Raw genomic sequence first — 114,714 nt, 5'->3', positions numbered from 1 at the left:
ATCTCAGCGCGCCGGTGTCGGCTCTGGTAGGGCGGCTGGAAGCCTTTCCGGAAGAGGGGCAACGCCCCGCGCTGACCTCCAGGCCGCTCAGCGAAGAGGTGAGCGAAGTGCTGGCCGAACGCGATGCGCTATACCGCGAAGCGGCTCACCACGTGGTGGATGCGTCAGCCTCTCCCGAAGAGGTTGTGATTCAGATTATTACCGCCCTGCGTTTGGCTTGTGCCAGCTAACCGGCGTCTATACTTATAGCTCAGACATAAAAAAGGATGAGCTATGCCAACCAGACCTCCCTATCCGCGTGAAGCGCGCGTTGTTACCGTTGAAAAAGGCCAGACGGGTCATACCGTGACCTGGTACCAACTGCGTGCCGATCACCCCAAGCCGGACTCGCTGATCAGTGAACACGAGACTGAACAGGAAGCGCTGGATGCGAAACGGCGCTATGAAGATCCCGACATAACCTGAATGTTTTCCTAAACGTTCCAGTATCGTGCCTGAATCACACTTTTTACTCATCGGGAAAGTTAAGCAGGAGTTAATATTTAGTTATTACAAGTAACTCCGGTATCGGCAGGCGATCTTTACATTTCTATGTCGGGATCACCTGCTACGCTTGGTGCTGTTTTGTTGAAAAAATGAACTGTGCAGCGTAGTGAGCCTGTACCTGTGTGCACGATGTTGGAGTAATGGAAGGCGATCAAGATGAAGGCAACGTTGGCGATCCTCACCATTGGTGTGGTCCCTGTAAGCGAAGTGTTACCGCTCTTAACCGAGCATGTATCTGAACAACAGATAACGCATCTTAGCCTGCTGGGGAAGATGAGTCGGGAAGAGGTCATGGAAGACTACGCTGTCGAGGCGGGGGAGGATCCCCTGGCGACGTTATTAAGCGACGGTAAACTGGCGCATGTTTCACGCCAGAAAATCGAGCGCTCGCTGCAGGGCGTAATAGAAGTGCTCGATAATCAAGGTTATGACGTTATTTTGCTGATGAGTACCGCGCCCATTAAGGGCCTCACGGCGCGTAATGCGATTTTGCTGGAGCCGATGCGGATCATTCCACCGCTGGTGGCCTCCATCGTGGATGGTCATCAGGTGGGGGTGATTGTACCTATTGAGGAGCTCATGGATAACCAGGAGGCAAAGTGGCACGTGCTGGAAAAAGTGCCCTTGTATGCGCTGGCAAATCCGTTCTGGGACAGTGAGGCCAAGCTCATTGCTGCCGGGAAGGAACTGCTTGAGAGAGGGGCAGATGTCTTGATCCTGGACTGCCTCGGTTTCCATCAGCATCATCGTGATCTGCTGCAAAAAGCGCTGGATGTTCCCGTGCTGTTATCTAACGTTCTGATGGCTCGCCTGGCCTCGGAACTCCTTATGTAATGATTTTGCGTGACAGGTGATGAGCGTGGCCCCTATAGTGAATTTTTATCTAAAAATATAAGGGCCAGTTCATGCTTCAAAGTAACGAATACTTTTCCGGTAAAGTGAAATCCATTGGTTTTACCAGCAGCAGCACTGGCCGCGCCAGTGTCGGCGTTATGGCGGAAGGGGAATACACCTTTGGCACGGCGGAAGCTGAAGAAATGACGGTCGTCAGCGGGGCGCTGAACGTCTTACTGCCGGGTGAAACGGAATGGAAAGTTTACGCTGCCGGGCAAGTTTTCAACGTCCCTGGCCACAGCGAGTTCCATTTGCAGGTTGCTGAACCTACCTCTTATCTGTGCCGCTACCTGAAATAAAAAATAAGCCGGGTGGCGCTAACGCTTACCCGGCCTGCGTTTTGCCTGTTATCTCTGCGCTTCGCCGCCGAGACCTTCCACCAGATTCTGAATCAACGCGGCCAGCTCGCCGGTCATCAGGATAAAGTCCGCGTCAAAGCGCTGGGCGTAATCTTCCCTGTCGATATCTTCGTTCTGATCGCGCAGCTCGTCGCAGAACTTCAGACGTTTCACGGAGCCGTCGTCGCACATCACGAACTGGATGCGCTGCTGCCAGTCGAGCGCCAGTTTAGTGACCACTTTACCCGCTTCGATGTGTACAGCGATCTCGTCGCTCACCAGATCCTGCTTCTTCGCGCGGATCACGCCGCCATCTTCCAGCAGGGCTTTCAGCTCGGCTTCATCAAGGATCTGGAAACCCTGAGCCGCAGCGCCGCTGCGTACCCATTCGGTCAGCGTCAGCTCGATCGGCGTTTCCAGCGCCAGCGGAACGACCGGTAAAGATCCGATGCTTTTACGCAGCAGGGCCAGCGTATCTTCTGCTTTCTTGGCGCTGGCGCAGTCCACCATGATCAGCCCGTTGACGGTGTCGATCCACATCATGGTCTGGCTGAAGCGGCTGAAGGCGCGCGGCAGCAGGGAGTGCAGCACTTCGTCTTTCAGCGAATCTTTTTCGGTCTTTTTCAGCTTGCGGCCCTGTTCGGCTTCCAGCTTGAAAATTTTCGCTTCGAGCGCCTGCTTAACCACCGGCGTCGGCAGGATTTTCTCTTCTTTACGGGCGCAGACGATGATTTGACCCGTGCTGCTGGCGTGGGTCAGTGCATCGCTTTGTGAACCCATTGGCGGAACCCAGCCGGTTTTCGCCATATCCTGGCTACCGCAAGGGGAAAAGGTATAAGCGGCTAACTGTTTTTCCATCTCTTCTGCACGCAGCGAAACGTCGCGGCTGAGACGGTAAACCATCAAATTTTTGAACCACAGCATGATAATTTCCACGGCCTTGTCGTTAAATCAGCGGGCATGATAACGAATTGTCGCATCGCTTGCATTGCTAATCGGGAAGCGTGCTTCTACTCTGTTGATAATCAAAATAATGAGGAGAGTCTTGTGCGTATTGGGATCGATTTGGGCGGCACCAAAACAGAAGTCATCGCACTGAGCGAGCAGGGGGAGCAGCTGTTCCGCCACCGTTTACCGACACCGCGCGATGATTATCACCAGACTATCGAGACGATTGCCAGCCTGGTTGAGATGGCAGAGCAGGCGACAGGGCAAACCGGCAGCGTCGGGATGGGGATCCCGGGGTCGATCTCGCCGTATACCGGGGTGGTTAAAAATGCCAACTCCACCTGGCTCAACGGTCAGCCGTTTGACAAAGATTTGAGCCAACGTCTGAACCGGGAAGTGCGTCTGGCCAACGACGCCAACTGTCTGGCGGTCTCTGAGGCCATCGACGGCGCGGCGGCCGGTGCCCAGACCGTGTTTGCAGTGATCATTGGTACCGGCTGCGGAGCGGGCGTGGCGTTCGGCGGGCGTGCCCATATCGGCGGCAACGGCACGGCAGGCGAGTGGGGACACAACCCGCTGCCGTGGATGGATGAAGACGAGCTTAAATACCGCGCTGAAGTGCCGTGCTACTGCGGAAAGCAGGGCTGTATTGAGACGTTTATCTCCGGCACCGGTTTTGCGACCGATTACCACCGCTTAAGCGGCCAGCCGTTAAAGGGCAACGAAATCATGCGTCTGGTCGAAGAACAGGATCCGGTCGCCGAACTGGCCCTTAGCCGCTACGAAATGCGGCTGGCGAAATCCCTGGCGCACGTGGTGAATATTCTCGATCCGGACGTGATTGTGCTCGGCGGCGGCATGAGCAACGTTGACCGGCTGTACGCCACGGTTCCGAACCTTGTCAAACAGTGGGTCTTCGGCGGCGAGTGTGAAACCCCGATCCGCAAAGCTGTCCACGGTGACTCCAGCGGCGTGCGCGGCGCGGCGTGGCTGTGGCCGGAATAAAAGCAAATAATGTTTATTCCCTCTCCCTGTGGGAGAGGGCCAGGGTGAGGGCACCAGACCGCACCGATCCCCATTTATTCCACCGCAAACACCTTATCCAGCCTGCTGTACCCCAGCCCGTTGATCTTCTTCACCTTGATCTGCACCGGAATGCGCTCTTTCATCGCCTCAACGTGGCTGATCACGCCGATGGTTTTCCCGGTGGCGTTCAGCGCGTCGAGCGCATCCAGCGCGGTATCCAGCGTTTCACTGTCGAGCGTGCCGAACCCTTCATCCAGGAACAGCGAATCGATCCGCGTTTTATGACTCACCAGATCGGAAAGCGCCAGCGCCAGCGCCAGGCTGACCAGGAAGCTCTCGCCGCCGGAGAGGGTGCGGGTATCGCGGACCGCATCCGCCTGCCACGTATCCACCACTTCCAGCTCCAGCGCGTCGCTGGCCTTACGCTGCAATAAATAACGCCCGTGCAGACGGTTAAGCTGCTGGTTAGCAAGCCAGACAAGATTGTCCAGCGTCAGCCCCTGGGCGAACTTACGGAACTTGTCGCCGGTGCTGGAGCCGATCAGTGCGTTCAGGTACCCCCAGTCATCCGCCTGGCGCGCGGCCTCTTCAATTTGCTGCATCAACGCCAGCTGGTGCTGCCGGTTATCGCTGTCCTGCTTAAGCTGCTGACGGATCTCGCCCTGATGCGTGGTGTTCTCGCGCAGCTGTTGCGCCAGCTGCTGCAGCTGGATTTGCAGCGTGGATAGATCGGCGTCGAGCCCTTGCGGCCTCTGCGCCAGATGAGACTGCAGCTGTTGGTTCGCTTGCCCGCACAGCGCCGCGGCCTGCTGTATCTGGTTTTCCAGCGACTGCTTTCGCTGTTCGAGGTGGCGAATGGCATCGTCATCCAGCAGGGCGGCAAGAAACGCGTCCCGATCGGCAAAGCAGCTCGCGGAGAGCGCCGCGGTGAACTGCGTCTGCGACTGCTGCAGGCGCTCTCGCTCCAGCGCTTCCTGCTGCTGTTGCGCCCTCAGCTGGCTTTGCAGCGACACGCATTCGTCGTGGATGGCGCGCCAGTTATCAGGAATAACCGGTTCGGCGTCTTCGCTGTTCGTTGCCGGAAGCGCGTCGAGCAGTGGCTTCAGGGCGTTTATACGTTCCTGAAGCACGCCGTGCTGCGTTTGTTTCTCCTGCCACTGCGCGAATTCAGCTTCACGGGCCTGAAGCCAGGCGGCTTCCTGACTCTCTTCAGGTGCGTTAAGTGAGAGCGCGAGCAGGGCATGCTCCAGCGCCTGCCGCGTGGCCGCCAGCTGCTGCTGATACTGCCGCTCCTGCGTTTCCTGTTCGCTCAGTTGGTTCTGCAGGGTGAGACGCTGACTGAGCTGATAAAGCTGGCGCTCGTAATGTTCCTGTTCGTTCAACCATGGCGCGATATCGTCCTGAATATTCAAGGTAATGTTCAGGGACGTGCAGGCCGCCACCCACTCTTTAGTGAGCGCTTGCTCTTCCTGAGAAAGCGTCTGGGCGTCGTCTGTCTCGCGCTGGATCTGCTGCGTCAGGGCATTTACCTGCCCCAGCACCAGCAGCCCTTCCTCTTTAAGGGCGGCGACCTCTTTTTCCAGGTCATCACGGCGGCGCTGGTTATCCGTCAGCTCAAGCGACTGGTATTGCGCAACGGCGGGATGCTCGCTGGAGCCGCACAGCGGACAGGGTTTGCCGGCCTCAAGCTGCGAACGATAATGTTCCAGCTTTTTGATCGTCGCTTCGGTTTCGCAGAGGGCCTTGAGGTCCAGATAGTGCTGGTGTTTCTCTTTGTACTGCTGGCGACGCAGCGTCAGCGTTTCATTGAGTTTGTTTTGTTCGGCCTGGGCCTTCAGCACGCTTTCACCGCTCTGGCGCAGGCGCTTTTGCAGCGGCTGATAGCGGGCATGCAGCGACGTCAGCCGCTGACGCAGCGTGCGTGACCGGGACTGCTGCTCCATAGCCGCGCTGACCTCATCTGCCGTCAGCGTCAGCGAATTTTCCGGCATCTCAGCCAGCCTGTTGCGTAATTCCCCCATCCGCGCAGCAAGCGAGGCTAACTGCGTTTTGTCGCGGTTAAGCTGAGAGAACTGGGCACGCCAGCCGGCAATCTCCTGCCCCAGCAGGCGATAGCGTTCGTGCTCCGCCAGCCACTGCGCCAGCGCCGTCAGTTCGGTCTGAAGCTGCTCATGATTCCGCTGGGCGGTATGACGGATCCGCGCGCGCAGCGCGGTTTTGGCTTGTAAGCGAGTATTTACTTCAATAATTCGCTGCTGGGTTTGCGCCAGGCGCGCGGTTTGCTCCTGCTGGTGCTCCCAAAGCGGTCGAAGCTGGGCGGCGGGCAGAGCAAGCTGGAGCTTTGCCAGCTCTGGCGCAGCGTTCGTCAGCGCCTGCTGCGCCTGCTGCTGCATCGCGGTGACGCGCTGCTGCTCAAGCACGAGCTCATCATGGCGCGTAAGCCACTGAAAATCTTTCTGTTGGCTTTGCTGCTGAACCAGCAGGGTTTTCTCTTCGTCAGTAAGCACCTGCAAACTTTGCTGCAACTGCTGCTGTTGCTCTTCGCTCAACAGCACGACGCCCGCCGCCTGCGCCTCGCACTTTTCAAGCACGCTGCGGGCGGCTTTGTGTTTCTCAAACACCATGGCGGAAATCTGGCCGTAGATCTCGGTGCCGGTCAGCTCCTCCAGCAGCTCGGCGCGATCGCTCGGCTTGGCATTAAGGAAGGCGGCAAACTGCCCCTGTGAGAGCAGCATGGAGCGGGTGAAGCGGCCATAGTCCAGCCCGGTGAGCGCGGCGGTTTGCTCCAGTTTATCCGTCACTTTGTCGGCCAGGATTTTGCCATCTTCGCAGCGCGCCAGCTCCACGCGCGGCGCCTGCAGGTTTCCGTCCGGCTGGTTGCGCGCGCGGTTCTGGCTCCAGAATGCGCGATAGGCGGTGCCTTTTACCTCGAACTCCACTTCCGCCAGGCACTCGGCGGTGTCGCGCGTCATCAGGTCGTTTTGCGCCTGAGAAACCTTCTGCAGGCGTGGCGTTTCGTGATAAAGCGCCAGACAGATGGCGTCAAGCAGGGTGGTTTTACCTGCCCCGGTTGCGCCGGTGATGGCAAACAGACCGTTGCTGGCAAACGGCTCCGCGGTAAAGTCAATTTTCCACTCGCCCTTGAGGGAGTTGAGATTTTTCAGACGCAGGCTCAAAATTTTCATGCGTTTTCTTCCTCATCATTGAGCGCATGCAGGGTATGGCTGAACAGTTCGCTGAGTCTTGCGCGCTTCGCGTCGTCAATTTCCTCCTGCGAGAGCCTGCGTTCAAACACCTCTTCAACCCGCAGTTCACTGAGCGTTTCGCGTTGAGCGCTTAACAGAATTTTCTCTCGCTGCTCGCGGCTGCGGCGTACCAGTAAGACTTCGACGGGTAAATCTTCCGTCAGCGCCTGAATTTTTCGCTGCATATCGTGCAGGTAGTCGTCGGTGGTGATTTCGATATCCAGCCAGATGGGCGGGTTAAGCGCTGTTCCGCGCCACTGCTCAAGCTGGGCGGTAATGGCGTCAAGATCGCCCTTCAGCACCGCCAGAGGCTGGGTGACGGGCACCTCCAGCGTCTCGACGGCGTGAAGTTTTCCTTCGGAGAAGCTCACCAGATGGACGGATTTGGCCTTGCCCGTTTCGTCAAAGCTGAGCGAAATTGGCGAGCCGCAGTAGCGGATGTGCTCGCTGCCGCCGACGATCTGAGCCCGGTGTATGTGCCCGAGCGCAATGTAGTCGGCTGGCGGGAAGTTCTGCGCCGGAAAGGCATCCAGCGTGCCGATATAGATGTCACGTACCGCGTCACTTTTACTGGCCCCGACGGTGGTGAGATGCCCCGTCGCAATCACCGGAATCGGCTGGTCGCCGCGCAGGGCGCAGGCATCGGCGTGCTGCTGGTGATAATAGTCGGTGATGGCCTGTAATAGATGCTGCTGCTTTTCCGCACCCGACAGCCCCGCCTGGCTTTGCACGATGTCGCGCGGCCGTAAAAAGGGAATGGGGCACAGCACCGCCCCCGGCGTGCCGTCGCGTTTTTTCAGGATCTGCGGGGCGTGCCCGGCGCTGGCGACGACGGTGGTATTGAGAAATGCCAGGATGTCGCGGGATTCATTGAGCGTCGCGACGGAATCATGGTTGCCGGCGACAATCACCAGATGACAGCCGGTTTGCTGCAAATTCACCACGAAGCGGTTGTACAGTTCACGCGCATAACTGGGGGGTGAGCCGGTATCAAAGATGTCACCCGCCACAATAATCGCGTCCACCTCGTGCGTCCGGGCCGTTTCCAGCAGCCAGTTCAGGAAGGCTTCATGTTCAGCCGCACGGCTTTTGCTGTAAAAATTTTGACCCAGATGCCAGTCCGAGGTGTGAAGTATGCGCATAGCTGATCCGTGGCAAAAAAGAGAAAGCAGGATTATAAACGTTCAGAGACGGGAAAATAACCGCTGTAATAAAACAACGGTTTGCCCCTTATCGTGGTACTGTTTTTCATAAATCTGTCATAAATCTGACGCATAATGGCGCCGAATTACAAACTTGTAACTTAAATAAGATAAGACAGGGCAAAGTATGGCGAGACGTATTCTGGTCGTAGAAGATGAAGCTCCAATTCGTGAAATGGTGTGCTTCGTGCTCGAGCAAAACGGCTTCCAGCCGGTTGAAGCGGAAGATTATGACAGCGCAGTGAACCAGCTGAATGAACCCTGGCCCGATCTGATTCTGCTGGACTGGATGTTGCCCGGCGGCTCCGGACTGCAGTTTATCAAACACCTGAAGCGTGAAGCGCTGACCCGCGACATCCCGGTTGTGATGCTCACGGCGCGCGGAGAAGAAGAGGATCGCGTGCGCGGTCTGGAGACCGGCGCGGACGATTACATTACAAAACCGTTCTCCCCAAAAGAGCTGGTTGCCCGCATTAAAGCCGTGATGCGCCGTATTTCGCCGATGGCGGTGGAAGAGGTGATTGAGATGCAGGGGCTGAGCCTTGACCCCACCTCACACCGCGTCATGACCGGTGAAAATCCTCTCGACATGGGGCCTACCGAATTTAAACTCCTGCACTTCTTTATGACCCACCCGGAACGCGTTTACAGCCGCGAGCAGTTGCTGAATAACGTCTGGGGAACTAACGTGTATGTCGAAGACCGGACGGTTGACGTACATATTCGCCGCCTGCGAAAAGCACTGGAACTGAGCGGCCACGATCGCATGGTGCAGACGGTCCGCGGCACGGGTTATCGTTTTTCTACCCGTTTCTGAACAATGACAGGAGTGTGACGCGTGCTGGAACGTCTGTCATGGAAAAGGCTCGTCTTTGAACTGATCTTATGCTGTATTCCGGCCTTCCTTCTGGGGGCCTTTCTTGGACACCTGCCGTGGTTTCTGCTGGCGTCGGTCACCGGGCTGCTGATCTGGCATTTCTGGAACCTGCTGCGCCTCTCCTGGTGGCTGTGGGTTGACCGAAGTATGACGCCGCCGCCGGGAAGCGGCAGCTGGGAGCCGCTGCTGTACGGTCTGCATCAGATGCAGATGCGTAATAAAAAGCGTCGCCGCGAGCTGGGAAGCCTGATTAAGCGTTTTCGCAGCGGTGCAGAGTCGCTGCCGGATGCCGTTATTCTGACGACCGAAGAAGGGACGATCTTCTGGTGTAACGGCCTTGCGCAACAGCTGCTGGGCCTGCGCTGGCCCGACGACAATGGCCAGAATATCCTCAACCTTCTACGCTATCCCGAATTTACGCTGTATCTGAAAAAGCGTGATTTTACCCGCCCGCACAATCTGAAGCTCAATAATGGTCGCCATCTGGAAATCCGCGTGATGCCCTACAGCGATAAGCAGTGGCTGATGGTGGCGCGCGATGTCACCCAGATGCACCAGCTGGAAGGGGCGCGTCGCAACTTCTTCGCCAACGTCAGTCACGAACTGCGTACCCCGCTGACCGTGCTTCAGGGATACCTGGAGATGATGCAGGAGCAAACGCTGGAAGGCGCGCCGCGTGAAAAAGCGCTGCACACCATGCGCGAGCAAACGCACCGGATGGAAGGGCTGGTGAAGCAGCTGCTGACGCTCTCGAAGATTGAAGCGGCGCCAACGCTCGCGCTAAATGACACCATTGATGTGCCGATGATGCTGCGGGTCGTTGAGCGTGAAGCGCAGACGCTAAGCCACAAAAAGCATCACCTGGCCTTTGAGGTCGACAATACGCTGAAGGTGCTGGGCAGCGAAGATGAACTGCGTAGCGCCATTTCCAACCTGGTGTATAACGCGGTGAATCATACGCCGGAGGGGACGAATATCGTGGTGCGCTGGCATCATGCCCCAACGGGGGCTGAGTTTAGCGTGGAAGACAACGGGCCGGGAATTGCGCCTGAGCATATTCCGCGCCTGACCGAGCGCTTTTACCGTGTGGATAAAGCGCGATCCCGGCAGACTGGCGGAAGCGGTCTGGGGCTGGCAATTGTGAAACACGCGGTGAATCACCATGAAAGCCGTCTCGATATTCAGAGTACGCTGGGTAAAGGAACCCGCTTCAGTTTCGTTATTCCGGAACGATTAATTGCCAAAAAGATCGCCTGACGGCAGGCGTGTCATTTTACCTTTCCACGGGTCAGCGTCTGCTGGCCCGTTTGCTTTGCAGTCAAGCGAAACGCGGATGAATTTTATACGGCTGACTGTTTTTTGTTCGCATGATTAGCCATGGGTTTTTCTTATAAATAGCGTATTGTTCTGAGGTGTATTTTCATGATGGCATATTGTTCTGGTTTTGCGATCCCACCTTGCCTTTAAACGTTATAAGCGTTTAAATTGCGCCCCAGATACTGTCAGACCGACTGTATTTGCGTGGTAAATCGAAAAACTATTCTTCTCCACGCCAGGACGGGAGCATTTCCCGCTGAAATTGAGCAAATTTTCGGCTGTATCGTCCCGTCAGGGAAATCGAAAATCTCAATGTTTTCAACACCACATCCACAGGCAGTAAGGTTTTATGACCCATCACTTAAAATCGCGTGACATCATCGCGCTGGGCTTTATGACATTTGCGCTGTTCGTTGGCGCAGGCAACATCATTTTCCCTCCAATGGTTGGCTTACAGGCGGGTGAACACGTCTGGACCGCCGCGTTTGGTTTCCTGATTACTGCCGTGGGTCTGCCGGTTCTGACCGTCGTTGCGCTGGCGAAAGTCGGCGGCGGTGTGGATAGCCTCAGCACCCCGATTGGCAAAGTGGCGGGCGTTCTGCTGGCAACCGTCTGCTATCTCGCCGTTGGCCCGCTGTTTGCGACCCCGCGTACGGCAACCGTTTCCTTCGAAGTGGGTATTGCTCCCCTGACCGGTGACGGCGCGATGCCGCTGTTTATCTACAGCCTGATCTACTTCGCGATCGTGATTCTGGTTTCCCTCTATCCGGGAAAACTGCTGGATACCGTGGGTAACTTCCTGGCTCCGCTGAAAATTGTGGCGCTGATTGTTCTGGCGGTAGCGGCCATCGTCTGGCCAGCGGGCCCGATTAGCGACGCGATGGACGCCTATAAAAACGCCGCGTTCTCTAACGGCTTTGTGAACGGCTACCTGACGATGGATACGCTGGGCGCCATGGTGTTTGGTATCGTTATTGTTAACGCCGCGCGTTCCCGCGGTGTGACCGAAGCGCGTCTGCTGACCCGCTATACCATCTGGGCCGGTCTGATGGCTGGCGTAGGGCTGACGCTGCTCTATCTGGCGCTGTTCCGTCTGGGCTCCGACAGCGCCATGCTGGTTGAGCAGAACGCCAACGGTGCGGCTATCCTGCACGCCTACGTTCAGCACACCTTTGGCGGTGCGGGCAGTATGCTGCTGGCAGCGCTGATTTTCCTGGCGTGTCTGGTGACGGCGGTTGGCCTGACCTGCGCCTGCGCAGAGTTCTTTGCACAGTATCTGCCGCTCTCTTACCGCACCCTGGTGTTTATCCTCGGCATCTTCTCTATGGCGGTGTCCAACCTCGGTCTGAGCCACCTGATTCAGGTCTCGATTCCGGTGCTGACGGCGATTTATCCGCCGTGTATCGTGCTGGTCGTGCTGAGCTTTACTCGCCCGTGGTGGAACAACTCTTCACGAATTATTGCGCCAGCCATGTTTATCAGCCTGATTTTTGGTATCCTTGACGGGATTAAAGCATCAGCTTTCGCGCACATACTGCCGGCATGGACACAGCGTCTGCCGCTGTCCGAGCAGGGGCTGGCCTGGCTGATGCCTACCGTTGTTGCACTGGTTCTGGCGATTATCTGGGACCGTGCTGCAGGGCGTCAGGTCGCATCGAACGCTCATTAATCAACGGCAACAAACTGTTTAACCACGGGGCTTAAGGCCCCGTGGTTTTTTGTTTTTTTCGTGTTGAATGGCAAGATTTAAATGGAAAGCACTAACAAACTTAAACGTGGATTGAGCACGCGCCACATCCGCTTTATGGCGCTGGGCTCTGCTATCGGCACCGGTCTTTTTTATGGCTCGGCAGATGCCATCAAAATGGCCGGTCCCAGCGTTCTGCTGGCGTACATTATCGGCGGCGTGGCGGCGTATATCATCATGCGCGCCCTCGGCGAAATGTCGGTTCACAACCCCTCCGCCAGCTCATTCTCCCGCTACGCGCAGGAAAACCTCGGCCCGCTGGCCGGGTTTATCACCGGCTGGACCTACTGCTTCGAAATCCTGATTGTGGCGATTGCCGACGTGACGGCATTTGGCATCTACATGGGCGTCTGGTTCCCGGCGGTACCGCACTGGATTTGGGTGCTGAGCGTGGTGCTGATCATTTGCGCCGTCAACCTGATGAGCGTGAAGGTGTTCGGCGAGCTGGAGTTCTGGTTCTCCTTCTTCAAGGTCGCCACCATCATCATCATGATTGTGGCCGGTTTTGGGATTATCATCTGGGGGATTGGCAACGGCGGGCAGCCGACCGGGATCCACAACCTCTGGAGCAACGGTGGCTTCTTCAGCAACGGCTGGCTCGGGATGGTGATGTCGCTGCAGATGGTGATGTTCGCCTACGGCGGTATCGAGATTATCGGTATCACCGCCGGGGAAGCGAAAGACCCGGAGAAATCCATTCCGCGTGCGATCAACTCGGTGCCGATGCGTATTCTGGTGTTTTATGTGGGTACGCTGTTCGTGATCATGTCCATCTACCCGTGGAACCAGGTAGGCACCAACGGTAGCCCGTTTGTCCTGACCTTCCAGCATATGGGCATTGCGTTTGCGGCCAGCATTCTCAACTTTGTGGTGCTGACCGCGTCGCTTTCGGCGATCAACAGCGACGTCTTTGGCGTGGGCCGTATGCTGCACGGCATGGCGGAGCAGGGCAGTGCGCCGAAGGTGTTCGCCAAAACCTCACGCCGCGGCACGCCGTGGGTGACCGTCGTGGTGATGACCGTGGCGCTGCTGTTCTCGGTTTACCTGAACTACATCATGCCGGAGAACGTCTTCCTGGTGATTGCGTCCCTGGCAACCTTCGCGACGGTGTGGGTGTGGATCATGATCCTGCTGTCGCAGATTGCCTTCCGCCGTCGCCTGTCACCGGATGAGGCGAAAGCGCTGAAGTTCAAAGTACCGGGCGGCGTTGCGACCACCGTCGTCGGGCTGATTTTCCTGGTGTTTATCATTGGCCTGATTGGCTACCATCCGGACACCCGCATTTCGCTCTACGTGGGCTGCGCGTGGATCGTGCTGCTGCTGGTGGGCTGGGTGTTTAAATGCCGCCGCGACCGTCAGTTGGCGGAAGCGCAGTAAGGTAAAAATGCCGGGTGGCGCTGCGCTTACCCGGCCTACACTCCCTTTTACCCCCAAAAAACTCCTCCCCCGTCCTCCTCCCCCAATAAATCCCATCATGGTGAGCTATCCTTAACCACCCTGTGGCAAGGTGACGTCAATTTCATCAAAGGGGATTCGTGATGTTAAACGCCTGGCACCTTCCGGTTGCCCCATTTGTTAAGCAAAACAAAGACAACCTGGTGATTACGCTCTGGCTGGCGGGTGAAAATCAGCCTGAACGCGTGACGCTCCGCGCCGAAATCGATAACGAAGAGACCGGGCTGAAAATGCACAAGCTGCGCAGCCAGCCGCAGCCGGGGATCACCGCCTGGCGTGCGAATATCGACCTGCGTAGCGGACAGCCGCGTCGCCGCTACAGCTTCAAGCTTTTGTGGAACAACCGTCAGCTGTGGTTTACCCCGCAGGGGTTTAGCCGTTTCCCGCCCGCACGGCTGGAGCAGTTTGCTGTGGATTACCCGGATAACGGCCCGCAGTGGGTTAACGATCAGGTCTTTTACCAGATTTTCCCGGACCGTTTTGCGCGCAGCGAAAAGCGCACTGCCGACCAGAATAAGGTCTACTACCACCATGCCGCGGGCCATGACATTATCCTAAAAGCGTGGGATGAGCCGCTGACCGCGCAGGCGGGCGGATCGACCTTCTACGGGGGCGATCTCGACGGCATCAGCGAAAAGCTGCCGTACCTGAAAAAGCTCGGCGTGACGGCGCTGTATCTCAACCCGGTGTTTAAAGCCCCGAGCGTGCACAAATACGATACCGAAGATTATCGCCACGTTGACGCGCAGTTTGGCGGTGACGAGGCGCTGCTGCGCCTGCGTAAGAACACCCAAAACGAAGGCATGCGCCTGATTCTGGACGGCGTGTTCAACCACAGCGGAGATTCGCACGCCTGGTTTGACCGTCATAACCAGTCGATGGGCGGGGCATGTCATAACCCGGAGTCGCCGCAGCGCGACTGGTACAGCTTTAACGAGGAGGGCCGCGCGCTGGACTGGCTGGGTTACGCCAGCCTGCCGAAGCTGGATTTCCAGTCGCCAACGCTCGTGAATGAAATCTACGGCGGTGAAGACAGCATCGTCCGTCACTGGCTGAAGGCGCCGTGGAATATGGACGGCTGGCGTCTGGACGTAGTGCATATGCTCGGCGAAGCGGGCGGGGCGCGGAATAACCTTCAGCACGTCGCCGGGATTACGCGCTCGGCAAAAGCGGCCCAGCCAGAGGCGTTCGTCTTTGGCGAGCACTTTGGCGACGCGCGCCAGTGGCTGCAGAACGATGCGGAAGATGCGGCGATGAACTATCGCGGCTTTACCTTCCCGCTGTGGGGATTCCTCGCTAACACCGACATCTCCTACGATCCGAATCATATCGACGCTGAAACCTGCATGGCGTGGATGGAGAACTATCGCGCCGGTCTGTCTCATCAGCAGCAGCTGCGGATGTTCAACCAGCTCGATAGCCATGATACCGCCCGCTTTAAATCCCTGCTCGGCAAGGATGTGGCGCGTCTGCCGCTGGCGGTGACCTGGCTCTTCACCTGGCCGGGCGTGCCGTGCATCTATTATGGAGACGAAGTGGGGCTGGACGGCAACAACGATCCGTTCTGCCGGAAAACCTTCCCGTGGGAGCCAGAGAAGCAGGACAAGGTGCTGTTCAGCCTGTATCAGCGGCTGGCGAAGCTGCGTAAGCAGAGTCTCGCCCTTCGCTACGGCGGCTGTCAGGTGGTGTATGCCCACGATAACGTGGTGGTGTTTGCTCGCGTCTACAATCAGCAGCGCGTGCTGGTGGCCATTAACCGGGGCGAAGCCTGCGAAGTGGTGCTGGATGATTCACCGCTGCTGAAGGTGGCGGCGTGGAAGAATAAAGAGGGCAAGGCAACGATACAGGACGGCGTGCTGGCGCTGCCTGCGGCATCCGCGACAATCTGGTTTGGCAGCTAAGACCTGCTAATGTTTCCACCTTTTAAGATGGCGCAAATGCAACTATTTGTGTCAATCTTAACGGATCGTTTACGGTGAAGGTGGAAACATGGACGAGCTTTACATCCTTGGCTGTTTGTTCCTGGTATTTGCGCTGGTGGTGGCACCCGTGCTTGCGGTTATCGGCTTTAACCGAAGTACGGCGGCTCGACAGGAGATCGCCCGGCTACGCCAGCGCATTGAGGCGCTTGAACAGCGCGGCGCGAATGAGATAGCGCCAGAGCCGGTGCAGTCTGCCGCTCCGGCGGTCGTGACCGCGCCGGTGGTTGAAGATGCTCCCGCGCCTGTCGACCCCTGGCGTTCCGATACTCCCGCTGCCGTGGCAGAACCCGCTCCGGCCCCGACGCCTGCGGCAAAACAGCCTTCTGCCTTTGGCGGCATCCTGACGTCGCTGGTGCGCTGGTTTATGCAGGGTAACCCGCTGGCGAAGCTTGGGATCCTGCTGCTCTTCCTCGGTCTTTCATTCCTGCTGCGCTATACCGTGGAACATTCCCTGTTCCCGCTTGAGCTGCGCCTCGTGGCAACGGCGCTGTTTGCCATCGTCCTGCTGGCGGTCGGGTGGCGGCTGCGGCACAGGCAGCGTGTCTATGCGCTGATCCTCCAGGGCGGGGCGACCGGCGTGCTCTACCTGACGGTGTTTGGTGCCTTTCGGCTCTGGCAAATGCTGCCGATGACGCTGGCCTTTGCGCTTCTGGTGGTGATTTGCGCGGCGAGCGTCGGGCTGGCGGTGCTGCAGAAGGCGCTGAGCCTGGCCATGCTGGCGAGCCTCGGCGGGTATCTTGCGCCGCTGCTCTTATCTACCGGGGGCGGCAGCTTTGTGGCGCTGTTCTCTTTCTATCTCCTGCTTTCCATCGGCATTCTCGCTATCAGCATCTGGCAGCACTGGCGCGAGCTGAATCTGCTCGGGCTACTGTTTACGTTCGGCGTGGGCGGCCTGTGGGGGCTGAATGACTACCAGCCTGAAGACTATTGGGTCTGCCAGCTGTTTCTGATTGCCAATACGCTGATATTCGGCGTCCTGAGCGTGGCGCTGTCGCTGCGGGCGCAGGAGAAAGGGAAGCAAATTATTGACGGCGTGCTGCTGTTTGCTCCGCCGCTGATCGGTTTCGGGATGCAGTACGGCATGACCCGGCACTGGGAATATGGACCGGCCCTGAGCGCGCTGGGCTACGGTGCATTCTATCTTACCCTCGCGTTCCTTGCGCTGCGGCGCTATCCCTCTATCGGGCGACCTCTGGTCATGGCGGCGCTGGCAATCGGCGGCGGATTTGCCACGCTCGCCATTCCGCTGGCGCTGTCTGCGCGCTGGACGGCGATGGCCTGGGCGCTGGAAGGGCTGGGTATCCTCTGGCTGGGCGTGCAGCAGAACCAGCGTCGCATGAGCTATAGCGGGACGGCGCTGCTGGTGCTGGCGCTCGGCAGCGCGCTGTGGGCGCAAACGAACGGCGTTACGTCCCTGAGCCTGCTGCTGATCTTCACCATCCTCAGCCTTTGCTGGCTGGCTGCGGCCTGGCTGTGGCGGACTCTCTTTCTGCCGGTCAGCTGGGCGCTGCTGGCAGGCGGGCTGCTGTTCTGGCTCGTGGCGCTATTGGGTGCATCGCGGCTGGCACTGACGAAGGAATTACCGATTCTTGCGGGCGTGCTGGCGCTGACGGCGGCATCGGTTTGGGGCTGGCGGCAGGCGGCTGCTCGTCTGGCGTGGCGGGAGCTGGATGCCAGCAAATGGCTGCTGTGGCCGGTTATGCTGCTGATGGTGGGTTATCAGCTCTGGCACCAGCAGATCGTTGCCGCCGGCTGGTCAAACCTCGCCTGGTGCGTTGCGCTTCCTGCCGCGCTGATGCTGCTGCGGCGCGACGGTGAAAGACTCCTGCCGCGCATCGCGATGGGGCTGCATCTGTCGCTGTTCTGGATGATTTTGCTGGCGCTGGCCGCGGAGCTTTACTGGTTTGCCCGGTCGTTGCCGTGGGGCATGGCGGCCTGGGGCAGCGGATTAGCGATGGCCGCAGGCGGCGGGGTGATTATGGCGCTTTCTGCAGCCGTACGGCGTCGCGTGTGGCCGTTCCGGGAGTGGCCTGCGCTCTACGCCTGCCTGGCGCCGATCCCTGCCGTCGTGGCGCTGCTGGTACTGCTGGTGGTGACCAATTTCCAGGACGGCGTGGTCTATCGTCAGACCTGGCTGCCGCTGGTAAACCCGCTTGAGGAAGGCGCGGCGTTCGCGCTGCTGGGGCTGGTCGTCTTTTATCGGGCGGTAGAACGCTACTATCCGGCATGGCTTGCGCAAGCGCGTCCGTGGCCCGCCGTCGCGATTATGGCGTTTGGCTTCTGGTGGCTAAACGGTGCGCTGATGCGCGCCCTGGCATGGTACGGCGACGTAGCCTGGAATATGGCATCGCTGTGGGATTCGCGGCTTATCCAGACCAGTTTTGCCCTGTTCTGGATGCTGAGCGCGCTGGTGGTCATGATCCATGCCACCCGTCGGGCTTCCCGGCAGGAGTGGCTCTGCGGTGCCGCGCTGCTGGGCGTGGTGATGGTTAAACTGATGCTGGTGGACAGCGCGGGCGGAGGCGGTTTGTCGCGCGCGGTGGCGTTTATCGGCGTGGCGATACTGGTTCTGATCGTGGGGTATTTCTCACCGCTACCGCCCAAAACAGGAGATGAAAAATGAAATGGATGAAAGCGGTAGCCTGTACCGCGCTGCTGGCGCTTTCCGGCCCGGCGTTCTGCGATGAGGGACAAACGGAATCGCCCCGGGACTATGCCTTTGGTCTTTCACTGGATACGTCTGTTCCCTCCCAGTGGTATCGGGTGCTGCTGCCGCTCGCCGTCTATGAGCAAAGTACGTGGCCGGATCTGCATGATGTCCGCGTCTTTAACCAGTCGGGCGAGCCGGTTCCCTTCAGCCTGGTCAGCGCGACGCGTCCGCAGACGCCAGCGCAATCCACTGCGCTGCGCCTCTTCCCGCTGGACGCCTCGCCGCTTGCGGCTTCGCAAGGATCCGGTGACAGCGATAAGATCCTGCTCCGTTCCGGAAACGGCGTTGAGATTGTGCTGGAGGGGCAAAAAGCCGCCGCAGCCGGGCAACATTATCTGCTGACCCTGCCGGAGCAGGCGACGGGGGAGCTCGCCATATCCCAGCTGCAGCTGCTCTGGAATACTCCGCAGACGCCGTGGCAGGGGACGGCGTCGGTCTATCACAGCGAGGATCTTAAGCGCTGGTATACCCTGCGTGAGGATATGCCATTGCTGGACGTCGTCAGCGGCCAGGACCGTCTTAAGCTCGATCGGATCGATACCGATACGGTTTTATCTCCCGATGCGAATCGCTATCTCATGGTGGTGCTGAATGCGCAGAGCCAGAGGATAACCTTGACCGGCGTAAACGCAATCAGCGCACCTGCCCAGGCATCCCCGGAAGCTATCGACCTTGAGGGGGAAGGGGAGCAGCTATCGACAAGCGAAGCGCAGTGGCACTGGGCGCGCCCGCAGCCGCTGAGTGCTGTCAGCATCTCACTGAATGGCGATGGCGTCCTTCCCGTTGAGATCGCGTGGCGGAGTACGGAAAAAGACCCATGGCATCCTCTGAAGAAAGAGGTCCTTTACCGTCTTGAGGGAAAAACGTCGCCACCGGTTTCGCTTAACGGGGGGCTGGTGCAGGCCGTGAAAATCACGACGCTGAATGCGCGTCTGCCAGAATACCTGCCGAGCGTCACGGGACATCGCGACCGCTATGACCTGGTGTTCAACGCGCAGGGGAAAGCGCCGTACGTGCTCGCCTGGGGCAACGGCGCCGCGAAGCCTGCCAGCGTGGAGCCCGGCATGCTGATCCCGGCCGACCTGCGCAAGACCTATGACATGGCGAACCTGCCGCAGGCCGACATTCTGGATGATGTCGCGTTAGGCGGCCAGGAGCGTCTGACCGCTACCTCTGCGGCCGAGCGGGAGAGCAGGATGAACACGCTTCTGGTATGGGGCGTGCTGATTGCGGGGGTGATTCTGCTGGCGGGCATGGCCTGGCGCATCTGGCGAGAGACGCAGCGTAAGGCATAAAAAAAGGCCCGCATAAGCGGGCCTTTTTCGTAAACCGTGCCGATTACAGGCTGGATACGTTCTCAGACAGGTATTTAGCCACGCCGTCTGGAGACGCGTTCATGCCTTCTTTACCTTTCTCCCACTGAGCCGGGCACACTTCGCCGTGCTCTTCGTGGAACTGCAGCGCGTCAACCATGCGCAGCATTTCGTCGATGTTACGACCCAGCGGCAGATCGTTCACAACCTGGTGACGAACGATGCCGTTCGCGTCGATCAGGAAGGAACCACGCAGCGCAACGCCAGCGTCCGGATGTTCGATACCGTAAGCCTGCTGGATTTCGCGTTTGATGTCCGCAACCATTGCGTATTTCACCGCACCGATGCCGCCTTTGTCGACAGGGGTGTTACGCCATGCGTTGTGTACAAATTCAGAGTCGAAGGAGACGCCAACAACTTCCACGCCACGTTTCTGGAATTCTTCATAACGTTTGTCGAATGCGATCAGCTCAGACGGGCAAACGAAAGTGAAGTCCATTGGCCAGAAGAACAGAACGGTCGCTTTACCGTTGGTGTGCTGTTTGAAGTTGAAGTTTTCAACGATTTCACCGTTGCCCAGAACTGCTGCAGCTGTAAAATCCGGAGCCGGACGAGTTACCAGAACCATATGATTCTCCTGTAGATACTAAGGTTATTTGGAACGCAACGCGAGCCAGTATAGAGAGTGTTCATGGATAAGACAAAGAGGTGGTGACAATCGTTCCGCCAGCTTTTACCTATCAATGTGAATTCTGTCAGAGCTGTTTGTTTTTCGCCTGCGCCATCATGCGCGGGTAAAACTGCCAGAAACGCGCTTCCAGCGCATCGTAATGTTCATCCAGGTCATACCAGGAATCCCGCAGCGCATCCAGTCGTGGTCGGCGGCTTGCCATCCCATTCAACACGTTCTGGATGAAATCCATCTCGCGATAGCGCTCCAGCCAGCGCTCTGACCACAGGTAGTTATTCAGATTGACAAAGCGCGGCGGCGAGTCGGGCAGAATGATCGACACCTGCTGGTGGGCATAGCGCACAAACGCCGGCAAGGGCATCTCCGGCGACAGCTGTTCCCAGTGGCGCGACAGAAAGTGATCCCACATCACGTCGAGCGTGATCGGCGCAACGCGGCGCGTTTCAGGGCGAAACCACGCTTTAGCTTCCGTCACTTCCGGCAGCTTATCCGTCAGCACGTCGATGCGGCGGTGCATAAAAATTCCGTCGACAACCTCAGGGGAATAGTCCTCAGCGGGGTTGCCGCGTACGAAATCGGCCAGCAAATTGCCGGACAGGGAGCTGTTAGCGAGGTGAGCGAGATGCAGGTGAGCGAGAAAATTCATGCGTTTTATTTGTCCGGGGGCGGCTAGTTGTTGCAGCAAAAGGGTGTGAGCACTAGACTATGCCGCCTGTTTTTAAGTCACGAGTATACGTCATGCGCGTCGCCGATTTCTCCTTTGAACTACCTGAATCCCTGATTGCTCACTATCCCATGCCTGAGCGCAGCAGCTGTCGCTTACTGTCACTGGATGGGCCAACGGGCGAGCTGACGCACGGTACTTTCACCGATTTGCTCGACAAGCTCAACCCTGGCGATCTGCTGGTCTTTAACAATACCCGCGTGATCCCGGCGCGCCTGTTTGGCCGTAAAGCCAGCGGCGGCAAGATTGAAGTGCTGGTCGAACGTATGCTCGATGATAAACGTATTCTGGCACATATTCGCGCGTCTAAGGCGCCGAAGCCGGGCGCTGAACTGCTGCTGGGCGATGATGAGAGTATCAAGGCGACCATGACCGCGCGCCATGACGCGCTGTTTGAGGTGGCGTTCGATGACGAACGCACGGTGCTCGATATCCTGAACGCCATCGGCCACATGCCGCTGCCGCCTTATATTGAGCGTCCGGACGAAGAGGCCGACCGCGAGCTGTACCAGACCGTCTACAGCCAGAAGCCAGGCGCCGTCGCTGCGCCGACCGCGGGCCTGCATTTTGATGAGCCGCTGCTGGAGAAACTGCGCGCGAAGGGCGTGGAGATGGCGTTCGTGACGCTGCACGTCGGGGCGGGAACCTTCCAGCCGGTGCGCGTGGACAGCATTGAAGATCACATCATGCACTCTGAGTATGCCGAAGTGCCTCAGGATGTGGTGGACGCGGTCCTGGCGGCGAAAGCGCGCGGCAGCCGCGTCGTGGCGGTCGGTACAACGTCCGTGCGCTCACTCGAGAGCGCCGCGCAGGCCGCAAAGAGCGATCTTATCGAGCCGTTCTTTGGCGATACGCAGATCTTTATCTACCCGGGCTATCAGTACAAAGTGATTGACGCGCTGGTGACCAACTTCCATCTGCCTGAATCAACGCTGATTATGCTGGTGTCGGCATTTGCCGGTTATCAGCATACGATGGCGGCCTACAAGTCTGCGGTAGAACAAAAATATCGCTTTTTTAGCTACGGGGACGCGATGTTTATCACGTACAATCCGCTGGCTTTGAATGAGCGTGTCGGGGAATAAGTCCGCGGCACCGTTTTACAACGTTGGACTGTTTTTCTGACGTCGGAGAAAAAATGAAATTTGAACTCGATACCACCGATGGCCGCGCGCGTCGCGGTCGCCTGGTGTTTGATCGCGGCGTGGTGGAAACCCCCGCGTTTATGCCTGTGGGCACGTACGGCACCGTAAAAGGGATGACGCCGGAAGAAGTAGAAGCCACTGGCGCACAGATTATCCTCGGCAACACCTTCCACCTGTGGCTGCGTCCGGGTCAGGAGATCATGAAGCTCCACGGCGACCTGCACGATTTCATGCAGTGGAAAGGACCAATCCTGACCGACTCCGGCGGCTTCCAGGTCTTCAGCCTGGGCGATATCCGCAAGATCACCGAGCAGGGCGTACACTTCCGTAACCCGATCAACGGCGATCCGATTTTCCTCGATCCCGAAAAATCGATGGAGATTCAGTACGATCTCGGCTCTGACATCGTGATGATCTTCGACGAATGTACGCCGTATCCTGCTGACTGGGACTACGCAAAACGCTCCATGGAGATGTCTCTGCGCTGGGCGAAGCGTAGCCGTGATCGTTTTGACTCCCTGCAGAACAAAAATGCGCTGTTCGGCATTATCCAGGGCAGCGTTTACGAAGATTTACGCGATATCTCTGTTAAAGGTCTGGTAGAGATAGGTTTTGATGGCTACGCTGTCGGCGGTTTGGCTGTGGGTGAGCCGAAGGAAGACATGCACCGCATTCTGGAGCATGTCTGCCCGCAAATCCCGGCGGATAAACCACGATACCTGATGGGCGTGGGTAAACCAGAAGATCTGGTTGAAGGCGTACGCCGCGGCATTGATATGTTCGACTGCGTCATGCCAACCCGCAACGCGCGTAACGGCCATTTGTTCGTTACCGATGGCGTGGTGAAAATCCGTAACGCGAAGCATAAGAGTGACACCAGCCCGCTCGATTCCGAGTGCGATTGCTATACCTGTCGCAATTATTCTCGCGCGTATCTGCATCATCTCGATCGTTGCAACGAGATTTTGGGCGCGCGTCTCAATACCATTCATAATCTTCGTTATTATCAGCGCTTAATGGCTGGTTTACGTAAGGCTATCGAAGAGGGTAAATTAGAGAGCTTCGTGACCGATTTCTACCAACGTCAGGGGCGGGATGTTCCACCGTTGAACGTTGATTAATTTTAATAATGAGGGAATTTGAATGAGCTTTTTTATTTCTGATGCGGTAGCGGCAACAGGTGCTCCAGCGCAGGGCAGCCCGATGTCTCTGATTCTGATGCTGGTTGTGTTCGGTCTGATCTTCTACTTCATGATCCTGCGTCCACAGCAGAAGCGCACCAAAGAGCACAAAAACCTGATGAACTCCATTGCGAAAGGCGATGAAGTGCTGACTAACGGTGGTCTGGTCGGTCGCGTAACCAAAGTGGCTGAAAACGGCTACATTGCTATCGCCCTGAACGACACCACTGAAGTGGTCATCAAACGTGACTTCGTAGCTGCCGTTCTGCCGAAAGGCACCATGAAGGCGCTGTAATCCCAACTTTTCCCAAAGGGAACTGCCGTGTTAAACCGTTATCCTTTGTGGAAGTACATCATGCTGGTCGTCGTGATTCTCGTCGGCCTGCTGTACGCGCTTCCCAACCTGTATGGTGAGGATCCGGCTGTTCAAATCACTGGCGCGCGCGGTGTCGCCGCCAGTGAGCAAACGCTGATCCAGGTCCAGAAAACGTTACAAGAAGAAAAAATTACCGCTAAGTCTGTGGCTCTGGAAGAGGGTGCAATTCTTGCTCGCTTCGACACCACCGACACGCAGCTCCGCGCACGTGAAGCGCTGATGGGCGTGCTGGGTGATAAATACGTCGTGGCGCTTAACCTTGCCCCTGCAACCCCGCGTTGGCTGGCTGCGATGAATGCAGAGCCAATGAAACTCGGTCTTGACCTGCGTGGCGGCGTTCACTTCCTGATGGAAGTGGATATGGATACCGCGCTCGGCAAGCTGCAGGAACAGAATATTGACAGCCTGCGCAGCGATCTGCGTGATAAAGGCATCGCTTACACCACCGTGCGTAAAGAAGATAACTACGGCATGAGCATCACGTTCCGCGACAGCGCGGCGCGCGATCAGGCTGTAGATTACCTGACCCAACGTCACCGTGACCTGGTGATCTCCTCGCAGGGCAGCAACCAGCTGCGCGCGGTGATGACCGATGCGCGTCTGAAAGAAGCGCGTGAATATGCCGTTCAGCAGAACATCAACATTCTGCGTAACCGTGTAAACCAGCTGGGCGTGGCTGAGCCGCTGGTACAGCGTCAGGGTGCTGACCGTATCGTGGTTGAACTGCCGGGTATCCAGGATACCGCGCGTGCGAAAGAGATTCTGGGTGCGACCGCAACCCTGGAATTCCGGCTGGTGAACTCCAACGTCGATCAGTCCGCTGCTGCCGCAGGGCGTATTCCGGGCGACTCCGAAGTGAAACAGACCCGCGAAGGTCAGCCAGTAGTGCTGTACAAACGCGTGATCCTGACCGGTGACCACATCACCGACTCCACGTCGAGCCAGGACGAATACAACCAGCCGCAGGTTAACATCTCGCTGGATAGCGCGGGCGGTAACATCATGTCTAACTTCACCAAGGACAACATCGGTAAACCGATGGCGACCCTGTTCGTGGAGTACAAAGACAGCGGTAAGAAAGATGCAAACGGTCGTGCGGTGCTGGTGAAAGAGGAAGAGGTGATTAACATCGCCAATATCCAGTCTCGTCTGGGTAACAGCTTCCGTATCACCGGTATCAACAACCCGAACGAAGCGCGTCAGCTCTCCCTGCTGCTGCGTGCCGGTGCGCTGATTGCGCCAATTCAGATTGTTGAAGAACGTACCATTGGTCCAACTCTGGGTATGCAAAACATTCAGCAGGGTCTGGAAGCGTGTCTGGCCGGTCTGGTGGTCTCTATCCTCTTCATGATCTTCTTCTATAAGAAGTTTGGTCTGATTGCGACCTCCGCGCTGATTGCCAACCTGGTGCTGATCATCGGCATTATGTCCCTGCTGCCGGGGGCGACGCTGACCATGCCGGGGATTGCGGGTATCGTTCTTACTCTTGCGGTGGCGGTCGACGCCAACGTACTGATTAACGAACGTATCAAAGAAGAGTTGAGCAACGGCCGCTCTATTCAGCAGGCGATTGACGAAGGCTATAAAGGCGCGTTCAGCTCCATCTTCGATGCGAATGTAACAACACTGATTAAGGTTCTTATCCTGTATGCAGTGGGGACTGGTGCGATCAAAGGCTTTGCGATTACAACCGGTATCGGTGTCGCAACGTCAATGTTTACCGCTATTGTCGGCACCCGTGCCATCGTGAACCTGCTGTACGGCGGCAAGCGCGTCAAAAAGCTGTCTATCTGAGGAGTGCGTTGTGGCACAGGAATATACTGTTGAACAATTGAACCACGGCCGTAAAGTCTGGGACTTTATGCGCTGGGACTACTGGGCCTTCGGCATTTCAGGTTTCCTGCTGATTCTGTCCATCGGCATTATGAGCGTGAAAGGCTTTAACTGGGGTCTGGATTTCACCGGCGGTACGGTCATCGAGATCTCCCTGGAAAAACCGGTCGATATGGACCAGATGCGTCTGTCTCTGCAGAAAGCGGGCTTTGAAGAGCCGCTGCTGCAGAACTTCGGCAGCAGCCGCGACATCATGGTGCGTATGCCACCGGTGCACGATGCCAACGGCAGCCAGGAGTTGGGCAGCAAGGTTGTTAGCGTGATTAACGAAACAACCAGCCAGAACGCGGCGGTCAAGCGTATTGAGTTCGTCGGCCCAAGCGTGGGTGCTGACCTGGCGCAGACCGGCGCGATGGCGCTGCTGGTGGCGCTGATTTCCATCCTGGTGTACGTCGGTTTCCGCTTTGAGTGGCGACTGGCGGCCGGTGTGGTTATCGCTCTGGCGCACGACGTGGTGATCACCATGGGCATACTGTCGCTGTTCCACATTGAGATTGACCTGACGATTGTGGCATCCCTGATGTCCGTTATCGGTTACTCACTGAACGACAGTATCGTGGTATCTGACCGTATCCGTGAAAACTTCCGTAAGATCCGTCGCGGTACGCCGTACGAAATCTTTAACGTGTCGTTGACCCAGACGCTGCACCGTACCCTGATCACATCCGGTACCACCCTGATGGTGATCCTGATGCTGTTCCTCTTCGGTGGTCCGGTACTGGAAGGCTTCTCGCTGACCATGCTGATCGGTGTCACCATCGGTACGGCGTCGTCTATCTACGTCGCATCCGCTCTGGCACTGAAACTTGGCATGAAGCGCGAGCACCTGCTCCAGCAGAAAGTCGAGAAAGAAGGGGCGGATCAGCCGTCCATTCTGCCGTAAGGCGACGTTTAGCGCGTTATCGAAATCCCGGTCTGTTGACCGGGATTTTTTTTATCCGCTCCTGACAAACACTCCTGACAGTATGCTGTCAGGAGCCCTGTCGTAGACTCCTTCTGAACCCAAACAACAGGCAGGAGAATGTATGAAAAGCGTCATTAACTGGTTTGAGATTCCGGTCGCGGATATGGATCGCGCCATCAAATTTTATGAGCCGGTGATGCAGCTCGCGCTGCGTCGCGAGAAAATGGACTGCGCGGAGCTGGCCGTTTTCCCGCATGAGGATCCGGGTACAGGCGGGGCGCTGGCAAAATTTGACGGCGTTACACCGTCTTTGCAGGGCGCTATTATTTACCTGCATACTGACAATCTGGCGGCCACGCTCGATCGCATCGCCTCTGCGGGCGGCGAGTGCGTGTTTGGCCCGCTGGAACTGCCGCATGGCATTGGCACTATCGCATTGTTTACCGACAGCGAGGGTAACCGCGTCGGCCTCCATCAACCTGCCTGAGAGCGGAATAAGATATGACCCGACGCGCTGACCGTTTGTTTCAGATTGTGCAGATCCTGCGGGGCAGGCGTCTGACAACGGCAGCGCATCTGGCGGACCGGCTTGGCGTGTCCGAGCGCACGGTCTACCGCGATATTCGCGACCTGTCGCTTTCCGGCGTGCCGGTGGAAGGTGAGGCGGGGAGCGGATATCGGCTGATGTCGGGATTTGACCTGCCGCCGCTGATGCTGACAAATAAGGAGTCAGAGGCGCTGATCGTCGCGATTCGCCTGCTCAAAACCTGGGGAGGGGAATCGCTGTCGCGCGAGCTGGAGTCGGCTCAGGAGAAGGTGCTGGCTATCCTGCCCGAGGAGAGTCGTCGAAAGGCGGAGCAGACGCGGATCTACGCCCCGGATTTTTGCATGCAAAGCCACTCCCGTAGCGATTTTGACATGATTCATCAGGCAATTTCCGCTCAGCGTGTGCTGGCGTTGCATTACCGCGACGAAGTTGGGCAACTCTCACAGCGTGAGGTTCAGCCGTTAGGATTGTTCTTCTGGGGGGAGCGCTGGCTGCTGGCGGCGTGGTGCGAACGGCGCGATGACTATCGCTGTTTCCGGCTCGACCGATGTCTCAATATTGTGCAGACGGAGAGGCGGTTTAGCGAGAGTGCGGACAGGTCTCTGGCCGATTTTTTGCGGAAGGTTAAGCAGTAAAAAGCCTGGCGGCGAGGTAAAAGCAAAACGGCAACGTATGTTGCCGTTCTTAGTATTTGTTCCCTCTCCCTGTGGGAGAGGGTCAGGGTGAGGGCATCAGCCCGCCCAGTCCAGCGCTGATTAGAAGTTATAACCCACAACCAGGTAACCACCCCAGCCGGTAGAGCGAACGCTGAAGTCGCCGTTGCCGAAGTTCAGGCTCGCGTCGTCGTTCCACTGACCACCGTTGTGCCAGTAACGCGCAACAACAGAGTAGTGCCAGTGATCGTAGTTCAGCGCCAGGATGTGGCTGGAGGCGATGGAGTCGTTGGTGCGCGCTTTCTTACCGTTCAGGTCGCGGAAGTCGTTGTCGCCCAGATCTGAACCCCAGTCAAAGTTGGTGAAGCCGATATAGCTCAGGTTACCGCCCCACAGCTGGGTAATTGGCACAAAGTATTTCACTTTGAAACGGTAGCCATCCCACTCGTTTTCGTTCGCGGCGCCGTAGTTCTGCCACTGGTATTTAGCATACACGTTCAGAGACAGGCTCATTGGCAGGCCGGTATCGATGTCCGTACCCAGACCCATGTACCAGGTGCTCTGGCGACCAGACTTATTGCGGCCCATGTCGTAGATGTAGTTGTTCGCGAAGTACCACTCTTTGAACGGACCAAACGCCAGGCTGGTACCGGTCAGTTTATCAATAGAGAAGCGTGGTTCAATTTCCATGAACAGTGGGGAACCGTGGTTCCAGATACCTTTCGCGTCGGTGTTACCGCCGAAGAATACCGGTGCATCCATATAGCCGTAGAAATCAAACCAGTCTTTCTTGGCGAACGCTTCGTACTCCAGGTAGGTATCGTTGCGGATCTGTGGTCCGAAACGGGTGTGGTAGCTGCCCACGACGTTAACGCTCTGGTGCCACCAGTCGGAGAGATATTGTGGTTTATCGTTTTCCGCTGCGTTAACAGTGAAAGAGGAGGAAAGTGCCAGCACAGCGCCGGCTGCAAGTAATGTTTTTTTCATAATCATGCCACTGATTGAAATTCCCTTCCGGGAGTGAAAAATGCGCGAATTGCGTTTCTAAATATTTCGTGTTTCTGCGGTGCCTATTATAGGAATCCCTGCTCACAAAAATATGTGTTGTTTCACATATCTCTCACACGCGTAATCGATTGCGTTCACGTTTGCGTACTTTAAACGGCCGGGATTGTAGCGGCAATCATTTATGTTGCCAATCCATACGAAATGTAAATGTTAGCGGAGTGACATTGCACTCCGCTGAAGGAGGGGTTACTGCGCGGCGGGCTGGATATCGTGGATGCGGATAAAACCTAACTGATCTGGCGTGAGTCCACTCAGCTGAAGCGGGATATCAACATCGCTGGGCGCCAGTATACTCGCGGGAGCAGTGAACAACTGGTTCTTCACATTCACTTCCTGATAGCTCTCGGTTGTGCCCTGGATCTGGCCCCACTCGACGGTGCCGCTGAAGGCCGGAAGCGGATCGTTGGATTCGCCCTGGATGCGTAATGTTGCGCGAGTACCATCTGCATTTGCCGCCACGTTCACCAGTGACATTTTAAGCGTGCCAATCTGGCTGTTGAGCCGCGCAGGTGTATTGGCACCAGGCAGCAGATACACCCCGCTGCTGGATTTTGCGTTCAGCGCGTTTTGTTGGGTGATCTTCACCGTTTCTTTATTCAGTTTGTCCATCGCCGTATTGAGCGTGTTGACGCTTTGTTTCATCTGGCGAACTTCGGTTTGCTGTGCACAGGCGCTAAGGGTGAAGAGGCTCCCCACCAGCAAAATCTTCAGGTAACGTCTTGTCATTGCGTTTATTTCCTTGAAATAACGGATCGCCTTAATGGTAGCCAGCCTCAACGTGTCAGACATAGATCCTTTGTCTCAAAAAGCTCTTCCTTTGTTGTCAGGCCAGATCAGGGTAAAATGAAAATTAGTTAACCACATAACAGGGATACCGTATGCATTGCCCATTCTGCTCCGCTGTGGATACCAAAGTCATCGACTCTCGTCTTGTGGGCGAAGGGTCATCCGTACGCCGTCGTCGGCAGTGTCTGGTGTGCAACGAGCGTTTCACGACCTTTGAGGTTGCAGAGCTGGTAATGCCGCGCGTGGTAAAAAGCAACGACGTGCGCGAGCCGTTTAACGAAGAGAAACTGCGCAGCGGGATGCTGAAGGCCCTGGAAAAACGCCCTGTCAGCGCGGATGACGTTGAGATGGCGTTAAACCACATAAAATCTTACCTTCGTGGTTTGGGTGAGCGTGAAGTGCCGAGCAAAATGATCGGCAACCTTGTGATGGAGCAGCTGAAAAAGCTTGATAAGGTCGCCTATATCCGCTTCGCCTCGGTCTACCGCAGCTTCGAAGACATCAAAGAGTTTGGCGAAGAGATCGCCCGCTTACAGGATTAAGCTCATGCAGGATGAGATCTACATGGCGCGAGCCATGAAGCTGGCGCAGCGCGGCCGTTTTACTACCCATCCCAACCCGAACGTCGGGTGCGTTATCGTCAACGATGGCGAGATTGTAGGAGAGGGGTTTCACTATCGGGCGGGCGAACCGCATGCCGAGGTTCATGCGTTGCGCATGGCCGGTGAGAAGGCGCGCGGTGCCACAGCCTACGTCACGCTGGAGCCCTGCAGCCATCACGGGCGTACGCCGCCGTGCTGTGAAGCGCTGATTGCGGCGGGCGTGTCGCGCGTGGTCGCTGCGATGCAGGACCCAAATCCGCAGGTTGCCGGGCGCGGCCTGTATCGCCTGCAGCAGGAAGGCATTGACGTCAGCCATGGGCTGATGATGCAGGACGCGGAAGCGATCAACAAAGGCTTTCTGAAGCGCATGCGCACGGGGTTCCCGTATATTCAGCTTAAGCTGGGCGCCTCGCTGGACGGTCGTACGGCGATGGCAAACGGCGAAAGCCAGTGGATCACGTCACCACAGGCAAGGCGCGATGTGCAACGTCTGCGCGCGCAAAGCCATGCTATTCTCACCAGCAGTGAAACCGTTCTGGCTGACGATCCGGCCATGACCGTGCGCTGGGACGAGCTGAATGCCGATACTCAGGCGCTGTACCCGCAGGAGAACCTGCGTCAGCCGCTGCGTATTATCATTGATAGCCAGAACCGCGTGACGCCAGAGCACCGTATTGTCCAGCAGCCGGTTGAAACCTGGATTGCCCGCACTAAAGAAGATACGCGCGAATGGCCGGAAGGCGTGCGCAGTATTATGGTGCCGGAGCATAACGGTCATCTGGATCTGGTGGTGCTGATGATGCTGCTCGGCAAGCAGCAGGTGAACAGCATCTGGGTTGAAGCGGGGCCAACGCTCGCCGGTGCGCTTTTACAGGCCGGGCTGGTGGATGAGCTGATTGTTTACGTTGCGCCTAAACTGTTAGGTCACGACGCGCGCGGCCTGTTTGTGCTGCCCGGCCTTGAAAAACTGGCCGACGCACCGCAACTCAAATTTAGCGAGATTCGTCCGGTAGGCCCGGATGTCTGCCTCCACTTAACGACAGCGTAATTGCTCCTGAAATAGGGAAGCAGTGCGCAAAGTATTATGATAAAATCCGCCCCCCTGCGGGGCCAAATGAACCCGTAAAGGAAGAGTATGAACATTATTGAAGCTGCTGTAGCTACCCCGGACGCTCGCGTCGCCATCACCATTGCGCGTTTCAACAACTTCATCAACGACAGCCTGCTGGAAGGTGCGATTGACGCCCTGAAACGCATCGGCCAGGTTAAAGATGACAACATTACCGTTGTTTGGGTTCCAGGCGCTTACGAACTGCCACTGGCGGCGGGCGCGCTGGCGAAAACCGGTAAATACGACGCGGTGATTGCGCTGGGTACCGTTATTCGTGGCGGCACTGCGCACTTCGAATACGTTGCGGGCGGTGCAAGCAACGGTCTGGCACACGTTGCGCAGGATGCTGAAATTCCTGTCGCGTTCGGCGTGCTGACCACCGAAAGTATTGAACAAGCCATCGAACGTGCTGGCACCAAAGCCGGTAACAAAGGTGCAGAAGCTGCACTGACCGCGCTTGAAATGATCAATGTATTGAAAGCCATCAAGGCCTGATTTTTTTGTAAGGGGAATTCCGTGAAACCTGCTGCTCGTCGCCGCGCCCGTGAATGTGCCGTCCAGGCACTTTACTCCTGGCAGTTGTCCCAGAACGACATCTCTGATGTTGAATACCAGTTCCTGTCAGAACAGGACGTGAAAGACGTTGACGTTCTGTACTTCCGCGAACTGCTGTCGGGAGTGGCGACTAATAGCGCGTATCTCGATGGCCTGATGAAGCCATACCTGTCCCGTCTGCTCGAAGAGCTGGGTCAGGTGGAAAAAGCAGTGTTGCGTATCGCGCTGTTTGAGCTGTCTAAACGTGATGATGTGCCGTATAAAGTGGCCATCAACGAAGCGATCGAGCTGGCGAAAACCTTCGGCGCTGAAGACAGCCACAAGTTTGTAAACGGCGTACTTGATAAAGCAGCCCCTGCGATCCGTCCCCACAAAAAGTGATCCGCAAACCGGAGTCCTGCATTGTCTGACGGGCAGTGCGGCTCCGGTTTTTTCTTTTATTTGCTGAGGCATAACGTATGGCATGCGGCGAATTCTCCCTGATTGCCCGTTATTTCGACCGTGTCAGAACCTCTCGTCTTGATGTTGAAACCGGCATTGGCGATGACTGTGCACTTCTCAATATTCCCGAAAAACAGACGCTGGCAATCAGCACCGACACTTTGGTGTGCGGCCGTCATTTCTTACCGGATATCGATCCTGCCGATCTGGCGTATAAAGCCCTGGCGGTTAACGTCAGCGATCTGGCGGCGATGGGGGCCGATCCCGCGTGGCTAACGCTGGCTCTGACGCTGCCAGAGGTAGATGAAGCCTGGCTGGAAGCCTTTAGCGATGCGCTTTTTGAGCAGCTTAGCTATTACGATATGCAGCTGATTGGCGGCGACACGACTGCCGGTCCGCTGTCGATGACGCTGGCGATCCACGGCTACGTGCCGCTCGGCCGCGCGCTGAAGCGCTCGGGTGCAAAACCGGGCGACTGGATCTACGTGACCGGTACGCCGGGCGACAGCGCGGCCGGGCTGGCGATCCTGCAGAACCGTTTAACGGTTGGAGACGCTGACGATGCGGCGTATCTGGTGAAACGCCACCTGCGGCCAACGCCGCGTATTTTGCACGGCCAGGCGCTGCGCGAACGGGCAAGCTCGGCTATCGATCTCTCTGACGGGCTGATCTCCGATCTCGGCCATATCCTGAAGGCCAGCGGCGTAGGTGCGCGCGTTGACCTGGATCTCTTCCCGCTGTCTGAGCAGCTGCTTCGCCACGTTGAACCTGAGCAGGCGCTGCGCTGGGCGCTCTCCGGTGGTGAAGACTATGAGTTGTGCTTCACGGTGCCTGAGCTCAACCGTGGAACGCTGGACGTGGCGTTAGCGCATCTCGGCGCGAAATTCACCTGCATCGGTCAGATCATGCCGGAGAGCGAAGGGCTGAAGTTTGTGAAAGACGGCGCGCCCGTCACGCTGGACTGGAAAGGGTACGATCACTTCGCGTAAGCTTTTGCCGGGCGGCGGCTTCGCCTTACCCGGCCTATGTGTTTTGTTCCCTTTCTCTGTGGCAGGGCTTACTTAAACCCCACCACCGGATGCGGCTGATACGGCGTCTCCAGCTCGGCAATCTGCTCCGGCGTCAGCGTGATATCCACCGCATTCAGCAGCTCATCCAGCTGTTCTTCCCGCGATGTTCCAATAATCGGTGCCGCGACCCCGCGCTTGCCCAGCAGCCACGCCAGCGCTATCTGGGCACGAGTTGCACCGGTATCGTCGGCAATTCCGGCTAAGCGTTCAGCGATCAGGGCATCGCTGGCCTCTGTTCCTTCGTAGAGATTTTTTCCCACTTCATCCGAGACCAGACGGGCCGTGGTTTCTCCCCACGGACGGGTCAGGCGGCCGCGCGCGAGCGGGCTCCACGGGATCACCGCCACGCCCTCCTGATGGCACAGCGGCAGCATCTCACGTTCTTCTTCACGGTAGATCAGATTGTAGTGGTCCTGCATGGTGACGAAGCGCGCCCAGCCGTGCTGCGCCTGCAGAGCCAGCGCATGAGCAAACTGTGAGGCATGCATAGACGACGCGCCGATATAGCGCGCTTTACCGGCTTTGACGACGTCGTTGAGTGCTTCCAGCGTCTCCTCAATGGGCGTGTTGTAATCCCAGCGGTGAATTTGCAGCAGGTCGACGTAATCCATGTTCAGACGCCTGAGGCTATCATCAATGGAACGCAGGATCTGCGCGCGAGAAAGTCCCTGAGCCAGGTCGCCCACTGGATAGTACACCTTGGTGGCAACCACGATGTCTTCCCGACGGGCAAAATCACGCAGGGCGCGGCCAACAATCTCCTCGCTGCTGCCGTCGGAATAGCTGTTGGCGGTGTCAAAGAAGTTAATGCCGCCCTCGATGGCGCGTTTGATAATCGGACGGCTGCTCTCTTCCGGCAGCGTCCAGGCGTGGTTTCCCCGATCGGGTTCGCCAAAGGTCATGCATCCCAGACAAAGCCGGGATACCTTAAGGTCTGTTTTTCCTAATGTTGTGTATTGCACGGTCCGCTCCTGCTGTTTAAACAATACGTTTAAGCATAGCAGGAGCGGAAAAGGGGAGGGTTCAGTCCAGCCAGGTTCGGATTTTAGCTTCGATACCGGCAGCGTCCAGGCCAATCGCCGCGCGGGCTTCGTCCTGGGTACCTTGCGGGATGAAATGGTCCGGCAGGCCGAGGTTCAGTACCGGAACGGCTTTACGGTTTGCCATCAGCACCTCGTTCACGCCGCTGCCCGCACCGCCCATAATCGCGTTCTCTTCTAGCGTGACCAGCACGTCATGCGCCTCAGCCATACTCAGGATCAGGGATTCGTCGAGCGGTTTCACAAAGCGCATGTCCACCAGGGTGGCGTTCAGCGTTTCAGCCACTTTCGCCGCCTCAGGCATCAGCGTGCCGAAGTTCAGTATCGCCACTTTTTCACCGCGACGCTTCACCAGACCTTTACCGATCGGCAATTTTTCCAGCGGCTGAAGCTCAACGCCCACCGCATTGCCGCGCGGGTAGCGAACGGCGCTTGGGCCATCCTGATAGTGGTAGCCGGTAAACAGCATCTGACGACATTCGTTCTCGTCACTTGGCGTCATGACAACCATATCCGGAATACAGCGCAGGAACGACAGATCAAACGCGCCCTGGTGCGTCTGGCCGTCGGCACCGACGATGCCCGCACGATCGATAGCAAACAGTACCGGCAGCTTCTGAATCGCCACGTCGTGGATCACCTGATCGTAGGCGCGCTGCAGGAAGGTGGAATAGATAGCGACAACCGGCTTGTAGCCGCCAATGGCCAGGCCCGCTGCAAACGTCACCGCATGCTGCTCGGCAATGGCAACGTCAAAATACTGGTCAGGGTATTTTCTGGAGAACTCCACCATGCCGGAGCCTTCACGCATGGCAGGCGTCACAGCCATCAGCTTGTTGTCTTTGGCTGCGGTTTCGCATAGCCAGTCGCCGAAGATTTTTGAATAGCTCGGCATGCCGCCGCTGCTTTTTGGCAGACAGCCGCTCGACGGGTCAAATTTCGGTACCGCGTGGAAGGTGATCGGATCTTTTTCCGCCGGTTCGTAACCGCGCCCTTTTTTGGTCATAATGTGCAGGAACTGCGGGCCTTTCAGGTCGCGCATGTTCTTGAGCGTGGTCACCAGGCCCAGCACGTCGTGACCGTCAACCGGGCCAATATAGTTAAAGCCCAGCTCTTCAAACAGAGTGCCCGGCACGACCATGCCTTTGATGTGTTCTTCGGTACGCTTGAGCAGCTCTTTAATCGGCGGTACGCCGGAGAAGACTTTCTTGCCGCCTTCGCGCAGCGAGGAGTAAAGCTTGCCGGAGAGCAGCTGGGCCAGATGGTTGTTCAGCGCGCCGACGTTCTCGGAAATCGACATTTCGTTATCGTTAAGGATAACCAGCATGTCCGGCTTGATGTCGCCCGCGTGGTTCATGGCTTCGAAGGCCATCCCTGCGGTGATGGCGCCGTCGCCAATCACGCAGACGGTGCGGCGCTGCTTGTTCTCTTTCTCGGCGGCAACGGCAATACCGATGCCCGCAGAAATGGAGGTGGAAGAGTGGCCGACGCTCAGCACGTCGTACTCGCTCTCACCGCGCCACGGGAACGGGTGCAGGCCGCCTTTCTGACGAATGGTGCCAATTTTATCGCGACGTCCGGTCAGAATTTTGTGCGGATAAGCCTGGTGCCCCACGTCCCAGATCAGCTGATCGAACGGCGTGTTATAGACATAGTGCAGCGCCACGGTCAGCTCAACCGTGCCAAGCCCGGAGGCGAAATGGCCGCTGGAGCGGCTTACGCTGTCGAGCAGGTAGCGACGCAGCTCGTCGCACAGCTTCGGCAGGCTCTCTTTCGGCAACAGGCGTAGCTCCTGGGTGGAGTCAACTAACGCCAGTGTCGGGTATTTGGCAATATCAAAACTCATCAAAGGCTCATCGAGATATATAGTTTATTTATCACGCTGGATTATATAGTCCGCTAGCGCTTCCAGTGCCGAGGTATCCAGCGATTGCGCGGCCAGTTCATTTAGCGACTGGCGGGCGTCGTCAATCAGATCCCGGGCTTTACGTTGGGCTTGCTCAAGGCCCAGCAGGGCGGGGTAGGTACTTTTGCCAAGCTGCTGGTCCGCACCCTGACGTTTACCCAATGTTGCAGTATCGCCCACCACATCCAGAATGTCATCCTGAACCTGGAATGCCAGACCGATACTTTCTGCGTATCTGTCCAGAATCGGCAGGGCTTTGCGCCCTTGTTCACCCGCGCTCAGCGCGCCCAGGCGAACGGCGGAACGAATCAACGCCCCGGTTTTATGGCGGTGAATACGCTCCAGCTGTTCCAGATTAACCTGACGTCCTTCCGCTTCCAGATCCAGTGCCTGTCCGCCGCACATACCGGCCACGCCGCTGGCCATTGCCAGCTCGGAGATCATCGCCAGCCGGTCGCGGTCGGCCACTTCCGCCATCGGTGCGTCGCTCAAAATCGAGAATGCCAGCGTTTGCAGGGCATCACCCGCCAGAATGGCATTCGCCTCGCCAAACTTGATATGGCAGGTAGGTTGACCCCGACGCAAATCGTCGTCGTCCATGGCCGGGAGATCGTCGTGGATCAGCGAGTAGGCGTGGATGCACTCAACGGCGGCTGCCGGGGCGTCCAGCGTGTTATCGCTGATGCCAAACATATTGCCTGTGGCGTACACCAGGAACGGGCGCAGGCGCTTTCCACCCAAGAGTGCGCCATAGTGCATGGCTTCAACCAGTGGAGTGTTCTGAAAAGGCTGTGGCGCAATAAAACGGCGCAGGGCGTCGTTGGCGCGTACGACACGCGCCTGAAGCTCGTTGGCAAAATCCATTTACTCGGCGTCCGGTGTGAAAGGCGTGGTTTTCGCGTCTTCGCTGTCGGAAAGCAGGATCTGCACGCGCTGCTCGGCCTGCTGCAGTTTGACCTGCCCCTGGCGCGCCAGCTGCACGCCACGCTCGAATTCATTGAGCGCCTCTTCCAGCGGGAGATCGCCGCTCTCAAGACGGGTAACGATTTGCTCCAGTTCACTCAGCGCAGTTTCGAAACTGGCCGGTGCGTCGTTCTTCTTCGGCATAGTGAATTGACTCTTATATTCTCAGCCCCGACATGGTAACGGACTCAGGGCAATTATCAAATAACGCGCAATGTGCACAGGAGCGGCGCGATGGTGGTATACTTGCGCGCCTGGATGCAGCCACGGGTGTGGGCTGCTGTACTCTTTTCCATTACAAGCCTTAATACGCTTGCCTAAGAAACATTGCCGCCATGAAGTTTATCATTAAATTGTTCCCTGAAATCACCATCAAAAGCCAATCTGTGCGTTTGCGCTTTATTAAAATTCTCACCGGGAACATTCGTAACGTATTAAAGCACTACGACGAAACCCTCGCCGTAGTGCGCCACTGGGACCACGTTGAAGTGCGCGCCAAAGACGAAAATAAACGTCAGGATATTCGCGACGCGCTGACCCGTATTCCGGGGATCCACCATATCCTGGAAGTGGAAGATGTTCCGTTCAGCGATATGCACGACATCTTCGAGAAAGCGCTGGTCCAGTACCGCGATCAGATCGAAGGCAAAACCTTCTGCGTGCGCGTGAAGCGTCGCGGCAAGCACGAGTTCAGCTCTATTGAAGTGGAACGTTACGTCGGCGGCGGTTTGAACCAGCACGTTGAAACGGCGCGCGTTCGTCTGACCAACCCGGACGTGACCGTGAACCTGGAGATCGAAAACGATCGCCTGCTGCTGGTGAAAGGGCGCTATGAAGGTATCGGCGGCTTCCCGATTGGTACCCAGGAAGACGTCCTGTCCCTCATCTCCGGCGGCTTCGACTCCGGCGTCTCCAGCTATATGCTGATGCGTCGCGGCTGCCGTGTGCACTACTGCTTCTTCAACCTGGGCGGGGCGGCGCACGAGATCGGCGTTCGTCAGGTGGCGCATTACCTGTGGAACCGCTTCGGCAGCTCTCACCGCGTGCGTTTCGTGGCGATCAACTTCGAACCTGTGGTCGGCGAAATCCTCGAAAAAGTGGACGACGGCCAGATGGGCGTGGTGCTGAAACGCATGATGGTGCGTGCGGCGTCCAAAGTTGCCGAGCGCTACGGCGTGCAGGCGCTGGTCACCGGTGAAGCGCTGGGCCAGGTATCCAGCCAGACGCTGACCAACCTGCGTCTTATCGACAACGTGTCTGATACGCTGATCCTGCGTCCGCTGATCTCCCACGACAAAGAGCACATCATCGACCTGGCGCGCGAAATCGGCACCGAAGATTTTGCCCGCACCATGCCGGAATACTGCGGCGTGATCTCAAAAAGCCCAACGGTGAAGGCGGTGAAGGCGAAGATCGAAGCGGAAGAAGAGAACTTCGATTTCAGCATTCTGGAAAAAGTGGTGGAGGAAGCCTCCAACATCGACATCCGCGAGATTGCCCAGCAGACCGAGCAGGAAGTCGTAGAAGTTGAAACCGTGAGCGGTTTCGGCGCTAACGATGCAATTCTGGATATTCGCTCCATTGATGAGCAGGATGACAAGCCGCTGCAGGTTGAAGGCGTCGAAGTGGTTTCTCTGCCGTTCTACAAGCTGAGCACCAAATTTGGCGACCTCGACCAGAGCAAAACCTATCTGCTGTGGTGTGAGCGTGGGGTGATGAGCCGTCTGCAGGCGCTGTATCTGCGCGAGCAGGGCTTTGCGAATGTGAAGGTGTATCGCCCGTAGTTTATTGCAGGGCGGGGGCGACCTGTTGCCTCCGCCCCTCTCCCACAGGGTGAGGGAGAACACCTATTCGTAATAATTATAAATCCCCGCAGGCATCACCAGCGATGACGCTACTTCGTACGCTTTCTCGCGCCCGACCAGCAGGTCAATAATCTTTAAGCCAAAATCAATCGCGGTGCCTGGCCCCTGGCTGGTCAGCAGGTTGACGCGCGGATCCCAGACGACGCGTTTATCAACCCAGTGCTCTTCCGGGATCGTATCCTTGAGCCCCGGGAAACCGGTCATGTTGCCGATGGGGAAGATATCGTGCGGAATCAGAACCGTTCCGGCGGCGGCACAGATTGCCGCGACGATGCGGCCGGATAAATGAAACTGACGCACGGTCTCGACCAGCAGCGGACTGTCGCGAAAACATTCCGCGCCTTTTAAGCCGCCGGGCAGAACGATGATGTCGTAATCGCCGTCAGCCACCTGAACAAGGGGGGCATCCGCAAGGATTTTCACCCCGCGCGAGCAGGTGATTGCCAGATTACCGTCGCTGGCGACGCTGGCGGTGGTGACCTTAATGCCGCCGCGCACCATCAAATCAATGGTGGTGACCGCTTCAATCTCTTCGCTACCAGGGGCGAGGCAGATCAGTGCTGACGCGCTCATATTCACTCTCCTTACGTTTAACCAGGTCATACAGACGGGCGTTTTCCGGCACGGCTATACCGTGCGCGCGGGCGCGTTTTAACAGATAGCCGGTGATGTAGTCGATCTCCGTGTGGCGTAATGCCCGAACATCCTGCAGCATCGAGGAGATGTTTTCTGCCGTGCTCTCAATGACCTGCTCGACATAGCAGCGCAAATCGTCGGCCGAGGTATGCAGGCCTTCCCGCTCAACGACCGCCGCGACTTCCGCACACAGCATGGCAACGTCCTGCGGATGATTTTTCAGCTCTCCGTTCGGGCAGTTCCACAGCGCCGTCAGCGGATTGATTACGCAGTTTACCGCCAGCTTGCGCCACAGCTGAGGGCGGATGTTGTTGTGCCAGGCGACGTCCGGCAGCACCTTCTGCAGCACATCGGCAAGATAGCTGTAATCTCCATCCTGAGTTCTTGCGGGCCCGATGTGCGTCACGCCGCTGGCGACATGCACGATGATGTTGCCGTCGCGACGCGCAGCGTGCGTGGTCGTCGCCATCAGCAGGGGCTGCGGGACGTTTTTCAGCTCATCAAGCGTCCCCATGCCGTTATGCAGCAGCAGTATGGGGGAAGTGGAGGGGAGCTGCGCGGCCAGCGTTTTTACCGCGTCTGAGACCTGCCACGCTTTGAGCGTCACCAATAAAAGGTCGCTTTGCGCCAGGAAGTCAGGATCGTTCGCGGTGAGGGATTCGTTAAAGATGCTTCCGTCTTCACCAATCAGGTTTACACTGCAATAGGGCTGGGGCACGCGCAGCCAGCCCTGAACCTCATGTCCGTGCTTGCACAGCGCGGTCAGCCACAGCTGACCAAGCGCTCCGCATCCGAGCACCGTAATTTTCATTGTTCCTCCTCACCTGCAACTGCGCCAGGTGTTACAGCTTAATTATACAGCTAAGCTTCTGTTGAGTTATGCCTCGTAGCGGGTATTATGCAACGCAACAAAAGTGAAGGGAGAAGAAAAGATGCCATCTTTCGATATTGTTTCCGAAGTTGATATCCAGGAAGTTCGCAACGGCGTTGAGAACGCAACCCGCGAAGTTGAGTCACGTTTCGATTTTCGCGGCGTTGAGGCGTCGTTTGAGCTGAACGACGCAAATAAGACCATTAAGGTGCTGAGCGAGTCTGACTTCCAGGTGAATCAGCTGCTCGACATTCTGCGCGCCAAGCTGTTAAAGCGCGGCATCGAAGGGACGTCCCTGGATGTGCCGGAAGAGTTTGTGCACAGCGGTAAGAACTGGTTTGTGGAAGCTAAGCTGAAGCAGGGCATTGAGAGCGCTGTGCAGAAGAAGATCGTTAAGCTCATCAAAGACAGCAAGCTGAAGGTGCAGGCACAGATTCAGGGCGAAGAAATTCGCGTGACCGGTAAGTCCCGCGATGATCTCCAGTCCGTAATGGCGCTGGTGCGCGGCGGCGATCTGGGGCAACCGTTCCAGTTTAAAAACTTCCGCGATTAATATAAAAAAGCCCGGTTTAACCGGGCTTTTATTCACGCTTTGAGCGCCTGCTCGACTTCGAAGCGGTTGGTCATTTTACTGTCTATTTTGACGTAAGCGCTGCGCTCTTCCGGGACAATGAGCACCTCTGTTACACCCTCTTTTGCTTCAAGACGCTGCTTAAGCGCATCGCTGATTTCCACATTATCCGGGATTTCCACGCGCAGGCTGCTCACGTAGCGCGGCTCTTTCATGGTGCTGGCGACCAGCAGCCAGACCGTCGCCAGTAGCGCACCGGCGAGAAACACGGTTTGTGAATCAAACAGGCCGTCCACCCAGCCGCCGAGCGAGCCGCCGATCGCCACGCCGAGAAACTGGCTGGTGGAGTAGATGCCCATCGCGGTGCCTTTATATCCGGCGGGGGACTCTTTGCTGATCAGCGACGGCAGCAGCGCTTCCATCAGGTTAAAGGCCAGGAAAAACAGCTGTACGCCGGCAATCAGTTCCCAGAAGTGCGGACCGGCACCCCAGAGCACAATTTCGGCAATCAGCAGGACCGCCACGCAGCCCACGAAGACGCGCTTCATTTTGCGCTTCACTTCGGCGTAGATGATGAACGGCACGACGGAGACAAACGAAATCAGCATCGTGACCAGATAGATTTTCCAGTGCTCAGCCGCCGGGAAACCCGCTGCGGCAAGCTGGCCGGGCAGAGCGACAAAGGTCGACATCAGCAGGATGTGCAGGCACATAATGCCAAAATTCAGCTTAAGCAGGCGCGGCTCAACAATCACTTTGCTGAAGCAGCCTTTTACCATGCCGGATTCACGGTTCAGAACGTGGTTCTTGCTGTCCGGCACGACCCACAGGGTTAAGGCAATACCGATGGTTGCCAGCACGGCAATCATCCAGAACAGGGCGTGCAGACCCAACGTGTGCGTAATGATGGGGCCCAGCACCATGGCAATCGCAAACGTCACGCCAAAGCTCACGCCGATGAACGCCATCGCTTTGGTGCGGTTCTGCTCGCGGGTTAAGTCGGACAGCAGCGCCATCACCGCGGCGGCAATCGCGCCGGAGCCCTGCAGGGCGCGGCCGAGAATAATCCCCCAGATGGAGTGGGAGAGGGCGGCAATCACGCTTCCGAGCACAAAGACCAGCAGCCCACCGACGATTAGCGGCTTTCGCCCCACACGATCGGAGAGCAGGCCAAAGGGGATCTGGAAGACCGCCTGCACCAGGCCGTAGATGCCGATCGCGAGCCCAATCAGCGCCTCGCTGGCCCCCTGCAGCGCCATACCGTACGTGGTCAGAACAGGCAGGACCATAAACATGCCAAGCATCCGTAGCGAGAAGACAGTCCCTAAGCCCCAGGTCGCGCGTAGCTCGCCTGGCGTCATTTTATAATCGTTCATTACCACCTCAGTTCAAAAGCAGGCCATAGTGTAGTGCGGGGAAGGGGCGGGGTAAATAAAGGGTTATTTAACAAATATTACATGCGTTATTAGTAGATTCAGCGAATAAAAAAGGGTGCCGAAGCACCCTTTTATTGACCTGTTTGGCTTACCAGACGTAAGTCAGCAGGTTGTGCGAATCCGGCACCATGAAGTCCACGGACATCATCACGGACAGCGAGGTGATGGCCACAATCGAGAACACAAACAGTTTGCGCGCCCAGACTTTGTCATCTTCCACTTTGTAACCGCGCAGCGCCATACCGAGCCACCAGACGCTCACCGCGGCCGCTACCGCCAGATATTTGTATCCAGCGTAACCGCCCAGAGAGAGCATCAGCGTTGCCACGGCAAAAGCGATGATGTACAGCGTGATGTGGTTCTTGGCAACTGAAATGCCCTTCACGACCGGCAGAACCGGGATGTTCGCTGCCTGATAATCCTTAAAGCGGAAAATCGCGATGGCATAGGAGTGCGGCATCTGCCACAGGCTAAAGATAGCCAGCAGGATCAGCGCACCGCTGTCGAACTCGTTCGTGACCGCGCAGTAGCCAATCACCGGCGGCGCAGCGCCGGAGAGAGAACCAATCAGCGTGCCGTAGACGGAGTGGCGTTTCATATACAGGCTGTAGACGCCCACATACACCACGAACCCCATCACCCCCAGCCAGCAGGCCAGCGGGTTAGCACCAAACCACAGCAGCATAAAGCCAGCAATACCCAGCAAGGTGGCGTACACCAGCGAGACGGAAGGGGCGATCAGGCCTTTCACCAGCACCCGATTTTTGGTCCTTTCCATCTTCTTGTCGATATCCATGTCGATGTAGTTGTTAAATACACAACCGGACGCAACAACCAGTGACACACCGACCAGCGTGTAGATAAAGAGGGTGTAATCAATGCTGCCCTTAGAGGCCAGCAGGAACCCTCCGATCACGGAGATCAGGTTGCCAAAGATGATGCCTGGTTTCGTTACTTGCAGGTATTGCTTAAACATACTCGCCGCTCTTAGTGAACCATCATGTTGTAGTTGAGGTTCCACATAATCCAGATGGAACCGACTACCAGGATAGCGATGATAATCACGGTAAAGATAAAGGCGGTCATATTCCAGCCTTCATCGGACTTGGTGTTCATGTGCAGGAAGCAAACCAGATGCACCAGAATCTGAATCACCGCGGTCACCAGGATTGCACCCAGAATAACCGGCTTAGACGCAGAACCGCTCATCACCATCCAGAACGGGATCACCGTCAGGATGATCGACAGGATGAAACCTGTCATGTAGGTTTTTACGCTACCGTGGGAAGCGCCATGATCGTTTGAATGACTCATTACATCGCCCCCATCAGATATACAACAGAGAACACACAGATCCACACCACGTCCAGGAAGTGCCAGAACAGGCTCAGGCACAGGATACGGGTACGGTTAGTACTGGTCAGGCCGCGACGGGAAATCTGGAACATCAGTACTGCCATCCAGATCAGACCGGAGGTCACGTGCAGACCGTGGGTGCCAACCAGCGCGAAGAACGCGGACAGGAAGCCACTACGATCCGGGCCGAAGCCTTCCATGATCAGGTGATGGAATTCATAGATTTCCATCCCGATAAATCCAGCACCAAACAACCAGGTCAACGCCAGCCAGGACACAACCTGACTCTTGTTGTTTTTGTACATGGCGATAGCCGCCATGCCGTAGGTGATGGAGCTGAATAACAGCAGTGCGGTTTCAACCAGAACGAACGGCAGTTCAAAGATGTCCTTGCCAGCCGGGCCGCCCGCCGTGCCGTTCACCAGAACGGCATAGGTCGCGAACAGACAGCAGAACAGAATGCAGTCGCTCATCAGGTAGATCCAGAAACCGAAGACTTTAGTCGGTCCTGTATCGTGGTGCGCATGCTCATGCGCGTGGGCAGTTGAGTGCGCCAGAGTATCAGTTGCCATTTTTCAGCCCCGCTTTAGAAATCTCGTCGAAATGCTGGTTTTCCAGCTTCTCAACTTCACGGACTGGTACGTAGTAGTCCACGTCCTCGTCAAAGCTCTTCACAATCCAGCTGATTACGATGCCGGCGAAGCCAACAATCGCCATCCACCAGATGTGCCAGATCATTGCGAAACCAAATACCGTTGCGAAGGCGGCAATCACAATGCCCGCACCGCTGTTTTTCGGCATGTGGATCTCTTCGTAATGAGCAGGTTGCTTGTACGCTTCACCTTTTTCTTTCATTTCCCAGAATGCGTCGCGTTCATGAACCTGCGGCACGATGGCAAAGTTATAGAAAGGAGGTGGAGAAGAGGTTGCCCACTCCAGCGTACGGCCACCCCATGGGTCACCGGTCAGGTCACGGTTCTGGTCGCGGTCGCGAATAGACACGTAGAACTGAATCAGCTGAGACGCGATACCACAGGCAATCAGCACGGCGCCGCCCGCTGCAACCATCAGCATTGGGTGGAACTGCGGATCGATCTGCTGGCTCAGACGACGGGTCATACCCATGAAGCCCAGCACGTACAGCGGCATAAATGCTACGAAGAAGCCGATGATCCAGAACCAGAACGCGCGTTTACCCCATTTTTCGTTCAGCGTGAAGCCGAACGCTTTTGGCCACCAGTAGGTTACGCCAGCGAAGCAGCCGAAGACCACGCCACCGATGATAACGTTATGGAAGTGCGCAATCAGGAACAGGCTGTTGTGCAGAACGAAGTCAGCACCTGGTACCGCCAGCAGTACGCCGGTCATCCCACCTACGGAGAAGGTCACGATGAAGCCGATAGTCCACAGCATCGCTGAGTGGAACACGATGCGGCCCTGGTACATGGTGAACAGCCAGTTGAAGATCTTCACCCCGGTAGGGATGGCGATAATCATGGTGGTAATACCGAAGAAGGCGTTTACGTTCGCGCCCGCACCCATGGTGAAGAAGTGGTGCAGCCAAACGATGAACGACAGAACGGTAATACACACGGTTGCCCACACCAGAGAGGTGTAACCAAACAGACGTTTACGCGAGAAGGTTGCCGCGATTTCGGAGAACACACCGAACACAGGCAGAACCAGAATGTACACTTCCGGGTGACCCCAGGCCCAAATCAGGTTGATGTACATCATCATGTTGCCACCCATATCATTCGTGAAGAAATGGGTGCCCAGGTAGCGGTCCAGGGTCAGCAGCGCGATGGTGACGGTCAGAATTGGGAAGGAGGCAATAATCAGGATGTTGGCGCACAGAGATGCCCAGGTAAATACCGGCATCTTGAACATGGTCATGCCAGGGGCACGCATCTTGATAATGGTCACGAAGAAGTTGATACCGGTCAGGGTAGTACCGACACCGGAGAGCTGAAGCGCCCAAATCCAGTAGTCGACGCCAACGCCTGGACTGTACTCAATTCCTGACAGCGGCGGGTAAGCCAGCCAGCCGGTCTGCGCGAATTCGCCCACACCCAGTGACAGGTTAACCAGGATAACGCCGACAACCGTGAACCAGAAGCTCAGGTTGTTCAGGAACGGGAACGCCACGTCGCGCGCGCCGATTTGCAGCGGAACGACAACGTTCATCAGACCGATAACCAGCGGCATCGCCACGAAGAAGATCATGATAACGCCGTGGGCGGTAAAGATCTGATCGTAGTGGTGCGGTGGCAGGAAGCCGGCTTCACCCGCAGAAGCGAGTGCCTGCTGGCTACGCATCATGATCGCATCCGCAAAGCCACGAATTAACATGACGATACCGACGATGCAGTACATGATACCGAGTTTTTTGTGGTCAACCGAAGTCAGCCACTCGTTCCACAGGTAGCTCCACTTACCGAAGTAAGTGATCAGGGCCAGTAAGGCCGCGCCACCAATGATAATTGCAGCCACCGTAACCACGATAATCGGTTCATGGTAGGGCACTGCATCCAGTGTCAATTTTCCGAACATTTTCTTCCTCGGCCCCTTAGTGAGCGGTTTCCGCGTGGCTCATGTCCATGCCTTCCATACCTTCGTGCGCGCTGTGCTCGCCTTCAGGCTGGGTCATGTCCATGCTCTTGCCGTGATCCATAAATTTGCCAATAACGTCTTTGAACAAATCTGGTTTCACATTAGAGAAGTACTCCACCTTGTTGTATTCGCTTGGTGCAGCCACTTTTTCGAACGCCGCCATGTCAGACATGGTGTTTGGAGACTGCTTCGCTTTTTCAACCCACTGGTCGAAAGCGGCACGGTCTGGCGTCGCAATAGCTTTGAACTTCATACCTGAGAAGCCCGGGCCGCTATAGCTGGCGGAGATACCATCATAGGTGCCTGCTTCATTCGCGATCAGGTGCAGGTTGGTCTGCATACCGGCCATCGCGTAAATCTGGCTACCCAGACGTGGGATGAAGAAGGAGTTCATTACGGAGTTGGAGGTCACTTTGAACTGAACCGGAGTGTTCGCCGGGAAGGCGATTTCATTCACGGTAGCAATGCCCTGCTCTGGATAGATGAAGAACCATTTCCAGTCCATGGAGACCACTTCAATGGTAATAGGTTTCTCATCGTGAACCAGCGGTTTGCTTGGCTCAAGTGCGTGAGTGGTTTTCCAGGTCAGTACGGCAAGGAACAGGATGATCAGAATAGGAACCGTCCAGACCACAGCTTCCACTTTATTGGAGTGTGACCAGTTAGGGCTATACTTCGCATCTTTATTGCTCGCACGATACTTCCAGGCGAAACCAACAGCCATCAAAATGGCAGGAATAACCACAATCAACATCAGGCCAAAAGCCGTCAATATCAGTGAACGTTGTTCCAGTCCAATCTGTCCTTTGGGGTCTAGTAGTGCAGAATCGCAGCCACTGAGTAATACAGTGCCCGCGAATAATGACAACCATCCCAAACTTTTATTGTATTTCCCGAGTCTCATTTAACGACCTCAATTCCACGGAGTCTGGTGGCGTTTAAAGTGTGCGGGCATTTTACGGGAAGGTTACATTACTGTAAACATCATTAGGCCTGTGTCAGGAAGGTGTTACCGGGTTCTGCCGCACGTGTCACAAGTGTTGCAAATTATGTCGGTTTTAATGACCGAAGCCGCACGGCATGGGCTTTATAACGAAAGGACCCCCAAGCATACCCTAAAAGGGGCAATTGGTATAACCATTGTTGAAAACAAACAAAAAATTAACAATTAATTATCAATAAAAAGACATCTAAAAAACGAAAAATCAAACTCTCGTATGCTGAATCGTTTAATGAAAAATAGCATTTTGGAATGGGAACCAATAATTTCCAAATCCTATCCCGCACAAATCAACAAATATTTTTTTTGCGGTTGGCGGCTATTTCACCGTTATAATTTCAGTTAGTGATTACAACGGGAAATAACCTTTCGCATTTTTCTTCAGGTCATCTGCGTTTTACGCAACGCCATGAAATCGAGCAGACCTCCGATCAGGATCCCGGCGATAGCCAGCAGGGCGCCTGCGTCCAGCAGAAGGGCTTCGAAAGGGAGTACCAGAGAGGTGCTGGCATTGATAATAAGTACCACAAGCCAGAGCGCCAGAGCGATACAGCCCGCCATTAACAAACGTAGCGCAAAACGGTAAGCGCGGCGATATTCGGTGCGCGGCATAAAATGTTCTGTCCGCTGGGTATATTCAAGCGTCTGACGGCAGACCAGCAGCAATAAAATTCCCGGCACGGCAGCCACGACCGAGAAGAGATAAAATGTTGGCCAGCCGTGGGCTTCCACGAACCAGCCGGCAATCGGGCCAACGTAAACACGCCCAACGGCGGAGAGCGCCGAGAGCAGCGCGAACTGGGTAGCGGAAAACGACTTGTTGCACAGGGTCATCAGCAGGGCGACAAACGCCGCGGTTCCCATGCCGCCGCAGAGGTTTTCGAAGAACACCGCCGCGGCCATGCTGATCGTATGTTTGTCGGTAATCGACAGCAGCCAGTAGCCTGCGTTAGAGGCACCCTGAAGGATGCCGAAAATCAGCAGCGCGCGAAACAGCGTCAGGCGCTGCATCAATACGCCGCCATAAAGCGCGCCGACGATGGTCGCAAACAGCCCCAGCGTTTTATTCACCACGCCGACTTCACCGGCGTCAAAGCCGACGCCCCGGATCAGGAAGGTGGTGGTGAGGCTCATGGCAAAGGCATCGCCCAGCTTATAAAGGACGATAAGCAGCAGGATCAGCCAGGCGTTGTTGCGGCCAAAGAAGTCACGGAGCGGTTCGGCGACGGCCTGCTCCAGCGAGCGGGGAACCGGGATGACGTCACTCGGTTCGGGCGCGAACAGCGTCGCGATAATGCAGGGGATCAGCAGGGCGGCCATCAGCCAGTACATACCCTGCCAGCCGAGGTAACGGTCGGCGAGCCACAGCGCCAGCCCGCCGGAGACCAGCATCCCGAGGCGATAGCCCAGCACGCTGATTGCCGCACCGGCGCCGCGCTCTTCCGCAGGTAACACGTCCGTCTTCCAGGCGTCGAACACGATATCCTGAGAGGCGGAACAGAAGGCTATCACCACCGCAAGCGCGGCCATCCAGCGAAGCTGGGTGGTGGGTTCAAGAAATCCCATCGCCGCAATAGCCAGCAGCAGCAGGATCTGCGTCGTCACTAGCCAGCCGCGTCGACGCCCGAGGAAAGGCGGCGTATAGCGATCCATGACCGGAGACCACAGGAACTTAAAGACATAGGCCTGGCCGACAAGCGAGAAGAAACCGATGGTTTTAAGATCGATGTTCTCAACCGTCATCCACGCCTGAAGCGTGCCGGAAGTGAGTGCGAGGGGTAAACCCGAGGCGAAGCCGAGGATCAGCAGGATAGCTGATTTCGGTTGCTGGAAAATGCGTAAGTAGTGGCTGGACATGTTCTTATAAAACTGACCCGGTGATGCACCGGGTCAGAGAGCGGGATTAACGCGCGTTCTGCTTGATAAAGTCGTGAATACTGGTGTCCTGCGCCATATCGGCGATGGTGTCGGTCAGCACGCTGTTCACGGCGTTAGCAATGTTCTGGTTAGAAGCCTGGAAGGCACCTTCAACAGAGTAGCTGGCGCGGTAGTTTTTGGTCATCTTGTTGCCATTCTTCGCGGTGGCAATGATGGCGATATCCGCTTTGGTCGCGATGTTGTAGCGCACGTTGCCCTGAGACACGTCAGCGTACAGGTTGTTCACGATGATCTGCAGATCGACCGCGCCGCTTGGGCCAATCATGTAGCCGCGAGCGGTCATCTGTTTCTCCAGCACTTCCTGGAGCAGGAAGCGCAGGTCGCGGGACGCGGTGAGGGTAACCTGCTGGTTATCGCGGGTCACTTTTGCCAGCGCCTGATCCTGACGCTGATCGGCACCGTTAATGCTCACGGTGACGCCCATCAGGCTAGGGTCCTGCTGAGGCAGGGTGATTTTTGGTGAGACATCAATGGTGGTAGGCGGGGTTGCACAGCCTGCCAGCATAAAAAGGGCTACCAACGGAAAGAAGAGTTTTTTTAACATTTTCGGGTTCTCAACGAATCGTAAGCATATAAAGAGAAAAATTGCCGCCATCATAACATCGCCAACGGCGAGGGGAAGTGGTCAACGCATGTAAATTCATCGCCTTGTCCGAAAACTGACCAGATCACCCTTTTTCCCAATCCGTGTATGACAAAACGTATGAGTCTCACAGTGAACTTCATTCGTTTGAATGAGAAAATCAGACGAAAGCTAAATATTTGTTGTCAAGGTGTAATGGAAACGGTAAAAGCGGCTAACATTTAAAGGGATGGGTGACATCCTGGCGTTGTCGGAGGAGTAATTTCATGATGATACGTGAGCATATAGAAGATAAATTAAGGGCAGCGTTCAACCCTGTGTTCCTCGAAGTCGTCGACGAAAGCTATCGTCATAACGTGCCGGCAGGTTCTGAAAGCCACTTTAAAGTGGTTCTGGTTAGCGATCGCTTCACGGGAGAACGTTTCCTGAATCGACACCGCTTGATCTACAGCACCTTGACGGAAGAACTCTCCACGACCGTGCATGCGCTGGCACTGCACACCTACACCATTAAGGAATGGGAAGGCCTGCAGGATACGGTTTTCGCATCGCCGCCCTGTCGCGGTGCAGGCACTATCGCCTGATAAATCGGATTTGCAACGGCTGGAGCTTTTCCAGTATGTTGCTTACAGATTTCCTCAAAACGGCCTCCGGGCCGTTTTGTTTTGTTTGAGTTTTGAGCGGATGGTGCGATTTTAAGGCTAAAAATAGCCTTAAAGTGTGAAAAAAGCCGCAGCAACATGCCCCAACCGTTCTCGACTCACCTAAGTGATGCCGCTATAATGCCGCGTCTTATTGAATGTCTTCGGGATGATTCTGGCGACAGGGAATGTGAATCTGCAGTAAGAGAGCATCCCGGTATAACAGACAGATTCAGAGTTGACCGAGCACTGTGATTTTTTTGAGGTAACAAGATGCAAGTTTCAGTTGAAACCACTCAAGGCCTTGGCCGCCGTGTAACGATTACTATCGCTGCTGACAGCATCGAAACTGCTGTGAAAAGCGAGCTGGTCAACGTAGCAAAAAAAGTACGTATTGACGGCTTCCGCAAGGGCAAAGTACCAATGAATGTTGTTGCTCAGCGTTATGGCGCTTCCGTGCGTCAGGATGTGCTGGGTGAACTGATGAGCCGTAACTTTATTGATGCGATCATCAAAGAAAAAATCAATCCGGCCGGTGCGCCGAACTACGTTCCAGGCGAATACAAACTGGGCGAAGACTTCACCTACTCCGTAGAGTTCGAAGTGTACCCGGAAGTTGAGCTGAAAGGTCTGGAATCTATCGAAGTTGAAAAACCAGTTGTTTCCGTGACTGACGAAGACGTTGACGGCATGCTGGATACCCTGCGCAAGCAGCAGGCGAACTGGAAAGAGAAAGAAGGCGCTGTTGACGCTGAAGACCGTGTCACCATCGACTTCACCGGTTCTGTAGACGGCGAAGAGTTCGAAGGCGGTAAAGCGTCTGACTTCGTACTGGCTATGGGCCAGGGTCGTATGATCCCAGGCTTCGAAGACGGTATCAAAGGCCACAAGGCTGGCGAAGAGTTCACTATCGACGTGACCTTCCCGGAAGAGTACCACGCTGAAAACCTGAAAGGGAAAGCAGCGAAGTTCGCTATCAACCTGAAGAAAGTTGAAGAGCGCGAACTGCCAGAACTGACTGAAGAATTCATCAAGCGTTTCGGCGTGGAAGATGGTTCCGTAGCGGGTCTGCGTACCGAAGTGCGTAAGAACATGGAACGCGAACTGAACGGCGCTGTACGTAACCGTGTGAAATCTCAGGCGATCGAAGGTCTGGTGAAAGCCAATGAAATCGACGTTCCAGCTGCCCTGATCGACAGCGAAATCGACGTTCTGCGCCGTCAGGCTGCACAGCGTTTCGGTGGCAACCAGCAGCAAGCGATGGAACTGCCACGCGAGCTGTTCGAAGAGCAAGCGAAACGCCGCGTTGTTGTTGGCCTGCTGCTGGGCGAAGTGATTCGTACCCACGAGCTGAAAGCTGACGAAGAGCGCGTGAAAGGCCTGATCGAAGAGATGGCTTCTGCATACGAAGATCCATCAGAAGTGATCGAGTTCTACGGTAAGAACAAAGAGCTGATGGACAACATGCGCAACGTTGCCCTGGAAGAGCAGGCTGTTGAAGCGGTACTGGCGAAAGCGAAAGTGACCGAAAAAGCGACCTCTTTCAACGAACTGATGAACCAGCAGGCGTAATTTCGCCCCAACGGTTTAAAGTTTGAACAGAAAACCCGTTGCCTTGCGGCAGCGGGTTTTTTTTATCGCAGCGATAGCCCAGGAAGAGTGCTAAAACGCCCTTTCGGTGTTAGCGTAACAACAAAAGGTTGTTATGCTTGAAATAGGGCACTGTGAACCCCATAAGTACGTAATCATGATGAATGAGACTGGCTGATAATCCGTCCGTAAGGTTACAATCAGTACAGCAGGTGTTTTCAATTTTGATCCAGGAGACGGAAATGTCATACAGTGGCGAACGAGATAACTTTGCACCCCATATGGCTCTGGTGCCAATGGTTATTGAACAGACCTCACGTGGTGAGCGTTCTTTTGATATCTATTCCCGTCTGCTCAAGGAACGCGTTATCTTTCTGACCGGCCAGGTGGAAGACCACATGGCTAACCTGATCGTGGCGCAGATGCTGTTTCTGGAAGCGGAAAACCCGGAAAAAGACATTTACCTGTACATTAACTCCCCGGGTGGCGTGATTACAGCAGGAATGTCCATTTATGACACCATGCAATTCATCAAGCCTGATGTAAGCACTATCTGTATGGGTCAGGCTGCATCTATGGGCGCGTTCCTGTTAACAGCAGGGGCGAAAGGTAAGCGTTTCTGCTTGCCAAATTCCCGCGTGATGATTCACCAGCCACTGGGCGGTTACCAGGGGCAGGCGACGGATATCGAAATCCACGCCCGTGAAATTCTGAAAGTAAAAGCGCGCATGAATGAACTTATGGCGCAGCATACGGGTCAACCACTCGAGCAGATCGAGCGCGATACCGAGCGCGATCGCTTCCTCTCTGCTCCAGAGGCAGTTGAGTACGGCTTAGTCGACTCCGTGTTGACCCATCGTAATTGATGCCCGCGACGCGAGTGTGCCGCTATACTAAGGTAGGGCGGCACGCTGCTGATTGCAGCTTGCGTCTTAGAATGGCATTTGCGTCGTCATGTGCGGCACAAAGAACTTAAAAAGAGGTTTGGACTCATGACAGATAAACGCAAAGATGGTTCGGGCAAACTGCTGTACTGCTCTTTTTGCGGCAAAAGCCAGCATGAAGTGCGTAAACTGATTGCCGGGCCGTCCGTGTATATCTGCGACGAATGTGTCGATTTATGTAACGACATCATTCGCGAAGAGATTAAAGAAGTCGCACCGCACCGTGAGCGCAGCGCGCTGCCAACGCCGCATGAAATTCGTCATCACCTTGACGACTACGTGATCGGACAGGAGCAGGCCAAGAAAGTGCTGGCGGTAGCGGTCTATAACCACTACAAACGTCTGCGTAACGGCGACACCAGCAATGGCGTAGAACTGGGTAAAAGTAACATTCTGCTGATCGGCCCAACCGGTTCCGGTAAAACGCTGCTGGCTGAAACCCTGGCGCGCCTGCTTGATGTTCCGTTCACGATGGCGGATGCCACCACCCTGACCGAGGCCGGTTATGTGGGTGAGGACGTCGAAAACATCATTCAGAAACTGCTGCAGAAGTGCGATTACGATGTACAGAAAGCCCAGCGCGGGATTGTTTACATCGATGAGATCGACAAGATCTCCCGTAAATCAGACAACCCGTCCATTACCCGTGACGTATCGGGTGAAGGCGTACAGCAGGCACTGCTGAAGCTGATCGAAGGTACGGTTGCCGCCGTTCCGCCGCAGGGTGGTCGTAAACATCCGCAGCAGGAGTTCCTGCAGGTTGATACTTCCAAGATACTGTTCATCTGTGGTGGCGCGTTTGCTGGTCTGGACAAAGTCATCTCCCACCGTGTTGAAACCGGCTCCGGCATTGGTTTTGGCGCCACGGTGAAATCAACGTCCGAAAAACCGAACGAAGGCGAACTGCTGTCTCAGGTTGAACCGGAAGATCTGATCAAATTCGGTCTGATCCCTGAATTCATCGGCCGTCTGCCGGTTGTGGCAACGCTGAATGAGCTGAGCGAAGACGCGCTGATCCAGATCCTGAAAGAGCCGAAAAATGCGCTGACCAAGCAGTATCAGGCGCTGTTCAATCTGGAAGGCGTTGATCTGGAATTCCGTGACGAAGCGCTGGATGCTATTGCCAAGAAAGCGATGGTCCGTAAAACCGGTGCGCGTGGTCTGCGTTCAATTGTTGAAGCGGCACTGCTCGACACCATGTACGATCTGCCGTCGATGGAAGACGTTGAGAAAGTGGTGATTGACGAGTCCGTGATTAGCGGCCAAACCAAGCCGCTGCTGATTTACGGCAAACCGGAAGCACAGCAGGCATCTGGCGAATAATTAACCAAATCATACAAGCAGTTAATCAAAAAGGGGGGATTTTATCTCCCCTTTACTTTTTCCGTATTCATAGCGTTGAATGTGTGGGAAACATCCCCATATACTGGATACATGTTAATGGTTATGTGAAGCACAGTGACATGACCAGCTTACCTGGCGGACACTAACTAAGAGAGAGCTCTATGAATCCTGAGCGTTCTGAACGCATTGAAATCCCCGTATTGCCGTTGCGCGATGTGGTGGTTTATCCGCACATGGTCATACCCTTATTTGTAGGGCGGGAAAAATCTATCCGTTGCCTCGAAGCCGCCATGGATCATGATAAAAAAATCATGCTGGTGGCGCAGAAAGAAGCATCAACGGATGAGCCGGGTGTAAACGATCTTTTCACCGTCGGGACCGTGGCCTCTATTTTGCAGATGCTGAAGCTGCCTGACGGCACCGTGAAGGTGCTGGTAGAAGGCCTGCAGCGTGCGCGTATTACCACTCTGTCAGATGACGGCGAGCACTTCTCTGCAAAGGCAGAGTACCTTGATTCGCCTGAGCTTGATGAGCGCGAACAGGAAGTGCTGGTTCGCACCGCGATTAGCCAGTTTGAAGGCTATATCAAGCTGAACAAGAAAATTCCACCAGAAGTGCTGACGTCGCTGAACAGCATCGACGATCCTGCGCGTCTGGCGGACACCATCGCTGCACACATGCCGCTGAAGCTGGCTGACAAACAGTCCGTGCTGGAAATGTCCGACGTCAACGAACGTCTGGAATACCTGATGGCGATGATGGAGTCTGAAATCGATCTGCTGCAGGTTGAGAAGCGCATTCGCAACCGCGTCAAAAAGCAGATGGAGAAATCTCAGCGCGAGTACTATCTGAATGAGCAAATGAAGGCCATTCAGAAAGAACTGGGCGAGATGGACGACGCGCCGGACGAAAACGAAGCGCTGAAGCGTAAGATCGACGCGGCGAAGATGCCGAAAGAGGCGAAAGAGAAGGCCGAAGCAGAACTGCAGAAGCTGAAAATGATGTCTCCAATGTCGGCTGAAGCGACCGTTGTACGCGGCTACATTGAGTGGATGGTGCAGGTTCCGTGGAACGCCCGCAGCAAGGTCAAAAAAGACCTGCGTCAGGCGCAGGAAATCCTGGATACCGACCACTACGGCCTGGAACGCGTGAAAGACCGCATTCTTGAGTACCTCGCGGTACAAAGCCGTGTAAACAAAATCAAAGGCCCAATTCTGTGCCTGGTAGGACCGCCGGGGGTGGGTAAAACCTCTCTGGGTCAGTCCATCGCCAAAGCGACCGGACGCAAGTATATCCGTATGGCGCTGGGTGGCGTACGCGATGAAGCGGAAATCCGCGGTCACCGCCGTACCTACATCGGTTCTATGCCGGGTAAACTGATCCAGAAGATGGCGAAAGTGGGGGTTAAAAACCCGCTGTTCCTGCTCGATGAGATCGACAAGATGTCGTCGGACATGCGCGGTGACCCTGCATCTGCACTGCTGGAAGTGCTTGATCCAGAACAGAACGTGGCGTTCAGCGATCACTACCTGGAAGTGGACTACGACCTGAGCGACGTGATGTTCGTGGCGACCTCCAACTCCATGAACATTCCGGCACCGCTGCTGGACCGTATGGAAGTGATCCGTCTCTCCGGTTATACCGAAGACGAGAAGCTGAACATTGCTAAACAGCACCTGCTGCCGAAGCAGATTGAGCGTAACGCGCTGAAATCCAACGAGCTGACCGTCGAGGACAGCGCGATTATCGGCATTATTCGCTACTACACCCGTGAAGCGGGGGTGCGCAGCCTTGAGCGTGAAATCTCTAAACTGTGTCGTAAAGCGGTGAAACAGCTGCTGCTGGATAAGAGCCTGAAACACATTGTGATTAACGGCGACAATCTGCATGCCTATCTCGGCGTCCAGCGCTTCGACTACGGTCGCGCGGACAACGAAAACCGCGTTGGTCAGGTAACTGGCCTGGCATGGACGGAAGTGGGCGGCGATCTGCTGACCATCGAAACCGCCTGTGTACCGGGTAAAGGCAAACTGACCTACACCGGCTCGCTGGGTGAAGTGATGCAGGAATCCATCCAGGCGGCGCTGACCGTGGTGCGCGCGCGCGCGGAGAAACTGGGTATCAACGCGGATTTCTACGAAAAACGCGACATCCACGTGCACGTTCCGGAAGGGGCGACGCCGAAAGACGGTCCAAGCGCGGGTATTGCCATGTGTACCGCTCTGGTTTCCTGCCTGACAGGGAACCCGGTGCGTGCCGATGTGGCAATGACCGGTGAAATCACGCTGCGTGGTCAGGTTCTGCCGATTGGTGGTTTAAAAGAAAAACTGCTGGCGGCACACCGCGGTGGGATCAAAACCGTATTGATCCCTTACGAAAACAAACGCGATCTGGAAGAGATTCCGGACAACGTGATTGCCGACCTGCAGATCCATCCTGTGAAGCGAATTGAGGAAGTTCTCAGTCTCGCATTGCAGAATGAACCCTCCGGAATGCAGGTTGTAACCGCAAAATAGTGACCTCGCGCAAAGAGCGTCAATAAAAACAAGGCTGGTAAGTCATTTCGCACTTGCCAGCCTTTTTTTGTATAGCTAATTTAGATTGCTGATTAGGTCAGCCATCAACAACGGGTGTTGTAAGGTCATGGCAGGCCTGATATAACTGCTGCGCGGTCGCGTTGTGAAGGATTCAGGCGCGATATAAATTATAAAGAGAGGAAGAGAACAGTGAATAAATCTCAACTGATTGACAAAATTGCTGCGGGTGCTGATATTTCTAAAGCTGCAGCTGGACGTGCGTTAGATGCTTTAATTGCTTCTGTTACTGAATCTCTGCAGGCTGGGGACGACGTTGCACTGGTAGGTTTCGGTACTTTTGCTGTTAAAGAGCGTGCTGCCCGTACTGGCCGCAACCCTCAGACCGGTAAAGAGATCACCATTGCTGCTGCTAAAGTGCCGGGTTTCCGTGCAGGTAAAGCGCTGAAAGACGCAGTAAACTGATTGCTTTCCCGTTTCAGGGAAGCCGGAAAGTACAAGGGCGCATCATTTGATGTGCCTTTTTTGTTTGTCCAGACCTGATTTGTGCGAGTTTATGCGAGTTGTGGGCTGACAATCGCCCCGTTTTCTTGTCACAATACGCCTTCACGCGCGACGGGCAGGATTTTCCGTCAGCGTCAGGTAACCAGTCACCTACAGCGGAGTGTTGTTACACCATGATGGACAGCTTACGCACGGCTGCTAACAGTCTCGTGCTCAAGATTATTTTCGGTATCATTATCGTGTCGTTCATATTGACCGGCGTGAGCAGTTACCTTATTGGCGGTGGCGCAAACTACGCCGCAAAAGTGAATGGCCAGGAAATCAGCCGTGGTCAGTTCGAGAATGCTTTTGCCGGTGAACGTAACCGTATGCAGCAACAGCTGGGCGACCAATTCTCTGAACTGGCGGCGAACGAAGGGTACATGAAGACCCTGCGCCAACAGACGCTGAACCGTCTTATCGACGAAGCGCTGCTTGATCAGTATGCCAAAAAACTGGGCCTTGGCATCAGCGATGAGCAGGTGAAAAAAGCCATCTTCTCCACGCAAGCCTTCCAGTCTAACGGTAAATTCGACAACGCGCGTTACAACAGCATCGTCAATCAGATGGGGATGACGGCCGACCAGTACGCTCAGGCGCTGCGTAACCAGCTGACCACCCAGCAGCTTATCAATGCCGTTGTGGGCACCGATTTCATGCTCAAAGGTGAAACGGACGAACTGGCCGCGCTGGTGGCGCAGCAGCGTGTTGTACGCGAAGCGACCATTGATGTGAACGCCCTGGCGGCGAAACAGCAGGTGAGCGATGCTGACGTTAACGCTTACTACGAGCAGAATAAGAACTCCTTTGTTTCTCCAGAGCAGTTCCGCGTGAGCTATATCAAGCTGGATGCGGCCGCGCTGCAGGAAACCGCGTCTGATGCTGAAATCCAGTCTTACTACGATCAGCATCAGGATCAGTTCACTCAGCCGCAGCGTAACCGCTACAGCGTGATTCAGACGAAAACTGAGGCCGATGCTAAAGCGGCGCTGGATGAGCTGAACAAAGGCGCTGATTTCGCGACCGTTGCGAAAGCGAAATCCACCGACATTATCTCTGCGAAAAACGGCGGTGATATGGGCTGGCTGGAAGACGCGACCACCCCAGACGAGCTGAAAAATGCCGGTCTGAAAGAGAAAGGTCAGCTTTCAGGCGTTATTAAGTCTTCCGTTGGTTTCCTGGTCGTGCGTCTGGACGACATCACTGCGGCGAAAACCAAGCCGCTGGCTGACGTTCGCGATGATATCGCGGCGAAAGTGAAACAGGAAAAAGCGCTGGATGCCTATTACGCGCTGCAGCAGAAGGTGAGCGATGCTGCCAGCAACGACAACGAATCTCTGGCAGGTGCAGAGCAGGCGGCGGGCGTGAAGGCGGTTGAAACGGGCTGGTTTGGACGTGACAACCTGCCGGAAGAGCTGAACTTCAAACCGGTTTCTGATGCTATCTTCAACGGTGGTCTGGTGGGTGAGAACGGCACGCCGGGCAGTAACTCTGACATAATTACCGTCGACGGCGATCGTGCGTTTGTGTTGCGCGTCAGCGAACACAAGCCAGAAGCGGTCAAACCGCTGGCGGAAGTGAAGGATCAGGTTATCGCTCAGGTTAAGCACAACAAAGCGGAACAGCAGGCGAAACTGGATGCTGAGAAGATTCTGTCCGATCTGAAAGCGGGTAAAGAAGATGCGCTGAAAGCGGCTGGCCTGAGCTTCGGTGAAGCGAAAACGCTGAGCCGTACCGGCCAGGACCCAATCAGCCAGGCTGCGTTTGGTCTGACGCTGCCTGCCAAGGACAAGCCAAGCTTCGGCACCACCACCGATGCACAGGGTAACGTCGTTCTGCTGGCGCTGGATGAAGTGAAAGCCGGTACCCTGCCAGAAGCGCAGAAGAAAGCGATGGTTCAGGGGATTACCCAGAACAATGCTCAGATTGCCTTCGAAGCCATGATGAGCAACCTGCGTAAAGAAGCCAAAATCAAGCTGGGTGATGTGATGACTCAGCAGCAGTAATTACGTGTCTGCTCGCAGATTTTCGTAACGCTCTGCAAAAACTAAAGGCCGCTTTCGCGGCCTTTTCCATTTCTGCAATCTGCTGTTTGTGCCGGTTTTAACTGGCGGCTATCGTGACGTGGCTGTCAACAAACAAGGAGATAACAGCATGAAATGTGGAATCAAAGCACTGTTAATTACGCTGGCTATTGCCACCACCGGGATGAGTGCGGGTGCGATGGCGTCGGCCCCCGCCGCCAAAACACAAGCTACCCAGAGCAAGTCCGACGCGGCAGCGCCGGTGCAAGGGCAAACCAAAGCGACAGACGCCGGTAAAAGTGCGGATGATGACGGTACGCGGGTCAGTATCAATTCGGCCTCAGCGGAAGATCTCGCCCGTGCGATGAATGGCGTGGGCCTGAAAAAAGCGCAGGCCATCGTCAGCTACCGCGAAGAGTATGGTCCTTTCAAAACGATCGACGATCTCAGGCAGGTGCCGGGCATGGGCAGCGCGCTGGTTGAGCGCAACCTCTCACACCTGACGTTGTAATTACGCAATTTCTTGCACTGCGGCAAAATTTTGCCAGGATAAAGAGGTCATACCAGTTATGACCTCTCTTCCTACAATAACAGTAAAGGCTATTGCGCTATGCAGACAAAAATCAAAGTACGCGGTTTTCATCTCGACGTTTATCAGCATGTGAACAATGCCCGCTATCTTGAGTTTCTTGAAGAAGCGCGCTGGGACGGGCTGGAAAATAGCGAAAGCTTTCAGTGGCTGACCGCGCACAACATCGCGTTTGTGGTCGTCAATATCAACATCAACTACCGCCGTCCGGCCGTGCTGGGTGACGTGCTCACGGTCACCAGCCAGGTGCAGCAGATCAATGGCAAAAGCGGGGTCTTAAGCCAGGTGGTGACGCTCGATCCAGAAGGGCAGATGGTCGCAGATGCGTTGATCACGTTCGTCTGTATCGATCTGAAAACGCAGAAAGCGCTACCGCTGGAAGGGGAATTGCGGGAAAAGCTGGAGTTGATGATCGCTTAGAAAGTTTGTCTTTTATAAAAGACAAAAGGATTTTTCAGGGATAGAATAATGGACAGGGACTATGTCGTTGAACGCTACCGGACCCGTGACGGAAAAGTACCGTTTGAGGAGTGGGTAACGAAGATGAAGCGAAAGGATCCGGAGTTAGCGTTTCGGATCCTTCTGCGAATTGACCGTGCTGAGAAAGGGAATTTCGGCGATTACCGATATCTCAGTGAGGGTATCTGGGAATTGGAAATTGATTGTGGTCCCGGCTATCGAATCTATTTTGCGGTACAACATCGGAAGATCCTGTTGTTGCTGATCGGCGGTGACAAAAAGAGTCAAAAGACTGATGTGAAACTGGCAATAGATTACTGGAAAGATCATCAAATGGATAAACCGGATGAGCAAGACCCAACGAAAATTTTCTAGTTCCATCAGCCATGATGACGCCGTCGTAAAAATGCTTCGTGAAGACCCTTCCTGTGCCCAGCTATATCTGCAGGTTGCGTTGGATGAGATTTACGAAGAGCAGGGGATCCCTGCATATTTAATCGCGTTAAGACGTGTTATCGAATCCCGCGGCGGCATAGGTGAAATCGCTGCCAAAGCAGGTCTGTCCCGTCAGCAGCTATACCGAACCCTATCAGTCAACGGAAACCCAACGCTGACAACGCTGATGAAAGTCACCCGTGCTGCCGGTGTGAAACTGTTCGACAGCACGGTGAAGTAGCCCTATTTAAGTCCGGTTTTTTTCTGCATCGCGGCCATCACGCCGGATTTATCGGCAAGATAGTGGTTCAGCCCGTTAGCGCGCAGATTACAGGCTGCACACTGGCCGCAACCGTCGCCTTTGATACCGTTATAGCAGGTGAGCGTTTCGCTGCGAACAAGGTCCAGCTTGCCCCAGTAGTCCGCCAGCGCCCAGGTTTCGGCTTTATCCAGCCACATGAGCGGAGTTTCAAAGCGCGTCTCTTTCGCCATCCCCAGATTAACGGCGTGGTTTAACGCTTTCACGAACTCATCACGGCAGTCCGGGTAGCCGGAGAAGTCGGTCTCGCACACGCCTGTGATCACCGCTTCGGCGTTGACCTGATAGGCGTAGATCGCCGTCAGGGTCAGGAAGAGGATATTACGGCCCGGCACGAAGGTATTCGGAATGCCGCTGGCATCGGGTTCATAGTCTGGCACAGGAATACTGTCGCGGGTGAGGCTGCTCACGGCCAGTTCATTTAACAGCGTAACGTCCAGCACCTTGTGCGCGCGTGCACCCAGTTTCAGGGCTAGTTCACGAGCAACGTCGATCTCAGCGCGATGACGCTGACCATAATCGAAAGTGACACAGTGAACTTCATCGTACTGATGAAGGGCCTGGACCAGGCAGGTAGTAGAGTCTTGTCCTCCGCTGAACACGACGACGGCACGTTTCATAAATCATCTCGACTGTTACGGTAAAAACGTTATGTTACCGTCTGACCACGACGGCGACCAGCTTCTTCACGATTTGGGAGCGGGCAGCCAGGCTTCGGTAAAGTCAAACCAGCCGCGGGTGTTGAGGCGTATACCATTCACGCCAGGCGGAGCACTGATTTGGTATTGATAATTAAAGAGTGGCGTAAGCACCGCACTCTCCATTAGCCGGTTAAAGATGGCTTGCAGCCCCGCGTGTCTATCCTGAGCCTCGGCCTGTGTCTGTACCGCATCCAGCGTGGCTTGCAGATGAGCGTAAGCCGGAGCGCTAAGAACGTGCGGCCAGAGGGCATCGCAGCGCAGCCACTGTTCAAGCGTATATTCCGGCGCTTCGCCAATCAGCCTGTCCCCCATCATGATGTCTGCATCGGCAAGCTCCAGGCATCCGTCCCACGTCTTGGCGTCGTGAAAGATGACGGTCAGTTCACACCCCTGTAGCGCCAGGTATGCCTTCAACTGGCTGGCCATGGTGTGAAGCTCAACAGGGAGATGGTAAACCAGCGTCAACGCTTCAGGGAGGGTTACGTCCGATAAATCAGGCCAATCGGGGATGGTCCACCCGGGAAGCAGTTCCTGAGTGGGCGTGATAAGCCCTTCGTTTAGCGGAAGTGTGTGAAGAAGCCTGGAGAGATGAATGATATTGATAAGCCGCTTTGCCTGAATCTCACTCAGGCGGGCGCTCTGTTTTAGCGTGAGGTAGCAGAACCCCAGGCTGGTGCTGCTGCTTACCAGCCGCAGACTTTCCAGCTCGTCGGCCTCGCCGATCGCGATTTGCACCGGGTGACGACAGCTGGTGCCCAGGCTGTAATCAAAAAGCTGGGGAGTGATCCAGTATTCGATGGCTTTGAGCAGCGGATGGCTCAGGTGATACTGCTCATGGCTTTCCAGACGAACCAGGTCGGGCTCAAAGGCGGCCAGCCGAAAGGGGCCACTGCCAACCGCAGGATGGTCGGGATGCGCCAGACGGCTACAGTAGGTTGCCAGCCTGTGCGGCAGCCAGTAGTCCGGTTGATGCAGCGTAAACGTCAGACACTGTGGATGCGTTGTTTCAATACATAAGACGCTCTGAAACAGAGTGCGCAGGGCAGGAAGCGTAAACAGCGCTGTCAGACTTCGCTGGAGTTGCGCCGTTTCTATTTTATCGCCGTTATGCCAGTGCAGGGTGGAACGAATGTAGAAATGCCAGCGCAGGCCGTCAGCAGAGACATCCCAGTGATGCGCCATATCGCCCGCGGGTTCACTGCTGTTACCGTTAAAACGCGTCAGGCCTGAAAACACCTGTCCCGCCAGATGCTGCTCTGCCCGGCCCGGTAAAAAACCCGGCTGAAGCGGCTCCAGAGAGCGATAGTAGGGGATGCGCAGCGTCGGCGTGTCGTTTTGCCACTGCCCGCCCAAAAAAGGATGAAGTAATGACCGCAGCGCTTCAGGGGCCAGCTGGGCCAGTTCCAGCGCGTTATGCTGCTGCCCGCTTTTCAGCGCCTCTTCCATCATCGCATTGCGCAGTGACTCCGGGGCGACATGGAACGTTAGCTCACCGCGCTTACCGCGGCCAGACTGCGCTCGCCAGCTGAGCCAGCCCGCCTCCTGGGCCTGGCGCAGCAGGGTTCGGACATGCCGCTCGCTACAAAAACAGCGGGCGGCCAGCTCGCTGATGGTGACCTGTTGCGTTGCACCCTGAGAAGGCTGCCAGAGGCGGTGATACTGGTTGAGTCGATTGAGCTGGCGCATAAAAAACCCGGAACAATAATTTTCATCTATTCACTATTACTTCCGTATATCTCACACGATACTGTTGCACAAGTTAACCGCATCACATTTCGGGAGTAATCATGGCTCGGCTCGCTGCATTTGATATGGACGGTACGCTGTTAATGCCGGATCACCGTTTAGGGGAAAAAACCCTGAACACGCTGAAGCGCCTGCGCGAGCGTGATGTCACCCTGACGTTTGCCACTGGGCGTCATGTGCTGGAGATGCGCCATTTGCTGGGGGCGTTCTCCCTCGACGCCTTTCTGATCACCGGCAACGGGACGCGAATTCACTCCGTAGAAGGGGATGTGCTGCACCGGCAGGATCTCAACCCGGAAGTCGCGGATATCGTGCTGCACAGCACCTGGGACACGCAGGCCAGCGTCCACGTCTTTAACGATCGCGGCTGGTTCACCGGAAGCGAAATCCCGGAATTATTGCATGCGCATGTTTACAGCGGTTTCAAATACCAGCTTATCGATCTGCGTCGGATCCCCGCCCATGCGGTAACCAAGATCTGTTTCTGCGGCGATCATGACGATCTCTGCCGCTTAAGGATTCAGCTGAATGAGGCGCTGGGCGACCGGGCGCATCTGACCTTCTCGGCGGTGGATTGTCTGGAAGTGCTGCCGGTGGGCTGTAACAAAGGCTCCGCTCTGGCGGTGCTGAGCGACCACCTTGGCTTAACGCTGCAGGAGTGTATGGCGTTTGGTGACGCCATGAACGACCGCGAAATGCTCGGTAGCGTAGGTCGCGGTCTGATCATGGGGAATGCGATGGCGCAGCTGAAAGCAGAACTTCCCCATCTGCCGGTTATTGGCCACTGCCGCAATGAAGCAGTGTCCCATTTTTTGACGCATTGGCTGGACAACAACAATCTCCCGTATTCCCCCGAATAGTGAGACCCTTCCAGCAAGCCAGACTTCGGTCTGGCTTTTTTTATTTCACCAGGTCTGCAATCTGCGCTTTCCACGGGGCGATATCGCCGATGTTGGCCTGCACCCACTCTGCGTTGTAGTAGGTATCGAGATAACGCTCGCCGCTGTCGCACAGCAGCGTGACGATGGAACCGGTGCGGCCCTCTTCGCGCATACGGGCGGCAAGCTGCAGTGCGCCCCACATATTTGTGCCCGTCGATGCGCCCACCTTGCGGCCCAGCTGCGTTTCCAGCCAGTGCGCCGTTGCCACGCTTGCGGCATCCGGTACGCGCATCATCTCATCCACGACGTCGGGGATGAAAGAGGGCTCCACGCGCGGGCGGCCAATCCCTTCAATTTTACTGCCCACCGGGCTGCGCAGACCGGCATCGCGGTTTTGCCAGTAGTCGAGGAACACGGAGTTCTGCGGGTCAACCACCATCAGCTGGGTATCGTAGCCCTGACAGCGGATGTAGCGTCCGATCGTGGCTGACGTGCCGCCGGTACCGGCGCTCATGACGATATAGGACGGAACCGGATGCGGTTCGTGGATCATCTGGCGGAAAATGCTGTCGGCAATGTTGTTATTGCCGCGCCAGTCCGTCGCGCGCTCGGCGAAGGTGAACTGGTCCATATAGTGGCCGTTCAGCTCGCGGGCCAGCATTTCGGAGGCGGCGTAGATTTCGCAGGCGCTTTCCACAAAGTGGCAGCGTCCGCCGTAAAATTCGATCTGTTCGATTTTGCGTTTTGCGGTGCAGGACGGCATCACCGCGATAAACGGCAGACCCAGCAGGCGGGCGAAATAGGCTTCGGACACCGCCGTTGAACCGGACGAAGATTCAATAATAGTGGTGCCTTCTTTAATCCAGCCGTTACATAAACCGTATAAAAACAGCGAACGCGCCAGGCGATGCTTCAGGCTGCCGGTGGGATGAGTGCTTTCATCTTTCAGATAGAGCTGAATGCCGTCAAATCCCGGCAGGGAAAGGCGAATCAGGTGCGTATCCGCCGAGCGCTGATAGTCGGCATTGATTTCGCTGATCGCATGTTTAACCCAGGTGCTATTCATCATCGTTATCCGTTTGTTATTTTGTGCCTAGGATAGCGAAAAGCACAGAAAAAATTGTTGCTATCTGGCCTTTAAAATAGAATGAAGAGAGAAAAATTTTCTCTGTGAGGTGGGTATGCTAGATAAAATTGACCGCAAGCTCCTTTCATTGCTGCAAAATGACTGTACCCTCTCTTTGCAGGCGCTGGCAGATGCCGTTAATCTGACCACCACTCCGTGCTGGAAGCGCCTTAAGAAGCTGGAAGATGACGGCATTCTTCTGGGGCGCGTCGCGTTGTTAGATCCCGAAAAGCTGGGGCTTGGGCTGACGGCATTTGTGCTGATAAAAACCCAACATCACAGCAGCGAGTGGTATTGCCGCTTCGTTACTCAGGTGTCTGAGATGCCCGAGGTGCTCGGTTTCTGGCGTATGGCCGGAGAGTATGATTACCTGATGCGCGTCCAGGTGGCCGACATGAAGCGCTATGATGATTTCTACAAGCGGCTGGTGAACAGCGTACCGGGTTTGTCGGACGTCACCTCAAGCTTCGCCATGGAACAGATTAAATACACCACAGCATTACCCATTGAATAACTTCGTAAAATACCTTCAGGAACAAACCGCGTGCGATTATTTGCCCAATTAAGCTGGTACTTTCGTCGGGAGTGGCAACGCTACCTCGGTGCAGTCGCCCTGCTTATTATTATTGCCATCCTGCAGCTGATCCCGCCGAAAGTGGTGGGATACGTCGTGGATGGCGTCACCGAACAGCATTACACCACCGCACGGGTGTTGATGTGGGTCGGCACGCTGGTGCTGACGGCGGTCATTGTTTATCTGCTGCGCTACGTCTGGCGCGTGCTGCTGTTTGGTGCGTCCTATCAGCTGGCCGTTGAGCTGCGTGAAGATTTTTACCGCCAGCTGAGCCGACAGCATCCCGAATTTTATCTGCGTCATCGCACCGGGGATCTCATCGCCCGTGCGACGAACGACGTCGATCGCGTGGTCTTTGCCGCCGGGGAAGGGGTGCTGACGCTGGTGGACTCGCTGGTGATGGGCTGCGCGGTGCTGATCGTGATGTCCACACAGATCAGTTGGCAGCTGACCCTGCTTGCCCTGCTGCCGATGCCGATCATGGCGCTGGCGATCAATCGCTATGGCGAACAGCTGCACGAGCGCTTTAAGCTGGCCCAGGCGGCGTTTTCGTCGCTGAACGATCGCACCCAGGAGAGCATGACCAGCATCCGCATGATCAAAGCGTTTGGTCTGGAAGACCGTCAGTCTGCGCTGTTTGCCGCCGATGCGGCAGACACGGGGGCGAAAAACATGCGCGTCGCGCGTATCGACGCCCGTTTTGACCCGACGATTTATATCGCAATCGGCATGGCAAATATGCTGGCCATTGGCGGCGGAAGCTGGATGGTGGTGCAGGGCACGCTTACCCTGGGGCAATTGACCAGCTTTGCGATGTATCTGGGTCTCATGATCTGGCCGATGCTGGCGCTGGCCTGGATGTTTAACATCGTGGAGCGCGGCAGCGCCGCCTACAGCCGAATTCGCGCCATGCTGGCCGAAGCGCCGGTGGTCATCGACGGCAGTGAAGCCGTACCGGAAGGGCGCGGCGTCATGACCGTCGACGTCCGCAAGTTTGTCTATCCGCATACGGAGCATCCGGTGCTGGAGAACGTCAGCTTTACCCTGCAGCCAGGGCAAATGTTGGGCATCTGCGGCCCGACGGGATCCGGCAAAAGTACCGTGCTCTCTCTGCTTCAGCGCCACTTTGACGTCACCGAAGGCGATATCCGCTTCCACGATATTCCCCTGACCAGACTGCTGCTGGACGAGTGGCGCGGTCGCCTGGCGGTCGTCAGCCAGACGCCGTTTTTATTTTCGGACACCGTGGCGAACAACATTGCCCTGGGACGCCCTGGGGCGACGCAGGACGAGATTGAACATGTGGCGCGTCTGGCCAGCGTACATGATGATATTTTGCGTCTGCCGCAGGGGTACGAAACGGAAGTTGGGGAACGCGGCGTTATGCTGTCCGGCGGGCAAAAGCAGCGTATCTCCATTGCCCGCGCGCTGCTGCTGAATGCTGAAATCCTGATCCTGGATGATGCGCTTTCCGCCGTGGACGGCCGTACCGAGCATCAGATCCTGCATAACCTTCGCCAGTGGGGTGACGGACGCACGGTGATTATCAGCGCCCACCGTTTGTCGGCGCTCACCGAAGCCAGCGAAATTGTGGTCTTACAGCACGGGCACATTGCCCAGCGCGGTCAGCATGAAACGCTTGCCGAGCAGCCGGGCTGGTATCGCGATATGTACCGCTATCAACAGCTTGAGGCGGCGCTGGACGATGCGCCGGAGCAGGATGAGGAGGCCGCCAATGCGTAAGCTCGGAACGATGTGGCCGACGCTCAAGCGTCTGCTGGCCTACGGCTCGCCGTGGCGTAAACCGCTCTCCGTGGCCGTGCTTTTACTCTGGATAGCGGCGATTGCTGAGGTGAGCGGTCCGCTGCTCATCAGCTATTTTATCGACAACATGGTCGCCAAAAGCTACCTTCCGCTTGGGCTGGTGGCGGGTTTAGGCGTGGCCTACGTTGGCCTGCAGCTGGCGGCGGCAGGGCTGCACTATGCTCAGTCGCTGCTGTTTAACCGCGCAGCCGTGGGCGTTGTTCAGCAGCTGCGTACGGATGTGATGGACGCGGCGCTTCGCCAGCCGCTTAGCGAGTTTGATATCCAGCCGGTCGGGCAGGTGATTTCGCGCGTGACCAACGATACCGAGGTGATCCGCGATCTGTACGTTACCGTGGTCGCGACGGTGTTACGCAGCGCGGCGCTGATTGGCGCGATGCTGGTGGCGATGTTCAGCCTCGACTGGCGCATGGCGCTGGTGGCGATCACCATCTTCCCGGCGGTGCTGATTGTCATGGTCATTTACCAGCGCTACAGCACGCCAATCGTGCGTCGGGTGCGCGCGTATCTGGCCGACATCAACGATGGCTTCAATGAAGTGATCAACGGCATGAGCGTCATCCAGCAGTTCCGCCAGCAGGCCCGCTTTGGCGAACGCATGGGGGAAGCCAGCCGTTCGCACTACATGGCGCGTATGCAGACGCTGCGGCTTGATGGTTTCCTGCTGCGTCCGCTGCTGAGCCTTTTCTCGGCGCTGGTGCTTTGCGGGCTGCTGATGCTCTTCGGGCTGAGCTCAAACGGTACGATTGAAGTGGGCGTGCTGTACGCGTTTATCAGCTATCTCGGACGCCTTAACGAGCCGTTGATAGAGCTTACCACCCAGCAATCGATGCTGCAGCAGGCGGTGGTCGCCGGTGAGCGCGTGTTTGAGCTGATGGACAGGCCGCGCCAGGCCTACGGCAATGACGAGCGTCCTCTGCAAAGCGGGACTATCGCCTTTGATAACGTCTCGTTTGCCTATCGCGAAGACCGGCTGGTGCTGCAGGACATCACGCTTGACGTTCCGTCGCGCGGTTTCGTGGCGCTGGTGGGGCATACCGGCAGCGGTAAGAGCACGCTCGCCAGCCTGTTGATGGGCTATTACCCGGTCACGCACGGCGAAATCCGCCTCGACGGGCGCCCGCTCGCGTCTCTCAGCCACACCGTGTTGCGTAAAGGCGTCGCGATGGTGCAGCAGGATCCGGTCGTGCTGGCCGATACTTTCTACGCGAACGTGACCCTTGGCCGAGACTACTCCCAGGAGCAGGTCTGGGACGTGCTGGAAAAAGTGCAGCTTGCAGAGCTGGCGCGCGGGTTTAGCGATGGGATCAATACCAAACTGGGCGAGCAAGGGAACAATCTCTCCGTCGGGCAAAAGCAACTTCTGGCGCTGGCGCGGGTGCTGATTGAAACCCCGCAGATACTGATTCTGGATGAAGCGACGGCCAGTATTGACTCCGGCACCGAGCAGGCCATCCAGCAGGCGCTGGCCGCCGTACGCGACCATACGACGCTGGTGGTGATTGCCCACCGTCTTTCCACCATCGTCGATGCCGATACTATTCTGGTGCTGCATCGCGGACAGGCCGTTGAACGCGGTACCCACCGTGAACTGCTGGAAGCAAAAGGTCGCTACTGGCAGATGTACCAGCTGCAGCTGGCGGGCGAAGAGCTGGCGGCCAGCGTGCGTGATGAAGAGTCGCTTAGCGCCTGATGCACCAAAATGAGGCGACGCGCTAACAGTCATTCCTGTTGGTGCAAAACGGAAACGCACCCTGCACCGGCATGGTGCGTTTTTTTTCACCTGTTCGTTTATTAAGGCCGCGTAATGCTCTGTGCGCCGCCGTTCCCCCTCGTTTTCATTTCTGGCACACCCCTTGCAATACCTTCTGCGTAAGCTGCGGCCATTACCGAATTCTGACTGGAGGGGATCTATGAAGCTGGTTACGGTTGTAATCAAACCATTCAAACTCGAAGACGTGCGTGAAGCGTTGTCTTCAATGGGTATTCAGGGACTGACTGTCACCGAAGTGAAAGGCTTTGGTCGTCAGAAGGGTCATGCCGAGCTTTATCGCGGGGCGGAATACAGCGTTAACTTTCTGCCAAAAGTAAAAATTGATGTCGCGATTGCTGACGATCAGCTTGATGAAGTCATTGATGTCATTAGCAAAGCGGCCTATACCGGCAAAATTGGCGACGGCAAAATTTTCGTTGCCGAACTGCAGCGCGTCATTCGCATCCGTACCGGCGAATCTGACGAAGCGGCATTGTAAATAACGCCTGGCACACAGTGATAGGGATCGAGAAAATGAAGATAGCAACACTCAAAACGGGTCTGGGTTCGCTGGCGCTGCTGCCGGGCCTGGCGCTGGCTGCTACCCCTGCGGTGGTCGACAAAGCCGATAACGCCTTTATGATGATCAGCACCGCGCTGGTGCTGTTCATGTCAATTCCGGGCATTGCGCTGTTCTACGGCGGTCTGATCCGTGGCAAAAACGTTCTCTCCATGCTGACGCAGGTTGCCGTGACGTTCGCACTGGTCTGCGTGCTGTGGGTGGTTTACGGTTACTCGCTGGCGTTCGGCACGGGCAACGCGTTCTTTGGTAACTTCGACTGGGTGATGCTGAAAAATATTGAGCTGACCGCGCTGATGGGCAGCTTCTATCAGTATATCCACGTTGCGTTCCAGGGCTCCTTCGCCTGTATTACCGTCGGGCTGATTGTGGGCGCGCTCGCCGAGCGTATTCGTTTCTCTGCCGTGCTCATCTTCGTGGTGGTCTGGATGACGCTCTCCTATGTGCCGATTGCGCACATGGTCTGGGGTGGCGGTCTGCTGGCAACGCACGGCGCGCTGGACTTCGCGGGCGGTACCGTTGTACACATCAACGCCGCGGTAGCGGGCCTGGTGGGCGCCTACTTGATTGGAAAACGCGTGGGCTTCGGTAAAGAAGCGTTCAAACCGCACAACCTGCCGATGGTGTTTACCGGTACGGCTATCCTCTACTTTGGCTGGTTTGGCTTCAACGCCGGCTCGGCAAGTGCAGCAAACGAAATCGCCGCGCTGGCCTTCGTGAACACCGTTGTGGCCACGGCCGGTGCAATCCTCTCCTGGGTGTTTGGCGAGTGGGCGGTACGCGGTAAACCGTCACTGCTGGGTGCCTGTTCGGGTGCCATTGCCGGTCTGGTTGGCATTACGCCAGCGTGTGGTTATGTCGGCGTGGGTGGTGCGCTACTGGTCGGCCTGGTGTCCGGTCTGGCGGGTCTGTGGGGCGTGACCGCACTGAAACGTGTGCTGCGCGTTGACGACCCATGCGATGTGTTTGGTGTTCACGGCGTGTGCGGTATCGTGGGTTGTATCATGACCGGTATCTTCGCCGCGAAATCGCTCGGTGGCGTGGGCTACGCAGAAGGCGTGACCATGGTTCATCAGGTGCTGGTGCAGCTGGAAAGTATTGCAATCACCGTTGTCTGGTCTGCCGTTGTCGCTTTCATTGGCTATAAGCTGGCGGATATGACGGTGGGTCTGCGCGTACCGGAAGAGCAGGAACGCGAAGGTCTGGACGTCAACAGCCACGGCGAGAATGCGTATAACGCCTGATAAACAGCAAAACGGCAACTTCGGTTGCCGTTTTTAATGTTTATTCCCTCTCCCCATGGGAGAGGGTCAGGGTGAGGGCATCAGGCTGTACACAATCACCCGCGATTACGCATTACCCCTTCCTGCACCGTAGACGCGACCAGCACGCCGTCCTGAGTATAAAACTCCCCACGCACAAACCCACGCGCGCTCGACGCTGACGTACTCTCCACGCTGTAAAGCAGCCACTCATTCATGTTGAACGGACGGTGGAACCACATGGAGTGATCGATCGTCGCAACCTGCATCCCTTTTTCCAGGAAACCAACGCCGTGCGGCTGCAGCGCCACCGGCAGGAAGTTGAAATCTGACGCATAGCCCAGCAGATACTGATGCACGCGGAAATCTTCCGGCACGGTCCCGTTAGCCCGGATCCAGACCTGGCGCTTCGGCTCGGCGGTATGGCCTTTCATCGGGTTGTGGAACTCAACCGGGCGGATCTCCAGCGGCTTATCGCAGAGAAACTTCTCTTTGACCTGCGGCGGAAGCAGATGCGCCAGCGCGCGGGCGATATCCGTCTCTGACTTTAAAGAGTCGGGTGACGGAGCCGGGGGCATCACCTTTTGATGTTCGTAGCCGGGTTCCGGCGCCTGGAAAGAGGCGGTCATGTAAAAGATCGGCTTGCCGCTCTGAATGGCCGCTACGCGGCGCGCGCTAAAGCTGTTGCCGTCTCGCAGGACTTCAACGTCATACACAATCGGTTTTGCGCTATCGCCAGGGCGTAAGAAGTAGCTGTGGAATGAATGCACCAGACGGTCTGCCGGGACAGTCTCCTTTGCTGCGTACAGTGCCTGTCCGACGACTTGCCCCCCGAAGACCTGGCGTAAGCCGAGATCTTCGCTCTGTCCGCGAAAGAGTCCTTCCTCAATTTTTTCCAGATTCAGTAATGTCAGCAGATTGTTCAGTGCCTGACTCATAGTTGTCCTCAATAAACGCCGTAGCGAAAGATAGGCAGAGTATAACGCAGAAATGAAAGTGGTCCGATGGGTAGAATAATCTGAATATCGGCACGTTTTCAGGCATAAATCGGTGATCTGTGCCACACTTAGATACGTTATGTGATTGAAACGACATCGGATGGGATCGATCCCGCTGGTGCATTGATAAGGAGACTTCAATGAAACTCGTGCCCATGCTAAGTGGTGTAGCTATTGCGGTGGCGTTGTCCGCCTGTGCCGGTAAGAGTGCCCAGGTGCCGGTACCAGCAGCCGACCCGAACGGGATTAATACCCTTTCACAGCAATCCATTCAGCAGCCTAATGTTTCCGGTACCATCTGGATTAAACAGAAAGTTGCGCTGCCGCCGGATGCGGTATTAACCGTAACGCTGTCTGATGCTTCTCTGGCCGACGCACCGTCGAAAGTGGTGGCCCAGCGTGCCGTTCGTACTGAAGGCAAGCAGGCGCCGTTTAGCTTCGTGTTGCCGTATAACCCGTCGGACGTGCAGCCTAACGCCCGTATCCTGCTGAGCGCAGCGGTAACCATCAACGGCAAGCTGGTGTTTATCACCGATACGGTCCAGGAAGCGATCAACAACGGTGGGACAAAAATCGACCTGAACCTGGTGCCGGTACAGCAGACCGAAGTGCCGGTCGCACCGCAGACCAATCAGCCGTCCCTGCCAACCCCACCGACTCAGATGTAATTTCTGCATTTCCCCTCTCCTCCGGGAGAGGGGTCAATACACCCAGCGAAACTTCTGCAAATCGATCTGACCCGACCCTGACACCTGCACCCCTTCTGAAAGTAACGCCTGACGCTGACGCTGAAGATCCGGCCCGGTGAGCGAAATGGCGCCATGACGATTCACCACCCGATGCCAGGGCAGCGTACTGCCTTCCGGCAGCCGTTTCAGGACGCCTCCAACCTGTCGCGCCGCGCGCGGGGAACCGGCCAGACGCGCGACATCACCATAGGTGGTGACATAGCCTTCCGGGATTGAGGCCACGATTTGCCATACGCGCTGTGGAAAGGAGTCGTGTTCGTCCATACCTTGACCTGTAGGGAGTGTCTGGAAAGCTATGGTAAACGAAGATCTTCATGATTGCTGCGCCTGTTTGCGCAAGAAACCAGCATCCGGTTTCTGGTCGCTTGCAATTGGGTCTTAGCACAGGGATAATGCGCCAGCGCGTTGGTTATCAACGCTCTCAATGGGGGCTCTGTTGGTTCTCCCGCAACGCTACTCTGTTCACCAGGTCAGGTCCGGAAGGAAGCAGCCAGGGCAGACGACGTGTGTGCCGGGATGTAGCTGGCAGGGCCCCCACCCATTTCTGCTAAGTGCATGATATCCATCATGTAACCCTCTGTTTTCGTGCATTGAAACGGCGGTGATACAACTTTCGTGTATCACTTAGGACGCTAATCAATGTCGCATCTGATGCTTTCCCGTCACGGGATCTGGTACTACCGTAGGGTCTACCTGACACCTCGGAAACGCCGTGAAATTCGTATTTCTCTTCGCACACGTTCCAAGCGTGAAGCTTTGCTCCGTGTGGAGAAATATCTCACCTCACAACCTTTCCACTGCGTTCCGCAGTCCATCCCGGCACACACTGCAACCCCGTCTGCTTCCTTCCAACAACCACAACAGAAAAAGCCTTTCAAGAGCCTGAAGAGCGAGCTTGATAAGTACACCAAGGCTAAAACAGGAGAGGTTGGTGAACGGGAAATACTGACGATCAATAGGTGCGTAAATGCATATCTGAATTCTACAAAAGAGCCTTTCAGCAAACGAAGCGCGGCGGCGTTTGTTGATGGCCTTGAAGGTTCAGCATCCACCAGAAACCGTTACATCAAAAAGAACTCGGCGTTTTTCAAATGGCTTGCAACTCGCACGGATGATGAGATTCGAAACCCATTTGAGGGGATGGGTGTTAAGGAAATAACCGCACCAATGGATCGCCGTCCAGCATACACGCTCAACGATCTGAAACGATTGCACATTGCTTTACATGGCGTGAAGGATTGGAAACGGTGGATCATTCTGATTGGTCGCTATTCGGGAATGAGGCAGAATGAGATTTGCCAGCTTTACCACAATGACGTGATGAAAGTTGACGGAGTTTGGTGCTTCCGAGTTGATAACTTGAATCCGAATCAGACGCTTAAAACGGACAGTTCGCGCCGATTCGTTCCGATCAATTCGCAACTGCTGACACTTGGTCTACTTGATTTTATCAAAGAAAGAAAAGGCCATCTGTTCCCTGAGCTAACATTGCATCTTGGGAGCTATGGTCACTATTTCAGCCGTTGGTTTACGAGGTTCAGAGGCAAGCATAGCCTGCCTGAATATCATTCACTGCGCCACTATGCCGCCACAACATTTAAACAGAATGGCTTCCCTGAACAGTTCGCTTCGCAGGTGCTCGGACACTCGAACGCAACGATCACGTACAACCGATACGGGAAGGGGATTGCTGTCAGGACGCTCGTCGAGTTAATTGAGGTACTCTAAAGTTATCTGGATAAGCAAATTCACGCTGGTTCAAAAGGGGATAAATACGCTTCGAAAATCTTGAGTGCCAATCATAACCCCTTTAAATATAGAGGTTTTGTGATCCGTGTTGTTTTAGCGAGGTTTCCAAAAGTGATAGTCTGGAAATCATGCTAATGCACTATTGATGGGGGTAGGATAATTATGCCAACTCGTAGAATCGCTTATGCATACTACGATCCTGATTGGATTAAAGGCGAGCATACGCTTCTCGCCCTCAAAAGGAATACTGTCGAGCCGCTTGCTTATTCACTGTCTATGAAAGGATATATTTTTTGTCCTTCTTGCTATGAACATATAACTCGAGTGCCTGCCGATCCTGACAAGGGCATGACTACGAATGAAGTTCCGGCCTATTACAAACACCTTAAAGATGATAATGCGCCTTTCTGTAGTTTGAGATGTGGCCCCATTCAGTACAAAAAATACGCATCTCAAGAGGACGCAAAAAAAGCCGTTGAAGATGAAGAGCTTATAGTCATAAGCGGTTTTCTCGAGTCTCGTCCTGATAACAATCCAAGGATCGATTCTGAGGGCAGTGAGGTACCTGTCGATTCTCATTTTGAGAGAAAAAATGGCAAAGAGGTTTCATTGCCTATTTCCCGCCATCATGGTGAGTCTTTCAAGGTTCCGAGCCAAGTAACTAGTGTCCAGTCTTTATGCGTTAATTTCGATCATAATTATTACCGTGAGATTTACCTTGTTGGCGCAGATGGTAAAGCAAAGCGCTACAGATTTTGTGACTCACTAAAAGAAATCAATGACATAACTGAGGGTTCTCCTGATCCTGCATTCTTTTTTGGTACGTTTTGGAAAATTGAGACGTTTACAGGCCATAGTAATGTCTGGTTAAAGATCAACCAAGGAACATCATTTAGGGATTTCAGAGTACGTATCACTAATGATACCGCTGAAGGGAGAGGATTTTTTAATGATAAAAATCGTGGGAGGATAACCGTTTTTTATAGTCGAGTAGATGAGGTCGGCATGGGTTATATGACACCCCAGTTAGGGTGGGGGGAGGTGGCACTTTTGCCTGCAAAATATGATGATTTTTTAATCGGTGATTATGCGTCATCTCGTAAGGACAATCATTAATTTTCGATTGGTGTGAGGAATCGACAAGATTATAAGCCCTGCTGAAGCAGGGTTTTTTTATGTGTAAAGCTGACCGATAAGGCGGCTTCGTTCGACCATACGTCAGGTATCTGACCTGCCCCCACGATTAGATACAACACTCAGTTAGTAACGTCGGAATCTTCATTCTCAGAATGACCCTTTCTCCAGCCCGCTGCAAATTCAGACGGTGTCTGATAATTCAGCGTGGAGTGCGGGCGGCATTCGTTATAATCCTGCCGCCAGTCATTAATAATTTTCCTGGCATGAACGATATCGCTGAACCAGTGCTCATTCAAACATTCATCGCGAAATCGTCCGTTAAAGCTCTCAATAAATCCGTTCTGCGTTGGCTTGCCCGGCTGGATTAAGCGCAACTCAACACCATGCTCAAAGGCCCATTGATCCAGTGCACGGCAAGTGAACTCCGGCCCCTGGTCAGTTCTTATCGTCGCCGGATAGCCTCGAAACAGTGCAATGCTGTCCAGAATACGCGTGACCTGAACGCCTGAAATCCCAAAGGCAACAGTGACCGTCAGGCATTCCTTTGTGAAATCATCGACGCAGGTAAGACACTTGATCCTGCGACCGGTGGAAAGTGCGTCCATGACGAAATCCATCGACCAGGTCAGATTGGGCGCCGCCGGACGGAGCAGCGGCAGACGTTCTGTTGCCAGCCCTTTACGACGTCTTCTGCGTTTTACGCCCAGGCCACTGAGGTGATAAAGCCGGTACACGCGCTTATGATTAACATGAAGCCCTTCACGGCGCAGCAACTGCCAAATACGACGGTAGCCAAAACGCCTGCGCTCCAGTGCCAGCTCAGTGATGCGCCCTGATAAATGCGCATCAGCAGCCGGACGGTGAGCCTCATAGCGGCAAGTCGACAGGGATAAACCTGTAAGCCTGCAGGCACGACGTTGCGACAGACCGGTCGCATCACACATCAACATCACGGCTTCCCGCTTCTGGTCTGTCGTCAGTACTTTCGCCCAAGAGCCACCTGAAGCGCCTCTTTATCCAGCATGGCTTCGGCAAGCAGCTTCTTGAGTCTGGCGTTCTCTTCCTCAAGCGACTTCAGGCGCTTAACTTCAGGCACCTCCATACCGCCATACTTCTTACGCCAGGTGTAAAACGTGGCATCGGAAATGGCATGCTTGCGGCAGAGTTCACGGGCGGGTACCCCAGCTTCGGCTTCGCGGAGAATACTGATGATCTGTTCGTCGGAAAAACGCTTCTTCATGGGGATGTCCTCATGTGGCTTATGAAGACATTACTAACATCGGGGTGTACTAATCAACGGGGGGCAGGTCAGCTTGCCAGTGTATACTTTTGGTGATACAAAATCATTGCCCCACCGCTTTTTAGTGCATTGAAATACATAGGTTTTATTAGAAAAACTTAGCTGGCAGGGCCCCCACCCATTTGTGGCCTCATAAGATTCTTCTGCTTCACCTCTCCCTTACATCATTTCTCCACAATAAAACTACGTCTATATTGTGTAATATATATTTCATTGCAATGAAATATTATTGTCATAAACCTGTAATAATAGACTGTCATTTTATAATCGGACGGTTATTTTCTTCCATAACTCAAAAAAATATATATCTGGATAACATTGTTAAGTTCGTGTATTAAATAAAGTACTTATTCCGAAGGGAAGTGACAAACATGGCTACAGCGGTATTAAACGTTAAGATTGATGACGCGCTAAAAGAAAGACTTCGCCACTATGCGGAAGTCAATAACGAGAATTTAAGCGTGACGACAGAGAAACTGCTGCTGCTGGCGTTCGAAGCAGTAGAAGAGGCGGGAGTATCGGAAGAGGATATTGATAATCAGCATACGGAAGAAGAGAGTGTTTCTCCTTTTACTCCTAAAGAAATCAAGGCTCTACGTAAACTTCTGAAGAAGAGAAAATGAAACAACAACTGTCAACCGCCAGTGACTACAACGAGGCCTGCGATCTGTTGCGTTCAGGCTACGTGAAGCATGTACGTCTTGGCTGGAATGTTGGAAGCGATGAGTTCTTTCGTATTGCGTCTGACTGGTGTGATACCGGTGCGAAAATTAAGAAAGACGGTGATAACTTCGTTATTTCACTAAAAGGCTTTCCTATTCCTCCTCAGCATTAAACCCTGACCAGTGAAAACTGCTGACTGCATATGTTACAGTCAGCAGTTTTTATTTTATGATCTGCTTCTAATATTTTAATATTAGATCACGCTGCGTTTTAACGATGGCACGTTTTTATTCAGGGCGAGCCATAACGGTTTGATCCTCAGTAACGCCTGCTCAAGCTCTGTCGATTCCAGCGAGAAGGGCATACGTAAATAGCGGTCAAACGCCCCTGATAAACCAAATCGCGTCCCGGTTCCCAGGTTAATCCCGATTATTTCTGCCCGTGCGGCAAGCTGTGTCGCCAGCATGCCCGGGAGCTCTATCCAGTAAGAGAGCCCGCCTTCCGCCTCGTGGAATTTCCACTCCGGGAAATGTTCGCGCAGCAGGTCACCACAGCGATCGCGCCGTTCTGCCAGCATCTTCCGGCGTGCGGGCAGAAACGTCTCGCTGTTATTAATGAGCCATTGCATTGCCAGCTGTTCCAGCAGCGGCGAGCCTAAATCCAGGGTATCCCGCGTCTGGGCAAGCGTGGCGATGATGCGCGATGAGGCACGGATCCAGCCGAGACGCAGCCCGCCCCAGAAGCTTTTACCGGCAGAGCCTAAGGTGATGACGGTGGCCTGCAGGTTAAAGGCGGCCAGCGGCGGCGGGGGAGGCGCATCAAACCAGAGATCCACCATCGTTTCATCCACCACCAGCGCCGTGCGGGTTTGGGCTGCAATATCCGTGATGGCCTGACGGGTGGCGATATCCATACAGCGCCCGGTCGGATTATGAAAATCTGGCATCAGGTACGCCAGGCGCGGCGCCGTCTGGGCAAGCGTTGCGGCAAAGCCATCCGTATCCCAGCCGGTTTCTGGCAGCGACACTCCTACGGGCCGACATTGCGCTCCCTGAATGGCGGCAATCGCCAGCGGATAGGTGGGATGATCGACCACGACGCGGTCCCCCGGCCCGGTCATCATCCGCAGTACCAGCGCAAAGCCGCTGACGGCACCATTGACCACCATCACTTCATCTGCGCGGGTGGGAAGACCCCGCGCGGTGTAGCGCGCAGCGATGGCCTCCCGCAGCGTTGGCAGCCCAAGCTGATCGTAGCCCGTCAGCGAGAGATGCGGGGTAATGGCCGTGAGCGCATGGGTATAAGCCTGATGGATCTCCGGCCCGGCATTCAGGGCGGCAGTGGAGAGATCCAGTGCGGCGCTCGCCGCTGAAAGGGTAGGAACGGCGCGCGTGTCAGGGAGAATGACCCGTGACCCGCTGCCGTGGCGGCTTTCAAGGTACCCTTCTTCACGCAGGTGGGCGAGGGCGCTGCTGACGGTGGTTCGGCTCACGTCCAGCGCGGAGGCCAGCTCACGCTCGCCCGGTAGACGCGTATTCAAAGCCAGACGTCCATCGAGGATTAACAAACGCAGCGCGTCGGCCAGCTGTCGCCAGAGCGGGGTGCGGGATGAGGCTTGCTGCCAGTGGCCTAAAAGGCGTACCAGAGACTGACTTCCGAAACGACGTGATGACATATTCAGTCCACTATTTGAAAACTGGACATTAATCATAGTGCCATTTTAGGTCAGGATGAAAGCCTGGTTCACTGGAGAAGATAAAAATGGTACGTCGTCTGCTACAACTCTATGTCGGTTTAGGACTGTATGGCCTTTCCACCGCGATGTTTATTCGTTCCGATTTGGGTGTCGATCCCTGGGATGTGTTTCACCTTGGGGTGGGGATGCAGCTGGGGATGACTATCGGGACGGTGATCATTGTGACCGGCGCTGCGGTGCTGCTGCTGTGGATCCCGCTGCGCCAGATGCCGGGTCTTGGCACGATCAGCAACGTGATTTGTATCGGTCTGGCGGCGGACGCCAGCATGGCGCTTATCCCGGAACTGGATTCGCTAGCCGTTCGAATCGCTTTCCTGGTATCGGGCATCGTGATGAACGCGATTGCGACAAGCATGTACATCGGGGCCGGTTTTGGGCCTGGCCCGCGCGACGGCCTGATGACCGGCATTCACGCCCGGCTGGGGTGGTCCATTCGCAGCGTGCGTACCTCAATTGAGGTGTCCGTCCTGTTGATTGGGTGCGTGCTTGGCGGCACGTTTGGGGTGGGAACCGTACTGTATGCCCTGACCATTGGCCCGCTTATCCAGCTCTGTCTGCCCTGGTTCCGCCAGAAGCCACGCATTGCCGAAATACCCCAGCCGGAGCGGGTTGTTTAATTTTGCGAAGCGCTCACATGTTTTAACGGCGTCGCTGTGCCAGAATAGACGCTTCGAAAATCGCGATGCCAGAAAGCATGAAAGCAATCACCCTCTATGATGTCGCCCTCCTTGCGGGGGTTTCTTATCAGACCGTTTCCCGCGTCATTAACGACGCGGAACATGTGTCTGCCCGCACGCGAGAAAAGGTGCAGCAGGCGATGGCGGAGCTGCACTACGTTCCTAACCTTCGGGCGCAGCAGCTGGCGGGGAAACGCACCCGTACGCTGGGCCTCATCACCACCGACCTGGCCCTGCACGCGCCTTCGCAAATTGTGTCGGCGGTCAAATCGCGTGCGGCGGAACAGGGGGCGAGCGTCCTGATTTCCATGGTGGAGCAACCCCGGCAGTGTCAGGCCGCGCTTCAGACGCTGCTGGCACAGCGGGTAGACGCGCTGCTGGTGAATGTGCCGCTTGACGATCCACTCGCCGAAGAGCTCGGGGCGCTGGCGTCACCCGTCCCGGTGCTGTTCCTCGATGTGGCGCCCTCAGCGCGGGTAAACAGCCTCGTGTTTAACGCGGAGCAGGGGGCGCGTCTGGGCGTTGAGCATCTGCTTTCGCTGGGGCACCAGCGCATTGCCCTGCTGAGCGGGCCGGAAAGCTCGGTCTCTGCGCGGGCGCGCCTGGCGGGCTGGAAAGCGACGCTGGCGCAGGCGGGTCTTAACGCGGCGGCTGTGGCCTACGGTGACTGGAGCGCGGCCAGCGGTTATGAGAAGGGACACGTGCTGCTGTCGGGGGCGGCATTACCGGACGCGATTCTGGTGGCGAACGATCAGATGGCGCTCGGGGTGATGCGCGCCTGCGCGGAAAAAGGTATCGCGATCCCTGGCCAGCTTTCGGTGGTTGGGTTTGACGATACGGCCGACAGCGCCTGGTTCTCCCCGCCGCTGACGACCATTCGTCAGGCGTTTCGCGAGGCGGGCGAACGCAGCGTGGAGTGGCTGCTGGCACCTTCCGGGGGCGAAGCGTGCCGGCAGGTTCAGCTGCCGGTGACGCTGGTTACTCGTCATTCCAGCGCGCGGCGCAACCCTAAGCAGGCCGAACGCGAGGATCTGGCGCAGCAGCTCAGAAGCCTGGCACTGCTTGCCGAGCAGATTGCCCGCAAATAAAACTTTGTGATCGGACTCGCTACCCCGCGATTGAACGCTTTACCGTTGCCTGGTGCCAGGGCATGTTAACCAAAATTGTGAGCGCTTCGCAAAGAGGTTACTATGTCCACCACTTCACCGCTGACCCTCAGCGCCATTCTGGCCCGTCGGGACTGGGAAAATCCTGGCGTCACCCAGTGGAATCGTCTGGCCGCACACGCGCCGTTGCACAGCTGGCGCAATGAGCCCTCTGCCAGAGAGGACGCTGGATCCGCCAGCAGGCACTCTCTCAACGGGCTATGGCGGTTTAGCTATTTTTCTGCGCCGGAGCTGGTTCCTCAGGCATGGGTAACCGAAGATTGCGCAGATGCCGTTGCGATGCCCGTGCCGTCTAACTGGCAGATGCAGGGGTTCGACACGCCCATCTATACCAATGTCACCTATCCCATTCCCGTTAACCCGCCTTTCGTGCCGCAGGAAAACCCGACCGGTTGTTACTCGCTCACATTTGAGGTGGATGATGCCTGGCTTCAGAGCGGGCAGACCCGCATCATCTTCGACGGCGTGAACTCGGCGTTCCATCTCTGGTGCAACGGTCAGTGGATGGGCTATTCCCAGGACAGCCGATTGCCCGCTGAATTTGACCTCTCGGCGGCATTACGCCCCGGGCAGAACCGCCTGGCGGTCATGGTATTGCGCTGGTGCGACGGCAGCTATCTGGAAGATCAGGACATGTGGCGCATGAGCGGCATCTTCCGCGATGTGACCTTGCTGCATAAACCCGATACGCAGATTGCCGATTATCACGTGGTGACGGACCTGAATGCGGAGCTGGACCGTGCGGTGCTGAAGGTGGATGTAGCGCTGGCAGGCGCTGGCTTTGCAGACGGCGAGGTGGTCATGACCCTGTGGCGCACAGGTGAAAAATGCGCCAGCGTTTCCCGGCGTCCAGGATCGGCCATCGTCGACGAGCGCGGCAGCTGGGCAGAGCGCTTAACGGCGGCGATCCCCGTTGACCAGCCCGCGCTCTGGAGCGCTGAAACGCCAGAACTGTATCGCCTGACGATTGCGCTTCTTAACCCGCAGGGTGAGGTGCTGGAGGTTGAGGCGTGCGACGTGGGCTTCCGCCGCGTTGAGATTAGCAATGGCCTGCTGAAGCTTAACGGTAAACCGCTGCTGATCCGCGGGGTTAACCGGCACGAGCATCACCCGGAAAATGGCCAGGTGATGGACGAAGCGACCATGCGCCGCGATATCGAAATCATGAAGCAGCACAACTTCAACGCCGTGCGCTGCTCGCACTACCCGAACCATCCCATGTGGTACCGGCTTTGCGACCGCTACGGGCTGTACGTCGTTGACGAAGCCAATATCGAAACGCACGGCATGGTGCCGATGAGCCGCCTTGCTGACGATCCGCGCTGGCTGCCCGCCATGAGCGAGCGCGTGACCCGCATGGTGCAGCGCGATCGTAATCATCCTTCGGTTATCATCTGGTCTCTGGGCAATGAGTCGGGCCACGGCGCGAACCACGATGCGCTGTACCGCTGGCTGAAAACCACCGATCCTACGCGCCCGGTGCAGTATGAAGGCGGCGGCGCGAACACGGCGGCGACCGATATTGTCTGTCCGATGTACGCCCGGGTCGATCGGGATCAGCCCTTCCCGGCTGTGCCTAAATGGTCAATCAAGAAATGGATCGGCATGCCGGACGAAACGCGCCCGCTGATCCTCTGTGAATACGCCCACGCGATGGGAAATAGCTTTGGCGGGTTTGCGAAATACTGGGAAGCGTTTCGCAGCCATCCTCGCCTGCAGGGCGGGTTTGTCTGGGACTGGGTCGATCAGGCCCTGACGAAACGGGACGAAAAGGGCAACGCGTTCTGGGCCTACGGCGGAGACTTCGGCGATAAGCCGAACGATCGGCAGTTCTGTCTTAACGGGCTGGTGTTCCCCGATCGCACGCCGCACCCGGCGCTGTACGAGGCGCAGCGCGCCCAGCAGTTCTTTACCTTTACGCGGGTCAGCACCTCTCCGCTGGTGATTGAGGTGCAAAGCGGCTACCTGTTCCGCCACACCGATAACGAAGTGCTGAACTGGACGGTTGCCCGGGACGGGGACGTGCTGGCCGCGGGCGAGGTGACGCTCTCGATGGCGCCTGAAGGCACCCAGCGTCTGGAGATTGACCTGCCAGAGCTGAACGCCGGGCCGGGTGAGATCTGGCTGAACGTTGAGGTACGCCATCCGCGGGCAACGCCGTGGTCTCCGGCTGGTCATCGCTGCGCGTGGGAGCAGTGGCCGCTTCCGGCTCCGCTCTTTATTGCTCCGCCAGTCCCGGAGGGCGAGCCTCCAGTGTTAACGCAAACCGATCGCATCCTGGAGATCGCCCATCGTCAACAGCGCTGGCAGTTCGATCGCGCAACCGGAAACCTGTCCCAGTGGTGGCGAAACGGCGTTGAAACGCTCCTTTCACCTCTGACGGACAACGTCAGCCGCGCGCCGCTGGATAATGACATTGGCGTGAGTGAAGCGACGCAGATCGATCCGAACGCCTGGGTTGAACGCTGGAAAGCGTCGGGCATGTACGATCTCACCTCGCGCGTTCTGCACTGTGAGGCGCAGCAGCACGCAGGCGACGTGGTGGTCACAACCCAGCACGCGCTTGAGTATCGCGGCAAAGCCCTGTTCATGAGCCGTAAAGTCTGGCGGGTGGACGATCGGGGCGTTCTGCATGGCGATATTCAGGTCGATATGGCATCTGATATCCCTGAACCCGCGCGCGTTGGCCTGAGCGTTCATCTTGCCGAAACGCCGGAAAACGTTCAATGGCTGGGGCTGGGGCCGCATGAAAACTACCCGGACAGAAAGCTGGCGGCGCAGCAGGGTCGCTGGACATTACCTCTCGCAGACATGCACACGCCGTATATCTTCCCGACGGAAAATGGTTTGCGCTGCGATACCCGGGAGCTTGTGGTGGGAACGCATCAGCTGAACGGCCGGTTCCATTTCTCGGTGAGCCGCTACGGCCAGCAGCAGCTGCGTGAGACCACCCATCATCACCTGCTGCGGGAAGAGCCGGGATGCTGGTTCAATCTCGATGCGTTCCATATGGGCGTGGGCGGCGACGACTCCTGGAGCCCCAGCGTCTCGCCGGAATTCCTCCTGCAGACACGCCAGCTTCGCTATACCTTCAGCTGGCAGCAGAACCCTTAACTGACCATGAAGATGCGGCCACAGAGCGTGGCCGCAGTCTTACGCCAGAATGCCGCTCAGGCCATGCAGGCTCATGTAAATCCCTACTACGGTAATCAGCGCAGCGGAGATCCACGGCGCTTTACGGGAGAATTCGCTAAACCCGGGCCAGCGTTTGGTCGCGTGCTTGAGGCTTAAGGCGGCAATCGCGCCGGAAGCGACCAGCGTTAACGCCAGACCAATACTGAAGCTGAACACCAGCGTCGCGCCGAGGGCGAAATGCTTCAGCTGCAGGCAGATCAGCAGCACGGTGATGGACGCCGGACAGGGGATAAGCCCGCCGGTCAGGCCAAACATCACGATCTGTCCTGTGGTGACATTTTGACCGCTGAAGCGCCGGTTAATATCCTGCGCGTGAGCGCGCTGGTGGGCGTCCTGCCACTCTTCTTCAACCAGCGAGTGTTCGTGGTGATGATGATGATCATGATGGTGGTCATGGTCATGGTGGTGATGATCATGATCGTGATGATGATGATCGTGCGGCTGGCTTTCTTTCCAGGTTCGCCACGCCATCCACAGGGCGATTGCAACGATCAGCACTCCGGAGAACAGCTGGAACCAGGGTTCGGACGTGTGCGCATCCCAGCCCCGACCAAACCATAATCCCGCCATCGCAACGAGCCAGACCACCGCCGTATGGGAGAGCGTGGCCGCCAGGCCGAGCAGCACCGCCTGTTTCAGCGTGCCGCGGATGGCAACAATAAAGGCGGCCATCATTGTTTTTGAATGGCCCGGTTCCAGGCCATGTAGCGCACCGAGCAGGATAGCGCTGGGAACAAACAGCCAGGCATTGCCCTGCTGAAGAAGTGAAACAAAATCGGTCATGGGAAATTCCGGAGTGGAAAGCGTGCGGAGATACTACTCCCCCCCAGTAGCTCAATACTACCCCCCAGTAGAAAAATACTCAGGGGGAGTAGAGCGTGATATGCTTTAAAAGCCAAAAAATAAGGAATACAGAGATGTCACATACCGTTCGCGACAAGAAGATGTTACTGACTCGCCTGAAGAAAATTCAGGGGCAGAGCACCGCGCTGGAAAAAATGCTCAACAGCGATCACGAATGCGCCGAGGTGTTACAGCAGCTGGCGGCGATCCGCGGGGCGGTCAATGGCATGATGATGCAGGTGATCGAAGGGCATTTAACCGATCATGTGGTGAAAGAGCCTGAAGAAGCGCAGCGTGAAGCCGATCTTGGCGTGGTGTTGCGGGTGATGAAATCCTATCTTAAGTAGAATGCATGCCGAGGTTATTTTCTGCCCAAAGAATAAATTCCGTCTTTGGCAGCGCTTTACTGTAAAACCATCCCTGACCGTACTGCACGCCGTGGCGGTGTAGCCAGGCGAGCTGTCCTGCGGTTTCGACGCCCTCCGCTACCATCGCCAGCTTCAGCGACTTCGCTATTTCAATGATGTGCGGCGTCACGTTTTTATACTCCAATGCATCCACGAACGATTTATCAATTTTTAGCGTGTCGACGTCCAGATCCTGCAGATAGCTCAGGCTGGAATAGCCCGTGCCAAAATCATCAATATAGACAGGGTGGCCCGAACGACGGAATGCGGCGATAGCCGGTGCGCTAATTTTGGGATCGGCAAAGCCGCGCTCGGTGAGCTCAAGGGCGATTTGTCGGGGATGGATTTGCCACTTATTCAGGAGCTGACTCAGCAGAGGCGGCAGGATGCCGGAGGTTAAATCGGCAGGGGCGAGGTTAATGGAGATATGCTGATCCGGATAGCGTTGTAGCCAGTGGCCCATATCTTCAAACACCTTTTCGATGACGAGCTGCGTCAGCTGCGAAATAAGCCCCGTTTGCTCGGCAAGGGGGACAAAAATATCCGGCGAGAGGCTACTTCCGTCCGGCTGGGGCCAGCGCGTTAGCGCTTCTGCGCCCACGATTTTTCCGCTACAGAGTGCCACGATGGGCTGATAGTGAACCACAAAATCCCGGCTGTGAATGGCATCCAGCAGGCGATTGCGCGGAGACTGGATACGCCGCAGGATCCGCAGGACAAACAGTGCGGCGAGCAGGCTTATCAACATGCCGAACGGTAACCAGATAAGAAGCTGCCGGTGCCAGGTTTCAGCGAGCGGTTTGAGCGTTGCCCATGCGACGACGGTAAACCCAAGCTCAGGTACAGACTTCATAACGTACATTGAACCGTTGTACTGCACGCTTTTCACACCGTGCTCCTGAACCATGTCGCGGATGTGAGAATCAAGCTCACTGCTGCTGGCGAATATGCGGTGCGTTGTGCTTCCTACCAGGGCGGCATCAATCGCTATCTCGCCGAAAGGGATCACGTCCACCAGCGAGGCAGGATCGATCATGACAAGGTAGTGGCCTTTTCCCAGCACCGTCATGTAGCGGTTAAACCCAAGATCGTTTTGCGTGGTCAGCCACGCGCTGTAACCATCTTCGGTAATACGCATCGGAGGGGGGAAAGGGGCCGCATGGCTGGTTTGCTCCAGGGAGGAGCAGAGCGGTCGAAGGTTGTCGATATAAATCACTTCCTGGACATATCGCCACGAGAAAGCGACCCGGCGCATTTCCCGCAATTGCAAGGGGCTACACGGCACTCCCTCAAAGGCCTGCAGGTGATCGAGTGCTTCTTTTGCCTGATCCACAACCCTGTCGGTACGTACCAGCACGCGTGAGGCATAGTTATCCAGCGCATCGGCGAATTTATCTTCCGCCTGGCGATGGGCCAGCCAGATGCTCAGGCAGATGGGGACCAGCACAGAAAAGATAAGTACGCCAGTCACCAGACTGACCAGATGTCGGGTTTTCATGCTGTCATGTCCTTCCTCGTATACCCGTTCCTGGGCATTGAGTTCCCTGCCTGAAGAGAAAGATTTTACCGCGAAATGATATAGTTATAGCACGAGGTTGACATGGTTTTCATTTTATCTCAGGCAAACGAGAAATTATCGTCAGAAGAGAGGGGTTGTTTTTTCAACCTCGCCTGGATATTATTTTGTTATGTTATAACAAAACATAAAGGATTTACGATGAAACCCGATATCCACCCAGCCTATCGCACCGTGGTATTCCACGACACTAGCGCTAATGAATACTTTAAAGTCGGCTCAACCATTAAAACCGACCGCGAAATTGAACTCGACGGTGAAACGTATCCGTACATCACCATCGAGGTTTCTTCAAAATCGCACCCGTTTTATACCGGTAAGCAGAAAACGTTCTCCACGGACGGCAGCGCAGCGCGCTTCCGCAAGCGTTTTGGCGGTTTTCTCAATGCGAAGCGGGGCTAACCATGCAGGTACTTAACTCATTACGCAGTGCAAAGCAGCGTCACCCGGATTGCCAGATAGTCAAACGCAAGGGACGCTTATACGTGATTTGCAAATCTAATCCGCGCTTTAAGGCGGTTCAGGGACGTAAAAAAAGACGCTAAACGCGCGTTTCTCGCCAGCTTTCCAGGGATTTTTTCTGTTTGCCATCGGCAGTAAAATTGTCGGTGGCAAGCCAGCTTTCAAAGGCGTTAGCCAGCGCCGGCCACTCTTTGTCGAGAATCGAAAACCAGTCGGTATCCCGGTTACGGCCTTTTATGACCAGCGCCTGACGAAAGCGTCCCTCAAACTGAAAGCCCAGACGCAGCGCCGCTTTGCGGGAAGGCTCGTTCAGGCTATTGCACTTCCACTCATAGCGCCGGTACCCCAGGGTATCGAACACGTACCGCATCAGCAGATACTGCGCTTCTGTCGACCCTGGCGTGCGGCTTAACAGAGGAGAGAAGTGAACGTGCCCTACTTCCACGACCCCGTTTTTAGGATCGATCCGCATCAGGGAAAGCGTACCGACAGGAGACTGGGTCCGGTTATCCATAACGGTAAAGTGGATGGGATCGGATAACTCACTTACGCTCGCCACCCATTCGGCAAACTCCTCTGCGGTGGCATCGGGTTCACGCAGCAGCCACGTCCAGCTGCGGGTATCTTCGGCCAGGGAATAGGCGGAGAACAACGCGTGGGCATGCTCCACGCGCAGCGGCTCAAGCCGACAATAGTGACCCTGAAGGACCACTCGGGACGGGTGCTGACGAGGCTGCCAGTCGATAAGGGCTTCACCTACGGGCTGCCCAAACGCATTGAATGTATTCATCTTTATTTCCGTGACGTTGAAAAGATCTCCAGATTAGTGAATTGCTGGTTCCTTAAAAAGAACCACCAGGCTATGTTTTTCAGGTACCACAAGGAGGGAAGATGAATATACCGGGTGATGAGCTTTACGCTTTGCTCCATGCTGCGCTGAAAAAGCGTGGGCAAGAGACGCTCCAGCGCGCGCTCTATCTCGCTTTGCGGGAGGCCATACTGGGCGGAAGGCTTCGGTCCGGCAGCCAGCTGCCCGGTTCGCGAATGCTGGCGCAGCAGATCTCGGTTTCCCGAAACACCGTCAATGCGGCGCTGGACCAGCTCGCGCTCGAAGGCTATTTGCTGCGTAACCGTCAGGGTACGCGGGTGGGGCAATTCGCTCATCGTACGATTGCCCGGGCATTGCCGGATCCTGACGTCAGGCTGACAAAACGGGTCGCCCTGCTGTCCGCGCCCGTGCCGCGCGACACCCCGGTGATGGCGTTTACGCCGGGAACGCCTGCTATTAACTATTTCCCCTTGCCGTTGTGGCGGCGATTGTACGATCGCGTCCTGCGCGAGGAGGGGAGTGCCCTGTTAGGCTATGGCGACCCGGCCGGCGAGCCGTCGCTGCGGGCCGCGATTGCCCGGCATCTCGCCCTGTCTCGCGGTATCGACTGCGACGCCAGCCAGATAGTGATAACCGAAGGAGCGCTTGAGGGCGTCAATCTCTGCACAATGCTGTTAAGCGAGTCTGGCGATGTCGCCTGGGTAGAAAACCCCGGCTATAGCGGGGCAAAGAGTGCGTTTGTTAAAACCGGCCTGGCAATGACGGGAATACCGGTAGATGACGAGGGAATGTGCTGGGAAGGGCTGGATGCGCCCGCTCCTTCACTGATTTTTACCTCACCTTCGCATCAGTTCCCTTACGGGAGCGTGCTCAGCGCGCGGCGGCGGCTGGCGCTGCTGGAGCTGGCCCGGCAGCACAACGCGTGGATCATTGAAGACGATTACGACAGCGAATTCCGCTATGCCGGTGAGCCCGTACCGGCGATGCTGGGAATGGTCAATAATGCGCCCGTTGTGTATCTGGGTACGTTCAGTAAAACGCTTTTTCCATCGCTCAGAATGGGGTTCATGGTGTTACCGCCAGCGCTGGCGAAAGCGGCTCGCCCGGCCATCGGCTCGCTGTTGCGCGGGGGGCATCGTGCAGAGCAGCGTACCCTGGCGCTGTTTATTGAAGAAGGTCATTACGCCCGTCATCTTGCCGCCATGCGTCGGCTCTACCGTAAGCGCTACCGCCAGCTGCGTGAGGTGCTGTGCGCAGAGCTTTATTCTCCGCACCGCATTCTGGCAGGCGAAGGGGGAATGCATCTGACGCTGGCGATAGACGGTATTGACGACCAGAGGCTGGTGGAGCAGGCGAGGGCGTTTCAGCTGGCACCCGCTGCGCTGAGCGGGTACTACCTGGAGGTGAAGCAGGGGCAAACCGGTCTGGTTTTAGGTTACGGCAATACCTCTGCTTCTCAGTTTGCGCCGGGGATCCGACGCCTGCAGGCGTTAATTACGCAGCAGCAGGGCGGGAAAGGGTAAAAACATCATAGAAAGAGAGCTGGCCTTTGGTGGAGACCATTTTCTGCAGCTTCTCTTTTTGCCCGGCTTCAACCGCCGGAGAGTGCATAATGTTTTCGATCAGCTCTTCTGGCACGTAACGCGTGTTGTACCATTCGCCGTTATAGCAGACCCGAAAATCGAGCACGTCGATATCTTCGTAACGGTAGCGCGGATTCACGTCGAAAAAGAAAAAGGCGTTAAAGACGACAAACAGTACAACCAGCAGCCAGACGGAGTCCACCAGCGTTTCGGACTTCAGCATCACAATCAGCGTCGCCAGCCAGGCGGCATACATGGCGACAAACAGTCCAGGATGTTTGCGAATAAAGCTAATGCTAAAGCGCGGGCGATTGTCGCGCTTTTCGCGGAGGTTGAGATCGTCGATGGTGGCGGTAAGCAGGCGCTGTATCTCGGTCATTTTTTGCCTTCATGAGAGTTGACAATACAGGGTGTCTGCCAATTTTAGGGGAGCCATCAGGCTGAAAAAAGTAACAGTCTGGCGCTAAAAGACTATAACAGTTGACTCCCCGCAACCTCACAGCGTTTTGATGATTTTTGCCGGGTTGCCGCCAACGACGACGTTAGCCGGGACGTCTTTCGTCACGACGGCGCCGGAGGCCACGACCACATTATCACCAATGGTGACGCCAGGGTTAATGACCGCCCGGCCACCAATCCAGACGTTATTGCCAATATTGACAGGTTTTCCAAATTCCACGCCGCTGTTTCGTTCTTCCGCTTCCAGGGGATGGGTAGCCGTATAAATATGAACACCCGGCGCGAGCATGCAGTTATCGCCAATATGAACAGGGCAGACATCCAGCATCACGCAGTCGAAGTTTGCATAAAAGTTTTTGCCCAGATAAATGTTATATCCGTAGTCGCAGCGGAAGCTCGGCTCAATATAAGCTCCTGCGCTTTGTCCCAGAAGTTCCGCCAGAATGTTCTGTCGTTCTGTTTTTTCATCAGGCGCGGTGTGGTTATAGCGGTAAACCAGATGGCGGGCCCGCAGTCGGTCAGCCCGTAACGTCTCATCGCCGGGGCGGTAATGTTCACCGGCAATCATTTTCTGTTTTTCTAAGCTCATTGGAAACCTCTCTGGATGTTATTACCGCAGGGTAATCGGAACAGGCCAGAAGGGGAACGTTCCCGAAAAGCCGTTGTGACTGTCGTCACAACATTGCTGCTGATGAACACGTTTTATACGGAGACCTGGCTTACGCACAGGGAGCATAACGGGACAGGTAAATACTCAGAACGAGGCGTAGAACTCTACAGACACCCTTCAAAGATTAACGGACAAATTTCCACACAGAAGTAGGGATTTTGTCATACAGCTTATTCATTGTCAGTTCAGCAAGACGATGGTCAGCGGCTGAATAAAATACCGCCAGTTCATTATCAGAAAGCTCGTATTTATTCTTTTCAATGACGCGCTCGAGCGTGTCAATTGACTGACAACGTCGTAAGCGCATCAAATAATCGATTTTTGTGAGTGGTTTATCAGACATAAATTCACCTTAGTAATTGTAATAATTTTAACAGGAAAGACTCACCGGGTTAGCTCTGCTCACGTTGACGAAACAGCGGAATAGCCGATTTCCCGATTTACGCCATTTTTGCAAATCCTGAGCGTTAATGCCGTAACTGCTGAACAACATAAAGGTGTCGTCCAGGTATTCATCAATTTGCTCAATGAGCTTATTATCTTCATTGTACTTAATTTTATAATTAAGTGCGAAGGTTGCGATATGCTCTATCAGCTCATTCAACTGTAAATTGATGGCAGACGTTGGGTCGTTTACCCAGCCATGGTTGCTTTCATCAAGATTGGCAAGGCAGTCATGGTACAAGGATTCGCAGAGAAATTTCAACTGCGCGATATCATGCCTTTTTGGCGAGTACTCGTCCATAGCGCATCCCCTTCTGAGTGATTTCTTACTCACCGAACATCATTGTCGGGATGGATACAACTGACTTAGCTACATGAGTGCTGTGTTCCTGATAACCTAACTATAAGCCACTCCTTCCTGGATTTCATCGCGCTATTACGAAAAATTACAAATAAAATCCGCAGGCTGGGAGCGTGTACGCAAATGGTCACCCTGGACTCAACGTTTTTATCCAAATTAACGACGGGGTTTTATCGCTTCCTTACGTTTCATCGGCTTAGCAAAAATGATGAGAAAAGTTCAGATTCAGACTTATCTTTGTAAGAACTTCTTATTAGGAATATTCCTAATACCTTAGGCGGGGAAATGAAATTAAAAAAATCCTGAATTCACCGATTAAGTTATCAGTTAATTATGATATGTCTATTTAAGATGGCAGAAAATAAATAGAGCCACAATAAGCGTAATTTATGATTTTTTCTGAAAATGAAAAAAGCCGCTAATGCGGCCTTTTTATCATGTGGAACCGGTATCAGTGAGGTTCTACCGAATGACTGTGCTCAATATCTTCATTTTTACGGCTGAAGCGGCGGCGAACCACCACGAAGAACACCGGTACGAAGAAGATAGCCAGTACGGTCGCGGTGATCATCCCACCCATAACGCCTGTACCTACCGCATTCTGCGCGCCGGAACCCGCACCGGAGCTGATAACCAGCGGCAGTACGCCGAGGATAAACGCCAGCGACGTCATCAGGATTGGGCGCAGACGCATACGAACCGCCTCAAGCGTCGCCTCAATAAGGCCTTTGCCTTCTTTCTCCATCAGATCTTTGGCGAATTCAACGATAAGTATCGCGTTCTTCGCCGACAAGCCAATGGTTGTCAGCAGGCCTACCTGGAAGTAAACGTCGTTGGTCAGTCCACGGAACGTTGCTGCAAGCAGCGCACCGATAACCCCGAGTGGAACCACCAGCATAACGGAGAACGGAATCGACCAGCTCTCGTACAGTGCCGCCAGACACAGGAAGACCACAATCAGTGAAATGGCGTACAGGGCAGGGGCCTGGTTACCGGACAGACGTTCCTGATAGGACATACCGGTCCAGTCGTAGCCGATACCCGAAGGCAGCTTGCTTGCCAGTTCTTCCATAAGGTTCATGGCTTCCCCGGTGCTTCGGCCCGGCGCTGCCTGACCCAGGATCTCCATTGATGGCAGACCGTTATAGCGTTCCAGACGCGGCGAACCGTATTCCCAGCGTGAGGTTGAGAACGCCGAGAACGGTACCATCTGACCATTGCTGCCGCGAACGTACCAGTTGTTAATATCGTTCGGCAGCATACGGTACTGCGCCTCTGACATCACGTACACTTTCTTCACACGACCGCGGTCGATGAAGTCGTTAACGTAGCTACCGCCCCAGGCTGCGCCCAGCGTGGTATTGATATCACTGATGGATACGCCCAGCGCCTGGGCTTTCTCCTGATCGATATCGATTTTGTACTGTGGCGTATCTTCCAGGCCGTTTGGACGCACGCCGACCAGCAGGTCAGGGTGTTTAGCGACTTCACCAAACAGCTGGTTACGCGCCTGCGTCAGTTTTTCGTGACCCAGACCGCCCTGGTCGATCAGCTGGAAGTCGAAGCCGGTTGCGGTACCCAGTTCAACAATCGCTGGCAGGTTAAAGGCGAATACCATCGCATCTTTAATCTGCGAGAAGGTGCCCATTGCACGGCCGGTGATGGCTTCAACCTTGTTCTCTTTGCCCGGACGTTCAGACCAGTCCTTCAGAGAGACGAAGGCAATACCGGTGTTCTGACCGCGACCCGCAAAGCCAAAGCCGTTAACCGCAAACACGGATTCAACGTTGGCTTTCTCTTTGGTGAGGTAGTAATCGGTCATCTCATCCAGCACTTTCTGGGTACGCTCTTGCGACGCACCCGCCGGAAGCTGAGCCATACTCAGGAACACGCCCTGATCTTCGTCCGGCAGGAAGGAGCTTGGCAGACGAACAAACAGGTAGGCCATGCCCACCACGATGATGATATAGAGCAGCAGGTAACGACCGGTGCTGCGCAGGATGTTGCCCACGCTGTCGGTGTAGTGGTGCGTGCTCTTGTCAAACATGCGGTTAAACCAGCCGAAGAAGCCTTTATGCTCGCCGTGACCGCCTTTCTGAATCGGCTTCAGCATGGTGGCACACAGGGCTGGCGTCAGGATCAACGCCACCAGTACCGACAGGGCCATCGCGGAAACGATGGTAATGGAGAACTGACGGTAAATCGCACCGGTAGAGCCTCCGAAGAAGGCCATCGGGATAAATACCGCAGACAGCACCATCGCGATACCGACCAGCGCGCCCTGGATCTGACCCATGGATTTACGGGTAGCTTCCTTCGGCGGCAGACCTTCCTCCGCCATCACACGCTCGACGTTCTCGACCACGACGATGGCGTCATCCACCAGCAGGCCGATGGCGAGCACCATCCCGAACATCGTCAGGGTGTTTATCGAGTAGCCAAATATCGACAGGATCGCAAAGGTCCCGAGCAGAACAACCGGCACGGCAATCGTTGGGATGAGCGTCGCGCGGAAGTTTTGCAGGAACAGGTACATCACCAGGAATACCAGGATGATGGCTTCGATCAGCGTCTTAACCACTTCATGAATCGAGATTTTGACGAACGGCGTGGTGTCGTACGGGTAAACGATTTTCAGACCTGACGGGAAGAACGGTTCCATTCTCTTCAGCTCTGCGCGGATCGCCGTGGCGGTGTCCAGGGCGTTAGCGCCTGTCGCCAGTTTGATACCCAGACCGGAAGCCGGCTTGCCGTTGTACTTCGCGATGATGTCGTAGTTCTCACCGCCCAGCTCAACTTTTGCCACGTCACGCAGGCGAACCTGCGAACCGTCCTGATTCACTTTCAGCAGAATTTTGCTGAACTCATCGGCAGAGGTCAGACGGGTCTGCGCGATGATCGAGGCGTTAAGCTGCTGGCCTTTCACCGGCGGTGTACCGCCTAACTGACCGGCCGCCACCTGGGCGTTCTGCGCTTTAATCGCGCTGATCACGTCAACCGGGGTCAGCTGGAAGTTGTTCAGCTTGTTCGGATCCATCCAGATACGCATCGCGTACTGGGAACCGAACAGCTGCACGTCACCCACACCGGAAGTACGGCTGATGGCGTCCTTCATGTTGGCGCCCACGTAGTCAGAAATATCTTCCTGCGTCATGGTGCCGTTGGTGTTGATAACGCCGACAACCATCAGGAAGCTACTGGACGATTTCTCGACGCTCACACCCTGCTGTTGTACTTCCTGCGGCAGCAAAGGCATTGCCAGCTGCAGTTTGTTCTGCACCTGAACCTGCGCAATGTCAGCATCCGTACCTGACTGGAAGGTCAGGGTGATCTGAACCGTACCGGTGGAGTCACTGTTTGAGGACATGTACATCAGGTTATCGATACCGTTCATGTTCTGTTCGATAACCTGGGTAACGGTGTCCTGCACCGTTTTCGCATCAGCCCCCGGGTAGGTTGCGGAAATTGTCACCGCCGGTGGCGCAATCGTTGGATATTGCGCGACAGGCAGCTTCAGGATCGCAAGTCCCCCGGCCAGCATGATGATAATGGCGATCACCCACGCAAATATGGGGCGATCGATAAAGAAATTAGGCATGTCTTAACGGCTCCTGTTTAAGTTAAGACTTGGTTTGTTCTGACTGGCCAGCGGCCGAAGCTTGTTGTTTATCGTCAGATTTCACTTCCTGTGCTTTAACCTGCGCGCCAGGACGAACTTTTTGCAAACCAGTAACAATCACGCGATCGCCATCTTTCAGACCTTCCGTCACCAGCCATTTATCGCCAATCGCCTGGGTGGCGGTGATATTGCGCGTTTCGACTTTGTCGTCAGCCCCAACAACCAGCGCGCTCGCATCGCCGCGTGGCGTACGGGTGACACCCTGCTGTGGAACCAGAAGTGCGGTTGGATTCGTTCCTTCTTCCAGACGCGCGCGAACGAACATACCTGGCAGCAGATTTTTGTCAGGGTTCGGGAAAATCGCACGTAAGGTGATGGAACCGGTAGTCTGGTCGACCGTCACGTCAGAGAATTCCAGGGTACCTTCCTGCGGGAACTTGATACCGTCGTTGGTAATCAGCTCCACTTTGGCTTTGCCGTTTTCCTGTTTTAGGGTGCCGTTTGCCAGCTCCTGTTTCAGGCGCAGGAAATCGTTGCTGGACTGCGTCACGTCAACGTAGATCGGATCGAGCTGCTGCACGGTCGCCAGCGCAGTAGTTTGCCCGTTTTGCACCAGTGCCCCTTCCGTGACGGAAGATTTACCAATACGACCACTAATAGGGGAGGTCACTTTGGTATAGGCCAGGTTAATGCGCGCGGTTTCGACGGCCGCTTTGGCTGCCACCACGGCTGCGTTAGCCTGCTGTGCATCCGCCAGGGCAGTATCGTAATCCTGTTGGCTGATGTACTTAGTACCGAGCAGTTTTTGGTAACGGTTCAACGTCAGCTGAGCAATTTTGGCCGCGGCTTGTGCTTTCGCCAGGTCGCCTTTCGCACTTTCATAAGAGGCCTGATAGGTTGCTGGATCAATCTGATACAGAGACTCACCGGCCTTCACATCACCGCCTTCGGTGAAGTTACGCTTCAGGATAATGCCGCTAACCTGAGGACGCACTTCCGCAATGCGGTAAGCATTGATACGGCCTGGTAATTCGGTGGTGATTTGTAGAGGTTCAGATTTGAGCGTCACGACGCCTACTTCTGGCGCCTGCTGAGCTCCTTGTTGAGCTGGTTTGTCGTCACATCCTGTTAGCGCTAAGCTGCCTGAGAGCATCAGAACGACCGCCAGAGGCGTTAACCCTCTGTTTTTGTTCATATGTAAACCTCGAGTGTCCGATTTCAAATTGATCAAGGGTCCTGAGTCTAAAAACCCATTGCTGCGTTTATATTATCGTCATGCTATGGTACATACATTCACAAATGTATGTAAATCTGACTCCTGTAAATTCACCCACCTATGGCACGAAAAACTAAACAACAAGCGCTGGAAACCCGACAACACATTCTGGATGTGGCAATACGTTTGTTCTCGCAGCAGGGTGTTTCATCCACCTCGCTGGCGCAGATTGCTCAGGCTGCCGGTGTGACGCGAGGAGCGATTTACTGGCATTTTAAAGATAAGTCAGATCTGTTCAGTGAAATCTGGGAGCTTTCAGAGTCCAGCATTAGCGATCTCGAGAGTGAGTATCGGGCAAAATTCCCTGACGATCCACTCTCAGTATTGAGAGAAATATTAGTATATATCCTTGAAGCAACGGTAGTTGAAGAACGTCGCAGATTAATGATGGAGATTATTTTTCATAAATGCGAGTTTGTGGGCGAGATGGCGGTGGTGCAGCAGGCGCAACGCAGCCTTAGCCTGGAGAGCTATGATCGTATTGAACAGAATCTTAACCTCTGTATGCAGGCAAAACTGTTACCGGCCAATCTCTTGACCCGACGGGCGGCAATCCTGATGCGCAGCTACATTTCAGGTCTGATGGAAAACTGGCTTTTCGCGCCGCAATCCTTTGACCTCAAAGAGGAAGCCCGCAGCTACGTGGCGATTTTACTGGAAATGCTACAGCTCTGCCCCACGCTGCGCAGCGACGCGCCTTCGCTAACGACCTGATCCCTTTCCAGGATTTATCTCAGAGGATAACGTTCGCGCTATTCTGCTTTCAGCGAGCGTGATATTCTTCACGCCGGACTATTTTCGGTCATCTTCTGACATCATTCACAACTATGCTGCCCATCAATCGCTCGCAACATCCTGTTTTTGCATTGCTCTTTGCGATGCTGTTTTTCTTCGCTACGGCGCCGCTGACCTGGGCCCGCGCCGATAACAGCAACGATATTCCCTCGCGCGGCGATGTTCAGTCGCAGCTCGACACGCTGAACAAACAAAAAGATCTCTCCCCTCAGGAGAAACTCGTCCAGCAGGATCTGACGGAAACGCTGGAAACGCTGGATAAAATTGAACGCATTAAAGCGGAAACCGTCCAGCTTCGCCAGAAGGTGGCGCAGGCGCCTGAAAACATGCGTAAGGCCACCGAAGCGCTGAATGCTCTCAGCGATGTGGATAACGACGACGAGACGCGTAAGACGCTCTCGACGCTCTCCTTACGCCAGCTGGAGTCCCGCGTCGCACAACTGCTCGACGACCTGCAAACCGCGCAGTCGGATCTTGCAACGTATAACAGCCAGCTTGTCTCTCTGCAGACCCAGCCTGAGCGCGTGCAAAACGCGATGTACGCCGCGTCTCAGCAGCTGCAGCAAATCCGCAACCGTCTGAACGGCACGACGGTAGGCGAAGGTACGCTGCGCCCGACGCAGCAAACCCTGCTGCTGGTTCAGCAGACCTTGCTCAATGCGCAAATCGAACAGCAGCGTAAAAGCCTGGAAGGGAATACGGTGCTGCAGGACACGCTTCAGAAACAGCGTGATTACGTCACCGCGAACATTAATCGCCTGGAACACCAGCTTCAGCTGTTGCAGGAGGCGGTAAACAGCAAACGCCTGACCCTGACGGAAAAAACCGCCCAGGAGGCCGTATCGCCTGACGAAACCGCCCGCATTCAGGCGAATCCGCTGGTGAAACAGGAGCTCGAGGCCAACCACCAGCTTAGCCAGCGCCTGATACTGGCGACGGAAAACGGCAACTCGCTGGTTCAGCAAAATATCAAAGTGAAGAACTGGCTGGATCGCGCGCTGCAGGCTGAGCGCAACATCAAAGAGCAGATTGCGGTCCTGAAGGGCAGCCTCCTGCTGTCGCGTATTCTCTACCAGCAGCAGCAGACGCTCCCGTCCGCCGATGAGCTGGAAGACATGACCAACCGCATTGCGGATTTACGTCTGGAACAGTTTGACGTCAACCAGCAGCGCGATGCCCTTTTCCAGAGTGATGCCTTTGTCGCCAAAATTGAAGAGGGGCATTCCAGCGACGTGAACCCGGAAGTGCACGACGCGCTGCTCCAGGTCGTCGATATGCGTCGCGAGCTGCTGGACCAGCTCAACAAACAGCTGGGCAACCAGCTGATGATGGCCATTAACCTGCAAATCAACCAGCAGCAGCTGGTGAGCGTCTCGAAAAGTCTGCAGGAGATCCTGACCCAGCAGATTTTTTGGGTGAACAGCAATAAACCGATGGACTGGGACTGGGTCAAATCCTTCCCGGAGACGCTGAAAACGCAGATTAAGAGCATGAAGATCACCGTAAACTGGGAGAAAGCCTGGCCTGCGGTCATGATTGCTTTCCTGGCCGGTTTACCGCTGCTGCTGATTGCCGGTCTGATCCGCTGGCGTCTGGGCTGGCTGAAAAAATACCAGGCGAAGCTGGCCTCCGAAGTGGGGCAGCTGCGCAACGATAGCCAGCTCCACACGCCAAAAGCGATTCTCATCGATCTCATCCGCGCCCTGCCGGTGTGCCTGATTATTCTGGCTGTGGGCCTGATTCTGCTCACCATGCAGCTCAACGTCAGCGACCTGCTGTGGGCGTTTAGTAAAAAACTGGCGCTGTTCTGGCTGGTGTTTGGCGTGTGCTGGAAGGTGCTGGAAAAAGACGGCGTGGCGGTGCGTCATTTCAACATGCCAGCGCAGCTGACCAGCCACTGGCGTCGTCAGATTGTGCGCATTAGCCTGGCGCTCCTGCCGCTGCACTTCTGGTCGGTTGTCTCTGAGCTTTCTCCGCTGCACCTGATGGATGACGTGCTGGGCCAGCTGGTCATCCTGCTGAACCTGCTGCTGATTGCGATCCTGATGTGGCCGATGTGCCGCGACAGCTGGCGTGATAAAGAGTCCCACAATATTCGCCTGGCCACCGTAACGGTGCTGGCGATCATTCCGCTGGCGCTGATGGTGCTGACGGCAACGGGCTACTTCTATACCACGCTGCGCCTGTCCGGTCGCTGGATTGAAACGGTCTATCTGGTGATCGTCTGGAACCTGCTCTATCAGACCGTGCTGCGTGGCCTGAGCGTGGCGGCCCGCCGCATTGCCTATCGCCGTGCTATCGCGCGTCGTCAGCATCAGGTGAAAGAAGGGGCCGAAGGCGCGGAGCCGCAGGAAGAGCCGACCATCGCCCTGGAGCAGGTTAACCAGCAGACGCTGCGCATCACCATGCTGGTGATGATCGCCCTGTTTGCGGTGATGTTCTGGGCTATCTGGTCCGATCTTATTACCGTTTTCGCCTATCTCGACAGTATTACCCTCTGGCAATACAACGGTACCGAAGCGGGCGCTGCGGTCATGAAAAGCGTGACCATGGGCAGCCTGCTGTTTGCGCTGGTGTCGTCGGTGGTGGCCTGGGCGCTGATTCGCAACCTGCCAGGCCTGCTTGAAGTGCTGCTCCTGTCACGTCTGAATCTTCGCCAGGGGGCGTCCTACGCCATTACCACGATCCTCAACTACGTGATCATTATTGTCGGGGCGATGACGGTCTTTGGCTCGCTTGGCGTCTCGTGGGATAAACTGCAGTGGCTGGCGGCGGCCCTCTCGGTCGGTCTTGGTTTTGGCCTGCAGGAGATCTTCGGTAACTTCGTGTCCGGCCTGATCATCCTGTTCGAACGTCCGGTACGAATCGGCGATACCGTCACCATCGGCACGTTCTCGGGAACGGTCAGCAAGATCCGTATTCGCGCCACCACCATCACCGACTTCGATCGCAAAGAGGTGATCATCCCGAACAAAGCGTTCGTGACCGAGCGCCTGATCAACTGGTCGCTCTCCGATACGGTGACGCGCGTGGTGATCCGCCTGGGCGTAGCCTATGGATCGGATCTGGAGAAGGTGAAAGAGGTGCTGCTCAAGGCGGCGTCAGAACATCCGAAAGTGATGCACGATCCGGCTCCGGCGGTCTTCTTCACCACCTTTGGGCCGAGCACGCTGGATCACGAGCTGCGTTTGTACGTGCGCGAGCTGCGCGACCGCAGCTATACGGTGGATGAACTTAACCGCTCTATCGATCGTCTGTGTCGTGAAAACGATATTAATATCGCCTTCAACCAGCTTGAGGTTCACCTGCGCAACGAGAAAGGTGATGAGCATACGGAAGTGAAGCGCGAGATTAAGGGTGACGATCCGACTCCGGCGTAATCTATTATTTCCCCTCTCCCTGTGGGAGAGGGTTAGGGTGAGGGCAACAGGCCTTCACCTTTGCTTCAAAATCCCGCCGTACAATCTCCAGCGCCTTAAGCACCGTTTCGGCGGGGATCTCATGATTCTCCAGCAGCATAATCAAATCGACGGCCAGCTTGACCTCATCGGGTGCATTTTCCAGCGACATGGGTGTGGCTCCTGTTAACGGGTCAAACGTTCAATGACGCGCTCAATCTCATCCAGCGCCTGACGGCAGCGGACGATGCGTCCTTCCAGCGCGCTAATCTCGCGCATCAATAGCTGCTGCTCTTCCAGCGTTTCGCTGTTGTTCAGCCGCGTCTCGCGCTCGCGCTTCATCTCAAACAGCCGGCGCTCAAACTCCTGATTCTCCAGCCGCTTGCTCTGCCATTTACCGAGCCCCGGAGAGGCGCTGTCCCAGGCGCGCAGCGGCCAGGCGGCGATTTCGCGATGCAGAGCGGTGATCTGCTCTGTGAGATGCTCCGCAAGCCACGCCACCTGTTCCTGCTGTTCACTCTCAACCGCATGGCGAAGCTCGTCGAGGTTGGTCTGCGCTTCTGCCAGATAATCCTGAATGACGGTGCTGCGGGTACGAAAAAGCTGCCGGTCAAAGCGCGGTTTCAGCGTGGCGTGCCCCATCAACGGTGTAGCCTGCTCCCGCAGAGCAATGAGCTGATTTTGCAGCCTCTCAAGAAGCAGTGCTGTTTTCAAGGCGCTCTCCAGTGGTAAAGTAGCCGTTCAGTTTGATAACGATTCGCATTATGAAGCGTACTATTTTAATCATCATTGGCTGGCTCGCGGTAGTGCTTGGCACGCTGGGCGTGTTTTTACCCTTGCTGCCGACCACGCCGTTTATCCTGCTGGCGGCCTGGTGCTTCGCCCGCTCGTCGCCGCGTTTTCACCACTGGCTGCTCTATCGCTCGTGGTTTGGCGGCTATCTGCGGCACTGGCAAAAACACCGGGCCATGCCGCCCGGCGCGAAGCCCCGCGCGATCGCGGTGATCCTCATTACCTTCGCTATTTCATTATGGCTGGTGAAAATGATGTGGGTACGTATTCTTCTGCTGGCGATCCTCTCCTGCCTGCTTATCTTCATGTGGCGGATCCCCGTGGTTGATGAAAAGCAACAAAAGCACTGAAGCCTTATCATGACTGTTGCAATTATTGCGCACAGCCAGTAAATTCGACCGTTTTCGAGCACAGGTGCGCCTGGTCAAAGGTTAAACAATTGTTGCCTTGGCCGACTCGTTGCGCGCTGTGAGTAACACTGTTTCATTTAGGCAAAACCGATGACCGCAACTGCACAGCAGCTTGAATATCTGAAAAACAGCATCAAAAGCATCCAGGACTATCCAAAGCCTGGCATTCTTTTCCGTGATGTCACCAGCTTGCTGGAAGACCCGAAAGCGTACGCGCTCAGCATTGAACTGCTGGTCGAGCGTTATAAAAACGCCGGGATCACCAAAGTAGTAGGTACCGAAGCCCGTGGCTTCCTGTTTGGCGCACCGGTTGCGCTGGCGATGGGCGTGGGTTTTGTGCCGGTGCGTAAGCCGCGCAAACTGCCGCGTGAAACCATTGCTGAGAGCTATGAGCTGGAGTACGGCACCGATCAGCTGGAGATCCACGTTGATGCGATCAAGCCTGGCGACAAGGTGCTGGTGGTCGACGATCTGCTGGCAACCGGCGGCACCATTGAAGCGACCGTGAAGCTGATCCGTCGTCTGGGTGGTGAAGTGACCGACGCGGCCTTCATCATTAACCTGTTCGATCTCGGCGGTGAACAGCGCCTGGAAAAACAGGGCATCACCAGCTACAGCCTGGTGCCTTTCCCGGGTCATTAATCCCGGTTTTCACAACCTCGCTCAATGGGTGAGGTTGTGATAGCATTCCCCTCCATAAATTCACCTTCCAGCGTTGCAGAGCCTGCCCATGAGTTATCAGGTGTTAGCCCGTAAATGGCGACCACAAACCTTTGCTGACGTTGTCGGTCAGGAACATGTGCTGACGGCCCTGGCGAACGGCTTGTCGCTAGGTCGCATCCATCACGCCTATCTTTTTTCCGGCACCCGCGGCGTCGGTAAGACCTCTATTGCCCGTTTGCTGGCAAAAGGTCTCAACTGCGAAACCGGGATCACCGCCACGCCGTGCGGCGTGTGTGATAACTGCCGCGAGATCGAGCAGGGGCGTTTTGTCGATCTGATCGAGATCGACGCCGCCTCGCGCACCAAAGTGGAAGATACCCGCGATCTGCTCGATAACGTGCAGTACGCCCCGGCGCGCGGCCGCTTCAAGGTCTACCTGATCGATGAAGTGCACATGCTGTCGCGCCACAGCTTTAACGCCCTGCTGAAAACGCTGGAAGAGCCGCCCGCGCACGTGAAGTTCCTGCTGGCGACCACCGATCCGCAAAAGCTGCCTGTCACCATCCTGTCGCGCTGCCTGCAGTTCCACCTGAAGGCGCTGGACGTTGAGCAGATCCGCGCGCAGCTTGAGCACATTCTTGATGAAGAGAAAATTGTCCACGAACCGCGCGCCCTGCAGCTGCTGGCCCGCGCGGCGGACGGCAGCCTGCGTGATGCGCTCAGCCTGACCGACCAGGCGATTGCCAGCGGTGACGGCAAGCTCTCCACCGAGGCGGTCAGCACCATGCTCGGCACGCTGGATGACGATCAGGCGCTGTCGCTTATCGAAGCGATGATCGCCGCCAACGGCGAACGCGTGATGTCGCAGGTGAATGCCGCCGCTGCCCGGGGTATCGAATGGGAAGGGCTGCTGGTTGAGATGCTCAGCCTGCTGCACCGCGTGGCGATGCTGCAGCTTTCTCCGTCCGCCATCGGTGCGGATATGGCCGCTATTGAACAGCGGATGCGTGAGCTTGCCCGCACCGTGCCGCCTGCCGACGTGCAGCTGTATTACCAGACGCTGCTGATTGGTCGGAAAGAGCTACCTTTCGCGCCGGATCCACGGATGGGCGTTGAAATGACGCTGCTGCGCGCGCTGGCGTTCCATCCTCGCATGCCATTGCCGGAGCCGGAAGCGCCGCGGCAGTCTTTCGCGCCGGTCGCCCCTACGGCGGTGATGTCGCCGCAGCAGGTGCCGCCGCAGCCGACGCCGCCGCAGCAGCAGAACGTTCCGCTGTCGGATGCCACCAGTTCGGTGCTTGCCGCACGCAGCCAGCTGCAGCGTGCGCAGGGAGTAACCAAACCAAAAAAGAGTGAACCGGCAGCGCCAGGAAGAGCGCGGCCGGTGAACAACGCCGCGCTTGAACGTCTGGCCTCGGTAACGGAGCGCGTACAGTCGCGTCCTGCACCGTCCGCGCTCGAGCAGAAAGCCCCGGTGAAAGAAGAGGCTTACCGCTGGAAGGCAACCACCATCACTGAAACGGTGAAGGAAGAGGTCGCCACGCCGAAAGCGCTGAAAAAGGCGCTGGAGCATGAGAAAACGCCGGAGCTTTCCGCGAAGCTTGCCGAAGAGTCCATTGCGCGCGACGCCTGGGCCGCCGAGGTCAGCAAACTCCAGCTGCCGAAGCTGGTCGAGCAGGTCGCGCTGAATGCCTGGAAAGAGCAGGACGGCAATCAGGTGCGTTTGCACCTGCGTCCGGGTCAGCGGCACCTCAATTCCCCTGGCGCGCAAAAGGCGCTGGCGGAGGCGCTCACCGCATTACAGGGCGCACCGGTTGAATTGACTATCATTGAAGATGATAATCCGGCAGTGAAAACGCCGCTCGAGTGGCGCCAGGCCATTTATGAAGAAAAGCTCGCGCAGGCGCGCGAGGCGATTATTGCGGATAACAACATTCAGACCCTGCGCCGGTTCTTCGACGCCGATCTGGATGAAGAGAGTATTCGCCCCATTTGATCGTGAGTCTGACTTACGGTTGTAATCCTTAAACGTGAAAAAGAGAGAAGCCTATGTTTGGTGGAAAAGGCGGTCTGGGTGGCCTGATGAAGCAGGCTCAGCAGATGCAGGAAAAAATGCAGAAGATGCAGGAAGAGATCGCTCAGCTGGAAGTCACGGGTGAGTCCGGTGCCGGGCTGGTCAAAGTGACCATCAACGGTGCGCACAACTGCCGTCGCGTAGAAATCGACCCGAGCCTGCTCGAAGACGACAAAGAGATGCTGGAAGATCTGGTTGCAGCCGCGTTTAACGATGCCGCTCGCCGTATCGACGAAACTCAGAAAGAGAAAATGGCCTCTGTTTCCAGCGGTATGCAGCTGCCGCCTGGCTTCAAGATGCCATTCTGATGCAAACCAGTCCGCTGCTCACGCAGTTAATGGAAGCACTGCGCTGCCTGCCGGGCGTTGGCCCGAAGTCGGCGCAGCGCATGGCGTTTACGCTATTGCAGCGCGACCGCAGCGGCGGGATGCGCCTGGCGCAGGCTTTAACCCGCGCCATGTCAGAAATTGGTCACTGTGCGGATTGCCGCACTTTTACCGAGCAGGAGGTGTGTAACATCTGTACGAACCCGCGTCGTCAGGAAAACGGTCAGATTTGCGTGGTGGAGAGTCCGGCGGACATCTACGCCATCGAACAAACCGGGCAGTTTTCCGGCCGCTACTTCGTGCTGATGGGGCATCTCTCCCCGCTGGACGGTATTGGCCCGGATGATATCGGTCTTGATCGCCTTGAACAGCGTCTTGAGTCCGAAACCATCAAAGAGGTGATCCTCGCCACCAACCCAACGGTGGAAGGGGAGGCAACCGCCAACTACATCGCCGAACTGTGCTCGCAGTACGGCGTTGACGCCAGTCGCATCGCCCACGGCGTGCCGGTGGGCGGCGAGCTGGAAATGGTCGACGGCACCACGCTGTCGCACTCTCTGGCCGGGCGACACAAGATTATTTTCTGACCAAACGGAGGCTGCGCGCGCGGCCTCCGCTTGAAAATTCCCCCCCTTATCCCCATCTCTCACTCAACGTTTTAAAACCCCATTAAATGGCATTGTTGAGGTCGACATAGATGAAAGGACAAGAAACCCGTGGTTTCCAGTCAGAAGTAAAACAGCTTCTGCACCTGATGATCCATTCCCTGTATTCCAACAAAGAAATTTTCCTGCGTGAGCTGATTTCCAACGCCTCGGACGCGGCGGACAAGCTGCGCTTCCGCGCGCTGTCTAACCCGGACCTGTACGAAGGCGACGGCGAGCTGCGCGTGCGCGTCTCGTTCAATAAAGAGAACCGCACCCTGACCATCGCCGATAACGGCATCGGGATGAACCGCGACGAGGTGATCGACCACCTCGGCACCATCGCCAAATCCGGCACCAAAGCGTTCCTCGAGTCCATGGGCTCTGACCAGGCGAAAGACAGCCAGCTCATCGGCCAGTTCGGCGTGGGCTTCTACTCGGCGTTTATTGTGGCCGACAAAGTCACCGTGCGCACCCGTGCGGCAGGCGACAGCGCCGAGAACGGCGTCCTGTGGGAATCCAAAGGGGAAGGCGAGTACACCGTTGATGACATCACCAAGGCGGATCGCGGGACCGAAATCACCCTGCACCTGCGTGAAGGGGAAGACGATTTCCTGAATGACTGGCGCGTGCGCTCCATCATCAGCAAATACTCCGATCACATCGCGCTGCCGGTTGAGATTGAAAAACAGGAAGAGAAAGACGGTGAAACCGTGGTTTCCTGGGAGAAAATCAACAAGGCGCAGGCGCTGTGGACGCGCAACAAGTCTGAGATTAAAGACGACGAGTACAACGAATTCTACAAGCACATCGCCCACGACTTTACCGACCCGCTGACCTGGAGCCACAACCGCGTGGAAGGTAAGCAGGAGTACACCAGCCTGCTGTACATTCCGGCACAGGCACCGTGGGACATGTGGAACCGCGATCACAAGCACGGCCTGAAGCTGTACGTGCAGCGCGTGTTCATCATGGACGACGCCGAGCAGTTCATGCCGAACTACCTGCGCTTTGTGCGCGGTCTGATAGATTCCAACGATCTGCCGCTGAACGTTTCGCGTGAAATTCTGCAGGACAGCACCGTCACCCGTAACCTGCGCAACGCCCTGACCAAACGTGCGCTGCAGATGCTGGAAAAACTGGCGAAAGACGATGCTGAAAAATATCAGACCTTCTGGAAACAGTTCGGCCTGGTGCTGAAAGAAGGCCCGGCAGAAGACACCGCGAACGTTGAAACCATCGCCAAACTGCTGCGCTTCGCCTCTACGCACACCGACTCCTCCGCGCAGACCGTGTCGCTGGAAGAGTACGTCTCCCGCATGAAAGAAGGGCAGGAGAAGATCTACTACATCACCGCTGACAGCTACGCGGCGGCGAAGAGCAGCCCGCACCTGGAGCTGCTGCGTAAGAAAGGCATCGAAGTGCTGCTGCTTTCTGACCGCATCGACGAGTGGATGATGAACTACCTGACCGAGTTCGACGGTAAATCCTTCCAGTCTGTTGCCAAAGCCGACGAATCCATCGACAAGCTGGCGGATGAAGTGGACGAAAGCGCGAAAGAAGCAGAGAAGGCGCTGGAGCCGTTCGTTGAGCGCGTGAAAACCCTGCTGGGCGAGCGCGTGAAAGAGGTGCGCTTCACGCACCGTCTGACCGACACTCCGGCGATTGTCACCACCGATGCCGACGAAATGAGTACTCAGATGGCGAAGCTGTTCGCTGCGGCGGGCCAGGCGGTACCGGAAGTGAAATATATCTTTGAGCTTAATCCGGATCATCCTCTGGTGAAACGCGCGGCGGATACCCAGGACGACGCCCGCTTTGCCGAGTGGGTTGAACTGCTGCTGGATCAGTCCCTGCTGGCCGAGCGCGGCACGCTGGAAGATCCTAACCTGTTCATTAAACGTGTGAATGCGCTGCTGCTGGCGTAATTGAGCACGCCTCCCCTGGCCTTCTCCCTCTCCCGTGGGAGAGGGCCGGGGTGAGGGCACCAGACCACACTAACCCAAATAATCTCCCCTCGTTAACCGTTTCAGCCTTCCCGCCTTCCTTGAGCGATGCCCGTTCTGGTGGTATTGTTTAGCGCTTTTGAAAAATTGAAACGACTTTTGAGGGGATTTTCGCAATGCGTATTATTCTGCTTGGCGCTCCGGGCGCGGGTAAAGGAACTCAGGCTCAGTTCATCATGGAGAAATACGGTATTCCGCAAATCTCCACCGGTGACATGCTGCGCGCCGCTGTAAAATCTGGCTCCGAGCTGGGTAAACAAGCGAAAGACATCATGGACGCAGGCAAGCTGGTGACCGACGAGCTGGTTATTGCTCTGGTCAAAGAGCGCATTGCTCAGGAAGATTGCCGTAACGGTTTCCTTCTGGACGGCTTCCCGCGCACCATTCCTCAGGCTGACGCCATGAAAGAAGCGGGCATCAACGTGGACTACGTTCTGGAGTTCGACGTGCCGGACGAGCTGATCGTTGACCGTATCGTTGGCCGTCGCGTACACGCTGCTTCTGGCCGCGTTTACCACATCAAATTCAACCCACCGAAGGTTGAAGGCAAAGACGACGTGACCGGCGAAGAGCTGACCACCCGTAAAGACGATCAGGAAGAGACCGTGCGTAAACGCCTGGTGGAATACCATCAGATGACCGCGCCGCTGATCGGCTACTACACCAAAGAAGCGCAGGCGGGTAACACCAAATACGCCAAAGTTGACGGCACCAAAGCCGTGGCTGACGTACGTGCAGAGCTGGAAAAAATCCTCGGCTAATCGCGCGCCTCTCACCCGGGCTCCCGGGTGAGAAATATTCTCATCTTACCTATTACAGCAATGGGTTTCGTTTAAACGCATTTCCGCTACAATTGACAACCTATCAAATGGTTAAGAGGCGTGAATGAGTCAGGCGAAAACCGGCATCCTGCTTGCCAATCTGGGCACTCCAGAAGCACCTACATCAGACGCGGTAAAACGCTACCTGCGACAATTTTTAAGCGACACGCGCGTCGTGGATTTCCCGAGACTGCTGTGGTGGCCGCTGCTGCGTGGCGTCATTCTGCCGATTCGTTCTCCGCGCGTCGCCAAACTCTATCAGTCCGTCTGGATGGAAGAGGGCTCGCCGCTGATGGTTTACAGCCGTCGCCAGGAAAAAGCGCTGGCCGCCCGCCTGCCGGATATGCCCGTCGCGCTCGGCATGAGCTACGGAAAACCGTCCCTGCAAAGCGCGGTGGAATCACTGCTGGCGCAGGGCGTGGACCATATCGTCGTGCTGGCGCTCTACCCGCAATACTCCTGCTCGACGGTGGCCGCCGTCTGGGACGAGCTGGCCCGCATTCTGGCGACCCGCCGCCGCATTCCGGGCGTGACCTTTATTCGCGACTATGCGGATAACGATCTCTACATCAAGGCGCTTGCCAACAGCGCGCGCGCGTCGTTTGAAAAGCACGGCGAGCCGGATCTGCTGCTCCTTTCCTATCACGGGATCCCGCAGCGTTTCGCCAATGAAGGGGATGATTATCCGCAGCGCTGCCGCGATACCACGCGCGAGCTGGTCTCCGCCCTTGGCCTGCCGCCGGAGAAGGTGATGATGACCTTCCAGTCGCGTTTCGGCCGCGAGCCGTGGCTGACGCCGTACACCGATGAAACCCTCAAAATGCTGGGTGAGAAGGGCGTGAAGCACATTCAGGTGATGTCGCCGGGCTTCTCGGCTGACTGTCTGGAAACGCTGGAGGAGATCGCGGTGCAAAACCGGGAATTTTTCCTTGAGGCTGGCGGCGAAAAGTACGAGTACATTCCGGCGCTTAACGACTCGCCTGAGCATATCGACATGATGGTCTCGCTGGTAACGAACAGCCGCTGATCGCACTCCGGGCCGGGTTTGTGCTACCATTCCCGGCCCATATTCTTCGTACAGTTCAGACCATGAAATTTCCCGGTAAACGCAAATCCAAACACTACTTCCCCGTCGATGCCCGCGATCCGCTCCTGCAGCAAATCCAGCCTGAAAACGAAACCAGCGCGGCATGGGTCGTCGGTATCGATCAGACGCTGGTAGACATTGAAGCGAAAGTGGATGATGCGTTTGTCGCCCGTTACGGTCTGAGCGCCGGTCACTCGCTGGTGATTGAGGACGACGTTGCCGAAGCGCTGTACCAGGAGCTGGTGCGCGAAAACCTGATTACCCATCAGTTCGCCGGTGGCACCATCGGCAATACCATGCATAACTACTCCGTGCTGGCCGACGACCGCTCGGTGCTGCTCGGCGTGATGTGCAGCAATATTGAAATCGGTGGCTATGCCTACCGCTATCTCTGCAACACCTCCAGCCGTACCGATCTGAACTACCTTCAGGGCGTCGACGGGCCTATTGGCCGCTGCTTTACGCTGATTAGCGATTCCGGCGAGCGTACTTTTGCCATCAGCCCGGGTCATATGAACAAGCTGCGCGCCGAAAGTATTCCGGAAGAGGTGATTGCGGGCGCCTCGGCGCTGGTGCTGACCTCCTACCTGGTGCGCTGTAAGCCGGGCGAGCCGATGCCGGAAGCGACCATGAAGGCGATCGAGTACGCGAAGAAATACAACGTGCCTGTCGTTCTGACGCTGGGCACGAAATTTGTTATCGCCGATAACCCGGAGTGGTGGCAGGCGTTCCTGAAAGAGCACGTCTCGATTCTGGCGATGAACGAAGAAGAGGCCGAAGCGTTGACCGGCGAAAGCGATCCGCTGCTGGCGTCTGACAAAGCGCTGGACTGGGTTGATCTGGTGCTCTGCACCGCCGGCCCGGTTGGGCTGTACATGGCGGGCTTCACGGAAGAAGAGAGCAAGCGCAAAACCCAGCACCCGCTGCTGCCCGGTGCGATTGCCGAGTTCAACCAGTACGAGTTCAGCCGCGGCATGCGCTACAAAGATTGCCTGAATCCGCTGCGTATCTACTCTCATATCGCGCCATACATGGGCGGGCCGGAGAAGATCATGAACACCAACGGTGCGGGCGACGGCGCGCTGGCCGCGCTGCTACACGACATCACCGCGAACGCCTACCACAAAACCAACGTGCCGAACTCCAGCAAGCACAAGTTCAGCTGGCTGACCTATTCCTCGCTGGCGCAGGTGTGTAAATATGCCAACCGCGTGAGCTATCAGGTGCTGAACCAGCACTCTCCGCGCTTAACGCGTGGGCTGCCGGAACGGGAAGACAGCCTCGAAGAGGCCTACTGGGACAGATAAAAGCAAAACGGTAACCCTGGTTGCCGTTTTTAGTGTTTGTTCCCTCTCCCAGAGGGAGAGGGTCAGGGTGAGGGCATCAGGCCGCACCAACTTACCCCGTCACAGCCTCTTCAACCGGCGGTTTCTCCAGCAGCGTCAGCATGGTATTGGCAATCTCGCGCTCGCCCATCACCACCTTATCTGCCCCGCGCTCGGTAATGTACTCCACCTCGTCGTCATAGTGCGCCCGGGCGATTATCTCAATCGTTGGGCACTTCGCGCGCGCGGAAGCCACAATCTCGCCCGCTTCATAGCCGTTAGGTATGGTCAGCAGCAGCCAGCGCGCGCAGTCCAGATGCGCCAGATTCATGATCTCTTCGTTTGCCGCATTGCCCAGCACCGCACGAATCCCGCGCTCGCGCAGCTCGTCGACGCGGGTGCGTGAGGTCTCAATCACCACCAGCGGAATGCCCTGCGCCATTAGTTTCTCACCGAGCAGGCTGCCCACGCGGCCAAAGCCGACCAGCAGGGCGTGGTTGCAAATATCCACAGGGATCTGCTTCTCTTCTTCGATGGCCTCTTCGAGCGTCTGTTCTTCCAGCGTTTCGGTTTTATCGAGGTATTTTTCCAGCAGGGCAAACAGCACCGGGTTCAGCATAATCGACAGGATCGCCCCCGCCAGCACCAGGTTTTGTCCCGCCTGCGGCAGCAGGTTCAGGGCCATGCCCAGACCGGCCAGAATAAAGGCGAACTCACCGATCTGCGCCAGGCTGGCGGCGATGGTCAACGCCGTACGAGGGGAGTGGCCGAACATTCTCACCAGGAAGAAGGCGGCGAGCGACTTACCAAAGATGATGATCGCCAGCGTACCCAGCACGGCCAGCGGCTGGTGAATCAGGACCATCGGGTCAAACAGCATCCCGACGGAGACGAAGAACAGCACGGCGAAGGCATCGCGCAGCGGCAGAGTGTCGTGCGCCGCGCGGTGGCTCAGCTCGGATTCGTTCAGCACCATCCCGGCGAAGAACGCGCCCAGGGCAAAGGAGACATCAAACAGCTCTACGGCACCAAAAGCGATACCCAGCGCCAGCGCCAGCACGGAGAGGGTAAACAGCTCGCGGGAGCCGGTTGCCGCGCTGCGGGACATGATCCACGGCACCAGACGGCGTCCCACCAGCATCATGATGGCGATAAACGCCACCACCTTACCGATGGTGATACTCATATCCAGCGCCAGCGAGGCCAGGCCGACGTTGTCTTTTTCCATCATCCCGGCGACGGCTGGCAGCAGCACCAGCGTCAGGACCATGACCAGGTCTTCCACAATCAGCCAGCCTATCGCGATTTGCCCGCGCTGGCTGTCTATCAGCTGTCTCTCCTCAAGCGCGCGCAGCAGCACCACGGTACTGGCGGTTGAGAGACACAGCCCAAATACGATACCGGTCATTAACGACCAGCCCAGCACCGCCGAAAGCGCCATCCCCAGCAGCGTCGCCACCCCAATCTGGGCGATCGCTCCCGGTATGGCGATCGACTTTACCGCCATCAGATCCTTCAGGGAGAAGTGCAGGCCGACGCCAAACATCAGCAGAATCACGCCCAATTCCGCCAGCTCAGGGGCCAGTTTGGTATCCGCCACGAAGCCTGGCGTAAACGGTCCCGCCAGTACACCCGCTAACAGATAGCCGACAAGAGGAGAAATACGCAGCTTATTGGCAATCATGCCGAGGATAAAAGCGAGCACAAGTCCACCAACAATGGTGGTGATAAGCGGTGTGGCGTGGTGCATTCCGTCTCCTTTCGTTGTGGGTGTTCCTTTTTGGCGAAAACCAAAAAACCGAGTAATAGTTTATGACAATTTTTACCCTTATGTTTATGAATTATTGTTGAAGTTTGAATAAAACAGCAATATGCACGTAAAAAAGCGCGTTTTGATAAATTAAGCGAGGGGATGAAGAAGAAACCCTTATGGCATCAGGGCATCAGGTAGCCAAAGTTAAACTTTGGCTACCCGTAATTTACGCTTTATGACGGTTATCAGGCAGGAATATGGTCAACATCCCAAGAAGCGGCAGGAAAGCGCAGATTTTATAAACCAGGAAGATGCTGGTGTGATCCGCCACCATCCCTAAAACCGCTGCTCCAAGCCCGCCCATGCCGAAGGCGAAACCGAAAAAGAGCCCGGAAACCATACCGATACGGCCAGGCAGCAGCTCCTGGGCATAGACCAGAATGGCGGAAAAGGCGGATGCGAGGATAAAACCAATGATCACGGTTAAAATCCCCGTCCATTCAAGGCTGGCGTACGGCAAAATAAGGGTAAACGGCGCCACGCCGAGGATAGAGCCCCAAATGACATATTTACGCCCAATCTTATCACCCACAGGCCCGCCAATAACCGTACCGGCCGCGACGGCGAACAGGAAGGCAAACAGGTGGATCTGCGCATTCTGTACCGATAATCCGAATTTTTGCATCAGATAAAAGGTGTAATAGCTG

General features: G+C 56.0%; 107 protein-coding genes, 1 other RNA gene and 1 other annotated feature (2 of these 109 only partly in view). Of the genes, 67 read left to right on the top strand and 41 right to left on the bottom strand.

What is annotated here, in order from left to right:
* The 4 genes from aroL to ppnP all read left to right on the top strand — a co-directional run.
* On the top strand, positions 1-230 hold the end of the coding sequence (aroL, locus tag AC1VYI_RS19730) for a shikimate kinase AroL (protein ID WP_023310537.1). 295 nt of this gene lie to the left of the window's left edge; the window shows 230 of its 525 coding nt (coding positions 296-525); its start codon lies off the left edge, out of view; it ends in the stop codon at positions 228-230.
* Between the two features lie 43 nt (positions 231-273).
* Entirely contained in the window at positions 274-465 is a 192-nt protein-coding gene (gene yaiA / locus AC1VYI_RS19725) for a protein YaiA (protein ID WP_023310538.1), read from the top strand.
* A 237-nt stretch (positions 466-702) separates the two neighbouring features.
* Positions 703-1,380 (top strand): AroM family protein, encoded by a 678-nt coding sequence (locus AC1VYI_RS19720; RefSeq protein WP_008503271.1) that lies wholly within the window; start codon positions 703-705, stop codon positions 1,378-1,380.
* A 71-nt stretch (positions 1,381-1,451) separates the two neighbouring features.
* Positions 1,452-1,739 (top strand): pyrimidine/purine nucleoside phosphorylase, encoded by a 288-nt coding sequence (gene ppnP, locus AC1VYI_RS19715; protein ID WP_008503270.1) that lies wholly within the window; start codon positions 1,452-1,454, stop codon positions 1,737-1,739.
* Positions 1,740-1,787: 48 nt separating this feature from the next.
* On the opposite strand, the gene rdgC is transcribed toward ppnP, so the two are convergent.
* Positions 1,788-2,702, bottom strand: a complete 915-nt coding sequence (gene rdgC / locus AC1VYI_RS19710) for a recombination-associated protein RdgC (protein ID WP_023310540.1) — start codon at positions 2,700-2,702, stop codon at positions 1,788-1,790.
* Between the two features lie 123 nt (positions 2,703-2,825).
* On the opposite strand from rdgC, the gene mak reads away from it, so the two are divergent.
* Positions 2,826-3,731, top strand: a complete 906-nt coding sequence (mak, locus tag AC1VYI_RS19705; RefSeq protein ID WP_045400629.1) for a fructokinase — start codon at positions 2,826-2,828, stop codon at positions 3,729-3,731.
* Between the two features lie 74 nt (positions 3,732-3,805).
* Here mak and sbcC read toward each other — a convergent pair whose 3' ends face one another.
* Both sbcC and sbcD read right to left on the bottom strand, forming a co-directional pair.
* Positions 3,806-6,937 carry an exonuclease subunit SbcC gene (gene sbcC / locus AC1VYI_RS19700; RefSeq protein WP_134866754.1) on the bottom strand — a complete coding sequence of 1,044 codons (3,132 nt, stop codon included), beginning with the start codon at positions 6,935-6,937 and terminating at the stop codon, positions 3,806-3,808.
* The gene (sbcD, locus tag AC1VYI_RS19695; protein ID WP_134866753.1) at positions 6,934-8,139 is read right to left on the bottom strand and encodes an exonuclease subunit SbcD; all 1,206 of its coding nucleotides are present in this window, start codon (positions 8,137-8,139) and stop codon (positions 6,934-6,936) included. The genes sbcC and sbcD overlap by 4 nt, the downstream gene beginning before the upstream one ends.
* A gap of 187 nt (positions 8,140-8,326) precedes the next feature.
* On the opposite strand from sbcD, the gene phoB reads away from it, so the two are divergent.
* From phoB to AC1VYI_RS19660, 7 genes are all read left to right on the top strand, one after another.
* Complete coding sequence (phoB, locus tag AC1VYI_RS19690; protein WP_008503265.1) at positions 8,327-9,016, top strand: phosphate response regulator transcription factor PhoB; 690 nt, start codon at positions 8,327-8,329, stop codon at positions 9,014-9,016.
* Positions 9,017-9,037: 21 nt separating this feature from the next.
* Positions 9,038-10,333, top strand: a complete 1,296-nt coding sequence (gene phoR, locus AC1VYI_RS19685) for a phosphate regulon sensor histidine kinase PhoR (protein ID WP_226483440.1) — start codon at positions 9,038-9,040, stop codon at positions 10,331-10,333.
* A gap of 409 nt (positions 10,334-10,742) precedes the next feature.
* Positions 10,743-12,062, top strand: a complete 1,320-nt coding sequence (gene brnQ / locus AC1VYI_RS19680) for a branched-chain amino acid transporter carrier protein BrnQ (protein WP_023310545.1) — start codon at positions 10,743-10,745, stop codon at positions 12,060-12,062.
* An 81-nt stretch (positions 12,063-12,143) separates the two neighbouring features.
* Entirely contained in the window at positions 12,144-13,517 is a 1,374-nt protein-coding gene (gene proY, locus AC1VYI_RS19675) for a proline-specific permease ProY (protein ID WP_008503261.1), read from the top strand.
* A 161-nt stretch (positions 13,518-13,678) separates the two neighbouring features.
* Positions 13,679-15,496: a maltodextrin glucosidase gene (malZ, locus tag AC1VYI_RS19670; protein ID WP_134866752.1), complete on the top strand. Its 1,818-nt coding sequence runs from the start codon at positions 13,679-13,681 to the stop codon at positions 15,494-15,496.
* Between the two features lie 88 nt (positions 15,497-15,584).
* Entirely contained in the window at positions 15,585-18,200 is a 2,616-nt protein-coding gene (locus AC1VYI_RS19665) for a DUF2339 domain-containing protein (RefSeq protein ID WP_134866751.1), read from the top strand.
* Positions 18,197-19,582 (top strand): DUF3999 domain-containing protein, encoded by a 1,386-nt coding sequence (locus AC1VYI_RS19660; RefSeq protein ID WP_134866750.1) that lies wholly within the window; start codon positions 18,197-18,199, stop codon positions 19,580-19,582. Before AC1VYI_RS19665 ends, AC1VYI_RS19660 begins: the two co-directional genes overlap by 4 nt.
* 43 nt (positions 19,583-19,625) lie before the next feature.
* On the opposite strand, the gene AC1VYI_RS19655 is transcribed toward AC1VYI_RS19660, so the two are convergent.
* On the bottom strand, positions 19,626-20,228 hold the full coding sequence (locus AC1VYI_RS19655; RefSeq protein WP_014168840.1) for a peroxiredoxin: 603 nt from the start codon (positions 20,226-20,228) through the stop codon (positions 19,626-19,628).
* Between the two features lie 127 nt (positions 20,229-20,355).
* Positions 20,356-20,937: an ACP phosphodiesterase gene (acpH, locus tag AC1VYI_RS19650; RefSeq protein ID WP_064791213.1), complete on the bottom strand. Its 582-nt coding sequence runs from the start codon at positions 20,935-20,937 to the stop codon at positions 20,356-20,358.
* 92 nt (positions 20,938-21,029) lie between these two features.
* Between acpH and queA the strand changes: the two genes are divergently transcribed.
* The 7 genes from queA to AC1VYI_RS19615 all read left to right on the top strand — a co-directional run bounded on the left by queA (position 21,030) and on the right by AC1VYI_RS19615 (position 27,696).
* The gene (gene queA / locus AC1VYI_RS19645; RefSeq protein WP_023310550.1) at positions 21,030-22,100 is read left to right on the top strand and encodes a tRNA preQ1(34) S-adenosylmethionine ribosyltransferase-isomerase QueA; all 1,071 of its coding nucleotides are present in this window, start codon (positions 21,030-21,032) and stop codon (positions 22,098-22,100) included.
* 53 nt (positions 22,101-22,153) lie between these two features.
* Positions 22,154-23,281 (top strand): tRNA guanosine(34) transglycosylase Tgt, encoded by a 1,128-nt coding sequence (tgt, locus tag AC1VYI_RS19640; RefSeq protein WP_003859110.1) that lies wholly within the window; start codon positions 22,154-22,156, stop codon positions 23,279-23,281.
* Between the two features lie 22 nt (positions 23,282-23,303).
* Entirely contained in the window at positions 23,304-23,636 is a 333-nt protein-coding gene (gene yajC, locus AC1VYI_RS19635; protein WP_003859109.1) for a preprotein translocase subunit YajC, read from the top strand.
* A gap of 27 nt (positions 23,637-23,663) precedes the next feature.
* Positions 23,664-25,511: a protein translocase subunit SecD gene (gene secD / locus AC1VYI_RS19630; protein ID WP_071786499.1), complete on the top strand. Its 1,848-nt coding sequence runs from the start codon at positions 23,664-23,666 to the stop codon at positions 25,509-25,511.
* A 10-nt stretch (positions 25,512-25,521) separates the two neighbouring features.
* The gene (gene secF / locus AC1VYI_RS19625) at positions 25,522-26,493 is read left to right on the top strand and encodes a protein translocase subunit SecF (RefSeq protein WP_023310552.1); all 972 of its coding nucleotides are present in this window, start codon (positions 25,522-25,524) and stop codon (positions 26,491-26,493) included.
* Between the two features lie 142 nt (positions 26,494-26,635).
* Complete coding sequence (locus AC1VYI_RS19620) at positions 26,636-27,001, top strand: VOC family protein (protein ID WP_023310553.1); 366 nt, start codon at positions 26,636-26,638, stop codon at positions 26,999-27,001.
* A gap of 14 nt (positions 27,002-27,015) precedes the next feature.
* Positions 27,016-27,696 (top strand): helix-turn-helix transcriptional regulator, encoded by a 681-nt coding sequence (locus AC1VYI_RS19615; RefSeq protein WP_045356407.1) that lies wholly within the window; start codon positions 27,016-27,018, stop codon positions 27,694-27,696.
* Between the two features lie 120 nt (positions 27,697-27,816).
* Here the strand turns inward: AC1VYI_RS19615 and AC1VYI_RS19610 are convergent, their stop codons facing one another.
* Both AC1VYI_RS19610 and AC1VYI_RS19605 read right to left on the bottom strand, forming a co-directional pair.
* Positions 27,817-28,701: a nucleoside-specific channel-forming protein Tsx gene (locus AC1VYI_RS19610; protein WP_025756198.1), complete on the bottom strand. Its 885-nt coding sequence runs from the start codon at positions 28,699-28,701 to the stop codon at positions 27,817-27,819.
* Between the two features lie 267 nt (positions 28,702-28,968).
* Positions 28,969-29,508, bottom strand: coding sequence for a SadB/YajI family lipoprotein (locus AC1VYI_RS19605; RefSeq protein ID WP_023310555.1), 540 nt, complete (start codon positions 29,506-29,508; stop codon positions 28,969-28,971).
* Positions 29,509-29,660: 152 nt separating this feature from the next.
* Between AC1VYI_RS19605 and nrdR the strand changes: the two genes are divergently transcribed.
* The 5 genes from nrdR (at position 29,661) to thiL (ending at position 33,266) form a co-directional block, all read left to right on the top strand.
* The gene (gene nrdR / locus AC1VYI_RS19600; protein WP_008503337.1) at positions 29,661-30,110 is read left to right on the top strand and encodes a transcriptional regulator NrdR; all 450 of its coding nucleotides are present in this window, start codon (positions 29,661-29,663) and stop codon (positions 30,108-30,110) included.
* 4 nt (positions 30,111-30,114) lie between these two features.
* Positions 30,115-31,218, top strand: coding sequence for a bifunctional diaminohydroxyphosphoribosylaminopyrimidine deaminase/5-amino-6-(5-phosphoribosylamino)uracil reductase RibD (gene ribD, locus AC1VYI_RS19595; RefSeq protein WP_134866749.1), 1,104 nt, complete (start codon positions 30,115-30,117; stop codon positions 31,216-31,218).
* An 87-nt stretch (positions 31,219-31,305) separates the two neighbouring features.
* On the top strand, positions 31,306-31,776 hold the full coding sequence (ribH, locus tag AC1VYI_RS19590; protein ID WP_006176874.1) for a 6,7-dimethyl-8-ribityllumazine synthase: 471 nt from the start codon (positions 31,306-31,308) through the stop codon (positions 31,774-31,776).
* A gap of 21 nt (positions 31,777-31,797) precedes the next feature.
* On the top strand, positions 31,798-32,217 hold the full coding sequence (gene nusB, locus AC1VYI_RS19585; RefSeq protein ID WP_024906809.1) for a transcription antitermination factor NusB: 420 nt from the start codon (positions 31,798-31,800) through the stop codon (positions 32,215-32,217).
* A gap of 77 nt (positions 32,218-32,294) precedes the next feature.
* Positions 32,295-33,266 (top strand): thiamine-phosphate kinase, encoded by a 972-nt coding sequence (thiL, locus tag AC1VYI_RS19580; RefSeq protein ID WP_023310558.1) that lies wholly within the window; start codon positions 32,295-32,297, stop codon positions 33,264-33,266.
* A 68-nt stretch (positions 33,267-33,334) separates the two neighbouring features.
* Here the strand turns inward: thiL and AC1VYI_RS19575 are convergent, their stop codons facing one another.
* The 4 genes from AC1VYI_RS19575 to xseB form a co-directional block, all read right to left on the bottom strand.
* A complete protein-coding gene (locus tag AC1VYI_RS19575) occupies positions 33,335-34,309 on the bottom strand; it encodes an aldo/keto reductase (protein ID WP_134866747.1) in 975 nt (324 codons plus the stop codon).
* 61 nt (positions 34,310-34,370) lie between these two features.
* Positions 34,371-36,233, bottom strand: a complete 1,863-nt coding sequence (dxs, locus tag AC1VYI_RS19570; protein ID WP_134866746.1) for a 1-deoxy-D-xylulose-5-phosphate synthase — start codon at positions 36,231-36,233, stop codon at positions 34,371-34,373.
* 24 nt (positions 36,234-36,257) lie between these two features.
* Positions 36,258-37,157, bottom strand: coding sequence for a (2E,6E)-farnesyl diphosphate synthase (ispA, locus tag AC1VYI_RS19565; RefSeq protein ID WP_008503332.1), 900 nt, complete (start codon positions 37,155-37,157; stop codon positions 36,258-36,260).
* Complete coding sequence (gene xseB / locus AC1VYI_RS19560; RefSeq protein ID WP_008503331.1) at positions 37,158-37,400, bottom strand: exodeoxyribonuclease VII small subunit; 243 nt, start codon at positions 37,398-37,400, stop codon at positions 37,158-37,160.
* Between the two features lie 191 nt (positions 37,401-37,591).
* On the opposite strand from xseB, the gene thiI reads away from it, so the two are divergent.
* On the top strand, positions 37,592-39,040 hold the full coding sequence (gene thiI, locus AC1VYI_RS19555; RefSeq protein ID WP_023310562.1) for a tRNA uracil 4-sulfurtransferase ThiI: 1,449 nt from the start codon (positions 37,592-37,594) through the stop codon (positions 39,038-39,040).
* 63 nt (positions 39,041-39,103) lie between these two features.
* Here the strand turns inward: thiI and yajL are convergent, their stop codons facing one another.
* Both yajL and panE read right to left on the bottom strand, forming a co-directional pair.
* Positions 39,104-39,694 carry a protein deglycase YajL gene (yajL, locus tag AC1VYI_RS19550; RefSeq protein WP_063408742.1) on the bottom strand — a complete coding sequence of 197 codons (591 nt, stop codon included), beginning with the start codon at positions 39,692-39,694 and terminating at the stop codon, positions 39,104-39,106.
* Positions 39,657-40,568 carry a 2-dehydropantoate 2-reductase gene (gene panE, locus AC1VYI_RS19545; RefSeq protein ID WP_023310564.1) on the bottom strand — a complete coding sequence of 304 codons (912 nt, stop codon included), beginning with the start codon at positions 40,566-40,568 and terminating at the stop codon, positions 39,657-39,659. The genes yajL and panE overlap by 38 nt, the downstream gene beginning before the upstream one ends.
* Positions 40,569-40,689: 121 nt before the next feature.
* On the opposite strand from panE, the gene AC1VYI_RS19540 reads away from it, so the two are divergent.
* On the top strand, positions 40,690-41,181 hold the full coding sequence (locus AC1VYI_RS19540) for a YajQ family cyclic di-GMP-binding protein (RefSeq protein WP_023334701.1): 492 nt from the start codon (positions 40,690-40,692) through the stop codon (positions 41,179-41,181).
* A 32-nt stretch (positions 41,182-41,213) separates the two neighbouring features.
* Here AC1VYI_RS19540 and AC1VYI_RS19535 read toward each other — a convergent pair whose 3' ends face one another.
* The 8 genes from AC1VYI_RS19535 to AC1VYI_RS19500 all read right to left on the bottom strand — a co-directional run bounded on the left by AC1VYI_RS19535 (position 41,214) and on the right by AC1VYI_RS19500 (position 50,086).
* Positions 41,214-42,575 carry an MFS transporter gene (locus AC1VYI_RS19535; protein ID WP_134866744.1) on the bottom strand — a complete coding sequence of 454 codons (1,362 nt, stop codon included), beginning with the start codon at positions 42,573-42,575 and terminating at the stop codon, positions 41,214-41,216.
* A gap of 148 nt (positions 42,576-42,723) precedes the next feature.
* A complete protein-coding gene (gene cyoE / locus AC1VYI_RS19530; RefSeq protein ID WP_013095848.1) occupies positions 42,724-43,611 on the bottom strand; it encodes a heme o synthase in 888 nt (295 codons plus the stop codon).
* An 11-nt stretch (positions 43,612-43,622) separates the two neighbouring features.
* Positions 43,623-43,949: a cytochrome o ubiquinol oxidase subunit IV gene (locus AC1VYI_RS19525; protein ID WP_006176899.1), complete on the bottom strand. Its 327-nt coding sequence runs from the start codon at positions 43,947-43,949 to the stop codon at positions 43,623-43,625.
* Entirely contained in the window at positions 43,949-44,563 is a 615-nt protein-coding gene (locus tag AC1VYI_RS19520) for a cytochrome o ubiquinol oxidase subunit III (protein ID WP_014168863.1), read from the bottom strand. The genes AC1VYI_RS19525 and AC1VYI_RS19520 overlap by 1 nt, the downstream gene beginning before the upstream one ends.
* The gene (gene cyoB / locus AC1VYI_RS19515; RefSeq protein WP_014168864.1) at positions 44,553-46,544 is read right to left on the bottom strand and encodes a cytochrome o ubiquinol oxidase subunit I; all 1,992 of its coding nucleotides are present in this window, start codon (positions 46,542-46,544) and stop codon (positions 44,553-44,555) included. The genes AC1VYI_RS19520 and cyoB overlap by 11 nt, the downstream gene beginning before the upstream one ends.
* Before the next feature lie 16 nt (positions 46,545-46,560).
* The gene (gene cyoA / locus AC1VYI_RS19510; protein ID WP_014882770.1) at positions 46,561-47,508 is read right to left on the bottom strand and encodes a cytochrome o ubiquinol oxidase subunit II; all 948 of its coding nucleotides are present in this window, start codon (positions 47,506-47,508) and stop codon (positions 46,561-46,563) included.
* Between the two features lie 477 nt (positions 47,509-47,985).
* Positions 47,986-49,461 carry a muropeptide MFS transporter AmpG gene (gene ampG / locus AC1VYI_RS19505; protein ID WP_134866743.1) on the bottom strand — a complete coding sequence of 492 codons (1,476 nt, stop codon included), beginning with the start codon at positions 49,459-49,461 and terminating at the stop codon, positions 47,986-47,988.
* A gap of 46 nt (positions 49,462-49,507) precedes the next feature.
* Complete coding sequence (locus AC1VYI_RS19500; protein WP_023310568.1) at positions 49,508-50,086, bottom strand: lipoprotein; 579 nt, start codon at positions 50,084-50,086, stop codon at positions 49,508-49,510.
* Between the two features lie 305 nt (positions 50,087-50,391).
* Between AC1VYI_RS19500 and bolA the strand changes: the two genes are divergently transcribed.
* The 11 genes from bolA (at position 50,392) to AC1VYI_RS19445 (ending at position 61,469) form a co-directional block, all read left to right on the top strand.
* Positions 50,392-50,709 (top strand): transcriptional regulator BolA, encoded by a 318-nt coding sequence (bolA, locus tag AC1VYI_RS19495; RefSeq protein WP_021241655.1) that lies wholly within the window; start codon positions 50,392-50,394, stop codon positions 50,707-50,709.
* A 330-nt stretch (positions 50,710-51,039) separates the two neighbouring features.
* Complete coding sequence (gene tig / locus AC1VYI_RS19490; RefSeq protein WP_023310569.1) at positions 51,040-52,338, top strand: trigger factor; 1,299 nt, start codon at positions 51,040-51,042, stop codon at positions 52,336-52,338.
* A 260-nt stretch (positions 52,339-52,598) separates the two neighbouring features.
* Positions 52,599-53,222: an ATP-dependent Clp endopeptidase proteolytic subunit ClpP gene (gene clpP / locus AC1VYI_RS19485; protein WP_010428105.1), complete on the top strand. Its 624-nt coding sequence runs from the start codon at positions 52,599-52,601 to the stop codon at positions 53,220-53,222.
* 126 nt (positions 53,223-53,348) lie between these two features.
* Positions 53,349-54,623: an ATP-dependent protease ATP-binding subunit ClpX gene (gene clpX / locus AC1VYI_RS19480; protein ID WP_023310570.1), complete on the top strand. Its 1,275-nt coding sequence runs from the start codon at positions 53,349-53,351 to the stop codon at positions 54,621-54,623.
* A 182-nt stretch (positions 54,624-54,805) separates the two neighbouring features.
* Positions 54,806-57,160, top strand: coding sequence for an endopeptidase La (gene lon / locus AC1VYI_RS19475; protein WP_023310571.1), 2,355 nt, complete (start codon positions 54,806-54,808; stop codon positions 57,158-57,160).
* A 210-nt stretch (positions 57,161-57,370) separates the two neighbouring features.
* Positions 57,371-57,643 carry a nucleoid-associated protein HU-beta gene (gene hupB / locus AC1VYI_RS19470; protein ID WP_002444653.1) on the top strand — a complete coding sequence of 91 codons (273 nt, stop codon included), beginning with the start codon at positions 57,371-57,373 and terminating at the stop codon, positions 57,641-57,643.
* A 212-nt stretch (positions 57,644-57,855) separates the two neighbouring features.
* Positions 57,856-59,727, top strand: coding sequence for a peptidylprolyl isomerase (gene ppiD, locus AC1VYI_RS19465; RefSeq protein WP_023310572.1), 1,872 nt, complete (start codon positions 57,856-57,858; stop codon positions 59,725-59,727).
* Between the two features lie 148 nt (positions 59,728-59,875).
* Complete coding sequence (locus AC1VYI_RS19460) at positions 59,876-60,256, top strand: helix-hairpin-helix domain-containing protein (RefSeq protein ID WP_023310573.1); 381 nt, start codon at positions 59,876-59,878, stop codon at positions 60,254-60,256.
* A gap of 99 nt (positions 60,257-60,355) precedes the next feature.
* Positions 60,356-60,754, top strand: coding sequence for a YbgC/FadM family acyl-CoA thioesterase (locus AC1VYI_RS19455; protein WP_023310574.1), 399 nt, complete (start codon positions 60,356-60,358; stop codon positions 60,752-60,754).
* Between the two features lie 48 nt (positions 60,755-60,802).
* Complete coding sequence (locus AC1VYI_RS19450) at positions 60,803-61,168, top strand: type II toxin-antitoxin system RelE/ParE family toxin (protein WP_134866742.1); 366 nt, start codon at positions 60,803-60,805, stop codon at positions 61,166-61,168.
* Complete coding sequence (locus AC1VYI_RS19445; RefSeq protein ID WP_023310576.1) at positions 61,140-61,469, top strand: helix-turn-helix domain-containing transcriptional regulator; 330 nt, start codon at positions 61,140-61,142, stop codon at positions 61,467-61,469. Before AC1VYI_RS19450 ends, AC1VYI_RS19445 begins: the two co-directional genes overlap by 29 nt.
* A gap of 2 nt (positions 61,470-61,471) precedes the next feature.
* On the opposite strand, the gene queC is transcribed toward AC1VYI_RS19445, so the two are convergent.
* Positions 61,472-62,167 (bottom strand): 7-cyano-7-deazaguanine synthase QueC, encoded by a 696-nt coding sequence (gene queC, locus AC1VYI_RS19440; protein WP_134866741.1) that lies wholly within the window; start codon positions 62,165-62,167, stop codon positions 61,472-61,474.
* Between the two features lie 66 nt (positions 62,168-62,233).
* A complete protein-coding gene (locus AC1VYI_RS19435) occupies positions 62,234-63,934 on the bottom strand; it encodes an SgrR family transcriptional regulator (protein ID WP_226483441.1) in 1,701 nt (566 codons plus the stop codon).
* 101 nt (positions 63,935-64,035) lie between these two features.
* Between AC1VYI_RS19435 and cof the strand changes: the two genes are divergently transcribed.
* Positions 64,036-64,854: an HMP-PP phosphatase gene (cof, locus tag AC1VYI_RS19430; protein ID WP_045400687.1), complete on the top strand. Its 819-nt coding sequence runs from the start codon at positions 64,036-64,038 to the stop codon at positions 64,852-64,854.
* A 40-nt stretch (positions 64,855-64,894) separates the two neighbouring features.
* Here cof and AC1VYI_RS19425 read toward each other — a convergent pair whose 3' ends face one another.
* A complete protein-coding gene (locus AC1VYI_RS19425) occupies positions 64,895-65,944 on the bottom strand; it encodes a PLP-dependent cysteine synthase family protein (protein ID WP_226483442.1) in 1,050 nt (349 codons plus the stop codon).
* A 112-nt stretch (positions 65,945-66,056) separates the two neighbouring features.
* Between AC1VYI_RS19425 and AC1VYI_RS19420 the strand changes: the two genes are divergently transcribed.
* The 5 genes from AC1VYI_RS19420 (at position 66,057) to amtB (ending at position 71,976) form a co-directional block, all read left to right on the top strand.
* Entirely contained in the window at positions 66,057-66,515 is a 459-nt protein-coding gene (locus tag AC1VYI_RS19420; RefSeq protein ID WP_023310581.1) for an Lrp/AsnC family transcriptional regulator, read from the top strand.
* Between the two features lie 30 nt (positions 66,516-66,545).
* Positions 66,546-68,318, top strand: coding sequence for a SmdA family multidrug ABC transporter permease/ATP-binding protein (locus tag AC1VYI_RS19415; protein ID WP_047173816.1), 1,773 nt, complete (start codon positions 66,546-66,548; stop codon positions 68,316-68,318).
* Positions 68,311-70,092, top strand: a complete 1,782-nt coding sequence (locus AC1VYI_RS19410) for a SmdB family multidrug efflux ABC transporter permease/ATP-binding protein (RefSeq protein WP_039263947.1) — start codon at positions 68,311-68,313, stop codon at positions 70,090-70,092. The genes AC1VYI_RS19415 and AC1VYI_RS19410 overlap by 8 nt, the downstream gene beginning before the upstream one ends.
* Positions 70,093-70,312: 220 nt before the next feature.
* The gene (gene glnK, locus AC1VYI_RS19405; RefSeq protein WP_008503304.1) at positions 70,313-70,651 is read left to right on the top strand and encodes a P-II family nitrogen regulator; all 339 of its coding nucleotides are present in this window, start codon (positions 70,313-70,315) and stop codon (positions 70,649-70,651) included.
* Between the two features lie 35 nt (positions 70,652-70,686).
* Positions 70,687-71,976 (top strand): ammonium transporter AmtB, encoded by a 1,290-nt coding sequence (gene amtB / locus AC1VYI_RS19400; protein WP_023310584.1) that lies wholly within the window; start codon positions 70,687-70,689, stop codon positions 71,974-71,976.
* Positions 71,977-72,071: 95 nt separating this feature from the next.
* Here amtB and tesB read toward each other — a convergent pair whose 3' ends face one another.
* On the bottom strand, positions 72,072-72,932 hold the full coding sequence (gene tesB / locus AC1VYI_RS19395) for an acyl-CoA thioesterase II (protein ID WP_023310585.1): 861 nt from the start codon (positions 72,930-72,932) through the stop codon (positions 72,072-72,074).
* Positions 72,933-73,132: 200 nt separating this feature from the next.
* On the opposite strand from tesB, the gene AC1VYI_RS19390 reads away from it, so the two are divergent.
* The gene (locus AC1VYI_RS19390) at positions 73,133-73,660 is read left to right on the top strand and encodes a YbaY family lipoprotein (RefSeq protein WP_008503301.1); all 528 of its coding nucleotides are present in this window, start codon (positions 73,133-73,135) and stop codon (positions 73,658-73,660) included.
* Between the two features lie 33 nt (positions 73,661-73,693).
* On the opposite strand, the gene AC1VYI_RS19385 is transcribed toward AC1VYI_RS19390, so the two are convergent.
* Positions 73,694-74,005 carry an MGMT family protein gene (locus AC1VYI_RS19385; RefSeq protein ID WP_029741631.1) on the bottom strand — a complete coding sequence of 104 codons (312 nt, stop codon included), beginning with the start codon at positions 74,003-74,005 and terminating at the stop codon, positions 73,694-73,696.
* Between the two features lie 170 nt (positions 74,006-74,175).
* On the opposite strand from AC1VYI_RS19385, the gene ffs reads away from it, so the two are divergent.
* The 3 genes from ffs to AC1VYI_RS19370 all read left to right on the top strand — a co-directional run bounded on the left by ffs (position 74,176) and on the right by AC1VYI_RS19370 (position 76,606).
* Positions 74,176-74,272, top strand: an RNA gene (ffs, locus tag AC1VYI_RS19380) — signal recognition particle sRNA small type.
* A gap of 108 nt (positions 74,273-74,380) precedes the next feature.
* Positions 74,381-75,469, top strand: a complete 1,089-nt coding sequence (locus AC1VYI_RS19375; protein ID WP_033486670.1) for a site-specific integrase — start codon at positions 74,381-74,383, stop codon at positions 75,467-75,469.
* A 183-nt stretch (positions 75,470-75,652) separates the two neighbouring features.
* Positions 75,653-76,606: a hypothetical protein gene (locus AC1VYI_RS19370; RefSeq protein WP_049086735.1), complete on the top strand. Its 954-nt coding sequence runs from the start codon at positions 75,653-75,655 to the stop codon at positions 76,604-76,606.
* Positions 76,607-76,746: 140 nt separating this feature from the next.
* On the opposite strand, the gene AC1VYI_RS19365 is transcribed toward AC1VYI_RS19370, so the two are convergent.
* Positions 76,747-77,867, bottom strand: a protein-coding gene (locus AC1VYI_RS19365) for an IS3-like element ISSen4 family transposase (protein ID WP_087451024.1) whose coding sequence is annotated in 2 segments (ribosomal slippage) — positions 76,747-77,609 and positions 77,609-77,867 — 1,122 coding nt in all. Because the reading frame shifts where the segments join, the coding sequence is not laid out codon by codon here.
* Between the two features lie 431 nt (positions 77,868-78,298).
* Here AC1VYI_RS19365 and AC1VYI_RS19360 point away from each other — a divergent pair.
* Together AC1VYI_RS19360 and AC1VYI_RS19355 are read left to right on the top strand one after the other, a co-directional pair.
* Positions 78,299-78,550: a hypothetical protein gene (locus tag AC1VYI_RS19360; RefSeq protein WP_023310587.1), complete on the top strand. Its 252-nt coding sequence runs from the start codon at positions 78,299-78,301 to the stop codon at positions 78,548-78,550.
* Entirely contained in the window at positions 78,547-78,762 is a 216-nt protein-coding gene (locus AC1VYI_RS19355; protein WP_023310588.1) for a hypothetical protein, read from the top strand. The genes AC1VYI_RS19360 and AC1VYI_RS19355 overlap by 4 nt, the downstream gene beginning before the upstream one ends.
* 81 nt (positions 78,763-78,843) lie before the next feature.
* On the opposite strand, the gene yczR is transcribed toward AC1VYI_RS19355, so the two are convergent.
* Positions 78,844-80,265, bottom strand: coding sequence for a MocR-like transcription factor YczR (gene yczR / locus AC1VYI_RS19350; RefSeq protein WP_134866740.1), 1,422 nt, complete (start codon positions 80,263-80,265; stop codon positions 78,844-78,846).
* Between the two features lie 86 nt (positions 80,266-80,351).
* On the opposite strand from yczR, the gene yczE reads away from it, so the two are divergent.
* The 3 genes from yczE to AC1VYI_RS19335 all read left to right on the top strand — a co-directional run bounded on the left by yczE (position 80,352) and on the right by AC1VYI_RS19335 (position 85,303).
* Positions 80,352-80,963 (top strand): membrane protein YczE, encoded by a 612-nt coding sequence (gene yczE / locus AC1VYI_RS19345; protein ID WP_047173818.1) that lies wholly within the window; start codon positions 80,352-80,354, stop codon positions 80,961-80,963.
* Positions 80,964-81,040: 77 nt separating this feature from the next.
* Positions 81,041-82,111, top strand: coding sequence for a LacI family DNA-binding transcriptional regulator (locus AC1VYI_RS19340; protein WP_023310591.1), 1,071 nt, complete (start codon positions 81,041-81,043; stop codon positions 82,109-82,111).
* Between the two features lie 102 nt (positions 82,112-82,213).
* Positions 82,214-85,303, top strand: coding sequence for a beta-galactosidase (locus tag AC1VYI_RS19335; RefSeq protein ID WP_134866739.1), 3,090 nt, complete (start codon positions 82,214-82,216; stop codon positions 85,301-85,303).
* Positions 85,304-85,342: 39 nt separating this feature from the next.
* On the opposite strand, the gene AC1VYI_RS19330 is transcribed toward AC1VYI_RS19335, so the two are convergent.
* A complete protein-coding gene (locus tag AC1VYI_RS19330) occupies positions 85,343-86,167 on the bottom strand; it encodes a nickel/cobalt efflux protein RcnA (protein ID WP_134866738.1) in 825 nt (274 codons plus the stop codon).
* A 134-nt stretch (positions 86,168-86,301) separates the two neighbouring features.
* Here AC1VYI_RS19330 and AC1VYI_RS19325 point away from each other — a divergent pair, with 134 nt between their 5' ends.
* Positions 86,302-86,574: a metal-sensing transcriptional repressor gene (locus AC1VYI_RS19325; RefSeq protein WP_023310594.1), complete on the top strand. Its 273-nt coding sequence runs from the start codon at positions 86,302-86,304 to the stop codon at positions 86,572-86,574.
* Here the strand turns inward: AC1VYI_RS19325 and AC1VYI_RS19320 are convergent.
* Complete coding sequence (locus tag AC1VYI_RS19320; protein WP_134866737.1) at positions 86,567-88,132, bottom strand: EAL domain-containing protein; 1,566 nt, start codon at positions 88,130-88,132, stop codon at positions 86,567-86,569. The genes AC1VYI_RS19325 and AC1VYI_RS19320 overlap by 8 nt on opposite strands.
* Positions 88,133-88,351: 219 nt before the next feature.
* Between AC1VYI_RS19320 and AC1VYI_RS19315 the strand changes: the two genes are divergently transcribed.
* A complete protein-coding gene (locus AC1VYI_RS19315; protein WP_010428154.1) occupies positions 88,352-88,612 on the top strand; it encodes a type B 50S ribosomal protein L31 in 261 nt (86 codons plus the stop codon).
* 2 nt (positions 88,613-88,614) lie between these two features.
* Entirely contained in the window at positions 88,615-88,755 is a 141-nt protein-coding gene (gene ykgO / locus AC1VYI_RS19310; protein ID WP_003859006.1) for a type B 50S ribosomal protein L36, read from the top strand.
* Here ykgO and AC1VYI_RS19305 read toward each other — a convergent pair.
* On the bottom strand, positions 88,752-89,462 hold the full coding sequence (locus AC1VYI_RS19305; protein ID WP_134866736.1) for a GNAT family N-acetyltransferase: 711 nt from the start codon (positions 89,460-89,462) through the stop codon (positions 88,752-88,754). The genes ykgO and AC1VYI_RS19305 overlap by 4 nt on opposite strands.
* A gap of 101 nt (positions 89,463-89,563) precedes the next feature.
* Here AC1VYI_RS19305 and pdxR point away from each other — a divergent pair, with 101 nt between their 5' ends.
* Entirely contained in the window at positions 89,564-91,024 is a 1,461-nt protein-coding gene (gene pdxR, locus AC1VYI_RS19300; protein ID WP_226483444.1) for a MocR-like pyridoxine biosynthesis transcription factor PdxR, read from the top strand.
* Here the strand turns inward: pdxR and AC1VYI_RS19295 are convergent.
* From AC1VYI_RS19295 to acrA, 6 genes are all read right to left on the bottom strand, one after another.
* Complete coding sequence (locus AC1VYI_RS19295) at positions 90,996-91,463, bottom strand: YlaC family protein (RefSeq protein ID WP_023310598.1); 468 nt, start codon at positions 91,461-91,463, stop codon at positions 90,996-90,998. The two genes, pdxR and AC1VYI_RS19295, sit on opposite strands and share 29 nt — an antisense overlap.
* A 117-nt stretch (positions 91,464-91,580) precedes the next feature.
* On the bottom strand, positions 91,581-92,132 hold the full coding sequence (maa, locus tag AC1VYI_RS19290) for a maltose O-acetyltransferase (RefSeq protein ID WP_134866735.1): 552 nt from the start codon (positions 92,130-92,132) through the stop codon (positions 91,581-91,583).
* Positions 92,133-92,337: 205 nt separating this feature from the next.
* Positions 92,338-92,556 (bottom strand): HHA domain-containing protein, encoded by a 219-nt coding sequence (locus AC1VYI_RS19285; protein ID WP_008499287.1) that lies wholly within the window; start codon positions 92,554-92,556, stop codon positions 92,338-92,340.
* A 27-nt stretch (positions 92,557-92,583) separates the two neighbouring features.
* A complete protein-coding gene (tomB, locus tag AC1VYI_RS19280; RefSeq protein ID WP_008499288.1) occupies positions 92,584-92,958 on the bottom strand; it encodes an Hha toxicity modulator TomB in 375 nt (124 codons plus the stop codon).
* Between the two features lie 511 nt (positions 92,959-93,469).
* The gene (gene acrB / locus AC1VYI_RS19275) at positions 93,470-96,616 is read right to left on the bottom strand and encodes a multidrug efflux RND transporter permease subunit AcrB (RefSeq protein ID WP_047742664.1); all 3,147 of its coding nucleotides are present in this window, start codon (positions 96,614-96,616) and stop codon (positions 93,470-93,472) included.
* A gap of 22 nt (positions 96,617-96,638) precedes the next feature.
* The gene (gene acrA, locus AC1VYI_RS19270) at positions 96,639-97,832 is read right to left on the bottom strand and encodes a multidrug efflux RND transporter periplasmic adaptor subunit AcrA (protein ID WP_226483445.1); all 1,194 of its coding nucleotides are present in this window, start codon (positions 97,830-97,832) and stop codon (positions 96,639-96,641) included.
* 141 nt (positions 97,833-97,973) lie between these two features.
* Between acrA and acrR the strand changes: the two genes are divergently transcribed.
* A complete protein-coding gene (acrR, locus tag AC1VYI_RS19265) occupies positions 97,974-98,627 on the top strand; it encodes a multidrug efflux transporter transcriptional repressor AcrR (protein ID WP_134866734.1) in 654 nt (217 codons plus the stop codon).
* Between the two features lie 113 nt (positions 98,628-98,740).
* A complete protein-coding gene (mscK, locus tag AC1VYI_RS19260) occupies positions 98,741-102,088 on the top strand; it encodes a mechanosensitive channel MscK (RefSeq protein WP_134866733.1) in 3,348 nt (1,115 codons plus the stop codon).
* Between the two features lie 4 nt (positions 102,089-102,092).
* Here mscK and rsmS read toward each other — a convergent pair whose 3' ends face one another.
* Both rsmS and priC read right to left on the bottom strand, forming a co-directional pair.
* A complete protein-coding gene (gene rsmS, locus AC1VYI_RS19255; RefSeq protein WP_023310604.1) occupies positions 102,093-102,278 on the bottom strand; it encodes a pleiotropic regulatory protein RsmS in 186 nt (61 codons plus the stop codon).
* Positions 102,279-102,292: 14 nt separating this feature from the next.
* Positions 102,293-102,820: a primosomal replication protein N'' gene (gene priC / locus AC1VYI_RS19250; RefSeq protein ID WP_226483446.1), complete on the bottom strand. Its 528-nt coding sequence runs from the start codon at positions 102,818-102,820 to the stop codon at positions 102,293-102,295.
* 50 nt (positions 102,821-102,870) lie between these two features.
* On the opposite strand from priC, the gene AC1VYI_RS19245 reads away from it, so the two are divergent.
* From AC1VYI_RS19245 to AC1VYI_RS19205, 9 genes are all read left to right on the top strand, one after another.
* Positions 102,871-103,248: a DUF454 family protein gene (locus AC1VYI_RS19245; protein WP_029741960.1), complete on the top strand. Its 378-nt coding sequence runs from the start codon at positions 102,871-102,873 to the stop codon at positions 103,246-103,248.
* 150 nt (positions 103,249-103,398) lie between these two features.
* Positions 103,399-103,950: an adenine phosphoribosyltransferase gene (gene apt / locus AC1VYI_RS19240; RefSeq protein ID WP_000127359.1), complete on the top strand. Its 552-nt coding sequence runs from the start codon at positions 103,399-103,401 to the stop codon at positions 103,948-103,950.
* 88 nt (positions 103,951-104,038) lie between these two features.
* On the top strand, positions 104,039-105,967 hold the full coding sequence (gene dnaX / locus AC1VYI_RS19235; RefSeq protein ID WP_134866731.1) for a DNA polymerase III subunit gamma/tau: 1,929 nt from the start codon (positions 104,039-104,041) through the stop codon (positions 105,965-105,967).
* Positions 105,297-105,361, top strand: a sequence feature (DnaX frameshifting element). It overlaps the preceding gene by 65 nt.
* Positions 105,968-106,020: 53 nt before the next feature.
* The gene (locus AC1VYI_RS19230; RefSeq protein WP_003858972.1) at positions 106,021-106,353 is read left to right on the top strand and encodes a YbaB/EbfC family nucleoid-associated protein; all 333 of its coding nucleotides are present in this window, start codon (positions 106,021-106,023) and stop codon (positions 106,351-106,353) included.
* Positions 106,353-106,958 carry a recombination mediator RecR gene (gene recR / locus AC1VYI_RS19225; RefSeq protein WP_023310608.1) on the top strand — a complete coding sequence of 202 codons (606 nt, stop codon included), beginning with the start codon at positions 106,353-106,355 and terminating at the stop codon, positions 106,956-106,958. The genes AC1VYI_RS19230 and recR overlap by 1 nt, the downstream gene beginning before the upstream one ends.
* 110 nt (positions 106,959-107,068) lie before the next feature.
* Positions 107,069-108,943 (top strand): molecular chaperone HtpG, encoded by a 1,875-nt coding sequence (gene htpG, locus AC1VYI_RS19220; RefSeq protein WP_059446554.1) that lies wholly within the window; start codon positions 107,069-107,071, stop codon positions 108,941-108,943.
* A 194-nt stretch (positions 108,944-109,137) separates the two neighbouring features.
* Positions 109,138-109,782, top strand: coding sequence for an adenylate kinase (gene adk, locus AC1VYI_RS19215; RefSeq protein ID WP_006809841.1), 645 nt, complete (start codon positions 109,138-109,140; stop codon positions 109,780-109,782).
* Between the two features lie 124 nt (positions 109,783-109,906).
* On the top strand, positions 109,907-110,869 hold the full coding sequence (gene hemH / locus AC1VYI_RS19210; RefSeq protein WP_023310610.1) for a ferrochelatase: 963 nt from the start codon (positions 109,907-109,909) through the stop codon (positions 110,867-110,869).
* Positions 110,870-110,931: 62 nt separating this feature from the next.
* Positions 110,932-112,236, top strand: a complete 1,305-nt coding sequence (locus tag AC1VYI_RS19205) for an inosine/guanosine kinase (RefSeq protein WP_023310611.1) — start codon at positions 110,932-110,934, stop codon at positions 112,234-112,236.
* 91 nt (positions 112,237-112,327) lie between these two features.
* Here AC1VYI_RS19205 and ybaL read toward each other — a convergent pair whose 3' ends face one another.
* Together ybaL and AC1VYI_RS19195 are read right to left on the bottom strand one after the other, a co-directional pair.
* Entirely contained in the window at positions 112,328-114,004 is a 1,677-nt protein-coding gene (ybaL, locus tag AC1VYI_RS19200) for a YbaL family putative K(+) efflux transporter (protein ID WP_059446552.1), read from the bottom strand.
* Positions 114,005-114,233: 229 nt separating this feature from the next.
* Positions 114,234-114,714 carry the final stretch of an MFS transporter gene (locus AC1VYI_RS19195; RefSeq protein WP_045356441.1) on the bottom strand. Its footprint extends 728 nt past the window's final position, so the window shows 481 of its 1,209 coding nt (coding positions 729-1,209); its start codon lies beyond the right edge, outside the window; the stop codon is at positions 114,234-114,236.

It is taken from the genome of Enterobacter sp. QK-SA4 (genome assembly GCF_056856775.1).
The sequence above is the reverse complement of the archived record's forward strand: the minus strand, read 5'-3'. Positions and strand labels throughout refer to the sequence as shown.

Coding starts and splice junctions, on each gene's coding strand:
- amtB (WP_023310584.1), top strand. CDS start 70,687: ATGAAGATAGCAACACTCAAAACGGGTCTGGGTTCGCTGGCGCTGCTG.
- yajL (WP_063408742.1), bottom strand. CDS start 39,694: ATGAGCGCGTCAGCACTGATCTGCCTCGCCCCTGGTAGCGAAGAGATT.
- ribH (WP_006176874.1), top strand. CDS start 31,306: ATGAACATTATTGAAGCTGCTGTAGCTACCCCGGACGCTCGCGTCGCC.
- acpH (WP_064791213.1), bottom strand. CDS start 20,937: ATGAATTTTCTCGCTCACCTGCATCTCGCTCACCTCGCTAACAGCTCC.
- dnaX (WP_134866731.1), top strand. CDS start 104,039: ATGAGTTATCAGGTGTTAGCCCGTAAATGGCGACCACAAACCTTTGCT.
- tig (WP_023310569.1), top strand. CDS start 51,040: ATGCAAGTTTCAGTTGAAACCACTCAAGGCCTTGGCCGCCGTGTAACG.
- AC1VYI_RS19325 (WP_023310594.1), top strand. CDS start 86,302: ATGTCACATACCGTTCGCGACAAGAAGATGTTACTGACTCGCCTGAAG.
- tomB (WP_008499288.1), bottom strand. CDS start 92,958: ATGGACGAGTACTCGCCAAAAAGGCATGATATCGCGCAGTTGAAATTT.
- sbcC (WP_134866754.1), bottom strand. CDS start 6,937: ATGAAAATTTTGAGCCTGCGTCTGAAAAATCTCAACTCCCTCAAGGGC.
- AC1VYI_RS19410 (WP_039263947.1), top strand. CDS start 68,311: ATGCGTAAGCTCGGAACGATGTGGCCGACGCTCAAGCGTCTGCTGGCC.
- bolA (WP_021241655.1), top strand. CDS start 50,392: ATGATGATACGTGAGCATATAGAAGATAAATTAAGGGCAGCGTTCAAC.
- AC1VYI_RS19435 (WP_226483441.1), bottom strand. CDS start 63,934: ATGCGCCAGCTCAATCGACTCAACCAGTATCACCGCCTCTGGCAGCCT.
- AC1VYI_RS19615 (WP_045356407.1), top strand. CDS start 27,016: ATGACCCGACGCGCTGACCGTTTGTTTCAGATTGTGCAGATCCTGCGG.
- ampG (WP_134866743.1), bottom strand. CDS start 49,461: ATGTCCAGCCACTACTTACGCATTTTCCAGCAACCGAAATCAGCTATC.
- yajC (WP_003859109.1), top strand. CDS start 23,304: ATGAGCTTTTTTATTTCTGATGCGGTAGCGGCAACAGGTGCTCCAGCG.
- tgt (WP_003859110.1), top strand. CDS start 22,154: ATGAAATTTGAACTCGATACCACCGATGGCCGCGCGCGTCGCGGTCGC.
- tesB (WP_023310585.1), bottom strand. CDS start 72,932: ATGAGTCAGGCACTGAACAATCTGCTGACATTACTGAATCTGGAAAAA.
- ppiD (WP_023310572.1), top strand. CDS start 57,856: ATGATGGACAGCTTACGCACGGCTGCTAACAGTCTCGTGCTCAAGATT.
- cof (WP_045400687.1), top strand. CDS start 64,036: ATGGCTCGGCTCGCTGCATTTGATATGGACGGTACGCTGTTAATGCCG.
- nrdR (WP_008503337.1), top strand. CDS start 29,661: ATGCATTGCCCATTCTGCTCCGCTGTGGATACCAAAGTCATCGACTCT.
- AC1VYI_RS19460 (WP_023310573.1), top strand. CDS start 59,876: ATGAAATGTGGAATCAAAGCACTGTTAATTACGCTGGCTATTGCCACC.
- phoB (WP_008503265.1), top strand. CDS start 8,327: ATGGCGAGACGTATTCTGGTCGTAGAAGATGAAGCTCCAATTCGTGAA.
- AC1VYI_RS19455 (WP_023310574.1), top strand. CDS start 60,356: ATGCAGACAAAAATCAAAGTACGCGGTTTTCATCTCGACGTTTATCAG.
- proY (WP_008503261.1), top strand. CDS start 12,144: ATGGAAAGCACTAACAAACTTAAACGTGGATTGAGCACGCGCCACATC.
- ppnP (WP_008503270.1), top strand. CDS start 1,452: ATGCTTCAAAGTAACGAATACTTTTCCGGTAAAGTGAAATCCATTGGT.
- AC1VYI_RS19205 (WP_023310611.1), top strand. CDS start 110,932: ATGAAATTTCCCGGTAAACGCAAATCCAAACACTACTTCCCCGTCGAT.
- AC1VYI_RS19245 (WP_029741960.1), top strand. CDS start 102,871: ATGAAGCGTACTATTTTAATCATCATTGGCTGGCTCGCGGTAGTGCTT.
- recR (WP_023310608.1), top strand. CDS start 106,353: ATGCAAACCAGTCCGCTGCTCACGCAGTTAATGGAAGCACTGCGCTGC.
- AC1VYI_RS19330 (WP_134866738.1), bottom strand. CDS start 86,167: ATGACCGATTTTGTTTCACTTCTTCAGCAGGGCAATGCCTGGCTGTTT.
- adk (WP_006809841.1), top strand. CDS start 109,138: ATGCGTATTATTCTGCTTGGCGCTCCGGGCGCGGGTAAAGGAACTCAG.
- AC1VYI_RS19320 (WP_134866737.1), bottom strand. CDS start 88,132: ATGAAAACCCGACATCTGGTCAGTCTGGTGACTGGCGTACTTATCTTT.
- AC1VYI_RS19665 (WP_134866751.1), top strand. CDS start 15,585: ATGGACGAGCTTTACATCCTTGGCTGTTTGTTCCTGGTATTTGCGCTG.
- AC1VYI_RS19340 (WP_023310591.1), top strand. CDS start 81,041: ATGAAAGCAATCACCCTCTATGATGTCGCCCTCCTTGCGGGGGTTTCT.
- AC1VYI_RS19605 (WP_023310555.1), bottom strand. CDS start 29,508: ATGACAAGACGTTACCTGAAGATTTTGCTGGTGGGGAGCCTCTTCACC.
- clpX (WP_023310570.1), top strand. CDS start 53,349: ATGACAGATAAACGCAAAGATGGTTCGGGCAAACTGCTGTACTGCTCT.
- ykgO (WP_003859006.1), top strand. CDS start 88,615: ATGCAGGTACTTAACTCATTACGCAGTGCAAAGCAGCGTCACCCGGAT.
- yczR (WP_134866740.1), bottom strand. CDS start 80,265: ATGTCATCACGTCGTTTCGGAAGTCAGTCTCTGGTACGCCTTTTAGGC.
- AC1VYI_RS19230 (WP_003858972.1), top strand. CDS start 106,021: ATGTTTGGTGGAAAAGGCGGTCTGGGTGGCCTGATGAAGCAGGCTCAG.
- AC1VYI_RS19450 (WP_134866742.1), top strand. CDS start 60,803: ATGGACAGGGACTATGTCGTTGAACGCTACCGGACCCGTGACGGAAAA.
- ribD (WP_134866749.1), top strand. CDS start 30,115: ATGCAGGATGAGATCTACATGGCGCGAGCCATGAAGCTGGCGCAGCGC.
- glnK (WP_008503304.1), top strand. CDS start 70,313: ATGAAGCTGGTTACGGTTGTAATCAAACCATTCAAACTCGAAGACGTG.
- AC1VYI_RS19610 (WP_025756198.1), bottom strand. CDS start 28,701: ATGAAAAAAACATTACTTGCAGCCGGCGCTGTGCTGGCACTTTCCTCC.
- queC (WP_134866741.1), bottom strand. CDS start 62,167: ATGAAACGTGCCGTCGTCGTGTTCAGCGGAGGACAAGACTCTACTACC.
- AC1VYI_RS19445 (WP_023310576.1), top strand. CDS start 61,140: ATGAGCAAGACCCAACGAAAATTTTCTAGTTCCATCAGCCATGATGAC.
- panE (WP_023310564.1), bottom strand. CDS start 40,568: ATGAAAATTACGGTGCTCGGATGCGGAGCGCTTGGTCAGCTGTGGCTG.
- AC1VYI_RS19660 (WP_134866750.1), top strand. CDS start 18,197: ATGAAATGGATGAAAGCGGTAGCCTGTACCGCGCTGCTGGCGCTTTCC.
- acrA (WP_226483445.1), bottom strand. CDS start 97,832: ATGAACAAAAACAGAGGGTTAACGCCTCTGGCGGTCGTTCTGATGCTC.
- AC1VYI_RS19295 (WP_023310598.1), bottom strand. CDS start 91,463: ATGACCGAGATACAGCGCCTGCTTACCGCCACCATCGACGATCTCAAC.
- maa (WP_134866735.1), bottom strand. CDS start 92,132: ATGAGCTTAGAAAAACAGAAAATGATTGCCGGTGAACATTACCGCCCC.
- AC1VYI_RS19535 (WP_134866744.1), bottom strand. CDS start 42,575: ATGAACGATTATAAAATGACGCCAGGCGAGCTACGCGCGACCTGGGGC.
- dxs (WP_134866746.1), bottom strand. CDS start 36,233: ATGAGTTTTGATATTGCCAAATACCCGACACTGGCGTTAGTTGACTCC.
- AC1VYI_RS19540 (WP_023334701.1), top strand. CDS start 40,690: ATGCCATCTTTCGATATTGTTTCCGAAGTTGATATCCAGGAAGTTCGC.
- cyoB (WP_014168864.1), bottom strand. CDS start 46,544: ATGTTCGGAAAATTGACACTGGATGCAGTGCCCTACCATGAACCGATT.
- AC1VYI_RS19525 (WP_006176899.1), bottom strand. CDS start 43,949: ATGAGTCATTCAAACGATCATGGCGCTTCCCACGGTAGCGTAAAAACC.
- yaiA (WP_023310538.1), top strand. CDS start 274: ATGCCAACCAGACCTCCCTATCCGCGTGAAGCGCGCGTTGTTACCGTT.
- rdgC (WP_023310540.1), bottom strand. CDS start 2,702: ATGCTGTGGTTCAAAAATTTGATGGTTTACCGTCTCAGCCGCGACGTT.
- AC1VYI_RS19655 (WP_014168840.1), bottom strand. CDS start 20,228: ATGGTTCTGGTAACTCGTCCGGCTCCGGATTTTACAGCTGCAGCAGTT.
- AC1VYI_RS19500 (WP_023310568.1), bottom strand. CDS start 50,086: ATGTTAAAAAAACTCTTCTTTCCGTTGGTAGCCCTTTTTATGCTGGCA.
- AC1VYI_RS19370 (WP_049086735.1), top strand. CDS start 75,653: ATGCCAACTCGTAGAATCGCTTATGCATACTACGATCCTGATTGGATT.
- AC1VYI_RS19375 (WP_033486670.1), top strand. CDS start 74,381: ATGTCGCATCTGATGCTTTCCCGTCACGGGATCTGGTACTACCGTAGG.
- xseB (WP_008503331.1), bottom strand. CDS start 37,400: ATGCCGAAGAAGAACGACGCACCGGCCAGTTTCGAAACTGCGCTGAGT.
- AC1VYI_RS19360 (WP_023310587.1), top strand. CDS start 78,299: ATGGCTACAGCGGTATTAAACGTTAAGATTGATGACGCGCTAAAAGAA.
- AC1VYI_RS19720 (WP_008503271.1), top strand. CDS start 703: ATGAAGGCAACGTTGGCGATCCTCACCATTGGTGTGGTCCCTGTAAGC.
- AC1VYI_RS19355 (WP_023310588.1), top strand. CDS start 78,547: ATGAAACAACAACTGTCAACCGCCAGTGACTACAACGAGGCCTGCGAT.
- AC1VYI_RS19285 (WP_008499287.1), bottom strand. CDS start 92,556: ATGTCTGATAAACCACTCACAAAAATCGATTATTTGATGCGCTTACGA.
- AC1VYI_RS19390 (WP_008503301.1), top strand. CDS start 73,133: ATGAAACTCGTGCCCATGCTAAGTGGTGTAGCTATTGCGGTGGCGTTG.
- malZ (WP_134866752.1), top strand. CDS start 13,679: ATGTTAAACGCCTGGCACCTTCCGGTTGCCCCATTTGTTAAGCAAAAC.
- clpP (WP_010428105.1), top strand. CDS start 52,599: ATGTCATACAGTGGCGAACGAGATAACTTTGCACCCCATATGGCTCTG.
- thiI (WP_023310562.1), top strand. CDS start 37,592: ATGAAGTTTATCATTAAATTGTTCCCTGAAATCACCATCAAAAGCCAA.
- AC1VYI_RS19520 (WP_014168863.1), bottom strand. CDS start 44,563: ATGGCAACTGATACTCTGGCGCACTCAACTGCCCACGCGCATGAGCAT.
- AC1VYI_RS19425 (WP_226483442.1), bottom strand. CDS start 65,944: ATGATGAATAGCACCTGGGTTAAACATGCGATCAGCGAAATCAATGCC.
- queA (WP_023310550.1), top strand. CDS start 21,030: ATGCGCGTCGCCGATTTCTCCTTTGAACTACCTGAATCCCTGATTGCT.
- AC1VYI_RS19315 (WP_010428154.1), top strand. CDS start 88,352: ATGAAACCCGATATCCACCCAGCCTATCGCACCGTGGTATTCCACGAC.
- sbcD (WP_134866753.1), bottom strand. CDS start 8,139: ATGCGCATACTTCACACCTCGGACTGGCATCTGGGTCAAAATTTTTAC.
- htpG (WP_059446554.1), top strand. CDS start 107,069: ATGAAAGGACAAGAAACCCGTGGTTTCCAGTCAGAAGTAAAACAGCTT.
- yczE (WP_047173818.1), top strand. CDS start 80,352: ATGGTACGTCGTCTGCTACAACTCTATGTCGGTTTAGGACTGTATGGC.
- thiL (WP_023310558.1), top strand. CDS start 32,295: ATGGCATGCGGCGAATTCTCCCTGATTGCCCGTTATTTCGACCGTGTC.
- cyoA (WP_014882770.1), bottom strand. CDS start 47,508: ATGAGACTCGGGAAATACAATAAAAGTTTGGGATGGTTGTCATTATTC.
- pdxR (WP_226483444.1), top strand. CDS start 89,564: ATGAATATACCGGGTGATGAGCTTTACGCTTTGCTCCATGCTGCGCTG.
- hemH (WP_023310610.1), top strand. CDS start 109,907: ATGAGTCAGGCGAAAACCGGCATCCTGCTTGCCAATCTGGGCACTCCA.
- ybaL (WP_059446552.1), bottom strand. CDS start 114,004: ATGCACCACGCCACACCGCTTATCACCACCATTGTTGGTGGACTTGTG.
- AC1VYI_RS19385 (WP_029741631.1), bottom strand. CDS start 74,005: ATGGACGAACACGACTCCTTTCCACAGCGCGTATGGCAAATCGTGGCC.
- ispA (WP_008503332.1), bottom strand. CDS start 37,157: ATGGATTTTGCCAACGAGCTTCAGGCGCGTGTCGTACGCGCCAACGAC.
- acrB (WP_047742664.1), bottom strand. CDS start 96,616: ATGCCTAATTTCTTTATCGATCGCCCCATATTTGCGTGGGTGATCGCC.
- AC1VYI_RS19620 (WP_023310553.1), top strand. CDS start 26,636: ATGAAAAGCGTCATTAACTGGTTTGAGATTCCGGTCGCGGATATGGAT.
- cyoE (WP_013095848.1), bottom strand. CDS start 43,611: ATGTTTAAGCAATACCTGCAAGTAACGAAACCAGGCATCATCTTTGGC.
- AC1VYI_RS19420 (WP_023310581.1), top strand. CDS start 66,057: ATGCTAGATAAAATTGACCGCAAGCTCCTTTCATTGCTGCAAAATGAC.
- mscK (WP_134866733.1), top strand. CDS start 98,741: ATGCTGCCCATCAATCGCTCGCAACATCCTGTTTTTGCATTGCTCTTT.
- apt (WP_000127359.1), top strand. CDS start 103,399: ATGACCGCAACTGCACAGCAGCTTGAATATCTGAAAAACAGCATCAAA.
- rsmS (WP_023310604.1), bottom strand. CDS start 102,278: ATGTCGCTGGAAAATGCACCCGATGAGGTCAAGCTGGCCGTCGATTTG.
- acrR (WP_134866734.1), top strand. CDS start 97,974: ATGGCACGAAAAACTAAACAACAAGCGCTGGAAACCCGACAACACATT.
- AC1VYI_RS19305 (WP_134866736.1), bottom strand. CDS start 89,462: ATGAATACATTCAATGCGTTTGGGCAGCCCGTAGGTGAAGCCCTTATC.
- AC1VYI_RS19335 (WP_134866739.1), top strand. CDS start 82,214: ATGTCCACCACTTCACCGCTGACCCTCAGCGCCATTCTGGCCCGTCGG.
- lon (WP_023310571.1), top strand. CDS start 54,806: ATGAATCCTGAGCGTTCTGAACGCATTGAAATCCCCGTATTGCCGTTG.
- brnQ (WP_023310545.1), top strand. CDS start 10,743: ATGACCCATCACTTAAAATCGCGTGACATCATCGCGCTGGGCTTTATG.